Source organism: Scytonema hankhaensis NUACC26, assembly GCF_045865695.1.
Lineage (GTDB): Bacteria > Cyanobacteriota > Cyanobacteriia > Cyanobacteriales > Nostocaceae > Scytonema.
This window is the reverse complement of record NZ_BAACAP010000246.1, coordinates 1-115,343: the sequence shown is the minus strand read 5'-3', so window position 1 is coordinate 115,343 and position 115,343 is coordinate 1. Positions and strand designations below refer to the sequence as shown.

Here is a 115,343-nt window from a genome sequence, read left to right as displayed (position 1 = left end):
TTACCAGTCAACAATTATAGGAGGTTAATAGGTAAATCTGCTGTCTCTCAAATATTAATCATAGTGGTAGTTCCTAAAGATATGTCAAATGTTATAAATATTGTACAGAATGAAACATTGGTTAAAAGTTGTGCCTATTGGATATCTTTGAAGGGAAGACAAGATACCACTAATAATGAAACCATCACTATTGAAATTCAAAAAGACAATGTATTGACATCTCAAGTTTTAAAAAACCAAATAGAAAATGAAGCCAAAAGAAAAATGAGATTGTTAGATTTAGAAGATTTAATTTAGTAAGTTAGGTGAAGACAATGCGTAGTTTAATGTACTCTTATGAAAAGTATATATCTCCAAATCAAATAGTTATATATTTAGAAAAATCTGGATGGAATAAAATAAAAGAAGCAGAGGGTATATCTGCTTGGATATACAGTAAAGAAGATAAAAAAATGGGAATTTTTGTACCTTTGATAGATGATTTTGTGGATTATAGAGAAAGGATTTTAGAAGTTTTAGATACACTGGAAGAAATTGAAAGACGCTCAAAATATGAAATAATTCAAGATATTGTTAATAGATCTAAAATAGAAAGAGAACACTAAGAAAAGCTGTGAATCTCAGGTATGAAACGGATTGTCCTGGTTGCTGGGTTTGAATCGTTCAACGCTGACTTGTACCGCAAGGCAGCTTTTTTGGCTACCTCTCACGTAGATGAGTTGGATATTCGGGTATTTAGCGATCGCGATATCACCACAAAGCGTACTGAGGTAGAAGCAGCCTTAAAAGATGCTGATGTGTTTTTTGGGAGTTTGCTGTTCGATTATGACCAAGTATTGTGGTTGCGCGATCGCATCTCTGGTATCCCCATCCGCCTGGTATTTGAATCAGCATTAGAATTAATGAGTCTAACCAAACTTGGTGCATTTGCCATTGGAGATAAGCCTAAAGGAATGCCCAAACCAGTAAAGTTCATCCTGGACAAATTTAGTAATGGGCGAGAAGAAGACAAGCTAGCAGGTTACATTAGTTTTTTAAAAATAGGACCAAAGTTATTAAAATTTGTACCAGTACAGAAAGTACAAGATTTACGTAACTGGCTTATTATATACGGATATTGGAATGCAGGCGGATCGGAAAACGTCGCTGCTTTATTTTGGACATTAGCAGAAAAATATTTAGGTTTGAAAGTTGGGGATATTCCCGCACCAGTGGAAACCCCAAATATGGGGCTGTTACATCCCGACTACCCCGGTTATTTTGAATCACCCCGTCAGTATTTGGAGTGGTATCAGAAAAGGGGACTGGGGATAGGCGATTGGGGATTGGGAAAAATCAATCATACCCAGTCCCCAGTACCCAATCGCCAGTCCCCAATCGCCGCAATCCTCCTATACCGCAAACACGTTGTCACAAAACAACCTTACATTCCTCAACTCATCCGCCGTTTTGAAGAAGCAGGTTTAGTACCTTTACCTATCTTTATTAATGGTGTAGAAGGTCACGTCGCAGTACGGGATTGGATGACAACCGATTACGAAAGCGAACAACGACAACAAGGACACATAGAAACTCCCTCCCTTTCTCCAGAAGCTGTTAAAGTAGATGCGATCGTTTCTACCATTGGCTTTCCCCTAGTTGGTGGTCCTGCGGGTTCTATGGAAGCTGGGCGTCAAGTGGATGTAGCAAAACGCATTCTTACTGCCAAAAATGTACCTTATATTGTCGCCGCACCGCTACTAATTCAAGATATCCACTCGTGGACGCGCCAAGGTATTGGAGGATTGCAAAGTGTTGTTTTATACGCTCTACCAGAATTAGATGGAGCAATTGATACTGTTCCCCTTGGTGGATTGGTAGGAGAAGAGATTTATTTAGTTCCAGAAAGAGTACAGCGACTTATCGGGAGAGTGAAAAGCTGGATTAATCTCCGACAAAAACCAGTGTCTGAAAGAAAGATTGCAATTATTCTCTATGGGTTTCCTCCTGGTTATGGTGCTGTGGGAACAGCTGCATTGTTGAATGTACCGCGCAGTCTTTTGAAGTTCCTTTATGCGCTGAAAGAACAAGGTTATACTGTTGGAGATTTACCAGAAGATGGGGAAGAGTTGATTCGCTTGGTGAAAGAGTCTGATGAAGATTTTGTTTCGCGCAAAGACGCAAAGGCGCAAAGGGAAGAAGAGAGTTCTCTTGGCGTCTTGGCGACTTTGCGTGAGGAACAAACGCCAGCGACGGTGAATGTTAGGAAGTTAGAAAAATGGCTGGGATATCTCCGCACCAGACGAATTGAGAAACAATGGAAATCTCTGACGGGAACGGGTATTAAAACTTATGGTGATGAATTTCACGTTGGTGGTGTTTGGCTGGGAAATGTGTGGATAGGCGTACAGCCACCGTTAGGATTACAAGGTGACCCCATGCGGTTGATGTTTGAACGAGATTTAACGCCTCATCCCCAGTATGCTGCTTTTTATAAATGGTTGCAAAATGAGTTTCAAGCTGATGCTGTGGTTCATTTTGGTATGCACGGTACTGTAGAATGGTTGCCTGGTTCTCCTTTGGGGAATACGGGTTATTCTTGGTCTGATATTTTGTTGGGAGATTTGCCGAATTTATATATATATGCGGCGAACAATCCTTCGGAGTCTATTTTGGCGAAGCGTCGCGGTTATGGGGTGCTGATTTCTCACAATGTACCTCCTTATGGTCGTGCGGGGTTGTATAAGGAGTTGGTGGGATTGCGGGATTTGATTGCGGAGTATCGCGAAGATCCAAAGAAGAATTATTTGCTGAAGGAGGCAATTTGTAAGAAGATTCTGGATACGGGTTTGGATGCGGATTGTCCTTTTGAGGATGCTAAGCGTTTGGGAATCGCTTTTAGTGTCGAGAATGTTCGGATGTTTAGCGATCGCGTTTTTAATGATTATCTTGTAAATTTGTATGAGTATTTGCAGGTTCTGGAGAATCGGTTGTTCTCTTCTGGGTTGCATGTTTTGGGAGAAGCACCCGATGAGGAAGAGTTAGGATCTTACTTGGAAGCATATTTTGGGAATGAACTACAGAGTCGCGAAGAAGAAGAGGGGTTGATTAGAGGGTTATTGAGTCAAACCACTGATGAGTTGACGAATTTGTTGCGGGGGTTGAACGGGGAGTATATTCCTCCTGCACCTGGTGGAGATTTGTTGCGGGATGGTGCTGGTGTTTTACCAACGGGTAGGAATATTCATGCTTTAGATCCTTACAGAATGCCTTCACCTGCTGCATATGAACGGGGACGAGAAATTGGGCGAAAAATTATTGCTCAGCATTTGCAAGAACATGGGGCGTATCCGGAGACTGTGGCGGTGATGTTATGGGGTTTGGATGCGATTAAGACTAAGGGAGAGTCTTTGGGGATTCTTTTGGAGTTGGTAGGTGCGGAACCCGTGAAAGAGGGTACGGGGCGGATTGTCAGGTATGAGTTAAAGTCTTTGGCAGAGGTAGGACATCCCCGCATAGATGTTTTGGCTAATTTATCGGGAATTTTTCGGGATAGTTTTGTCAACATTATTGAATTGCTGGACGACTTGTTTCTTCGGGCGGCTGAAGCTGAGGAACCAGAGGAGCAAAATTTTATTAGAAAGCATGCTCTTGCGTTGAAGGCGCAAGGGGTGGAAAATACATCGGCTAGGTTATTTTCTAACCCGGCGGGTGATTTTGGTTCATTGGTGAATGACCGAGTGGTTGATAGTAATTGGGAATCTGGGGATGAGTTGGGAGATACTTGGAAGGGTCGCAATGTATTTAGTTATGGAAGACAGGATAAAGGTCAGGCTAGACCAGAGGTTTTAACTCAACTTTTGCAAAGTACCAGTCGCATTGTTCAAGAAATTGATTCTGTGGAATATGGTTTGACTGATATTCAGGAGTACTATGCCAATACAGGGGGTTTGAAGAAAGCTGCTGAAAAACAGCGCGGTAAGAAGGTGACAACGAGTTTTGTGGAGAGTTTCTCGAAGGATACAACACCTCGGAATTTAGATGATTTGTTGAGGATGGAGTATCGGACTAAGTTGCTGAATCCGAAATGGGCGGAAGCAATGGCGAGTCAGGGTTCGGGAGGTGCTTATGAAATTTCCCAACGCATGACGGCGTTGATTGGTTGGGGCGGTACTGCGGATTTTACCGATGGTTGGGTATATGACCAAGCTGCTGATACTTATGCTTTGGATGGGGAAATGGCAGAGAAGTTGCGTCAGGCAAATCCCGAAGCGTTCCGCAATATTGTAGCAAGGATGTTGGAAGCAAATGGGCGAGGTTTTTGGCAACCTAGTGAGGAGAAGTTGCAGAAGTTACGCGAGTTGTATGAGTTGACGGATGAGGAATTGGAGGGAGTGAATAATTCGTAATTCGTAGATCCTAATTTATATAGGACTTACGCAAAGCCCCCCTTTTTAAGGGGGGTTGGGGGGATCTACAACACGTGAAAACCCCAGAATATCGTTGACGTTGCGTAAGTCCTATTATAGTTGTACTTTATCATTGCAAATTACGAATCGCGGTATTGGGAATGAACAAAACATTTAAAAAATGGTTAGGTTTAGGATTAGCAGCTTTTACGCTGATAATGTTGTGCTCTGTTTCATCTTGGGCAAGAGAAGGTAACTCAGAGTACAAGCAAGATGTGAAAGTGACACAGTTACTCAAAAGTGTAACTACTACAATTGGCCAACCAATTGAATTTTCAAAGATTAAGAAACCAGAAGTAACAGCTCTGAAAGTCGAAATTCCACCGGGAAAAGAAACGGGATGGCATAAGCATCCTTATCCAGTCTATGGATACGTACTTCGAGGAACTCTAACACTAGAGATTGAAGGAAATAAGCAATTTAAATTTGAACCGGGTAGCGCATTACTTGAAGTAATTAATACACTGCATAATGCGAAAAATTTAGGAAAAGAAACAGTGACGATTATAGCCTTTTTTACTACTGAAGCCGGACAACCTTATACAGTACGTGTAAACAAAGAGTAGTTGTGTCAACGGATGAACAAAGCATCTGCTTGCTGTTTGTAACAATCGTTGTGTTGGTTGTATCAGCCTACCTTAAGCGACCAGTAGCAAGTTTTACTGGATACTAATATCTTCATTTCTTTACTTGGAGACTCATTAGTTCAGCAAAATTATAGTTATATTACTAGGCTGGCACTCCTTGGAGTTATTTATTTCAAACTCATTTTGAGATGGATTGGTAGTTGAGTATTTAAAACGCATATGAGTGTATTTAATCGCTTTATTGAGTTTGCTCCATTGCTTGCATTATGAGTTCTCCAACACCAAAGTTATCATAAGGTGTTGGTAAATTGTAAGTTTTATATGGCTCTAGAGGAGAGATATCTTCTTTGGTATCGAGTTCTTCGGCTAGGATACGGATTAACTTCAGCTTTTCTTGTGGGGAAAGTTGTTGAATGCACCGAAGGAGTTCGGTTAAAGTCATGTTTGGTTAATCGTTATTTTTTCCGCTCGACTTTCTTCTACATCATATCTCAGTGCTTGCCATTAAGTGGTAAGATTTCGAGCGATTCAACTCAATTCAGCCGCTCGGGAGGCGTTGTCTGGACTTGGACGAGTCTATGAGGCCCAAGGTAAAGATGATGATACTCTATCAAACTACGATCGCGCGATTCAACTCAACCCGTATGACGAAGACACAAAGATATTACGCGATGCTTTCCGGCAACGTAAAAAGCAATCACACAGGTGATTGGGAACTGGGGAATGGGAAAGAGACATTTTCGCTCCCGTGCGACAACATGATTTGTGCTATTCTTGAAAAGATAGGAACATTAGCCGTATGGAAAACACCTTTACTGCAATATTTGAAGAAGTGGATAGCTGGTATATTGGTTACATTCAAGAATTACAGAAGTGCGAATGTTCAAGAGAGAACTCTGCAAGAAGCAAGGGAAAGCCTGCGGGAAGTTATTGAGTTAGTCTTATTATCTAATCGGGAACTAGTAGAGCAACAACTTTCTGGTAAAAAGGAATTTTATGATTAACCCATTAGTTGAAAAACAAATTCTTGCTCAACTTAACAAATTAAGTGATGAGCAGCAGAAGCAAGTGCTGGATTTTGCTCAATATTTAGCCACCAAAAATCCTATAGGTGTGCCTGGAAAAAATTTGTTGCAATTTGCTGGTACTATTTCAGATGAAGATGCCAAAATTATGCTGGAGGCTGTAAAGGAAGATTGGGAACAGGTTGACTTGGAAGCATAGTATTAATGATGTTTTGTTATAAACCCCTCTAAATAAACTATACACAATGTGCGATCTAGTGACAGCCACTCAGTATGGGCAAATTAGAAATCTTTTACGACAAAAAGGGCGACCTATCCCTGATAATGACATTTGGATCGCTGCTGTTGCCATACAGTACCAATTAACTCTAATTTCGCGTGATGCTCATTTTCAAGAAGTTGAGGGATTGTGGGTGGAGAGGTGGTAACTCAAACACAAAACGATGAATTGTTTTGTTCTTACCGTTTCTTCGCGATCGTCTAAAAGGCAAGGTGTGTTAGCACAGCTGTAACGCACCACCAAGATCTTTTTTATGTTACGTCAAGCAACTGCATATCCTGTATGGGGACGAACGTTAGGTGGATGAAATCCTAACACGATCTTATCTTTGGGAATTCCTGCGTCTACTAATTCATAGGTAACGCCATCTTCTGTATCGTCCCGTTGCACCCACACTTTGCCATCAATAATTTCAATATGGACTAAACAACCGTGAATTCGCTTCACACCATCCCAGCCCAAAGTAACGAGTAGATAATCATCATTTTCGCTATCAAAGACTGTTTTACAGTGAATGTCTCCGTGGGAGTAAGGAATTTGTGTATATGGAATTAATACGTCTTTAATAATGCGTCGATAAGCATCTAAGGTATCCATTGCACAATCGTCTCACTATCAGGATTGAATACGACTAGATAGAGATTCTCGCTCTCTATTAAAAGTTTACCAATTGGTTCCTCAAACAAAACTGTCAAGTTTGACATGAATTAGTATCCCATGTCGAGTTCTTGCGCTTGAGCAGCAAGTTCATCAAGGGCTTTCATCCGAGCGGTATCTTGACGGTTCTTATATTCAATGACATCTTCATAATGCATCGTGCGGAGGTTTCCTGCGATTTTATAGGGAATTTGTCCTGCATCAAGTAAACTCCACACATAATCCTTGGAAACACCTAAAATATCTGCTGTATGAGAAATATTTAGCTCCTTCGGGAGCGCAGTTACTTTTACAGTATTACCCTGACCCATCATTGCTAAAATCTCAATCAGTAAATCGAGAGCAGGAGCAGGTATAGTTACTTTCTTCCCTTGAGTTTCATTTTCCATGACCTCTATATTGTAGTAGCTTTGGTCTTTTGGCAAGGATGCCAAAACTTCACAACTTGCTTGTGCAACAGCTGCTTGCTCTTGTGTTGGTAGAATGTTTTTTGGCGTTTGATGGATAGAGATTGTCATGTAAATATTTAGTAGGGAATAGTCATCTAATATTATATATGATAGTTAGTTTTGTTCTTCTCTGTCAGGTACTTTCAGTACAAGTCTAGCAGTTTCTTTATCCGCTTCTTTTGCTGTCTCATGGAAAAACCCATAGAGGGTAACTGGCTGTAAGAACCCCGACTTCTTTGAGAAGTCGGAGTTTTTGACTTTAGTAAGAATTTCAGGTGATTTACATTTTGTAAAGTAGTTCGGTTTACTTCTGCCTATCTACTCATTATTACGTTTGCTAATTATGTTTTATCAAATTAAACTGTAGAAATTTCTGAGGACAAATTTAAACTATAAATGCTAATTAATCTTTAGATTTTTTATAATTTTGTTTTTTATGAGTGAGATCGGTTATTTGCCACCCGGATATTCTCTTCGTTCTAGTACAAGTAAAGATACATTTGGAATCATTCAAATATGCTTTATTGACTATAAAGTTTTAGGCTTATTTTGGTGTTGTCTATTACTACTATCTTACCTATTTTTAGATATACCTATTAAATCTCTAATACTTGAATTGTGTTTGGGATTTCTTGGAATTTTAGCTATAGTACATCTTTATCAGATGTCAATTATTAAATCATCACAGTCATGGGTTATTGAATACGATCGCAAAATTGTAGCTTGTGCAATGGTTCAACATTTTCAAAATTATTCAGAACTTTATAGATTACATATTAAATATATTCATCAAAAGAAAGGTTTGGGGACTTGTTTAGTGAAAACTCTCCTTAAAGAAGTAAATAAACCTGTTTATGTTGTTCCCTTTCCCAAAGCGCTTTATTTTTATACGCGCCTCGGTTTTGTACCGATACCCAGGCATAGATTACCAAAACTATACAGCCAACTTTCTCGCAAAGGGTTAACTGCTGTTCCAACAAATCTGGGCAGATCTCGGCATTCCTAGAGCAGGTGCGGAAATTTACTGAATTAGTCATTGACTTTAATTACGAAATCCAGTAATATCGTTTAAAAAAATTTATTTGTTTCCGAGTCCGCCTAGCCTACGGGAAAGCACGTTCGGTTTCACGCAAATAGATTCATATTTAAGTGCTCGTCTTAACAGGACGCGAGAGGTTACGTTTTTAAATCAGTTTGATGATTCGTCATCAAACGTAGATTTCCGAACAACTTAATTAATTAAGGCTTCTCGAAGTTGGTGGAAATCTAACGGGAAATAGTGCAGTATCCGTTGCTGTGCTTATCTAGATGTCTAGGAATGCCTAGATTTGCCAAGATTTAAATTAACGGTCAATTATCCTGGGATTTATCAAGGGAGCAAGTGACTGAAGAAAAATTTACTCGTTTTCAACTGCTCCTAAAGCTTTGAGCGTAGATTTTTCAGATTTTGCTAACCCCTTAATCCCCGCGATCTTCATTCCTGCATATGGCTTGTTAATGAGAGTCTTTAAGCATTCACCTGTATTGGTATCCCAAACCTTGATTGTTTCATCATAACTACCACTAAATAAGAGCGTACCGTCAAAACTGATAGCGACTGACTGTACTCGTTGAGTATGACCATATAAAGTTCTCAAACATTCTCCTGTATTTGTGTCCCAAAGTTTTATTGTGCGATCGAAACTACCACTAACTAAAATTTGACCGTTGGTGCTAATAGCTATTGCCTCTATCCTGCTTATATGCCCTTGTAAAGTTTTGCGACATTGCCCAGTGCTAATATCCCATAATTTTACTGTATTATCATCACTACCACTAGCTAGGGTTTTACCGTCAGAACTCATTGCTAATGACCATACAGATTGTTGGTGTCCTTCTAAGGTGCTCAAGCATTTTCCTGTATAGCTATTCCATAGCTTCACCATTTTGTCATCGCCGCCACTAACTATAGTTGCACCGTCAGGACTAACAGCTACTGACCATAACCAATTGGTATGCCCTTGCAAGGTTTTGAGACACTCTCCCGTTTCAATGTCCCATAGTTTCACTGTTTTGTCACCACCAGCGCTAATTAAAATGTCACCACCAGGACTAAAAACTACTGAATTGACTCCACCACGATGCCCATTGAGAGTTTTTAAGCATTCTCCACTACAAGCATCCCATAGTTTGACTGTTCGGTCATAACTACTAGTCGCTAGAGTTTTCCCGTCAGGACTGAAAGCTACTGAATTTACCCTACTTGTGTGTCCAAGTAAATTTTTTAGACATTCTCCAGTACTTATGTCCCATAGCTTCACTGTTTGTTCTTCACTACTGCTAGCTAGAGTTATACTATTGGGAGCGATCGCTACCGATCGCACTGCACTACTATAACCCTGCAAAATATTTACACATTCTCCCGTAAGGAGATCCCATTGACGTATTGTTTGGTCATCACCGCCACTGATTAAAGTCGTTGCATCAGGACTAATCGCTACTGACCTGACCCGACCGCTATGTCCTTGTAAAGTTTTCAAACATTCTCCGGTACTAATATCCCATAGCTTGATGGTTTCATCGTAACTACTACTGATGAGAGTTTTATTATCAGTACTAAAAGCTATTGTTCGCACTCCCTTACTGTGTCCCTGTAAGGTTTTTTGGCATTCTCCTGTATGTATACTCCACAACTTTACTGTTGTATCAGCGCTAGAGCTAGCTAGGATTACACCGTCAGAACTGATTGTTACTGAATCTACTGAATAGCTATGTCCCTGTAAGGTTTTCTGGCATTCTCCAGCGTGCATACTCCAGATTTTAATTGTCTTGTCTCTGCTACTACTAACTAGAGTAAAACTGTCAGGACTGATTGTTACTGAATGAATTTCGTCGGTATGACCGTGCAAGGTTTGGAAGCATTCCCCAGTTTGCATATTCCAGATTCCGATTGTGTTGTCGCTACTGCCACTAGCTAGGATTTTACTGTTAGGAGAGATAGCAACAGAATTTACCCGACCTTTATGCCCTTGTAAAGTTTTTAGGCATTCTCCAGTGGAGATATTCCATAATTTAATTGTTTGGTCATAACTAGCACTGACTAGGACTTTACCATCTGGACTAAAGACAATTGACCGTATCCAATCTTTATGCCCTTCAGAGACTGCAATTGGTTGACTATACCCACATTTCCAAATAAGAATCTTACAGTTAGCATCACTTGTAGCAAACAACTTACCATCAGGACTAAATGTCACTGCAAAAATTGCACCAAAGACTTTAGGAAAAACAGTGTTCGCTAAATTCGCTTCAGCAAAATTAACACCGCGCAAACTAGCATCGGAAAAATTAGCCCCGATAATCACAGCATACGAGAGATTTTTGTTGTCTAGTGCCTTCTTGTCAACCTTTACTAATAATGTTGCTGCATTCCCCCCAATATAACCCACCTCAGATTCACTTTTCCCCCGCGTTGCCTCAATAACATTAACAAGCGACTTGTTATTACCCAACATTGGCACAAGCAGATCTATCAACACTTTTGTAAGTTGCGATCGCCCAACTGTCTCCCTTAACTTCTCCAGTGGCTCGCTTGTAAACGATTTTAAAGGAGTCATTGCGACACAGTTCCCAGCTTTATCTAACTGACGTGAAAAATAACCAGACCAGGTGTAGTCAACAGGTACTACATTTTTATCCAAATATGACTGCGAGCGCGCTAACTCAATAAAATCAGGTGCCAACGCTCCCAATTCTGCAGCAAACTTATAAGCGACAAAGAACTCTAACAAGGAACGATGGGCTGGAGTGTAATCACCATCAGCATCCCGAATAAGCATTGTTTGACCCATCATATCGTAGTGCCAGTGGTCTAAATCTTTCTCTTCTTGCACCACAGAACCAAAGAGACGACGGATGCGGTTTGGGAATAAACGATAGTTGAAACTCATTTGGTTGGTTGACAGCATTTCCCAGGATAGTTCGCACAAGAAATAAAGCTTATCTGCTAAGGAAGTAAAAGTGCGTTCTGCTTTGATATCCCGTTCCATCTTGTGACGCACGGCATACAAGTAAACTCGCGAGATATCTACAGGTAACCCGGCTTCAATATCTGGTAGTGCTTCTAGGATTAACTCCGTCATCACTGGACGACGTGCTAAATCCAAAAGTTGGGGATTACCCATCACTTGCTTTACTGTATCAGGGAAAGCTTGGAACGATAAGACTTGCTGGATTTGGTGGTCGTTAAATTTCTCCAGTTCTAGTACTTCAAACTGTGGTGTTTCCCCTGTTAAATTGGCAGTTGATGCTTGAAGTTCGGCATTAAGCAGTGCTCTCCCTTCCTTTGCCTCTGGAAAATGCTCGGTGCGGCAAGTCAAGATGACCTTAGCTCCAGGAACAACGACCTTTGCTAACTCCCAAAAGTTGTTAATCATCTCCTGGCGATCGACACGAGCTGCCATCTCATCAAAGCCATCGAAAATCAGCAGCAGCTTGCCCATACAGTTAAGTTGCTCGAATACGGAATAACCGGGCAAAGGAATTTCGTACTTCCGAAAGAAAAACTCAGAAAACAGTGACTCTACGCTGACTGCTTTGGCATAGTCGCGCAGGGGAATGACCAAAGGCAAACGGGGAAGTTCAGTCCCGCGTTTTTGAGCATCTTGATAGCGCTGCAGTGCTACCCAAGCGTAATGCATGGCAAACCAAGTTTTCCCAGTCCCGAATTCTCCTAATATGGAAATATGCTCTTTTGCTGGGTCATCAAGCCAACGGTCAATATAACCCTCAATCCAGCCGTCAAGTTCGTCATAACGACTGATTGCTATTTGGCGTTTGGAGATCGGGTCAATTTCTTCCTTGGTGCAAGCAAGGGGAACGTACTTTTGGTCTATCTTCCGCCGTTTCACCTCTGCTTCTAACCATTCAAGATACCCGCTAAAGTCCGCATCTTGCGCTATGAGTTCATCAAAGGTGTAGCATCCTAGATGTTGATTTTCTTCCTTTTGAACTTCGTTACGAGCGGTTCGTGAGATGCGGCGGGCTGTGACTAACCAACCTTCGTCCGTGCGTTGTTGTTCTACTGAAGAACTTAGCGCGATCGCATCACTTAACCCTGCTTCTCCGGCAATTCCACGTATGAGAATGCGGTCATATCGATTGCGTCTGACGGGAATGTTAATAATCCACTCGAAGTAATCTTCTGCCCAGATTTCATATTTCTCGAAACGGTAACCCAAGGTTTCAAACCACCCGCGCATTTGTTGGGCAAGTGCAACAGCCTTACAGTTGTTTTCCACTGCAGTACTTTCCTCTGGCAGTGCTGGGTAATTTTGGGAAGCCAGCCTTGCCATCTCGGTACGAATTCCTTCGAGAGTTGGCAGCCTGTCTAATTGTTCGGTAATCGTTGCAATTTTTCTGTGCAGAGAACCAATCTGCTGGCTTATGAGTGCATCGGATGGGGTGCGGCTACGCTTGGCAACTTCAATAAATACGGTGGCAAATGCTGCAACTTCTCTTTTAATATCAAGCCCCAGGGTTTTGATTTCATCCCCTAAAGCATAAGCACCAACAAATGTATCGACTTCAGATAGGAGGATTGAGGGGTTATTGTGGTCTAAGGCTTTGCGAAATGCTTGTTTTATTTGTTCGTGGCGGAAAAGTTCTAAGAATGACTTGGGTTTGCCAACGCCGTACTCTACCAAGGCATAGGCGTAAACCCCACTAAAATCAGCAGGTGGATGTTCGGGAGCGAGGTTAAATTGTTTTAAAAATTTGATAACAGTTTCATTACGCTGTAGCTTATCTTTAATAAGTGGGCTGGCAATGCCAGAAATCGCATTAATTATAGAGTCTAGGTTAAGTGGTATCACAGAAATCTTCCGCTCATTTTTTCAATCTACATCTTCTGGAGTCAATTTTAGTGTAAAAAAAAGCTTAAGATATAGGCGGGATTGTATGGTGTCAAAACTGTTACGGTATTGGAGTCAGAATCACTGAACAGAGATGTGCTTTGATAAAAACCGCTCTTTTTGAAGACGCTTCTCATAAACGATTTCATAGGGTTGATACCCAGCTTTACGGTAGAACTTTGCTGCTTTTTCATTGCTACACAACAAACCCACTCTCACAACTTCCAACTCTAAATCTAAGAACCAATTCTCAGCTGCTTTCATCAGTGCAGCACCCACGCCTCCTTCTCGCATTGTTTCCAAAACGTATAAATCGGAAATATAACCGTATTTTCGCTCCCGCTCAACAATATGCAAGTCCCCTTCATCCAGTTCTTCTACAAAACAGACTACAAAACCAATGATGCTCTCCTTGGACTGGGCTACATAAATCTGACCATTTTGTTTCTTAACGATTTCTTCCAGATAAGCGAAATGTTCATTCCCAATCTGAGAACCTGATGGTCTATTAGGATGTAACTCAGATTCAGTATCTTGAAGCAATTCCATTAACTTGACCAGAACCGGACGATCTTGAGACTCGGCACTGCGAATCGTGAAATCAAATAGCATGACAAAAGAAGTAAAACGACAATTCAGGGTACTCGAATAATTAGTAATTTGCAATCTTTTACATAGTAGCGGATCTATCGCTTTCTTTTTGCAAATTGGAAAGCGTTGAAGCGATCGCAACCCATCTCACTTCTTGAATATACGATAAGTCAACTGCCTACGAGCACCTATCCATATAGCACTTCTTGTTAAGAAGAATTGATTCGTTTTCAACTACAAAAATATGTTTTGTCAGACTTTTTTTGTATTTTGCTTGCTATCAGCATATTGTTAATATGATAAAATTAGACACATTCCTCTCCTAGACTTGACTATGGTTGCTGCTGTCCTATTCCAGACCTACACTGTGGAAGAGTTTCTTAGTCTAGACCTGCCCGAAGGACAGGAATACGAGCTAATCAACGGAGTTGTCATAACCATGTCTGAACCTTCGGGAGAACACGAGAACCTTCGCTCTGAACTACTGGTAGAACTGCGATTATCAAGCAGGCGTCACCAACTTGGGTTACTGGTGCATCCGAAGCCCGTGTTAGAACTTGGACCAAAAGATACTCGTAAACCTGATTTAATCGCGATTAATCGGGATTCCTGGAATCAACAAACTCAGTCAGAAGCTGTATTGAGGGAACCGCCTAGTGTTGTCATTGAAATAGTCAGCACGAATTGGGAGGATGACTACCGTAACAAACCCCTTTGGTATGCAGCCTTTGGAGTGAATGAGTTTTGGCTCGTTGACCCCCTGTTCACTGTTGCTCGTTATCCCAAACGCAAGAATCCTAAGATTCAAGAACCTACCATATCCATTGGAGAACTGGTTCCCTCGCGTAGCATTTTAGTTGAGCGAGAATACAAGTTTGAGAGTTTTACAGGGAAAGATCGCGTCAAATCCAAGTTCTTCCCAAATTTAGACCTAACCGTGGAGCAAATTATCGCATTTGGTTCGGGTATCTAACTTTTGAAAAATGGTAGAAAGCTACTGGTGCATATTGTGGAAGAGTGAGATCCACCAAGAAAAGCGATATGTCGCGTTTCTACTTACCAGATATGATATTACGCATAAGCGGATGGCGACCGCATTTATAAAAAGTAGGTGGGCGAAAATAAACAGAGCTCCGAACCGCCATTCGATTACCTAAACAGGTAGGGTGGGCAGCCCACCAACGGCGAATGTGTGGCATAGCCCTACCTACAAACTTCTTAGTGGGCACTGCCCACCCTACAAACTTCTTAGAAAAAGTTAAAACTCATCATTTTTTCCAGGAAATGCATCCCTAAAATATATGTTAAGAAAATTAACAAAAAAGTTTCAAAATTTAACATTAGCAACAAAGCTAACCACATTACTACTGATAATATTTATTGGAGGAATTACATTAAGTAGTATAGCTTTTGCTAATCTCCTAAATTATCAAGCTGAAATTGCAGTCAAATCAAGAGCACGTTTTATATTTCAGAATATAAATGCTGTACGGCAATATACAAATGATGAAGTACAACCAGTATTGGAACGACGCTTGAAAGGAGATGAATTTGCACTGCAAACTATCCCGTCTTACTCAGCCAGGAAAGTCTTTTTAAATCTACAAAAACAAGACGTAAGTTACAATAACTTCTTTTACAAGGACGCGATGCTCAATCCTACCAATCTTCAAGATAAAGCTGACAATTTTGAAACAACAATCGTGCAAAAATTCCAGCAAGCCAATAATCTTGAAAACACAACATCAGGATATCATTGGATTAATGGAGTAAAATATTATTACATTGCCAGTCCTTTAGCCGTAAAAGACTCAAGTTGTCTGAGATGTCATAGTAGCCCAGATGTCGCTCCCAAAGGAATGATTAAGGTATATGGAACAGAACATGGATTTGGTTGGAAATTGAATGAAATTAATGGCGCTCAGATTGTTTCCGTTCCAGCAAATATCATTCTTGAGAGAGCTAAGCAAGCATTATTGTTAGCAATAGGAATTATCACTCTGGTTTTTGCGATCGCTATATTCGTGGCGAACCTATGGATGAAGCGATATGTTATCCAACCTATCAAGAAAGTTGTTCGTGTTGCAGAAGCCGTCAGCACTGGTGATTTTGATGTTGAATTTGAGAAAGTGTCCAAAGATGAAATAGGCTCTCTTGTAGAAGCCTTCACACGTATGAAGCTCAGTTTATTGATGGCAATTCAAAGTTTTGAGCAACAGCGTCCCAAAGGATGAAGCTTTTATCCTTTATACTTGCTTTGAACCCGATTTCTAAATTCTTCTGCTCTTTGTTTGTGAGGAATTTTTGCTACTAAAACTTCTACCAATTGCTCTGGTGTAATATTTGGGTTATTAGATATAGTATCTTCGATAAGAACGGTAGCAAAAGGTCCCACAAAACTCACCAGTTCTTTACGACAATATTGTAAAAAATCTGGATCGTTAGCAGCAGGAAAGCTTGTAACCGCATCGTGAGAAAAAGTTTTTGCTTGCGGTTCTTCTGTTTTCAACAAAAGATTTTGAGCGCGATTTCTAAATTCTTGCGATCTTTCCGAATGAGGAATTGCTACAGCCAACCGTTCAACAAGTTCTCTCGGTGTAAGCTGTGGGAATTGATTCAAAGTATTTTTAAGTAGAACGCTCGCAAAAGGTCCGACAAAACTCGTTAATTCTTGTTGACAAAATTCTAAAAATCCTGAATCAATACCCCTCGTATTTTCAATATTTGTTTTGATATCAGGTAAGTCTTGTTCCAGGAGTTTATTTTCTTCTGTTTTTCTAGTCTTTGTAGCTTCAAGCTCGCCAATGCGGTCATTTTGTACCTTCTGAATTGACTGGTTCAAAGCGGAATTACCAGATAAAAGATGCGAATAGCCTTGCAACTCATCAAAAACTTCTCGAGCTGACTGGTAACGGTCTAATGGATTCTCCGCTATCATTTTTTCTAGTATGTCACTCAGTTGGGAACCGACTTTAGCATAGGAACGCCATTGCCACTTTAGAGATGGATCGAGCAACAAATTTGGCATTTTTCCAGTCATCAGAACAATAGCAGAAACACCCAATGCATACAAGTCACTACAGGGATAGCATTGTCCCATCCGAAGTTGCTCTGGTGGAGAGTAGCCAATTTTACCTACAACTGAACCCATAACAGAGTACTGGTTGTTTTCAGAATCAGCATTCCAAACCTCAGAGACTTTCTGTTTAACGATTCCAAAGTCGATAAGCACGGGTTTAGACTGTTTTTGAGAAAGGATGACGTTATCCGGTGCAATATCCCGATGAATGATATTCAACTGATGAAGATAATCTAACACCTGCAGTAGTTCCAATAACCAAGGAATAACTTCAGCCTCAGAAAAAGGTTTTTTTTGCTGGGAAAGGCGATCGCGCAAAAGTTGAGAGTAGGTTTGACCATCAATATATTCCTGTACGATAAACAATCGCTCTTGCTCGGTCAACCAAGCTAGAAATTTAGGGATCTGGGGATGATTAATTTGGTATAAAACTTTTGCTTCGCGCTCGAATAGATCGCGGTATTTGTTAAGCAAGCGCTCTGATGTGTTTGGAGGTACAAATTCTTTCACGACACAAGGTTCGCCAAACCGCTGAGTATCGTACACCAAATACGTTCTTCCGAAGCCTCCCTTGCCAAGAAGCTTATTAATCAGATAACGGTGACCAATCAAAGTTCCAGGTTGAATCTCAGCTAGCATGGTTGTGTTGTCGTTTATAAGTAATAATTTTACCTAATAAAACAGAAACCTCCCAAATGAGCTTTTTTGATGATTTTCTGGTTCGCTCTGAAAAGCGAGCTTATTCAAAGACAGTAACAAATCTTAAATCTCCTGACAGACCTCTCTTAAACGCATAGCTGTCAGTGTAAGCCCCTGTTGTTGTAACGTTTCTAAGTACTCCTTAACTGCCTTGGGTGGATTTTTCAGTCGGCTTCTCTGCCTTTGCGCTGCTTGACAAACTGCCATAGAATCTAGCTCGAGCAGGTGTAGAATAAATTTGTCAGGATGCAAAGCCTGGACTCCATATGGAGTCAGATCTGTATCGCGAAAGTCTCTAAGATTGAAAGTTACAATATAACTAGCATCACAGTGAATTGCTGCTGCCAGGACATGACAGTCATCCATATCTGGAAGTTGTAACTCTGGGATCTTTACTTCATAACCAGTTACCAGGCAACCTTCAACCTTGGCATTCATCAAATTTTTGGTTCTCGTAAGTCGTTCCAATGTCAAATCGGGACGATTTTTCAAAACATTTCGTATCCACTCATCGTGAATTTCCTCAGTCCATCGTGCAGCAAACAAGTTTGAGAGGGCAAGCTCCATTAAAAAATCACGAAGCGGTGCGGGATATAAAACGCTTGCATCATAGACAACTCTGAAACTTGCCATGAATTTAATATCCCATATTTAATTCTTGCGCTTCGGCAGCTAGCTCATCCAAAATTTTCCTTCTTTCTTCATCATTTCGTTTCTTGTAATCTAGTACATCTTGACAACGCATCCTCCGACTCGTCCCTTCCATGCGGTAAGGAATTTTTCCTGATTCCAATAAACCCATCACGTAGGCATTGGAAACACCCAAGATATCAGCAGCTTCATAAATTTCAACCTCGTGTCGAATTGGGTGTAACTTAACTGCGTTGCCCCTAGCCATTTGTGCCAAAATCTCAATTAACTGGCAAAATGCAGACTCTGGGATCGCAAAAGTCTGTTCCGTGTCACTCTGCATAAGGGTAATAGTGCGGTTAGCTTGAGGATTTTGCAAATGCTTTGCTAATTTTTCATAACTTGCTTGAGCAATTGCTACCTCTTCTTCAGTCGGTAAAACTGTATCTAAGGATTTGGGAAGGTCGAGTTTCATGAATTTTGATCTGATAAGAGTTCATAATTTTATTGTGAACTACCTTTTCTTGTAAAATCCTCCTTTACCTATCAATACTTATTGAATTTGTCACTGGTCACTGGTCAGGTGATTAACCCAGCTGCAAACTCTATTGCCTCTGCTGCTGTGGAAACCTTACCCTCTATCTGGGCTAGAGCAATTTCGGTCAGCAGTTTACCCACTAGTGGCGAAGCAGGAATTTTTAAGGCTATCATTATATCATTGCCACTCACTATTGATGTGGGATGAGCGACCAGATCGTCAGGGTTAAGGTAGCGGGTGATCGAGGGTGCAGTCTCCCCTACCGGAGTTCCGTATGCCATGGCTAAGGCGACAATTGCCGGAAATATCAGTCCTGCTTCTTGAAACAAGAAGTACTGTTCTCGTAAGGACAATTGAGAAGTCTGGAACTGTGGTAACAGTCTTAAGGCTGTCAAAACAGCTTTGACTTCGGCGCGGCTGTATGTAAGTTGCATCAACTCTGTTTCTGCTGTCTCTGGTTCTGGTTTGACAAGACAAGCAAGTTTTGCAATTCCCAACCGTGTAGTTTTAACTGTGTCGCGTATATATTGAGAAAGTTCTATCCCCAGTTGATGCCATGTTTCTGCTATTTGAGATGCTGCTTTGTCAACTTCTGGAAGTAGAGAAACGCTGTCTTTTGTCGCATAGTTGAAGAACGGTGTCAACAAACCATCTTCCCAAGCTTTGATGAGCCAAGGAGTTCCTTGGGGTGAATTTAGCATGTAACCTAATTCTACTCTGACTCTTTCTGCTGCTACTTGGGTTATGCATCCCGCTAAAGAGCGAATTGTGTCTTGTGTACTTGACTCGATCGTAAAACCAAGTTGTGCTGCTTGGCGATATGCTCGCATTAACCGCAATGGATCGTCTTCTAAGTTGGTAGGTGATACCATTCTTAAAAGACCCTGTTGTAAATCTTCATAGCCTTGTAAGGGATCGATAATTTCTTGAGTATAGGGATTGTATGCGATCGCATTCACTGTAAAATCCCGTCTTCGCAAGTCCGTTGTCAAACTATCGCCTTCCTGTTGGGCGAAATCTACTGTAGCGTGAGGAAACACCACACGAGCAATTTGTCTTTTTGCATCAAGTAAAACAAAACCCGCTCTGTAATGTGAAGCGATTTTGCGGGCTGTCTTGACAGCGTTCGATGGGAGTACAAAATCTAAATCCAAATATTCCCGTTTCCTAGAGAGAATAGCATCCCGCACAGCACCACCCACCATATAAGCTGGTTGTGGCAATAACTCCAAGCTAAAAGGCCAATAATCTGGAGATAAAGTAGAAGGAACTAATACCATGCGTGGATTTTAGATTTTGGATGCGTGGATTGTCCAAGCTTTTGTAATAAAATTAAACCCAAAGACTGGACAATATCAATTGCGCTTAAGCTAGAGTATCAATAAAGGTTCCTGGAATTGCTTCGATTATGTGTATTTGCGTGAACTGCCATTATGTAGATCGCTGTCTCACCTACCACGCGGTGGAAGGGCAGCACGAGCAGCCCCACTTGACGGAAACACCAGATTTTGAGCCTAATGAACCTTCCATTAATGTTAACATCCGTCCGCGAGAGGATGTCATTGAAATGGAATGGGATGTTGTGGGATGTCTCAGCTTTAAGCGCGAAACGGGTAAGTGGTCTAAGTTACGCCCCGGTGAATTAGTGCCAACTTGATGGGGTTAGGGATTGGGGATTAGGGATTGGGGATTAGGCTTCCATTCTATCCCCTGACTCCTTTAGTTTCAATAAAAAATGTGGATTGGAGTAACAAAAATAACTTGATACTACAGTAGGCGATCGCCATCCCAAAAAGTCCCCAAGCGATCGGTACTGAAGCAATCTGTAACATCCAAAGACTCACTAAAACTAATCCTAGAAAATCGGCAATTAACACGTTGTAACGTTCGGAAACTTTCCAGGGCTGAATGATAATTTCTGGTGACGTACAAATTTTGATACCAGCAAACAAGTTAAACCACACCTGGCTCAATAAAATCAAAACCGAACCGCATCCCAACCAAATTGATGCTGTATAAAATCCTAAAAGTTCTATAAAAATTGTACTGGTAGCGATCTTCAAGAAAGTATCCAGACGCCTATCCCTCACTTGCTTCTTCGCTTCAGCAATTTGTTGCAAATCTCGAGCAGCCATTCGGGTTTGTTCTATACAAAACAAAAATACCCCTACAGCTAGTAGTTGATGGGTTAATTCCTCACCCCAAATAACTTGTCTTAATATACAAAGATTTGCCGGAAAAAATAGTAAAAATATCATTCCAGGAATTGGCAACATAGATGGTTTTCCAGGGTTAAATAGATCGGGACTTACGCAACCTCAACGTTATTTTCAGGATTCCACGCTTTGCAGATCCCCCCAACCCCCCTTAAAAAGGGGGGCTTGCGTAAGTCCTGTAGATGAAAAATCCATCGTAAAGCGATCGTCCAAGACTCGGTTGTGGTACGATGCCACTTTGTACTGTTGGTACAGAGATTAAGGAACCGTACCCTTCACTTATATATGCGCTTCGCGCACGCTAAGGGATAAACACAAAAATTTCAAGGTTTAGGCGCAGGGCTTATATGTTTTCCTGCATAATAAACAACTACTTTTAATTTTTCTTCATTAGGAATGTAGTAAACTCTATCTCCGCTTGCTACTTCGTATTCCCAAGCACCTCGATAGGGTTTACCTTTCAAAGGAAAAACGCGATGTCTTCTAGTTGTGGGTGATGTACACAAATCGTGATAACAGCGATAACAATTTTGTGGGTAACGTTGTGTCAAAGCTTCCCATTCACGATTTACTCTACGGTTTTTTGCTACTACCAACCATTCTTCTTTTTCATCAGATAAATCAGTGTCTACTGTACTTTCTTCTGTCTTTTCATTGTTTGATAAATTAGGAGCCGTCAGCTTAACGAATGGCGGCTCTACGTTGTTTGTTTCTGATTCGTTTGATGAAATTTCTGTCATTTTAGAATTCAGGTGACTTTCTCAGTAAAAGGTTGAGTTAAAGGAACTTCATCATACTCATCCTTATCACTGAATGCATAGGCAATCTCAGGGTTGGCGATTGCTAATGCGCTTTCATGCCACTCATGAATAATCGCTTCTAGTTCGTCCCAAGCTTGTTCACGAAAGACAGCCGAGCGATAAGCTTCTGTTACTTCATTAATAAAGTCTTGAAGGTCATCTTTGTCAAATACTTTCAGCCAACCATGTGGATGTTCGGTACTGAGCTTTTCGCCTAAACATAAACGAAAAGCAGCACTTAAAAGCTCGATAAGGTGTCTACCGTTTTGAGCCGCTTTGGTAAGAGAAGATACCTCTTCACGACGCAGTAAGGCAAAATGCTCATCATTACGAGTAATTGTTACTGGATGCTCTAAAGCGTAGTCTAGTATTTTTCCAGGTTGACGGTTTAACTCAGTTGCTGTGAATAGTGTATCTGAGTAGATACAACTCAACATAGTAGAAGTCATATACTGTTGTGTTTAAAAACACTCAATGAATCAATCTGTCTATACGTATTATTGTACGTATTAACCAAATAATGTCAATACTTGGGACGACTTACTTAACTGATTGGCTTTGTCTGTTAGATGCATTAAGTCCCAAAATACGTCATCATCCGAGTTGCTGCATTCTACGAGCGAAGGGGAGCATCCCAATGAGTGCGCATTGCCCTCAGAATAGAATTCTCTTGCTATACAAACGAAGTCCGCCTTCGCGGACTTAACATAAAGTCCACGTAGGTGGACTTTGTTTGTATAGACGCGATTTTAATCGCCCAATGTTTTTTCCAAATTGGGATGCTCCCCGAGCGAAGAACCTTGAGTTGTATTTGAGCAACAAAATTAACTTGATACTACAGGTAGCGCTCGCCATCCCAAAAAGTCCCCAAGCGATCGTTACTGAAGCAATCTGTAACATCCAATCGTAAAGCGATCGCACAATATCTGGTCTTGCCGCAGTGGGATTATCACGAGCAATGCGATCGACAATTTGCTTCAAATCTTGCTTGGCTTGAACTGAGAAGAAATAGCGACTCATGCACCAGCCTGCTCAATCTGGCGAATGTCCTCCTCTAGCTCTACAAAGACTGCTTCGCCATCCACAATGTCCCCACGCTCGATCTGCTCAACTCCAACCATAATTTCCTTTTGCAGAGTTTCCAACTTAATTTGCTGGAGCGATCGCGCTCTTCTAACAACCGCAGCGCCTCGCGTACAACTTCACTTGCAGACGGATAACGACCGATTTTGACTTTTTCCCGGACAAACTGCTCCAGTTCTGGCGTAAGTGAGACATTCATAACCAAGCTGCGCGAGCGAGTAATACCTTTCATTTTGCTTTAAATAGCAAAGATTGATAAGCTTTGTAGTTAAGAATCAAAGGAAAGACGAAAGAGGTTAATTGGTGGCGATGAGTTTGAGTTTTGATGATAATTCAATAGATGAAAACTCCATCGTAAAGCGATCGCCCAAGACTTGGTTGTGCTACGATGCCGCTTTGTACTATTGGCACCAAAAATTAAATAGTTTTGAGTATAGTAGATGGGGTGTGTACTGCGTCTCAATAGGGAACGTCGAAAATTAGTACCCTCATTCCTCATCTCCAAATATATTAGCCATCAGTTCAGCGGCGGTGCCTCTCTGAGCAGTTCCATTGCTGACGGCTTGCATCGTTGCCTTAGCGTTCTGAGCAATTTCTTGGCGGCGTTTAGCAATGCGGCGTTTGTAAATCAAATCAAACAGTACATCTTGCTCGTCTTGTGAAAGAGCTTCCACGAACTCAATGATTGCTTGTAAGGTGGGAGATTGAGACACAGATGAAATAATGCGGTATAAAATTCCATTATCCCATTATAATGATGCTTTCAACCCCCTAGCTATATGCAAGGGCTTTGTTCTATAGACTCTAACGAAGCAGGCTTTCCACCCAAGAGCCAATGTTTGACAATAGCTGTCGCTGCTTGAATGGAATCTACAGTGAAATGCGCGACAGTATTATCCCACTCCGTCTCGTTGTGCCAATCTTCCAGATCGATCGCAATCCCATCTAGATTTGTATCAATCCACACATGACGTTCTGGATACGTGACGCTTTGAAATGATAAAGTACAGGTATTGGCTGCTGCGCGATCCGTTTCCTGCGCGATCGAAATATGCTGTCCAATGAGTTGGCGAAGCTGTTGAGTCATCTCGTCTTTGGATTCAATACGCAAGTTCATAGGGTTACTTCTGAAACTTATCGCGATTATCAGTCAAAAGTTTGCGAACGTTAATGGTGCCTATTTTTCCTACTTTTAGCGCATCCTCAACGGTCATCGTTTTGGCTTCTGTAGGTAAGACTGCTTTGATTGTAGCTCTTCGGAACTGGCTGATATATTCCTCAACCGTTAGCAGGCGATTTTCATACAGTTGACGAGTGGTCGGCGAGTTAAGATTACCTTGATTGTGCTCCCTTGCCCAACGCTCAAAGTCCGAATCAGGTAGCTCTTGCACGATTTAGAAAATGGTTAAAAATCCCTAATATGTACTTTCTTCGGATGAGAATCGCTATAGTACGGCTAAAGCTTCTTTCGCAACTAATTGATTGGCTTTGTCTGTTAGATGCACTAAATCCCAAAATACATACTCTTCGGAATTGCTGCATTCCACAAGCGAAGAACCGTGAGTTGTATTGGTGAAGCCAAATTTATCTGGATAAGAAATCGCTTTATCTACAACAGATTTGGCATCAAATAAAATGAGATTCAGTTTTGAATTTAGAGTGCGTGAAATCTCGTTCAAGGATTGATTGTGTTTTTCTATTGCTATACTAACGGTACTGGGAACGGTAATCTGTTTGACTTCCGATGCTAGCGGTGTCTTGCCAATATCAATGATATTTACCAGTAAAATATTCTTGGCACCCAACTCAGCTAAGGTTTTTACAGTTGTAGTTATATTGGTGATGGGAGTTCTTGAATCGGTATATTTAGGTACGCCATTGACAAAGGGGGCATAATCGGCTGTACCTGCCCAAAGAACGTATAATGCGTCTGGATCTGTAGATTGGTAGTTTTGCTGGAGCAGAGTCTTGAATAAATGGACTTGTTGCTGCAATCCTGGTAACTGAGGTAAGTCCGGTATGACAGAGGGAAATAAATTTTCCGTACCCGTTGTGGCTCCTCCAACGGCAAAATTGATACCTTGGCTATTGAAAATATTTTCGGTGCTTGGCTGTAGGCTTAATTCTAAGCTGTCTGCTAAATAGTCGATCCAGAGGCGATTGTTAGAAAACCGCTTGTTGTAGTTGGGAGGTGCTGCTAGAATACCTCCGGTCATATTGAAGGCATTACCAGTATCTGAGTAACTGTCGCCAAAGACATAAAGATTGCTGAATGATTTTGTCATGCCAAAAGGTGTGGGTAATAATTATTACTAAAAAAGAATTAATGTGCGATCCGGAACATCTTAATGAGCGCATAAATACCTTGCGAATAGAATTCGCGGCTACACAAACTAAGTCCGCCTTCGCGGACTAATACTAGCCTGCGTAGGCAGGCTTTGTTTGTATAGCCCCACATTTCCAATGTGAGGGCGATTTGCATATTTGGGATACCCCGTGTGATACAGGTATAGCATGAATATTTCTTTTTGTTCCTATAGTTATTTATCCCCATGGATGGGGAAATCTAATAATACAGGCGTGCTTTCATAAAAGAGGAGAAAATCGTGTTGGCAACTTTTAGGATACCGGGGTATAACTTTAAAGAGGTTGTCCATGAGGGTATACATACCATCCTCTATCGTGCAACTTGCGAGCGCTTCCAACAACCAGTCATCCTAAAAGTTCTCAAAGCTGACTATCCTACCCTAGAGGAATTTTCTTGCCTCAAGCACGAATACAAAGTCAGGGAGGATTTGAATTTAGAAGGTGTTGTCAAAGTTTATCAACTAGAAACCTATGAAAATCGTCTTGTCCTCGTTTGCGAAGACTTTGGCGGTATTAGTCTGAAACAGTGGCTCTCAACACAAAAACTGTCCCTTCTCTCCTTCCTCAACATAGCAGTTTCTCTAGCCAAAGCACTCTTCTGTCTTCATCAACACCGGATTATTCACAAAGACATCAAGCCTGCCAATATCATTATTAATCCCCAATCGGAACAGGTCAAACTGACTGACTTTAGCATTGCTTCGCGGTTGGATAAAGAAACTCCCCAAATGACCAATCCCAACCAAATGGAAGGGACTTTGGCATATATGTCGCCAGAACAGACAGGGCGAATGAATCGTTTCGTTGATTATCGCAGTGACTTTTATTCCTTGGGAATAACCTTTTATGAAATGCTTGCAGGACAACTTCCGTTTCAAAGTCACGATCCCTTAGAATTAATTCACTATCATATCGCCAAACAACCAACTCCCATAGAGCAGTTAAACTCAGAAGTGCCTGAAGTTGTAACAGCTATTATTTCCAAACTGATAGCGAAAAATGCTGAAGAGCGCTATCAAACAGCGATGGGGTTATTAATAGATCTCCAATTGTGCTTAAAACACCTCACAACTCAGGGCTTTATTCCAACATTTATCCCTGGAGAACGCGATCGCACCTCCCAACTCCTGATCCCGCAAAAACTCTATGGTAGAGAACGGGAAGTAGCCATGTTACTATCCGCATTTGAGCGGGTAGCAGTAGGGGGAAGAGAAAACCAGGGAGAAAATTCCATCTTTTCCCCTTCTCACCAATCTAAAATCCTAAAACCAAAACCTAAAATCGAATTGGTGCTTGTGTCTGGCTACTCTGGGATAGGTAAATCATCTCTAGTCAACGAAGTTCACAAGCCTATTGTTCGCCAGAGAGGCTACTTTATCTCTGGTAAATTTGACCAGTTTCAACGCAACATTCCCTATGCATCTCTAATTCAAGCATTTCAGACTCTGATGCGACAGTTACTGACAGAAACGACTGTCCAACTACAAGTTTGGAAAGAGAAGTTAATTGCAGCCCTTGGTGTTAACGGACAAGTCGTTATTGATGTCATTCCAGAAGTCGAACGTATCATCGGTAAACAATGCCCAGTTCCAGAATTAAAACCAAAAGAAGCTCAAAACCGTTTTAATCAAGTATTCCAAGCTTTTATCCAGGTTTTTACACAACCCGAACATCCCCTAGTTCTATTCTTGGATGATTTGCAGTGGTCAGATTCTGCTTCTTTGGACTTTCTGCAAGTGCTGATGACAAACCCAGACACTCAATACCTGCTGCTTATTGGGGCATACCGGGATAACGAAGTGACAAGCGGACATCCCTTACTTAAAACATTGGAAGAGATCGAACAAGCAGGAACAGCGATCGGCAATATTGCGCTACGTGCTTTGGGGTTTAAGCACATACAACAAATGGTAGCAGACACGTTGACTGCAACACAAACAACCGAAGCTTTAGCAGAGTTGTTATTCAACAAAACTCAAGGCAACCCGTTTTTTCTCACCCAGTTGTTAAAAACTTTACACCAAGAGCAACTGCTAAGCTTTGACTTCGCTCGAGGACACTGGCAATGGGATCTGCAACAGATTCAAGCAACTGGAATTGCTGAGAAGAGTGTAGTGGAATTGGTAGCGGGCAATATTGCAAAGCTGTCAGAAATAACTCAAATGACTTTAAAATTGGCTGCTTGCATAGGAAATCGTTTCAGTTTGGATATTTTAACTACAGTCAGTGAAAAGCGATTGCCGAGTATTGCTGAAGCTTTAGAACCTGCTTTACAAGCAGGGCTAATTTTGCCGTTGAGTCAAGAATATCGCATTCCCTTATTGTTTGCGGATGAAGAATTAGATGTTCTAGCGTTTGATGAATCCCGTATTTCCTATCGTTTCTTACACGATAGAGTTCAGCAAGCTGCATATTCACTCATTCCTGAATCACACAAGCAAGCCACTCATCTAAAAATTGGTCGATTGCTCTTACAAAGTTTATCTCAAGAAGGAATTGAGTCAAGTATCTTTGATATTGTTAATCAGTTGAATTGTGGAGTGGACATCCTCTTTGAACAGTTAGAAAAAGATGAATTGGCACGATTAAATTTGACAGCAGGGCGTAAAGCAAAAGCAGCAGCAGCCTATGAACCTGCGGTAAGGTATTTGCGGACAGGTAGAGAACTCCTAGTAGTAGATAGTTGGAAACTTCAATACGAGTTAACGTTAGATACTTATGTGGAAGGTACAGAAGCTGAATACCTAACAACTAACTTTGAAGCAGCACAAGCACTGGCAGATATTGTTTTGAAGCAAGCCAGCAAATTGCTGGACAAGGTAAAAGTCTATGAACTTATGATAGATCTCAATATTGCCAAAGGTCAGCAATTCCAAGCCGTGCAGCTTGGGTTGCAAGCGACAGAAATGCTAGGTATTCCTCTTGCTAGTTATACAGGTGATGTCAGCACCCTACCGCAACTACCATCACTGGAAGATTTAACCACTTTTCCGGAGATGACGAACCCTCATCAATTGGCAAGTATCCGCATTCTCAGCAAAATAGCACCACCTTCTTATCAATCTGCGCCTGATATTTATCCATTGGTCGTGTTGACAATGGTAAATCTTTGCCTGGAATATGGACATTCACCATTCGCAGCTTATGTTTATGGTGCTTACTGTGCATTTCTGCAATCTATCATCGGCGCTCCAGCAAGTTCCTATCATTCCGGTCAAATTGCTTTTAGTTTGTTAGAAAAATACTCAGCAAAAGAATTAGAAGTCAAAGTTTACATGGTGGTGAGTACTTATGCCTTACCGGGTAAAGAACATATAAAAGCCTCTTTAAATCCATTAATTAAAGGAATTCACAGTGGTTTAGAAGTTGGTAATATTGCTCATGCTGGTCTTACTGTTATTGCTTATTGTACTCAATTATTTTTATCAGGGGAAAGTTTAGATACTGTCAAGCGTTATCAAATTCAATACATTGATTTATTACAAAAATTAAAACAAAGACCTTATGTTGCTTATGCTAGTATTTGGGGACAGATTGTTTTAAATCTTCAGGGTGAAGTTGCCAATCCATGCTCTTTGATTGGAGAAATTTGTAATGAAATAGTTATTATTCCTTGGTTTGAGCAAACTCGATACTATCAAGGACTTTTCGCCACTTATATTGCGAAGGTAATTATCCTTTATACTTTTGAAGAATATAATGAAGCTGTTAATTATTGCGAAAAAGCTTTTCCTTATCAAAAAGCAACTCTGGGGTTAGTATTAGTTTCTGCCTACCACTTCTATTATTCTTTAGTACTGTTAGCTCAATATACCTCTATTGAAGTAGAAAAACAATGTTACATTCTAGAAAAAGTCCGGAGAAATCAAGAAAAATTAAAGCATTGGTCAGAACACGCACCATGTAATTTTCAGCATAAATACGATTTAGTAGAAGCAGAAATAGCACGAGTTCAAGGACAGGTTTTAGAGGCTATGCATTTGTACGATCGCGCGATCGCTGGTGCATCTGAAAATAGCTATATTCAAGAAGAGTCTTTGGCAAATAAACGTGCTGCGCTGTTCTATCTTGAGTTAGGTAAAACTAAGATTGCCAAAACTTATATGACGGAAGCTTACTATGGTTACATGAAATGGGGTGCTCTTGCCAAGGTTAAAGATTTAGAAAGACGCTATCCCGATCTGATTGCTCGCACTCAGTCACTAGGTAATAGCAAGAACACGTTTAATGATTTGCTAGTGTATACCAGGTCTCCGCATAGCTTGACCGTAACTGCTAGCAGTACCACTAGCATAAATAAGATGTTGGACTGGACAACGGTAATGAAAGCAGCAGAAGCAATTTCCAGTGAGATTATTCTCGATAATTTATTGAAGAAATTACTGAAAATTGTATTGGAAAATACTGCCTCTCAAAAGGGATGTTTAATTTTAGAAAAAGATGAAAAACTCTTCATTGAAGCTCTGGAAAATGAACAAAATAAATCTTTTGCGATCGCACACACAATATCTGTTGAAAGCAGTCAAGATGTACCTATATCAATAATTAACTATGTGGCTAGAACTCAGAAAGCTTTAATTCTAAGTAATGCTACTCAAGACAGTCTTGCGAATGCCGATCCTTATATCCTTAAATATCAACCAAAATCAGTTTTATGTCAGCCAATTGTGTATCAAGGCAAGTTGATCGGCATATTTTATTTAGAAAATAACTTAACCGCAGATGCATTTACAAGCGATCGCCTGGAAATTCTCAAGCTTTTAACCACGCAAGCAGCTATTGCCATTGAAAATGCCCGCCTTTATGCTTGCGAACTGGAAAAAACCCAACAACTGCAACAATCCCTAGTCAAACTCCAACAAACCCAAGCACAACTCGTACAAACCGAAAAAATCTCTCCAAAACCTAAGAAGTACTAGCCTGAATGCAACTTAGGGTGAACAACCTGCAACTTGTTGACCAACTAGAGTGCATAAAACCAAAAAGTCTACCTTATGAAATAAATGAAGCGGTTGAAACCGCTACTAAATCATAAACTCAAACGATTAACAAATTAGGAGATAGCATCATGTTTGAACAAACTCAATTCACCATCCAAGACAATATTGAACTCACCGATTCTGAATTAGAAACCATTGCGGGCGGTCACGGTGACGATAAGTGTCATCACTATCCAAAGAAAGACCATTGTTACCCCAAGCCTAAGTGTCATGACCACTATCCAAAACCCAAGAAGCATTGGCCTTAAGGATTTCCATGAGATAAATTATCCCATGTTGTGGGACGGGCGTCCCCGCCCGTCCTGTATGAGTGGCGGAGTTGATCTTAATGATAATGATATTATACGTGTAATATCGTGTTTGGTTAAACACTTGTGAAAAAAGTGTATGCTCCCACTAGTTTGAGTCTAACATATTCTCATAAAAGTGAAAATTTTAAAAGCCATGTTAGGCAAACTCAAACTAGCAACCAAATTTACCTTGCTTCTATCACTTGTTTTCTTAGTTGGGATTTTAACAAGTGGGTTTGCCTTGTCTAAGGGTCTGGAATACAGAGCCGAAGCAGAATTAAATTATCGAGCAGAGATTCTCATACAAATGATGAACTCCTTGAGAGGGTATGCAAATCTCTGCGTCCACCCCTTGTTAAATTCCCTTGTAGAAACTCAAGAAAACTTTACTCCAGAATCTCTACCAAGCTATTCGACAAGAGCTTTTTTAGAAAATTTTAGAAAGAATGAAAAATTTACAAACTACCTTTACAAAGATGCTACGATTAATCCAACAAATATACGAGATAAAGCTGATGAATTTGAAACGAAAATTGTAGAGCATTTTCGCAATGAACCCGGACTGAAAATTTTATCTGGCTTTCGGAGCGTGTTGGGAGAGGAACTTTTTTATACTGCCCGACCTTTTGCTATTACAGACCAAAAATGTCTTCGCTGTCATAGCACTCCAGAAAAAGCTCCTCAAAGCCTATTGGCAACTTACGGTACAAATAATGGTTTTGGTTGGAATCTCAACGAGATTATTGCTACTCAGATTGTTTATATACCTAAAAGTCAATTTGAAAAATTAACTTTCAATAATTTTTATTTAATTCTTGGAATTTTTATAAGTACATTTGTTGTAATAATTTTATCGATCAATTTCTTACTAAGATGGAATGTTATCTTACCTCTTAAGCCATTGGCTCTGTTAGCCAAAAAAATCATTGACGATACTATTGGAGGTGATGAGGCAAAAGAGTTTGAACTCAAAAGCTTGGGGGCGATCGCAAAGCGTACTGATGAGCTAGGACATCTGGGGCGTGTCTTCCAAAGAATGGTGCGCGAAATCTATGCTCGCGAGCAACATCTAAAACAACAGGTACAGGAACTTACCATTGAAATTGACCAAGCTAAAAAATCAAACCAAGTGGCTGAAATTGAGGAGATGGACTACTTTAAAAATTTGCAAAAACAGGCAAAGGAAATTCAGAATAAATGGCAAAATTCTTCTGATGAATGAGGCGATACGGGCATTGGGGATGGGGCATTGGTAACTTCTTACCCATGCCCTTTTCCCCATGTCAAAACGAATTGTTTTATAGAAAAGGTGTAATTATTATGTGTAAAGTTGTATCAATACATTCATTCCGAGGTGGAACTGGTAAGTCAAATGTTACTGGAAATTTAGCTACTATCTTGGTTCTTTCTGGAAAAAGAGTTGGTATTGTTGATACTGATATCCAATCGCCAGGAATTCACGTGCTTTTCGGTCTCAAGGAAGAAACAATTGGTTACACTCTGAATGATTATCTTTGGGGTCGATGTGCGATCGAACAAACAGCTTATGACGTCACTCCAGTTCTCAAGGCAAAACAAGGAAATAATGCAATTTCGGGTAGTATTTACTTGGTTCCTTCAAGCATCAAAACTAGCGAAATCTCGCGAGTTGTACGTGAGGGATACGATGCACGGCGGCTAAACGATGGCTTGCAAACTTTGACTCGCAGTTTGAAACTAGATTATCTATTAATTGACACTCATCCTGGAATTAACGAGGAGACTTTGCTGTCCATGATTGTTTCCAATGTCCTGCTCGTTATCCTGCGTCCAGACCAACAAGATTATCACGGTACTGCAGTTGCTGTCGATGTGGCTCGTAAACTGGAAGTGCGTAAAATGTTGCTAGTGGTTAATAAGGCACTGCCAACTTATAATTTTCAAACTTTACGACAGCAAGTGCAGAATGCTTATAATACCAAAGTAGCGGGTATCTTACCTGTTTGCCAAGAAATGTTTCAAATAGCTAGTAGCGATATCTTTTGCCTGCGCTACCCTTTTCATCCTTGGACTCAAGAAGTGAATGCGATCGCCAAACAAATCATTTAGAATAAGCGAGCCGGTTTGTTATGAACCTCATTTGCAATTGAGGTAACCCGTTCCACGACAGAAATCATATATTGGTAATCTGGTAACTTCCCATTGGGTACATATCCTAACTCTTGAGTCAAAACTGGAACCGCCGCATTCATAATTTTGCGAATAACATCTTGTCTGTTATGCTCTATAGAAGGTGAAATCAAAACCACACCAGGTGGAACTTTGTGAGTATCAGTAAATAATATACGAAACGGTGTAGTACTGAAGTCTGGACTGTAGAGATTAAATTCCTCGTTAGAAAGAGCACCAGCAGTCACTTTTTCTTGTGCTATCCATTCCAGTACCGTTTTCGGTGTTGGAGCAAATTGGATTTCAGCCAAAGTCAAACCATAAAGATTGTAAAGGGGTAGATAATATCCAGTTGCTGAACCCAGATAACCCAAAGCAACTGTTTTCTGCTGCAAACCTTTCAATTCCTGAATGGGGCTATCTTGACGAACGACAAACAGAGATTGTAAATTACTGTTACCTAAAAGAGGAAAAAGAGCAACGTATTGATGTTTTGCCATAGCTATTGCTGCTAAACCAGGAGGAGCAAAGACAAGTGACCAAGCGCCATCCTGAATACGCCTGATAGCTAAATTTTCATTAAATGCAGGTTCTATCTCTACACGCGCCCCTGTTTTTTCAGCTAAATAGCCACTAAAGCGAGTCAACCGCTCTCGTGTTTTCTCTCCTTGTTCGTAGCTAATAATGCCAATGATTAACCTATCTCCTTGATTGTGTGTTGATTTTACTGCACAAGCAGTCAGGAGTAACAACTGAAAAAAAAGGTAACGACGAGAAAATGAGAAAGACATTAATAATTGTGATATTATAAACAAAGAAAATTATCTTACTAAATGAGTAAAAATTATCATTTCTCATATTAATTAAATTTAATATCTTTATGAAAATAGAAACAAAGATTAATATACTGTTTGCAATAGTCTTTACTATTGGCATTATTGTTAGCGGTATTGTGTCATCAAAACTACTTCAGGAAAATGCACAACAACAGGTAACAGCTAAAGCACAAATCCTGATACAAGTCATGAACTCAGTGAGAAACTACACAAATAAGCGCATTAACCCTTTATTAGAATCTAGGTTACAAATTGAGCCAGCGTTTATTGCAGAAACCGTTCCTGCTTTCTCTGCAATTCAAGTTTTTGAAGATCTGCGTAATAATCCTACTTATAAAGATTTCTTTTATAAAGAAGCAACTCTTAATCCTACAAATTTACGCGATAAAGCTGATAGCTTTGAAGCTGAGCTTGTCAACAAATTTCGCAAGAATAAAAATACTAAAGAAATTTCTGGGTATCGACAATTTCCAGAAGGAGAAAACTTCTTCATTGCTTATCCCCTTGCTGTCACTCAACAAAGTTGCTTGCAATGTCATTCAACACCAGAAGCTGCTCCTAAAAGTCAAATAGCAAGCTATGGTTCATTTAATGGTTTTAGTTGGAAGCTCAATGAAATCATCGCTGCACAAGTTATTTATATTCCTGCTAGTCAAATACTGAGCAGCGCTCAACGATCTGCTTATGTATTAATAGGTGCTTTGATTATTATTTTTGCTATTATCCTTTTTTTGATAAATCTTTTATTAAGACGAACAATTATTCAACGAATTAAAAAGATGGCTAAGGTAGCTGAAAAAGTTAGTACTGGTGAGATAAATTCTGATTTTGAAAAACAATCAAATGATGAAATCGGTGCTTTGGCAGCAGCTTTTAACCGAATGAAGAAAAGCCTTGAAATTGCTCTCAAAATACTCGAACAGCAAACTTATTAAAAATTTTGGTAACCATGTTTGTAATAATGTTTTAAAAGATATGGGCGAATAGAATTCGCTACTATATAAACAAAGTCCGCCTACGCGAACTAAGAAAACCCACGTAGGTGGGTTTCGCTTGTATAGTTATGGGCGAATAGAATTCGCTACTAGATAAACGAAGTCCGCCTACGCGGACTAAGGAAACCCACGTAGGTGGGTTTCGCTTGTATAGCTGCGAATTCTATTCGCCAAGGCTTTATAAACATAAACCCACGTATATGGGTTTCGCTTGTATAGTTATGGGCGAATAGAATTCGCTACTAGATAAACGAAGTCGAGGTTGAGCCGAGATACGTGTAAAAACCTGCAAGATGGTCTGAAAAGCCTTGTTGTATAAAAGCTTGAGCGTTTTTGACACGAGACAAAAGATTTGTGCATAAATGTACTGGCACTTTCTGTGTAATAATTGCTTTTTTGTAGCAAACAGAATTTAATATACTGTTTGCTTGGATGCTCATCCTTGAGTCTGTAATCCTCTAGTTATAAGAGTTTCGCACAATCCTCTGTGACCAAGGATATGGCGAGCGCGCAGGAAAAATCGTTAATAAAGTTAATAAACACTTCTGTTTTTGTAGCGATACATACACCAAAATTTCACTCTCCTGTCAATTTACTTAAAAATCGCTACAAGCTATAAATAGCAGGTGTTTCTAGATCATCTTGCAGGTTTTTACACGTATCTCGGCTCAACCTCTGATTGATTTATTGCAAAATATCCTAGTTCTAGTTCAATATACAAAACTACTGAGCTAGAACCAGGATACGAGGTTGTAAGTCGGAATATCCCCCCTATGCAGTGGAGCTAGAATTAAAGCTTAATTGCGTGGATTGAGAACAAAATCGAGCAGCTAAATTTAACGTATACGTATAAAAAAACATGAAGCCAGACTATCTTTACCATTATGTCATCTTGAAAACTTCACATTTTTCTCAGTTTTTTAAACTGACTTTATAAAGAAGCGATAAATTTGTATAAACTTTGGAAGTAGTTTGATATGACTTTACGGCTAGTTTAACTTTACTCCAAATAATTTTTTTAGAGCTTAACAAAAAGTCAAGTACCCTCACTAATTCCATTTTTTTGGGATTCTTCTGACAATTAAAAAAAGAATCGTTGTAATAACCGTGTTGTCAGGAGCCAAATTGTGCGTCCCCAAATCAGAAAAAGTTTAGCTGAATTTTTGAAAATTTGGCTTTTTGTTTGGATTTTCTTGCTTAAAGCATTTCCTAATACTGCTTATGCATTTATTATAAATTCCAGAGATGCTTGTGCTGCTCAACCTGCATGTGCAGCAGCGATCGCCTCTGAATTAGCTCCAGTTGTTGCTGCTCCTACTGGTACTGGTTTCGGGGCTTCAACACTTAGTACCACAACAGCTATTGGAACTACTGCTGCGTCTGTACAAGCTGTTGGTAAAGTTGCTGTTGTTGTGGGTGCAGTCGGTGGTGGATACGCAGTTTGGCATTATTGGAACCAAGGTAACAATGAGCAAGCTCAGAATAAGGCTAAGGAAAGGTATTGTCAAGCCAATCCTACAGATTCTGTCTGTCACGGTTTTTCTCTTGCGGGTCAGGGTCAATATCAGGACTGTTATCCAGACGGTTTACACTGGGAATTTACAGCTTACGGTGGTTCGTATTCTTATCAAACTATTTTTAATGGCAATCCTCCACATGGAGCAAATTGCTATTGGGATGTAATTTACATTGATGGTCAGTTCTTCACTGCCTTTAAACCAGGTACTTGGATTGTTCAAGAGTTGCAACAGACACCTTGGAAAGATTGGCCACAAGAAAAGCGTGATGCAGCAGTTGGCTTACTCGAACCTTCTGACTGGGGAAATTTTATTAAATCAATGCCACAAGGAGGTTTATTAGAACCTGGAGATACGCTTGATGCGAACAAAATTGTAATTCCGGGGCTTGAGACAGACGACCCCAATACTCCAGAAGATGATCGACCTTTAAGGATATTGCCAGGAATTTATACTATGCCTGGGAATCCTGATTTTGATGATGATGGTCTTCCAGACACAACCGATCCAGATGATGATAATGATGGAGTACCTGATGCTAGTGATTTAGATCCACACAATTCTAATGTTCCATCACCACCAACTTCTGCAAGTGGTGGTTCATCTGGGTCTGGGGATACAGGAGGTTCTGGAGATCCAGGGGGTTCTGGAGCAGAAGTTACTCCTCAAGTCCTTCAAGACATTAGTGATATTGTAAATAGTTTCAAACCGGAGCAGAATTTGAAATGTGTTGAATGTGCCCAAAAAATTGAGGATTACTTGAAGGGGCGAAACATTCGTGGAGAGCGGATAAAACTTGATACTCCCAAGACAACAGACCGGAATGACTTGATAATAGATGATAGTGTCTCGGCAAATGAGGCTATTGCAGATAATGGACATCATGAAGGAATTGAGATTAAAATAAATGAAGAAAAAATGGTGTTTGATAACCACCATCCTGGTGGTGTTCCAACAGAACAGTGGAAGAGTAATCTCACCTTTTTTGGTAAGGAATTCCTCAATGAAGATTTTGAAGAAAAAAGATATAGATTTTAAATTCTATTGTAGAGAATCAATATGAAGACTTTCTCTAAACTTCTCCAAGATATTAAAGATAACCCAGTTCTCTACTTAGGACAGCCATCCATTACTTGTCTTTATGCCTTCCTAGTTGGGTATCTCGGTACTCTAAGTGATTTGAAATTTGTTCAAGAAGCCTCCGCACTTAATGGATTTCAACAGTGGATACAAGAAAGAGCAAAAACTACAGTAACTCAATCATGGTCAGGGATAATTCTCTTTGAAAGTGGAAGTGAGAGACGTGCTTTTAATTCTTTTTTCAAAGACTTTGAAATGTTTTTGAGTGAGCAAGAGAGAGTAGAAAGTGAAAAAACTGAAGTAGGAAAAGTTTTTGAATTTAATGAATATAATTTGAAAACCAGAATAAATTATGATTTCTATGAACTTTTGGGACGAATTAAAAAGAGACCAGGTATGTTCTTAGGTACAGCCTCAATCACCCGAGCTGATATGTATTTAAGAGGATACATTCTGGCTCGAAGAGAAGTTGGTTTAGCTCCCACCGAACAGGAAAGAGAGTTTGAAGGGTTTCAATCTTGGATACGAGAAAGATATGGAATTAAATCAAACCAATCATGGGCTAAAATAATTCTCTTTTATTCTATGGATGAGCATGAAGCTTTAGAAAGATTTTTTGAACTGTTCGAGGAATACTTAAATTGCAACAAGAGTTCAAACCAACTTTCAGAGATTTGAGTGTGAGCATCAAAAGGGAGCTTATACCAAATAAAAGAATCAGCAATAATATGCTAATTTTTCTGGTGGGGAATACCCACCTTTTTTTACAGTTAATCAGATTTTACTCAGATTAAACTTGTCTAGATTTGGTTTTGGGCGATTGCTTTTCTCCCTTTGGTTCTAGCTCCAAATTGGGATTTTCTAAACTAGAACTAGGATGTGGAGAGTCGGTGCTGGCAAGCAACTCGTCAATAAAAAGGTCGATCGCGATCGCAATTCGTTCTTTCTTTTCGGGACCACGAGCAACTCTCCAATTCTTCAAAATGCGATCTCGCACAGCGAGCAAGCTTTGCTTATCGCGCACTGCCTGATAATCTGGTTGCCTGAGCGTGTCTACATTGTTAACAGAATTGTTTACACTCAGGCGATGAACTCCCCCAAAGCTGTTTCCAGTTGGTTTAGCTTTTCTTGGAGAGGTGCAAGTTGAGAGGCAATGCGATTGTCTACATCATTTGTAGACAAAGTATACAATGGAGTTGTAGATAATTCTTTTGACGTTGTGGACAAACCTAAAGCTTCCCGGAGTAGGCGTTGTGCAGTTTGATTCAAGCTTTCCCCTGGGTGTTGGTGTTGTCTTAAAACTTGTAATTCAACATCACCTATCCGGTACGAAATGACTTGGCTATTTTTCATAGCGTAGACTTTTGTAAACAGTTTGTATACAACATTGTAGCGGAATTCGTCAACAGCTAAAAATGCATACAAGGTGTAGACGCCCGTGTACACGTTGTTTTGAAAGTGACATAATTACTCTTATACGTCTTTCATCATGCTAAAAATGCCGATCGCCCTTGTCCATAATCTAGAAGAACGCCATCAACTAAACCACCTTGCCCCACTCGATGCCCAAGCAAGATTGGTTGAAATGTGGTTGTATGCAAAATCTGAAAACAGTGAAGAAGCGTATCGTCGCATCGTTACCAATTTTTTGGCTTTTGTAGCAAAGCCAATACCCGAAATTAGTCTTGAGGATCTATATCAGTATGCGGGGCATCTGGAAGAGTTGAAATTATCACCCAGCAGTCAGAAAACCTATCTCTCTATCGTTAAATCGTTATTGAGTTTTGCCACCAAAATTGGCATGACCCAAGTGAACGCTGGAGCAGCATTAACTCTAAAATCCCCTCCTGACTCTCTCAGCAAGCGCATACTCAGCGAAACTGAAATAATTTTGTTAACTCATGCCGAAAAAAATCTTAGAAACAGATTGATTTTACGCTTATTTTATGCTATTGGAATTCGTGTAAGTGAATTGTCGCGTTTAAAATGGGAAGATTTAACACCGCGAGGGGACTCTGGACAACTTGAAGTTGTTGGGGGCAAGGGCGGTAAATCCCGATCAGAGGTTGAGCCGAGATACGTGTAAAAACCTGCAAGATGATCTAGAAACACCTGCTATTTATAGCTTGTAGCGATTTTTAAGTAAATTGACAGGAGAGTGAAATTTTGGTGTATGTATCGCTACAAAAACAGAAGTGTTTATTAACTTTATTAACGATTTTTCCTACGCGCTCGCCATATCCTTGGTCACAGAGGATTGTGCGAAACTCTTATAACTAGAGGATTACAGACTCAAGGATGAGCATCCAAGCAAACAGTATATTAAATTCTGTTTGCTACAAAAAAGCAATTATTACACAGAAAGTGCCAGTACATTTATGCACAAATCTTTTGTCTCGTGTCAAAAACGCTCAAGCTTTTATACAACAAGGCTTTTCAGACCATCTTGCAGGTTTTTACACGTATCTCGGCTCAACCTCAAGTCCGCCTACGCGGACTAAGAAAACCCACGTAGGTGGGTTTCGCTTGTATAGCTGCGAATTCTATTCGCCAAGGCTTTATAAATATTCTCCTAACTGCTGTTGAAACTCTTTAGCCTGTTGAGAATTGGGAATATATACCATTAATCTATTGATTAATTCTATTTGCGAAATGGATGGTTGAGCCTTTATAGCCTTTTTAATTAGAAAAGGAGCAATCGGACCAACTAACTTAGCTAAGTGTTGCTCGCATTGACGAAGAAACTTTTCATCAAGAACTTGATTTTCTTGACTGTGAGAACAAATTGACTTTGGTTGAGGTTGAGCAGAGGCTGCTTGTAAAATCAACTTTGCTTGTTGCTCGAATTTAGTCCGTTGCTGAGGTAATATGTGTCGTGCCAATTTCTCGATCAATTCTTCAGAAGTATTTACTTTTCCCAAAACTTTTTTTAATAAGGTACGAGCAATTGGTCCGAGAGATTCTACTAGCAGATGTTCTAGTTGTCCTTGCTGTTCGGAGTTAAGATATAAATAGGAAGAAGCTTTGTTCTTTTCTAATACATTAAAATTATTTGAAGGTTGAACAATAGCAATTTTTGAAGTTTCTTGAAACTGCTGCGTAGGGGTAATATTAAAACTTTGGTTTTCCCTATCTTCTCCTATTTCTACTTTTAGATTGGGAATACGGGCTAGATTACCGGGTAATATATCAAGGACACCAGGTGCTGATGACAGCCAAAGATGAAGCGGGATTCCTCTGAGTTCTAGAAGTGTTTGCAATTGAGCAATCCACCCAGCAACTGGTAACCCGACTTGTGTATCTGCAGCTGTTAGAGTTTCTAGTACCATCTGGGAAAATAGTTCTGGTTGTTGTGGAGGCGTAGCAACTGCGATCGCGCATTGTCCTTGTTCGGAACCCAGTTGTAACTCTTCCACCCATTTTGCCAGGGAAGTTGCCCCAGGACAATCTAGCACAACAATTTGCTGAGTGTTTGCACAACGGCACAATTCCTGTTTTAACCAAGAACGGCTAATCCGCACACCATCTCCTAATACTAACCAAGCTTCCCCATCTTGGCTCTCCTCAATTTGACCCCGTAAATATAGCAACGCTGTTGTTGTTTGTTTGATTGTAGGAAAGCCTCCGAGCGTATTTGAGGATTTTGTACTCTGACAATACAAACAAGATCGGATTGCTTCGTTAATTTCTGTCCATACCGTTCCTTTTTTAGGCAAATACTCCAGTTCAAAACCACCAGCCCCTCTTAGAACTTGACTGAGGGCGCGAGAAGTTTTGCTATTGAACGCATCAACAATTAAAGCTCGTCGTACAGAACCAACTTCAGCGCTTGCTCTATGTTTTAATCCAACAATTAACTCTCCCACTCCTTCTACAATTCTTTTGGGAGTTTGCAACGGGTATTCTGGATGAAGATACGTTTCGCCTCGGCTTAGCTTTTGCTGATTGATCAAACGCAGTTGTTGGTTTTTTTTATCAATATATCTGAGAGTTTGAGAATAAACATATTTGTAAAGCCCATCAGCGTCTATTACACCTTGGGAGTCTGCAGCTTCACCTAAGAGTCCTTTCATGAGATAATAAGTGAACAGCCCATGCCCTAGCTCGGGAAATTCCCAGGACTGCTGCCCTTGGTCGCAAGACAATAACGCACAAAATCCTTTACTTTGAGAAGCTCGTTTTCGTAATACTTCCTGTAGTTGATGTGTAATCTCCTGAGCATTAACCATACTATTTTCATCTATAGCCGTTGCTCCCTTTGCTCCCGACCCTACAAGCACCATGTCACCACTATGGCACGTATCCAAACAGAGTAACTGTTGGCGGGCAGAACTAGCACTTAAAATTTGCAAGAGTTCCTGCAAACTCAACCCTGAAGTTAAGAGATGGTCTTTCTTCGTATCTGACAAACACAACACCGCTTGTTGAGTACTCGGATCTAACATCCCGTGTGCGGAAAAATACAACAACACTGTGTCTTGATAACGAGTTTGGGCGACGAGTTGTTGCAAGCTCCTACGAACTGTCTGTAGGGTAGGAGAATATTTGCCAAAATCATGATGAATGATGACTTCCTTTTTTGGAAATCCTTGTGTTGCTTTTGCCAATGCTTCGGCTAATCCCTGACAATCAATTGCAGGATAGCGTAAAGAGGGCAAGTTTTCATCTTCGTAGTGATTCACCCCGACTAAAAAAACCCAAAGCTTGGCTTCCCCTGTTGTCAGAGTATGAGCAGAGCAACTAGTACCAACACCGAGAGGAGACATTTTGTTTACCTTTTTGCAACCAGCTTGGACACCTTACATAGTACTATTAATACATCGATTTTGATGAGTACTTAGCTCCCTCACCTCGTTCCCAGGTTCCGCCTGGGAATGCCTTTGAGCGGAGGCTCCGCCTCCCGTCTCTTGCGAGGCGGAGCCTCGCGGTATGCATTCCTAGCCTCTGGCTAGGAACGAGAGAGTACCGAAACGAGAGAGTACCGAATGAGGGGTATTATCTCCAATTTACCTGTTATATCCTGAAAGAATTTGGGAATCTGTAATCTATAGTTAACATTCTATCAAATAGAGTTTGTGCCTTTATAGTATTAAAAATCAGATTCTGTTGTAAGAATTACGCAAAAGCTGCAAAATTTTATTGAACCAAGCTCTTTGTAATAAACTAGAGAAAATACGAACAAACCCTTTCTCTTTAGAAATCTTTACACTTTTGATTCATGCGTCCCCGCCAAAGCATTGTTGAGGTCTTTTCGACTTTCCTACAATTTGATGGAGACAAAGCAAGTGGTTGGGCGACTGACCCCAAGCTGCGTCGTAGTATGCTCGCTTGCCAATCTAGCCTGCCAAAACCAGAAACTTCTGAAAATTTTTGGGCTATTTACTGGTATAAATTATGGCATAAAGAAAGTACGAAATTAGGTGAGGCACATTTATCAGCTTACTTGCAAGAGGTTTGCTATTGGGCAGTGCAAAAAACAATTTCTAGCTTTTCGGCAATACAGTACACGCCATCTGACTGCTTTCAAATAGCGATCGCACGAATCGGTAAAGTATTAAAAGGATTCAACCCTCAATTAGGATTTCACCTGAAACATTATGCCAGCGCAGTTTTTAGCAGAGAACTTAAAGAAATCTTGCGCCAGCAGCACGAAGTCGATATTTGCACCAATTGGAAATTGTTACGCAAGCTCAGCCAAAAGCAACTGATAGAATCTTTAAACAATGCAGGACTCAGTTCGGATACAGTTGCTTGTTACTTGTTAGCGTGGAAATGTTACCAGGTTGAGTATGTTCCACAACTACCAGCGACTTGTGGTCCCAAATTTTCTCATAAGCCAGAGGAAAGCACATGGAAGGCAATTGCACAACTGTATAACTCCGAACGTCACACTCAATTAAATCAACCAGGAGCAGAGTGCAGTCCAGAAACTTTGGAAAAGTGGATGAATGTTTGTGCGAAAGCAGCACGCTCTTATTTGTATCCAACTTTTGCGTCACTTAATGTTCCTAAAGGAGAGAACGCATCAGGAGAATTACTAGATAATTTACCGCAATTTGCCCAAGAATCATTATTTACGGAAATTATTGCACGAGAAGAAGAATTAAACAGGCGATCGCAACAAACCCAAATCAATGGTGTGTTACAAGCGTCTGTTGCCAAGCTAGAGCCAGAAGCCCGGACAATTCTCCAACTCTACTACAAACAAGACCTGACTCAACAGGAGATTGCAAAACAGCTAAATGTCAAACAGTATACAGTTTCTCGGCGGCTAACCAGGTCAAGAGAACTTTTACTGAAAGAACTTGGTGTTTGGAGCCAAGAGGTACTGCATATTTCTCTAAACTCAGAGGTATTTAAATATATCAACACCATTATGGAGGAATGGTTAAAAGTCTACTATAGCCATTCGCCAACGCAATAGGAGTAGCCGTGATGACTTTTAACTCAACCAAAGCTTTTGCCGACATAACTCAGTTGTACTTGGAAATACCACAAACAGTCCAAGTACGAGCTTGCGAGCATAGCCAATCTTTTTCGACACTCAGTCGTCGTTGGAATGCTTATCTCAATCAAATTTGCTTGAGTACTTTTCTTCCTTGGCTGCGGGAGGAACATATTCCTTCGGCTACTCCTTGGTCAAATGCTGCAACCTCTGCCAGTATTTGGGAAGTCGTGAATGGTACAGCCATTGTTTTCGGAACAACACGAATGGTGTTAATTCCTACTGAGGCGATAGATTTGAGTGAATTGCGCGTTCCACAAGAATGGGTAGATATTCCCACTTGGGCGGCTGATTACTACTTGGCAACACAAGTCAATCCAGAAGAAGGTTGGATAAAAATTGCGGGGTACGCGACTCATGAAAAACTTAAGACAAAAGGCAGCTATGATGTACGCGATCGCACTTATTCCCTAGACAAGGAAGACCTAATTCCAGACTTAAACATCCTCTGGGTCACGCGCCAACTTTGCCCTACAGAAACAACTCGGAGTGTAGTTACGCCCCTTCAATCCTTAACGCTAGTTCAAGCAGATAATTTAATACAGCGATTGGGTAATACTACTGTAATTTTACCACGGCTAGCCGTTCCTTTTACAATATGGGGAGCACTTTTAGAACATGGAGGATGGAGACAACGGTTGTACGAACGCCGTCAGAGTCTTCCAGAACAGTGGTCTGTTCTCAATTGGATAGTCAATGGTATTTCAGACTTAGCACAACAAGCAGGCTGGGTACAAATGGAACCACAATCGAGTCTTGCTGGAGGGCGGGGGGTGCAAGAGCAATTAAAGCCCGTGTTGATAAAGCGATTAGATATTGCAGGTCAACAGTATGAATTGCGAGTACTTCCTCAAGGCAAACCGGAAGAACAAAGATGGCGGTTTGAACTGAGAAATGTTGCTTTGGGCAAGCAAATTCCTGCTGGATTTAAGTTAAGACTTTTAACAGAAGATTTGCAACCATTTGAGAACAATGAAGATAGAGCTATAACGCCAGTAGATTTACTGTATATTGAGGTTGCATTTAATGAACCAGCAGAAGGATTAGTTTGGGAGGTAGAACCACTTCCAAAAAACTACCAACGAGAGATCTTGCGTTTTTAGGAGGTAGGGAGTGTTTGTCCCGTACAGATGTTCAAGTCGCGCTCGATACATATTAGGGAGCGATCGCCATCTTTCTCTTGCTTTGAATCGCTCTTGGGGACTTCCAAATAAAAAAATCTAGCGCTTTTCACTTGAACCCAATACAGTTCTTGTGGTGCGGGCGTCTCGCCCGCCACCAGTATAAGACGGGCGAGGACGGAGAGCAGCGCTTTGCATCTGAATGAGGTACACCCCCCTTTCATCCCCCCCCTAGCCCACGCCAGTCGCTGTGAGTTCGGGAGACCCTCCACCAGAGCGCTGGCTCCCCTTAAAAAGGGGGGAAAATACTCTTAAAGCCCGATCGCTACCCTACCGTGTATAAAACCGCGCTGCTTTTAACAGCGTGGTTTAGTTGAGATAGAGCTTTGAGATTGAGAAAATAAATTCGATATTAGTGAGACAGCTTTTAGCAGAAAATAGTATTAATCTTACTAATTTCAAACCAGGTGCTATGCAGAAAATTAGTGGCGAGTATAAGAACGCTCGAACTTTGTTTGTAATTTACCTGCTCCAGTTGCCAAAGCAATCATGACAAAAGCGGCGAAAACTGCTACTATTTGAAGCCAGTTAGCATCAGCAACTATCGCAGCCCCTGCAAGAACTATTGCGATCCCGATAAAGGTTTGTTTTAGTCGAATAGTTACTTGATATGCTCGATTACACGAACTACATAATTGTGTGTGTTGCAATAATCTGTCTAAAGAAGTTACCTTATTGTTCAATTCATGACTGTCTATATTTTTAGAAGTGGAATAGCCTTGATAATAGGGCAACGAAGAACCGAATTTATCCAGCCACTTGCGGTATGCAATGACTAATGTATCGGAGGTTTTCAGCGGGAAATAAATTTGTTTTAAGCTTTCTCCTAACTGGTGAATTTGTACATTTTGCCCAACCAAGAGCGCCATATCACCTTCTAATAGATTGTTGGTTTGAAAGTGATGCACCCAGCGGGGTTTAAGGTTAATGAACCATGTTAGTCCATTGATAAAATTTCTATGTAGAATCCGGCATTTATTCTTCCCTAAAGGAATTGAATATAAAGCCGTTCCAGCATTTAAAGATTTATCTTTAATTTGAAAACTAAACTTGTAAAGAACTAAGTTAGGAGCAATAAAATCCACCCGTCCCCGACTTGTAACAGATTTTCCAGCACCTTTAACTCTAGAAAGAATACCAGCAATAGTATTTTCTTCTACTTCAATTTCTAGAGGTCGAGCATATTCTTTTTTGCTGAGTACACCATCGTGGCTGATAGGGACATGGGCTGGATCGATGACATTTTCGATAAATAATGTTTGGTCGTAAGGAAGGTCGCGTATGTAGTTAACACAAGTAAATTCCGGCAGATCTAACTCGGGAATAATTGGAATGTCCTGCTCCAAGGCACTTTCAACTTCCCCAGCCCACATCCAAATTATACCTTGGCGTTTGACGACCTTAAATGATTTCACGCAGGCATTAGCTGGTATTTTGGCATCTACTGGTAACTGAGGAATATGAAGACATTGACCATCAGTACCAAATTGCCAACCGTGATACAAACACTCTATTTTGCCATCAATTATTTGACCATCGGAAAGTTTAGCTGCACGATGAGGACAACGATCTGTTAAACATACTAGATTTCCTTCTTTATCTTTGAATAATACTAAAGGTTCATCGTACAAAGAAAAGCTATAAGGGCGGTTTTTCGGCAAATCTTGTAGAAAGCAAACAGGATACCAGCACTGCTTCCAATTAAATTTTTCTGCTGTTTGTGCCGTTGATTCTGTTGTATTCATATCTAAATTCATTGATAACTCCTAACTTATTTGTAGTATTAAGAATTTTTTGTCATGTAATTTACCTGTCTAGAGTATAGTAACCGGTAAGAGGGAATGACTGGGAAATACCAGCATTGTAGCGAAATACGCCAGCTAACGTTTTTGAGCTGGCGATACGGCTGTAGGCTTTCTTTTATGCAAGCGATACGAATGGACGCCCGTAGTCCTTCATACCTCCGTTTTTCCTAAATTTTGTATAGATAGGATTTGCATAAAACAAAAAACTTTACTCTATGAATAAGATAAGCGGGTGGAAGACAGATCGACTACCCGTTCGCATTCTCAAGGAAAAATTAAGGAATAAGCGTATATGGCAAAAGTTTTACTCAATTCCTTGAGTAGTAGTGACATTGACTGGATGGTGTCCGCAGGGACTCGAAAACACATTCCTCCAAACACTGTTCTTATCCGTCAGGGCGAACCGCTCCATGGATTGTACATCCTCTTGGATGGCTCGATAGCAGTTACCGTGTCCCAACCTAGTGACAATCCCTTAGGTCATGCTTTCGCTGTTTTGGAAGGCGGCAAAATGTCAGGGCGTGAAATTGCCAGATTAGATAGTGGAGAAATGATAGGAGAAATGCCTTTACTGGAGACTTCTCTATCTTCTACCACCATAAAAACGGTGACCAAATCGCTGGTCTTGTCAATTCCGCAACATCGATTACTGGGAAAGTTACAGGAGGATGAGAGTTTTGCGGCTCATCTTTATCGAGCGATCGCAATTTTGTTAGCTAACAGACTAGAGAAGATAATTAGCCAACTAGGAAACAATAGCACGATTGCTTTGTGCGAACCGCAAATACGAGAAATCTTATTTGTTTTTGGAGAATTAAGCGATCTCGATATTGATTGGATGGTTTCCGTTGGAACTCCACAAAACCTCAGTGCAGGAACAGTTCTGATTCATGCAGGTAAAGCGATCGACGCCCTACACATTTTACTTGATGGAAAAATGACGGTTTCAATATCTGAAGATAAAAATGATTTCCTAGCCCGTGCATTTTCATCATTAGAAGATAGTGAAAGTGAAAGTTCAGAACAGGAGTTTGCCTGGGTATTAAAAGGTGACATAGTAGGAGAAACCCCATTTGTGGAAGTTCCTCTACCATTCGTCACTGTCCGTGCTGTAGAAAATTCCGTTGTCTTGTCCATTCCTCAGTGGAGACTAGCAGCAAAACTCATGCACGATATAGGTTTTGCAGCGCGTTTTTATAAAGTGTTAGCAATTTTATTAGCAGATAAACAACAACAAATTATCAGTCAATTTAGCTATGGAAGGCTTAGGTATAGCAAAGAACAACCTTTAGATGAAAACAGTATATATGAAAATGAACTTAGCTCTCATTTTTTAGCTCAAATGACACTAGCTGGAAATCGATTTGATTGGATGTTGAAAAAAATTATAAGAAGTTAAGTCATTGGTCATTGGTCATTGGTCATTGGTCATTGGTTATTTGTTTTACTAGATTTTCAAAAACACATTTGATTAAAGATTTTCCGAAATCTGATTAGATTTTATTGAAGTAAGAAATAAGCAATAAAGCTTTTAAATCTCCTTTTAAGTACAGTAGAGTGGGCATTGCCCACCAAAATTGAATATTGAGTGCTAACCAAAATTGAATGGTGGGCTTTACATAAATATCAAACTCAAATTTAAATCGCATTAATTCAAATTAAGAGGTGGGGTCAAATGGTTAACCAAAATACTGGGCTATTCCGCAAACAAGCTTTAGAACGTTCGTCTTCTCCAGAACAACTCGATCAAATCATGAAAGTTGTCAGCCCCAAAAATTGGTTACCGATCGCTGCTTTTGGCAGTCTAGTAGTATCCGGGCTTGCATGGAGTATCGTAGGTCGCATCCCAATTACAGTAGAAGGTCAAGGGGTAACGATCTATCCCAACCAAGTTACGGATATCCAAGTATCTAACTCTGGAGTTATCAAAGAATGGTACAGTCAAGTAGGAGATGTTGTCAAAAAAGGTCAAGTTCTGGGAATAATTGGCCAATCCGAACTGGAAAAACAATTGCAGCAACAAAACCTTAAACTGTTGCAACTTAAAGAACAAGATCGATCTGTCAGTTCGCTAGCCGGACAAGGAGTTGAACGGGAAAGAAGAGCTATTCAGCAACAACGGGAAAATGCTCAGCAACGAATCGGTGAATTACAAGTTTTGACTCCCACATTGAAAACAAGAAACCGTGAAGCGATTAAAAAAGAACGCCAGCAACTCGAACAACGATTGACACAACTGCAAGAATTAGCTCCTACAATTAAACAAAGAAATCGAGAATCTCTTAATCAGCAAACCCAAAGCTTACAAGAAAGAATTCAAGCAGCAAAAGCTCAATTGCCCTTCCTCAAAAAAAGAGTCAGTAATTTCAAAAGCTTAGTCGAGCAAAAAGTCGTTTCAGAAGCTGAATATTTTAGAGTTCAAGAAGAGTATCTCAAAAGAGCCGAAGAAATTGCTCAAATGGAGACTCAACTTAGAGAAGTGAAAGTGAGAGAAGGTGATACACAAGAAAAATTTATTAACAGTAATGATGAAATTTCAGGTATACGCTCTCGTTTACAAAAACTGCAAGTAGAAGAAACAAACGCCGAACAAGCGTATTTAATAAATATTAATGAAATTGCTAGACTCAGAGCAGAATTACGAGAATTAGATACGCGAGAAGCTAATCTTGCTAAACAAAACTTACAAGATGCAACAATTCGTAAAAACGAGATTCAAGAAGTTAGCAGCGAAATTGCTAAACTGGAACTGCAACTCCGTAATAATAGCCAAATTACCAGTCAGCAAGAGGGACGTATTTTAGAGATTGCTGTCAAACCAGGACAGGTTGTCAATGCAGGAACCCGCTTGGGAAGCATAGATGCGGCGAAGGACTCTAGTAAAATGGTAGCCATAACTTATTTTCCAGTTGCAGACGGTAAAAAGATTCAATCGGGAATGAAAATGCAAATTACACCTCAAACCGTTCAAAGAGAACGCTTTGGTGGTATTTTAGGTAAAGTCACTCATGTCTCAACTTTTCCGATCGCAAAAGAAGGAGCCGCTAGCATAGTGGGTAACGCCGAAATTGTGCAAAGTCTAATAGCACAGGGTCCTCACATTCAAGTTTTTGCCGAACTGCAAAGAGATTCTTCAACTTTTAGCGGCTATCGTTGGTCTTCTTCTAAAGGTCCGCAAATGAAGATTTCACCTGGAACCACAACTTCTGTACGAGTCACCGTTGAAGAACGAGCTCCAATTACCTTTGTCTTTCCCATCCTCAAATCTTGGAGTGGCGCGAACTGATATGTTGCAACTGCAGGTTCTCTTCGGGGGTCACAATAACCGACGCCGTACTCCTACTCTTATACAAATGGAAGCAGTGGAATGTGGTGCTGCTGCTCTGGGTATAATTTTAGGTTACTACGGTCGGATTGTACCGCTAGCAGAACTTCGTCAAGTGTGCGGTATATCTAGGGATGGGAGTAAAGCAACCAATATCCTCAAAGCTGCTAAGAATTACGGGCTTGTGGGAAAAGGGCTAAAAATTAAGGAGTTAGATGCCCTTCGCCAGTTAGAATGTCCTTACATCGTCTTTTGGAATTTTAACCATTTTCTGGTTGTAGAGGGATTCAGCAAAGAGCAAATTTATTTGAACGACCCTGCATCTGGGGCGCGAACCGTTTCCATACAAGAATTTGATGCAGCGTATACGGGAGTCGTACTGGTTTTTCAACCAGGACCGGATTTTACAAAAGGTGGTAGCAAACCTAGTGTTATCCAAGCTTTGTGGAAGCGGTTACAAGGTTCTACAGGAGTACTTATTTATTGTATTGTAGCAGGGTTTTTACTGGTACTACCAGGATTGGCAATACCAGTATTTACTCAAGTATTCGTAGATAATGTTTTGATTCAAAATCGACAAGATTGGTTGAGACCTCTGCTGTTAGGGATGCTAATCACTGGGAGTTTAAATGCATTGTTAACAATGTTACAGTTGCAGTTTCTCCGTCGAATGAAGGTAAAGCTCTCTGTAGGGATGTCTAGCCAATTTGTATGGCATATCTTACGTCTACCAGTGAGTTTTTATGCTCAACGGTTTGCAGGTGAAATTAGCAGTCGCATCCGCCTGAATGACGATCTAGCAAATATCCTCTCAGGAAAATTAACGACTTCGGCAATTGCTGCAATTATGGTGATTTTTTATGCCGCCGTCATGTTGCAGTATGATATAGTACTGACAGCAATTGGGATTTCTTTTGCGATCGCCAACCTCCTGATTTTACAGTTAGTCTCCCGACAGCGCACAGAGACCAACATAAGATTAATACAGGAGCAGGGAAAAGTCACTGGGGTAGCTATTTCCGGGCTTCAAAGCATGGAAACACTCAAAGCATCTGGGTTAGAATCCGATTTTTTCTCCCGATGGGCGGGTTACTATGCCAAATCAGTTAATGCTCAGCAGACAATGGAAGAGAGCAACCAGTTTTTAGGAACTGTCCCTAGTTTCCTCTCTGACATAACAACAATGCTGGTTTTGGTCATAGGCGGTATCCGAGTGATGAACGGTGACATTACCATTGGGATGCTGGTAGCGTTTCAAAGCCTGATGCAAAGTTTTATGGAACCTATCAATAATCTCGTCAACCTCGGAAGCGAACTCCAAGAAGTGGAGGGGAATCTCAATCGCCTAGATGATGTTTTGTGCAATCCCGTAGATTTGCAAGTAGACGAAACAGAGGGAAGACAACAAGAACAAAGTAAAATCCCCAAGCCCCAATCGCCAATCTCCAATCCCCAAGCCCCAAGCCCCAAACTCCAAGGATACATTCAATTACGAAACGTTACATTTGGTTACAACCGAGTTGCTCCTCCGTTGATTGAAAACTTCAATCTTTCAGTGAAACCAGGAAAGCGAGTCGCCTTGGTAGGAGGTAGTGGTTCTGGTAAATCTACCATCGCGAAACTCATATGCGGGCTATATGAACCTTGGGAAGGAGAGATTCTGTTCGACGCTCAACCAAGGTCCCGAATTCCGCGTCAAGTTCTTGTCAATTCTCTCTCCTTTGTAGATCAAGATATCTTACTATTTGCTGGCACTGTTAGGGACAACTTAACTCTCTGGGATAGCACTGTACGCGAGATTCAGTTAGTACGGGCGTGCGAACATGCAGCCATACACGATGCGATCGTTTCCTTACCAGGAGGATATAACAGTCAACTCTTAGAAGGTGGTGCAAATTTAAGTGGCGGTCAAAGACAGCGCTTGGAAATTGCCCGTGCTTTAGTTAACAACCCCTCCATTTGTATTATGGATGAAGCGACTAGTGCGCTTGATACTGAAACAGAAAAAATTATTGACCAGAAGCTACGTCAGAGAGGATGCACTTGTATCATTGTTGCACACAGACTAAGTACCATCCGAGATTGTGATGAGATCGTTGTCTTAGAAAAGGGAAAGGTGGTACAAAGAGGTACTCATCAAGAATTACAAAAAACTGAGGGTCTTTACTTAGAATTGATCCGCAGTGAGGGAGACGCGCTAGAGGAGGGGTAAATACTGATGACTTCTTATACTAGAGTTCAAGGCTTGCAGCAAGACCTATATAGGTTTAATGGCAATGAACCCCTACTTCTCAGCGATACCCAAACAGTTTGGGTTGTGCAATCGGGTTCTTTTGCACTATTTGCTATTACCGTTGCTAGCGGTCTCCCCCAAGGTCAACGTCGCTATCTCACGAGTATTGGACCTGGAGAAGCGATGTTTTCAATTCCACCAAAACAAGAGCAGGAACAGCAGCAAATTATAGCCGTGTCACTTGAGCCAGCAGAGATTGTTAGAGTAACTAGAGCAGAATTTAATTATTTGTTGACTGTAAAAGAAAGCTCTGCTGTTTTGATGCTGGAACGCTGGATTCAGCAATTGAGTTCGGCACTTGCTGATGTATGCATTTCAACGTACAACATATTAGAGCCAGGAATCCGATTCTTTTCCTTAGAAGACGGCGAGATATTCTCTCCTGAACCTGGTAGTGTGTTGTGGGTCAGAATTCAGAAAGGATCTGCTAAATGGATGGGGTTTGAGGAATTAATCCAGCAACCTTCTTCTGCTATGCTCCCATTTGGGAATGGGATGTGGTTGGAAGCAGCAGAAAAATTGGTTGAACTCGAATACTACAGTACTAGGGATGTTCGAGATACAGAGGTTTTATTTGAGGGATTGGTTGAATTCATGAGTTATTTCTTGCAAGGCATTGTACTGCTACAGCAACAGGAAATACAGCAAGAATTACTCAAATACGAGGAAAAAAAGCGCCTGAATCGTCAGGTGATGAATGAAACGTTGGAAAAACTGGCTGGAGTTATAAAACAAACAAAAACAGCCTTCTTTCCAGTTGCATCACCTTCTTCGGATCTAGAAGAAGCTCTTCTGATTGCTGTAGGTGCTGTAGGGCGTGCTTTGGACATTACAATTCGTCCTCCATCTGACTCGGAAGACTTGGGACGGGTTCAAGATCCAATGGATGCGATCGCAAGAGCTTCCCAAATTCGGATACGTCGCGTCCAACTTACAGATAAATGGTGGAAACAAGATAGCGGTCCCATGCTGGGCTACACTGTAGAAGACCAATGCCCAGTTGCACTGTTACCTGTCTCTGCAAATCGCTACGAAATTTTCCATCCATTAACGAGGAAACGTACCCCAGTAGATGCCAAAAGTGCTGCAACTCTTACAACTATCGGTTACGTATTTTACCGACCGTTACCCGATAAAACACTAACAACATTCGACCTGCTGTTATTTGCCATGCGGGGTCACCTAAAGGGATTTGTATTTATCCTCATCATAGGAGTTGTAGTCGCCCTGCTAGGGATGCTCGTACCCCAAGCAACTGCCATTCTTATCGACAACGCCATTCCAGATGCTAACCGAGGGTTACTGTTGCAAATAGCTTTAGGGCTTACCGCCGCCACCATTGCAGAAGCCCTCTTCCAACTTACCCAAGGGCTGACCATTATGAGGTTGGAAACATTTGCCGATACTTCCACCCAAGCCGCCGTTTGGGATAGGCTGTTAAAGCTCAAAGCATCCTTTTTTCGCCAGTACTCAGTTGGCGATTTAGAGAGTAGAGTACAAGCTATTAGTGAAGTTCACCAGAAATTAAGCAGTACGGTACTCAAAACTCTGTTTAGCAGTTTGTTCTCCTTGTTGAACTTAGGGTTGCTTTTCTACTACAGTCCATCACTTGCTTTAATAGCGACTGTTGTTGCCTTTGTCAATGTTGCCATTACCATTGTTTTCGGCGTTCTCACTATACGGAAAATTCGTCCCCTACTGGAGCTAGAAGGAAATCTCTTTGGCATCATGGTACAGTTAATTAATGGAGTTGCCAAACTTCGAGTTGCTGGGGCAGAAGCACGTGCTTTTGGCTACTGGGGTAGGCAGTATAGCCATCAACTCAAACTCATGCTGAGTTCTCAAGCGCTTGAAGATAACCTGCTTGCGATTAATAAGTTTATGCCTACGCTGACATCCTGCATACTTTTCTGGTTTGCAGCCACTTCATTGCAGCAATCTCAGTTACAAGGGGGGCTTTCCACGGGTACATTTTTAGCATTTAACGCTGCTTTCGGCATATTTATTTCAGGAGCAACGAGTTTGAGTACAACAGTTATAGATATTTTAGAAGTTGTACCTTTGTGGAAGCGAGTGCAGCCAATTTTAACAGCCGAACCAGAAGTGAACTCTACTAAGGCAGATCCGGGTAGATTATCAGGTAGAGTTGTCGTAGACCATGTTATTTTCCGCTACAGAAATGACGGACCTCCAACGTTAAATAATGTGAGTCTCCGAGCCGAACCGGAGGAGTTTATTGCACTCGTAGGGACTTCTGGAAGTGGTAAATCAACATTATTCCGATTATTGCTAGGATTTGATACTCCAGAATCTGGCGGGATTTATTATGATGGACAGGATTTATCAGGGCTTGATATCAGTGCTGTGCGCCGACAGCTAGGTGTTGTACTGCAAAATAGCCGATTAATGTCAGCTTCTATTTTTGAGAATATTGCTGGTAATACCCAAGTAACAATGGATGAAGCATGGGAAGCTGCTTATATGGCAGGATTTGCTGAAGATATTGAAGCAATGCCAATGGGGATGCATACTGTCATTAGTGAAGGAGGTAGTAACCTTTCTGGCGGACAGAGACAGCGTTTGTTAATTGCGAAAGCATTGGTGTTAAAACCCAGAATCTTACTGTTTGATGAAGCGACGAGTGCTTTGGATAACAAAACACAGGCAATTGTCAGTGAAAGTTTAGACAGACTCAATGTGACGCGAATTGTCATTGCTCACCGACTGAGTACGATCCGCAATGCCGATCGTATCTATGTACTTCACGGCGGTCGAATTGTTCAGCAAGGTAGTTTTCAGCAATTAGCCAATCAAGAGGGGTTGTTTGCTCAGCTGATGGCAAGACAAAAATTATAACCAACCCTGTCTTGTGGTACGGGCGTCCCCGCCCGTACAGACATAGAGAGCAGTAAAACATCCTCTAAGGTTTATACCAATTTAATATGAAGCTGCATATTATTTTTACCCCGACTAACCTCCCCTTATAAAGGGGAGGAAAATAAATTTCCTGTTTCCCCCCTTGATAAGGGGGAGCCACTGCGCCATCGCGGGTTAAGCGACTTGTAGCAAGTGGTGAGTCCACCCTTGTAGAAAGGTTTCCTTTCGTAGAGGAGTGGCGAACCCGTAAGGGCGTGGATTAAGGGGGGTAAGGAGAGATGCCACAGATGGTAGAGTTTTTTCGGGAGCATCTTCATCTGAAAACGGTATTACTCTTCAAATGATAAGATTTTAGCTTTAGAGGGTTATGGAAATAGAGTAGAAGCAAAAATCTCAAATCTTAATGTTTTAGAAAATGGCTTTAATCAGGTACACCTACTGGTTTTTAGACAGACAGTGATAGTAAATGTTAATAATGTTTACACTCAAAAATTTGATATTTGGGATTGGATGACACCAGGGAACGTTTATTTAGTTAGTATGGGTTCCGGTAATAAATTAGCAAAATATGAAAGTTTTAAAGTTTGGTCAATTTCAAACTGATAGGATAAGGTTCTCTGTATCGCACTTTTGAGGGAGAATAAAGGTTGACTTAAATTCGATCTGGTATGGAACCTCTTATCTCACGCATGCAGGCGGTACAGTCGCCTATCATTCCTGTAGTTGGCGAACTCATTCGGAACAATCCTGGAACTATCTCTCTGGGACAGGGTGTTGTTTCCTATAGCCCACCTCCTGAAGCCATAGAGCTTTTGCCTAAATTTTTATCTGACTCAAATAATCATTTATATCAGCCTGTTGAGGGAATTCCGCTATTACTCACTGCTTTAAAGGCAAAACTAGAAGCTATTAATAGTATTGAAATTATCAATGGAGAAAACAATATTGTTGTAACATCTGGTGGCAATATGGCATTTATGAATGCTGTTCTTGCTATTACTTCGGTGGGTGATGAAATTATTATTAATACGCCATATTACTTTAATCATGAAATGGCAATTGTGATGGCGGGTTGTCGTCCAGTTCTTGTCAAAACTGATGAAAATTACCAACTACGCCCGCATGCGATCGCACGAGCTATCACTCCTAAAACACGGGCTGTGCTGACAGTTTCCCCAAATAATCCCACTGGGGTAGTGTATTCAGAAGACGCATTGCGCCAAGTCAATCAAATTTGTCGCGAGCGCGGAATATACCACATTAGCGATGAAGCTTACGAATACTTCACGTACAACGGAGTCAAGCACGTTTCTCCAGCTGCATTCGTTGGAAGTCGCGACTACACAATTTCTCTCTACAGTTTTTCTAAAGCTTATGGCTTTGCTAGTTGGCGCATTGGTTATATGGTTATTCCCGAACACCTGTTGGTTGCAGTGAAAAAAGTTCAGGATACGATTCTCATTTGTCCGCCAGTCGTTTCCCAGTATGCAGCTTTTGGAGCACTACAAGCAAAAGAAGATTTTTTGAAGAATCATATTGAAGCGATCGCAAAAGTTAGAGAAGTGGTATTCAGTTCCCTAAATCGCTTGCAAGATATATGTACAATTATTCCTGCTGATGGAGCTTTTTACTTTTTCGTCAAAGTGCATACCGATATCAACGATTTTGAGTTAACCAAACGCCTCATCCAAGAACATCAAGTAGCAGTGATTCCAGGTCATACATTTGGTATGGATGATGGATGTTACCTCCGCGTTGCTTGCGGTGCATTGCAACAAGACACAGCTTCTGAAGGTATTGAGCGATTAGTCAAAGGTTTACAAAGTATAATTACGACATGATTTATGAATAAGGTAGGTTGGGTTGAGGAACGAAACCCAACATTCACCCAACATTCACCCACAAAACCCAATATTCACCCACAAAACCCAACATTTCATCAAATTATTTAAGAAATAGTAAAAACCAAATGCAAATTATCAATAAATTCATTGAAATAGAAACAGAAACAGGAATTAACATTCACAACATTACATCACAACTAGAAGCAATTCTTGCATCAACTTCTATCCAAAACGGTCAGCTTTTAGTATTTTCTCGTCATACAACCACAGCATTAGCGATTAACGAATATGAAGAGAGATTATTAACAGACATTAAAGTTTATTTGCAGAAACTAGCACCAGAATCAGACCGCTACTTACACAATGACCTGCATTTAAGAAAAAACATACCTCCCGATGAACCAATGAATGCCCATTCACACTTAATGGCAATGACTTTAAGTACGAGTGAAATAGTTCCTATTGTAGATGGCAAATTAGCTTTAGGAACTTATCAATCTATCTTACTGTTTGAGTTAGATGGTCCTCGTAAAAGAACAGTTTTTTGCCAAATTTCTGGAGAGAAAGTGTAGGCGAATGGCATGAGACTGTTGACGAATTAATAAAGGGTTATACCCCCTAACCTCTTGTTCCCTGGCTCAGCTAGGGAATACATGACGATGAGGCTCTGCCTCGACCTCCCGCACGTGGAGACAGAGCCTCGAATTCTGCATTCCTAGCCAGAGGCTAGGAACGAGTTTATGAGGGCTCTAATCCTTCACGAATTGACCAACGGTCTCATTCCATTCGCCCGTTCTATAAATTACCTATCAATTCTATTAATCTGTATATTAATCTAACCTAAACTTCTCAAATACAAGATTTACAAATAACATATTTTCATCCACAGCTGACAAAGTTTTGTTGTTAGCACTGTCAGAATTGAGACAGCGACAAACTAGTTGAGCAACATCTGCACGATGGATAATACCTGCAATATTTGGGTTTTCAGTTAAAATTCCATTTCCTGTTGCAGGTTCTGACTTTAGACTACCAGGACGAATAATCGAATATGTCAACCCACTTTCGATAAGATACTTTTCAGCTTTTTCTTTCTCCATCAAAATAGGTCTTAATGTTTCAAGAGCTTGGGGAGATAAAGCAACAATACTGTTACCACTACCAATGGACGAAACAAGAATGAATTTGTTAACTCTTGCTTTAACCGCCACATCAATGAGATTTTTATTGCCTATATAGTCGGCTCTTTCTTCATCCCGAGGTAAACTACCAATTGTACTGATGACAGCATGAATTGGTTCTTCAGTCAACATGGCATTTTCTATATCTTTTACATTTAAAGCATTTCCTAGAGCTACCTCAATACCGATGGCTTCTAGTTCAGGACGAGCCTCTTCTGTTCGCAAAAGTGACTTTACTTTTAGCTGTTGTTCAGTCAAACACTTAGCAATTTCTCGACCGACTCCACGACTTGCGCCAGCTAGAAAAATGTAAGGTGTGGTTGTCATAAATCTGAGTTCAAATAACTATTGTAGAACAGATCGCAGTTTTCCACTATATCTTCTTTTTGTTGTTGTCATGCATAAAATTTTGTAATTGCTGCTTGTCAAGAACTTTAATGATGGATCTATTACTAAAAGCAGAGCTATATAATTCCAGCGAAGGAGTAAAAGTCAATACAAGTCAAGATAACTTAATAAGAAACCCAAAACTTGACTTTACTAATGGATTGTAAGGTCGCGATCGACACTTTTAAAGCAGCCTAAGGAAATATTTTATGAGTAACGACGAAAAGCAAGTATTACCAGAAGATCCAGCACAAGCAGAAATTGGTAGAGGTGCTCCCGGTAACGACCACTATGGGGTACAACTAGCACAGACTGTAGGAGTCAACGCACCAGATGAAAGAATTCCCGCCAATACCCCAACAGAATTGAACAAAGAACAACTTGAGGCTTTTGAAGAGCAGGAAGAAGGTACATTACATACCACAGATGGATATGTAGTTGATGAAGCAGGTCAGCTAAATAATTTTGCAATTGAGCCACCAATGTATGTTGAGGGCGAGGAACCTAGAAATTAACGCTTCTTTGTTGCAAAATCAATTTTTATCTAAGATAAAAGTATCGAAGAAACCCGGTTTTTCTAAAAATCGGGTTTCTTGATAAATGAGAATCGTAGGTTGGGGAACTACTCGCGTGCAAAGAGCAGTGCGTTGCAGGGGTTTCCTCCGCTAAGTGAGAAAATAAAGTCAAAAGGTTCAGGTGATTCCAGCTTTAAATTTAAAGGCTAATCAAAATCGGTTGCCCAGTTTGGGTGATGCAGATGTTCAAATAATCGACCAATCTGAGTTGGAACGACGCGAGTTAGCGACAGTTCTGGAATTTGATGTTCTTCAAAAAATGCGACTGCCTCTGTTTCATGATTCTCTGTCGGAGCACCACTAATAATTTCACATTGAAAGAACAACTTGTACACGTGATGCCGCAGTGGTGGATGTCCGTGACGTGGATGATTTCTGTCGTAAACTGCGAGTAATTTCACAACTCTTGTTTGATAACCAGACTCTTCATATACCTCTCGCACGATCGCTGAACTGGGTGACTCTCCCACATCTGCCCATCCCCCTGGCAATGTCCAGCAATTATCCTCTCGCTCTTTGACCAGAAGGATCTGATTGTGCTGAAAAACAGCCGCTCGAACATCGACCTTGGGAGTTGCATACCCAACTTCATGCCTAAATAAATCAACAATCTGGTTTGGTTCAAGGGTGCTCTGTGTCGCTAAGATTTCAGCCGCAATCTGACGAATTTGGTGGTAGCGTTCAATGTCATACGGATTTTCACTGTAAGTCAAACCATTTTGGGCGATCGCCTGAAGTTGTTGGCTCCATTCGAGCTGTTTTAGACTCATACTGTTCTCCAAAGAATTCGTACATCAATCCATCGCATTCTGTGCCCGTCGAGCCGCTTCTAGTCCAGTGTCACTATCCTCATAGACAATGCATTCATGTGGGTAAATACCCATTTTTTCTGCCGCTAATAAGAACAGATCGGGTGAAGGTTTTCCAGATGCCACATCGTCTAGTGTAACGATGGTGTGAAAGAGCGATCGGGTGCGTGCTGCCATTAATATACTCAGCAATAATACTTAGCTCTATAGTAGGAGGCACTATGGGACATACTTATGCCAAAGTAATAGATAAAAAGAGACAAATAAACTTATGGCTAAACGAGCAGAAAAAAATTTAGAACAATACCAGGATGCACGAGTTGCAGCAACTACAAGAATATGGGGCATTTCTGTAGCAATGCTTGCGCTCTGTATTCCACTGACAGCTATTACAAGAAGCTCTATTCTACCTTTAGCTACTATTACAGGCGCTGCTGTAGGTACAGTAGCTGTTTGGCGTTCTGATGATAGAAAATATAAAAAGAATAATTATTTACCTCAAGACAAAATGGAACTGTTAGAACAAAGAATTGCTGATTTGGAAACGATAGTTAGCAGCGATGAGATCGATTTGCAAAGAAAAATTAAACAAATTGATTCTAGGGATGGAAGAGATAGGCATTCCTGAGATCTAATGACAAGCGATCGCTATATCTTAAGGAAGTTTTTATTTTCCATATTTTAATTGTATATCCGATAAGTTAAGTGTTAAAATTAACTTTAGTCGCTATATTGAACAAAATAAAAATTAATTAAATAACGCAAAAAAATATTAAACTTAATTTCTATGTAGGCAAAGATGGAATATTACATTTAGATATTCCTGTGTATGTACGAGAAACTGAGTTAGAAGTAACAGTAAATTGAAACCGATCTGTTCAAAAATTGATTTGTTAACAGAGGAAGAAATTAAAAATCTAGAATGGCATGATTTTCTCGACCTGACTTATGGTTGTTTGGCAGATGACCCTATTATAAGGTATCCTCAAGGTGAATATGAGGTAAGAGAAGACATAGAATGATTTATCTGCTAGACATTAATGTTTGTATTATTTATATTAAAATTAGAAGATTGGGAAGTTGAGGCATAGTTGAGTATAAGTTTGATTAAAGTTAGTAAATTTTTTCAAAATTTTTCACTTATATCCTGATTATAATATGGAGATTTAATGATAGGGTATTTAACAAAATTTTATGCTCTTCCAAAAAAACATATATCTACTGGTGGATGGCATTTACTTGTTTCGCCTCATAAAAAATCAAAAAATATTAAGCGATATTACAATTGTTTCAAAAATATTTAGAAATCGTCTAAAACCCAAACATAGCTTTAAGGTAGAACCTATAGGAGACCATAGAGGCAAATTATGACAAATAACATTCAAAAGTATAGGTTTGTCTGTACTCTTACCTTTGGAGACATATACGGTCAAATCATTGTTTGGCTGATCACTATTGCTTTAAGCTTGGCTTCTGCCTTAGCATTAATGGGTGCTAGAAGACCAGTTTATGCATTAGCCGCCGTTGGACTTGTGGTTCTGTTATCGCTACCTTTCTTGCTTTTTGCCTTCGTCACTACATTACTCAATCATATTGAGTTAGCTCCTGTAGACTCAGAAACTAAAATGCAACCAATTCCTGGTAACATTTCTCAGCAACAACCAGTACAAGCAACAAGTTAATGTACTAATAGCTAATGGCTAACTGCTGATGGCAGTATCTGATATTAACGCAACATCCCTGCAGAGCGCAGGGAATTTTTTTCAAAATAGTCTAAAAAGATGAAGTATAAAGTATAGAGGATGAAAGACACAAAATATCAGTATAAAGATCGTTAGTTATATTTTTCCAGTTTATACTTTATCTTTCATCTTTAATATCCTTTATATTTTCAATCGTTATGTTTGAACATGATGTAGTTATTGTAGGGGGCGGATTGGCTGGGTGTCGTGCAGCAGTGGAAATTGCTCGCACTGACCCCAGCCTGAATGTGGCGGTGGTAGCAAAAACTCACCCTATTCGCTCGCACTCAGTTGCTGCACAAGGTGGGATTGCAGCTACTTTGAAAAATGTGGATTCTAATGACACTTGGGAAGCTCACGCTTTTGATACGGTAAAGGGTTCGGACTATTTAGCAGACCAAGATGCAGTAGAAATTTTGACTCGCGAAGCACCGGATGTGGTTATTGATTTAGAACACATGGGAGTTTTGTTCTCTCGCTTAAATGATGGTCGCATTGCTCAACGCGCTTTTGGCGGACATTCTCACAATCGGACTTGCTACGCTGCTGATAAAACGGGTCATGCTATCTTGCACGAGTTGGTAAATAACTTAAGACGGCATGGTGTTAAAGTTTATCAAGAATGGTACGTAATGCGCTTGATTTTAGAAGAGGGTCAGGCAAAAGGTCTTGTCATGTACCGCATTGAAGATGGGAAGATCGAGGTGGTGCGGGCTAAAGCAGTTATGTTTGCCACTGGTGGTTATGGTCGAGTGTATAACACTACTTCCAATGACTATGCATCAACTGGTGATGGCTTGGCAATGACTGCGGCGGCTGGTTTGCCTTTGGAGGATATGGAATTCGTTCAATTCCATCCGACTGGGTTGTATCCAGTGGGTGTGCTGATTTCCGAAGCAGTCCGTGGAGAAGGGGCTTACCTCATCAACAGTGAGGGAGAACGTTTTATGGCAAGATATGCTCCAAGCCGCATGGAACTCGCTCCTCGCGATATTACCTCACGAGCGATCGCATATGAAATTCGTGCTGGACGCGGTATTCATCCTGATGGTAGTGCTGGCGGGCCTTTTGTTTATCTAGATCTGCGCCATATGGGGAAAGAAAAGATTATGAGTCGCGTCCCCTTTTGCTGGGAAGAAGCACATCGCCTAGTCGGTGTTGACGCCGTGACTCAACCCATGCCAGTCAGACCAACCATTCATTATTGCATGGGCGGTATCCCAGTGAATACTGACGGACAAGTTCGTAGTAGTGGTGAGGGTTTGGTTGATGGGTTCTTTGCAGCTGGAGAAACTGCTTGTGTTTCCGTACATGGTGCAAATCGCTTGGGTAGCAATTCTTTACTGGAATGCGTCGTTTATGGACGTAGAACGGGAGCAGCGATCGCACAATTTGTCCAAAAACGCAAGCTACCCCTTATAGACGAGCAACGCTACATTACCGAAGCCAAGCAACAAATACAAACCTTATTAGACCAGCCCGGACAATACCGCATCAATCAAATCCGCCAAGCTTTTCAAGATTGCATGACTCAGTATTGCGGTGTTTTCCGAACAGAAGAATTGATGCGTGAAGGGTTGTTGAAATTACAAGAATTACAACAGCAATATTCGCAAATTTATTTAGATGACAAAGGTAACTGTTGGAACACCGAAATTGTGGAAGCAATGGAAATGAGAAGTTTGATGCTAGTAGGGCGGATTATTCTCGAATCAGCTGCCAATCGTCGGGAAAGCCGGGGCGCTCATTTCCGCGAAGATTATCCAGAAAGAGACGATCCTAACTTCCTCAAGCACACAATGGCTTATTATTCTCCTGCTGGAATCGATATTCAGTATCGACCAGTTGCTATTACTATGTTCCAGCCACAGGAGAGGAAGTATTGAATTGGGGACTGGGGACTGGGGACTGGGGACTGGGGACTGGGGACTGAGTAAATCCCCATTGTCCCTCAACAAGGAGGGGGCCCCAAGTTCCCCAATCCCTTTACTATATCCAAAGACAAATGTATAATTACTCAAACGAAGGGGAGTAGCTACTGGCAAAAAGTTTTGTCAGTGCATCTGAATCAACATACTGGCGATGAGCCTGGTTCGGGTGACAAGAAGCTTAAAAAAGTCAAAAGTCAAAAAGATCGGGTTGATTACTCCCGAACCGTCAGAAGATTACCCAAACACGTAGGGTGGGCACTGCCCACCCTACAAAGATCGGTAATTTTAGAGCGGAAAGGGAGTAATTCTTGACGTTTGACTCAAGGCTGCTAATTGGAAGTGAGACCTTCACTAAGTTCGCGCAACGAGAGTGTGAGCTTGGTGAAGTCTTGTCAACTTTCATCAAGCTCACACGGTAGATGATTCTATAAGGAGCTTGAGAGAGTGCTGACAGCTTTTACTGCGGGTTTGTTATTAATTACGGTTTCTGAGTTAGGCGATAAAACATTTTTCATCGCTGTAATTTTGTCGATGAAACACTCGCGACGTTTAGTTTTTGCAGGTGCGATCGCAGCGTTAGCGGCAATGACTATACTTTCAGTAGCAGTGGGACAAGCCGTTTCTTTACTGCCAAAAAGTTTGATTCATCATGCTGAAATAACTCTGTTGTTTGGTTTTGGTGTCAAGTTACTTTACGATGGATACCGCATGCCAGCCATTACTTGCAATACGGAAGTTGTTGAAGAAGCAAAAGCCGCAGTAGAAGTTGCTGATACACAATCGGCGAAAAAGAGCAAGTATTTGGGAGTTATACTACAAACTTTTGTACTGACGTTTATGGCTGAATGGGGCGATCGCACTCAAATTGCCACCATAGCATTAGCAGCCGGGAATCATCCAATAGGGGTGACAACAGGTGCCATTCTGGGACACGCTATTTGTGCAGCTATTGCCGTCATTGGTGGCAAAATGATTGCTGGGCAAATTTCTGAACGCACTGTCACCCTAGTTGGTGGATTCTTATTTCTTTTATTTGGTATCTTAGCTGCTCTTCAGGGAGAGTAAAGCGAGTGGTAACATAACAAGGGGATAAGGAAGACGAGGTAGAATTACTTTTCCTTGTCCCCAATCCCTTGTCCCCAATCTCCTATCCCTCCGGGGTAGGAGATACTGTAGGAGAAGGAGTAGAAGAAGGTGATGCTGTTGCTTGCTTGTTAATTTCATCTTTATACTGTGCTGGTGCTAAAGCCGATGCCCTAGTAAATAAGATTTTTGCTTCTTCTGTTTTCCCCTGTTTCTTCAAAAGCATTGCTTTTGCTAAGACAGGACGAAAATCTTGCTTGTCGTTCTTGATAGCGCGATCGTAAACATTAAGAGCTTGAGCATATTTCTTCTGAGAGTCATAAACATTGCCCAAAAGCACTTGTACGGCAACTGTATCCACACTTCCTGGTTGAATTTTATTTGCTTGAGCAGCAGTATTGAGCGTCTCCTGTAGCAAACCGATAGCAGCTTCAGGTCGTTTTTGGTCTAAAAGAAGAAGTACCATACCTTGCAAAGCATCCAAATCGCCCGGTTTACTTTCCAAAACCGAGCGATAAGTTTGAGCTGCGCCTTCTCTGTCGCCAATTTGTTGTTTTGCTTGAGCTAGCAGCACAGCATATCGAGTTTGCTCTGGCTTAGACTTAGCTAACCTTTCGAGCGGTTCAATCACCTCTTTAATATCACTCCCCCCCAAACGTATCAGTTGTAAACGAGTTTCAATTAAGCCTCGCAGCGCTGTTTCATTGTCTGGTTCTCGTTGCAAAACTTGTTCGTAACCTCTTGCAGCGTCTTCGAGTTTAGATTTTTCGTCAGAGGATGCCGAAGTGCTTCTATTGCTACCAGATTCTTGCCTTGTAGGCTGGGTGTCGTTAAACGCTGCAATCAAAGGAATCATTGACACTCCAATAAAAGCAAGAACTGCGAGTAGCAAAACTGCATTAACCATCCAGCGATTGCGAGATTGAGACACAAAACCGTCCTTACACTCTAACAACAGAAGAAAGTATGAAGACAAAAGCATAAAGGATGAAAGTCGAATTACAATGTAACTCACCTCATACTTCCTACTTCAAACTTTAGTTGACATTATCGGTCACATAAATCGATTTAGTTAAAAATTTTAAAAACTTTGCGGAATCCCTTGAGTTACCTGTGAAATTTATAACAAATAGCAATATACGCACTTTATACAAGTGTTGACTTTAGGAGGAACCTTCTGAGTTTGAGCTATGATATCTTTCCGAAACTAGTTATAAAGGCGCTAAATTACACTTAGGCATAATATGTATGCGAAGTTTTGCGTCTTAAATGTTATTGAGAGCGTTCAGGCGTAGTTGTCTTGAAAGGAAATATACTTCCAAGCGCCGCACATACGCTCTTTCCAGCTGTCTTAGTAAAATCCCACAATGGGATCTGTCTCCGCCGCAAGGAGTTTTTATGACTTCCGACTTAATGCCGTCGCCCGAATCGTCCAACTTAACAGCTTCCATCGAAGCTCAAACAGATCGAGATGCAGATGCAAATGCAATTGCGAATGCAAATGCAATGGCAGATGCAACAGAAAACGCAGTGCTTTCCGTTCCCGAACCAGAAAACTTACCCGAACCTTCCAGTGAGACTAGCAGTAATGAGAACCTCATTAGCAGGCAACAACCAATTCCACCTCCTAGCGAACCAATGCAGTATCGAGCCATTGGCTTAGTTCGAGGTCGTTACGTTGCTAGTGACGAACAATTTACCCAAGGCAAAATGGTAACCTCGGATGGTACAGAACTGGATGCTGTCCTTCTTGGTCGAATTATGAGTCTGGTAAAGAATCATTTAGACTTGGAAGCAGAACATTTATGGGTTGTTTATCCTCGCACTCGCCAAGAAAATGATAATTTGCACCTACAGATTGTAGGAGTTTGGGAGCCAGAAAACTTGGCGCAAGGTCGTCAAATCCTTGATGAACAAGATACGGCTTCTGAAGATTTGCCAATATCGAAAGAAAACTTACCAAATTCCGTGTTGTCATCTTCAGACATTACAGACGGTGGTTTTTCTGTTCGTGGAGAAGTTGTTTACCAATCCAATGAAGCGGGAAATTTAGTCATTAAAATTAAGCAAGCGCCACGCAAACAGAATGACAAACCCAAGTATTTTAAGTTAAAACTCACAGCGAAACTTGAAACTAAAGCAGTAGGTAAGTTCTGGGATTTTCAAGTTACGCGAAAAGCTGATTTATTATTAATCGAAAGTGGCGAAGTGATTGCCGATTTACCCAAAAAGCGCAAACCACAAAGACTGGGTGATTTCAAAGGGGGAGGGCGTCGTCCCGGCGGTCCAGGCAACAAAAAACCATACGTCCCCAGACAGCGCAATGGAGAACTTCAACGTCCAATTCGGAAAGTCGGCGACGCCTCTACATCTACATCATCGCGTCCAAGTCCCGTCTCTACTAAACCCACTCCTAAGCCAGTGAAACGCCCAAAACCAACTCAGGAATAGGGGATGAATTATGAATTATGAATTATGAATTATGAAATCAAAAAAATTCATCATTCAGCATTCATAATTCATAATTTCTAAAACTCCGTCCATCGGTCTTGGGGGAGAAAAGACCTCTCCATTGGGATTTGAGCAACGGGTTCTGTGAGAGTAAAGTCGCCTAATTCAATCCATTTTTTTAACTCTAGAGCAACTTGCCGGGAGAAAAATAAACTTGCAAGGGGTGCTACACGAACAGTTTTACCTTCAATGGTTATGCGTCCGGATTTCAGTTGGGCATAACTGACTAAACCAAAGGTAGGACGAACTCGTCGAGGAATAGAAAAATCTACTACCGGGGCTACTAGATCTTTGTCTTGAATGGCACATTTGGCGACGACTTCTTCATTTAACACGGGAAGTGGTATCCCTACTCCTAACATTAAAGATGGACCGTAGCTTTTGAAGTAACAACCTCTCACCCAATGGCTATCCATTTGCTTAGCGTCACCAATTAATGCTAAAGTTGCAGCCGGACCGATGGGTGTTCGATTTGGTAATCGCTTTTGTAAGGGGAAATGCTGGGTTCCTTCCCAAGCAACGTAGCCAATTCCACCTCCTAGAAAAATTCTCGTACCAATTCCAATGAGTTGTAAGTCTGGATCGTTGAGTAAAGGAGCAACAGCACCAGGGTTAGAGTAAACTGCATTGCTTAAACGGGGTTGTAGCGGACCAAGGTAAGTGTACAACGGGCGATCGCCTCCATTCACACCTACTATAAAATTTTGATAGAGATTACGAGGATTAAATAAATAAAATTGATTTATGGTTTCGCGAGTAATCGTTGTTTCAAAGGTGGCTCTTGGATAACAATCTGTAACTTGTCCTTGCGCTCTAACGTGTATAGGTTTGCCAGCTATCAAGTCTTCGATGACATGACCGCCGCCACGTTCCCGGACTTCTTCGCCGTCCATCACCTCCACTGCACAACTCGCACCTAAGTATAAATCTACTGCGCCAAAACCAGAATAGACGGGTACATTATCTAACCAGCAACGACGAATTTTTATGGGTGGGTCAGTGTGTCCGAGATTAATAATCGCACCACTAGATTCCATCGGCTCAAAAGTACCAGTTGTGATGACATCGACTTCTTTAGTAACTTTTGTTACACCAATCTCTTGAACTCTGACTTTTAATTCCTCGACGGTTAGCACTACCGCCTGCTTGCGGTTGATTTTGTCATTGATTTCCGCAATTGTTGGCATATAAAAAAGATGTAATTCCGATGCTTTTCAATATATCAGTGACCAGTGACCAGTGACCAGTAACCAGTGACCAGTTAATTGGTAATCAATTTCTTGTTACTTTATCATAAAAAAATGATTAATTTTACTTGAGGTTTGTTTAAAGTAGATTGATAAATCAATATTTATACTGATATGTTTGATAGCACAATGAAAAGTTATAAAAATTATATCCCCGACTTCTTTAAGAAGTCGGGGATATGAAGAAAGTTTGAACAAAAATAATAACTAAAGCTATTGTTTTTTTGCATTATTTAATCAATTTAAAAATTCTGAGATTAATTTCCAAGAAAACTAAAATTTATGGGGTTCAATTCTAGCTTGTCAGCAACACTCATTGGAATATCGATGGTTATTGTGCAGACGCAAGTTGCTGCAGCACCCTCTCCAATAGAAATTGATGAAATAGCACAAGCCATTACTGTACTGATTGATGCTGGAGATTCAGGTTCTGGTTCGGGAGTCATTATTAAAAAACAAGGTGATGTTTACTCTGTTGTTACTACCGCTCACGTAATCGAACGTCAAAAACTGAAATATGAGATTGTAACTCCCGATAATAAAAGGTACGTGCTTGATTACAAAACGGTTAAAAAATTGCCTGAAGTAGATTTAGCAATTTTACAGTTTACTAGTACAACGAATTATAGAGTTGCTAAGTTTGGTAATTCGGATAGTATCCAACGAAATGCCAAAGTTTACGTTGCAGGATTTCCTGGGCGTACACCTACAATTCAACGTCCAATTTATAACTTCATGGCTGGAAAAGTCATTACAAATGCTTTGCGATCGCAACCCGTATCTGATAGCGGTTATAATTTGGTTTATGATAATTCAACTCTACCTGGAATGAGTGGCGGTCCGGTATTGAATGACCGAGGTGAGGTCATTGGAATTCACGGTAGAGGAGAAATTTTTAACTATGAGACTCCAAAGATAAATCCTCAAGTCGCGTTTGTGTATACGGGTAGGAGTTTGGGAATTCCAATTAAAACGTTTTTGCAATTAACGGGTAGAGGTGAAACAAATGCAATCTTACCTTTACCTGAAATTCCCATTGCAGTTTTTCCCTAGAAATTACCAAGAAATAAATTACCCTTTAATAAAATATTGAAGGCAGAAATGCGCCTACTGGCTCGTTGTACAGTCCCATACTCATCAATGTCATTGGTCGAACTACCTGCAATCCTTTCTCTAAGCACCAGCGGAATAACTCAGTATTACGGATTGGCAACAGAAATCCAGCTCCGGAAATTGCTGTTGCGGCGCTCAGTAGAGCCTTGAGATCTCGATCGCTGTATGCAACTGCGTGTCCATCAAAGCTAAGTCCGGTTGTGTATCCTGTAATGTTATTGTTATATTCAACTACTGTAAGCGTTTGTTGCTCAATTGCATTAAGTAATTCGACGTGGCGAACATGACCGTGAACTTGAAAACAGAGTTTGTTGCAGATATCAATATCTGCTAAGGTGCCTGTACGAACGATATACCCTGCTTCAACCTCAAGTTGAAGCGTCGTACCTTTTAGGACTGTAAGCGGTTCTCGCACGTGAAATCCAAGCTTGGCATATAAGGATAATGAAGTACTATTATAGGCAGCTTGCACTAACCTGACACCTGCAAACTTTTGCTCCCATGCGTAATCTAAAACGTATTGCATGAGATGTTTACCTATTGAACGTCCTTGTGTCATGGGGCTAACTGAGAGTGGTCCGACTCCCGCAATCGCTCCATTACACTGAAGGAAATTGCTACCTACAATGTGTCCGTCTAGTTCCGCTACAACTGAGTAAACATTTTGACGCTTAAACATAGAGGAAAACGACTCAATTGTAGCTTCGACTGAACCCAACTCTGTGGGTAAACTATGTTGGTCATTAAGTATCTTAAGAGCTTGGTAAAAAATTGAAGCGCAGTCATGAGCGTCTTCGATTCTTCCCTCTCGTAAAGTGAAGTTTGTACTTTTCATAATTGGTAAATAGCCATTTTAAGATAGTAAGTAGTTTATAACAAAGATTATACGCACCATCACAATCCCCCTCTCTAAATCAAGGTTCTGGAGTAGACGTAATTACTGGAAAAGTAGAAGATGCAGAAAGAGAAAACTTGCGCGATAGCTTCGCTTGCGCTGTCATGCGAGCGCAATGAACAGTCTCAGACTTTAGGATACAGCCACCTTTGAAATAGTTTTGTTAAACGAGGCATTACCAGATAGGTAAGCAGTGCTACAACCAGTCCAGTGGTAATGAGTTGATTGAGCAATACAGGCAGACCGGACAAAAGCGGAGCCAACAATCGACTGACGATCCCCAAGGTCACAAATACTCCCAGCCAGGTAATCAGTGCCATTTTGTAGCGAGGAGGTGGAGTCTTGAGTGGCTTTTCGGATAGAGTGAACCAAGTTTCCAATCCAGTCAGGGTTTGCACGTCCTCTGGTTTCTCAATTAATGGCTGCAATCGCTCAATCCAGTCACGTCGCACGTCCGACTCCATCCATTTTTTCAAGTTGGTGTAGCGATCGAACCGTAGAATCGCAACGTATTCTGGATGAGTGTGCTCGCGCGGTCGAATAATACTCACACCCATGTGTCCATCAAACTGCTTGGCAGCAGGAATAATACCGTGCAGCCATTCCTCATATCCCTGCTCGCGTCCCGGACGAATCAGGTGCGAGATAATGACAGTTACTTGATGCTCCTCATCTGTACCGATTGCCACAGGCTCGTCTAACATCACATTTGTCTCCATCGGGTGACTGTGCTGCAAGCAGTTTATCAACGAGCAAGCCTTGAGGACAAGAGAGTGTGACGCAGCTAATCTACTAAGAAACCTTTCTACGTTGGAAGGGATCGGTGTTCACCTCCGACAACATTTGCACCTCGATTTCAAAAATACGTAACTGCAATTCACTATCTCCATCAACTTCGGTCATATCAATAAGTTCTAGAAAACGTTCGGCTGTCATATCTGGGTTTCGGGCACAATCTATGAGAGTACCAACATTGAAAGTGCGGTCTCGCCAATTTCTTGGGTAAGCAATGCAAAAGTAATTTTCCCATTGTTGCGGATGGTCAAGCATATGTTGGGCGATTTCCAACTTGGATTGAGCTTCCACCACTCGGAAATTGTTCTCGTACATTCCTTCATCAATTAATGAAGTTACCAAAAATAGAGGCATAACCCTTAACACAACTCTACATCTCTATATTTTCTAGTTTGACATCCTTTTCTCCTAATTTTAGAAGAGTTTTTTTTATAAAACTAAATATGGAGCGAGTACAGTGAAGTATCGCATTCTCAAAAGATAAATTAACTAGTGCAAACAATTACAAAAAAGTTGATAATTGGTCGGAATGCGATTGCCATAGCACTTTGGTTATTAAGGAAATGTTGCATTGCCCAAGCGCTGTTTAAGATCGCGAATGGTAGCACTGGTGTTGCGCTCGTATGCAATTTGAACGCATCGGGAGATCGCAAACGAATTCTCTCTGCCTTTTGAAAATAGCCTGTAGAGAAAAATTCCCGCGCTCGCTTCAATACTCTTCTCAGCGATCTCGAATCATTTATCGCAATCGTCGAACAACGACATTCTAGTGAAATAATATCACCAGTTTGAAATGGTAATTTTTCAGAATATGCTAATCTTGATGGAACTAGCAATTGCAGAACTATTACCAATGTAGTCATTAATACACTTAGAAGTACTGTTTGGAGAAGCCGCCATCGTTGAATCGGTACTCGATTGGGAAAATTCTTCATTTCTTGCCAACTCAGCAACTCAAAAGTAGGATTTTGGTAAATCACTGGTAACCAACTAGCACAAGGAAAGTCATTCTCCAACCCCTGAAGTCTTTCCCGCGCTTCTCGTACAGCTAGATAAAATGGCTTATTCCTTGTAAAAGCGACGAAAAAGTTTTTCAAAAACTCCTGTGCGACTAAATTTGGCACCCCTTCCCGCATCACAATCATTCGGGGAATGTTCAAATCAGCCAAATTTTGCGCTAAACCAATGCCATCACAGGAGTTAAAAATTGCCAGTTTTAAACCGCGTGCAATTGCTGTCTGAAGTGCATTCCTTAATTGGGAAATTGTTAAACTCTCGTTTTGATTAATGCAAATTTTCCCTATCTCCCCATCTGCAATACTAGCGCTATGTCCGGCAAAAAACAGAATATCCCAATCCCGATCCCACAGTTGCTCGTCAAGTTCTTTTCGGCTAGGTTCGATAAGTAACGTAGTTTGAGCATCTGTTAAACCTTGCAACAAAGAATAGTCCTTCTTAACATCAATACCGAAACTGTCCCCGATAATTGCTAAAATATTGACTTGAACTGTGGAAGATGTTTGTACTACCTGAGGAGATGCATACTCATGATTGCTCAAAGCTAATTCAGCTTTAGGGTAATCCTCAAAAAAGTTCCACAGATGCCAAGGCAACCGATATAGTAAAGCGAGATCCGTTTCAATAATAACTCTAATTTCATCATCTCGACTAAGTAGAGTCCGTAACTGTCGCTCAATATGTTGGAAGGATTCAGATTTCAACCAAGCATTGATGTGTGTTTTTAGCTGTTGACACACCTTGTCGAAGTCAGTTACAGAAATATGAGTTATGTCATGTGAATGCACTCTTATACGTTGATTGCTGTTCAAACGTTGATGGACAGCTTCGTAGAGTAACTTCCATCTTATGTAGAGTTCGGAAAGTTCTGGTACTGCAGGTAGACTTCCTGTTATTTTAAAAAATTTGCGCTCGTGCCAAAGTTGAACTGTGACAACAGGAAATCCTTGATTTAAGTCTCCTCGCACCAGGTTAAAGACAACTAGCTTACTCATTTGTTGTTTGGTAATTGTGAGTTGTTAGTAGAACTGATGGTAGAGTACCTTCTGTAAGTAAAATCCCTTACTGGATAAGTTTGAGCGGGTTTTATAGCGTTTCCTAGTTTGCTGCGTTACAAATTTATCTGTGCCTTGTTGGGTTGGGATTTGTTTGTTTAACTGCTGTGCCGTTATGATGGATATTACTAATACTTGGTATGTTGGAATCGCAAGCAGCGAGAAGACTTGCTCCGAATAAAGAACAAGTAACAAGAGCAAGGAGCTTTTTATTAGTTTTGGTGTTGTGTAACATTAGGGTTTGCCGTTCACTCGACGATTCCATTAAACACCCTTGGAATAGGAGATAGCCTATGACATATTTGAGTATTATTTTATTTGCCTACGACTTTGGTACGAGTTATTTTGAGAAATATTGCTAGATGGCAATTAAAAAGCTAAAACAATTTTACAGTTCTATGTAATAACTCAAATTGAGCGCTTGTTATGCTAAAAAAGTTAAAATTAAAACAAAAATTTACAATTCTGTTACTTTTGATTCTCATAGTAGGTGTAAGCTTCAGTGGAATTACACTTGCTACAGTATTAAATCAAAATACGAAAGATGAAATGACCGCCAAAGCTTTATCTCTCATCGATACAATGTCTTCCGTGCGCGAGTATACACTTACTCAAATCACTCCAGAACTTATGGATGACATAACAACTAAGTTTTTACCACAAGCTGTAGCGGAATATTCAGCAAGAGAAGTTTTTGAAATTTTGCGAAAAAGAGCGGAATATCGTGACTTTTTTTACAAAGAAGCAACACTGAATCCAACAAATCTTAGAGATAAAGCAGATAGTTTTGAAACTCGAATTGTAGAGGGTTTTAGAAAAAATAAAAATTTAAAACAGGTAACTGGATTTCGATCGCTTCCTGGTGGTGATGTTTTTTACCTTGCTCGTCCGCTAGCCGTAACAAAAGAAATTTGTCTTGCCTGTCACAGTACGCCTGATGCTGCACCAAAAACTATGATTGAACGTTATGGCACTGCAGGTGGATTTAATTGGCATTTAAATGATATTGTAGCAGCTCAAATGGTGTCATTACCTGCAAGCGGAGTTATTAAAAAAGTTAATCAATCTTTTTTAATTATAGTAGGGCTTGTGTCTGCTTTGTTTGCGGCTGTTATCTTTCTAGTTAACTTCTTCTTAAATCGAGAAGTTGTTGTACCTCTCAAGCGTATAACTCGCGTAGCTGAAGAAGTTAGTATTGGGCATATGGATGTTGATTTTGAGCCGCTGACAAATGATGAAATTGGCAATCTTGCTAAAGCTTTCAAACGAATGAAGCGGAGTTTAAATATGGCAATGAAAACCCTCAGGGTAATCAATCATGACAGAGAATTATGATTATAAAGTCGGAGGAAGTTTAGGAGAAAATACCCCCTCTTACGTTATCAGAAAAGCTGATTCTGATCTTTATCACAGCTTAAAAGCGGGAGAGTTCTGTTATATTTTTAACTGCCGACAAATGGGGAAAACCAGCTTGATAGTTCGGACAATAAAAAAACTAGTTGCAGAAGGTTTCGCTTGTACTTCTGTTGATTTTTCGGTACAAGGGAGTCGAAATATTAACTCAGAACAGTGGTATGCTGGGATAGTTTACAAGCTGGTCACTAATTTTCATCTTGGTAACCCATCAGAATTTCTCCGCAATTGGTGGCGAGAAAGAGATGATATTACTCCAGTGCAACGTTTGGAAGAATTTATTGAAACAGTTTTATTAGTATCTATTGCCAGCCCAATTATTATTTTTCTAGATGAAATAGATAGTATTCTTAGCTTAAGTTTTCCCACAGATGACTTTTTTGCGCTAATCCGAAGCTGCTATGAAAAACGAAATTTCCACTCAGAATATAAACGATTGACTTTTGCATTAGTAGGAGTAGCTACCCCTGGAGACTTAATTGGCGATCGCAGGCGAACACCGTTCAATATTGGGAAAGCAATTCAACTAGAAGGGTTTACTGAAAGTGAGATTGCGCCATTAGCCAAGGGATTTGAGGGAAGAGTAGAAAATCCTTTAGCTTTAGTGCGAGAGATTTTATCTTGGACAGGAGGACAGCCATTTTTAACGCAGAAAGTCTGCCAGCTATTGCAGGAGAAAGAAATAGGAAATGGGGAAAGATTAGAGTCAGTTATTAAAAGTCAAATTATCGAAAATTGGGAAGCACATGATGAACCAGAGCATTTAAAGACAATCCGAGATAGGATGCTGTTAACAGAGCAGATTGCGGGACGGTTTTTAGGATGGTATCAGCAAATTTTGCAGTCGGGGTACATAGGGGCTGATGATAGTCTAGAAAAGATGAGATTTCGCCTAATTGGGCTGGTGGTGAAACAGCAGAATCAGCTAAAAGTGTACAACAAAATATATAGATCGGTTTTTGATTTAAAATGGGTAGAAAAAGAATTAGATAAACTGCGTCCATATTCAGAAAACTTTCAAGCATGGGTTGAGAGTAACGATCGCGATGAGTCACGGCTGTTGCGCGGACAAGCTTTACAAGATGCTTTGCAATGGGCTGATGGGAAGAGTTTGAGTTATGAGGATTCAAGATATTTAGCAGCTTCTCAGGAGTTAGAAAAAAGAGAACTGGAAGCAGCTTTAGCGGTGAAAGAAGAAGAGAGTCGGATATTAACTAAAGCGCAAAAAAAAGCAAAACATAGGATTCGTTTGGGAAACATAATTTTTGGTATATCTTTAATAATTGCAATCACTCTAGTAAGTCTTGCCAATGAGCAACTACAAGAAGCTAGAATAGTCACAGAATTGGAAAAATCATCAGCGCAATTGTTCCGCTTACCGAAATCAAGTATGGCTTTGGAACATTTAATTGAGTCGATGCGATCGGCAAGAGAATTGAAAAAATTAGTTAAGAATATTCATCAACTTAAAGATTACCCTACTATCACTCCCTTATTCGCATTGCAAACAACGTTAGAGAAGAATATCCGAGAAAAAAATCGATTGTCAGGACGTTATGTAAAATTTAGTCCCGATAGTAAAATTGTAGCTACTACATTTGGAAGAACTGCCAAGCTGTGGAACCTTAAAGGCGAGTTAATTGCCACTCTCAATCACCAAAATAGAGTCAACCACGTACAATTTAGTTCTGATGGTAAGACTGTGGCGACTGCTTCAGATGACTTCACCGCCAAGCTATGGAACCTTAAAGGCGAGCCGATTGCCACTCTCGATCGCCAAAATAAAGTTAACCACGTAGAATTTAGCCCTGATGGTAAGATTGTGGCGACTGCTTCATATGACAATACTGCCAAGCTGTGGAACCTCAAAGGCGAGGAAATTGCCACTCTCGATTGCCAAGCTCCGGTTAACAAGGTAGAATTTAGCCCTGATGGTAAGATTGTGGCGACTGCTTCATTAAACAACACCGCCAAGCTATGGAACCTCAAAGGTGAGCCTATTGCCACTCTCAATCACCAAAAAGCGATCGCAGATGTGGAATTTAGTGCTGATGGTAAGACTGTGGCGACTGCTTCAGGTGACTTCACCGCCAAGCTGTGGAACCTTAAAGGTGAGGAAATTGCCACTCTCAATCACCAAAAAGCGGTCACTGATGTGGAATTTAGCCCTGATGGTAAGACTGTGGCGACTGCTTCAAGTGACTTCACCGCCAAGCTGTGGAACCTTAAAGGTGAGGAAATTGCCACTCTCAAACACCAAGCTCTGCTCAACAACGTAGAATTTAGCCCTGATGGTAAGACTGTGGCGACTGCTTCATGGGACAAAACCGCCAAACTGTGGAACCTCAATGGTGAGGAAATTGCCACTCTCAATCACCAAGCTCTGCTCAACAACGTGGAATTTAGCCCTGATGGTATGACTGTGGCGACTGCTTCACATGACGGGATCGCCAAGCTGTGGAACCTCAAAGGTGAGGAAATTGCCACTCTCGATCGCCAAAAAGCAGTCAACAATGTAGAATTTAGCCCTGATGGTAAAACTGTGGCGACTGCTTCATGGGACAACACCGCCAAGCTGTGGAACCTCAATGGTGAAAAAATTGCTACTCTCAATCACCAAAAAGCAGTCAACAAGGTAGAATTTAGCCCTGATGGTAAGACTGTAGCAACTGCGTCATCTGACAACACTGCCAAGTTGTGGAACCTCAAAGGCGAGCCTATTACCACTCTCAAACACCAAAAAGCGGTCAACGACGTGGAATTTAGCCCTGATGGTAAGACTGTGGCGACTGCTTCATGGGACAACACCGCCAAGCTGTGGAACTTCAAAGGTGAAGAAATTGCTACTCTCAATCACCTTTTATGGATCGACAACGTAAAATTTAGTCCTGATGGTAAGACTGTGGCGACTGCTTCAAGTGATTTCACCGCCAAGCTATGGAACCTCAAAGGTGAAGAAATTGCTACTCTCAATCACCAAGCTCCAGTCAACCACGTAGAATTTAGTGCTGATGGTAAGATTGTGGCGACTGCTTCATGGGACAACACCTCCATACTGTGGAACCTCAAAGGTGAAGAAATTGCTACTCTGACTCATCAAGGTAGGGTCAACGACGTAAAATTTAGCACTGATGGTAAGACCGTGGCGACTGTTTCAGATGATAATACTGCTAAGCTGTGGAACCTCAAAGGTGAGCTTATTGCCACTCTCGATCGCCAAGCTCCAGTCAACCACGTAGAATTTAGCGCTGATGGTAAAACTATGGCGACTGCTTCAGGTGACAACACTGTACGCTTATGGACTCCCGTTGAGGATACTTGGCAACAGCTTGCTGAATATCAGGGCGACTACGCCCGGTTTAGTTCGGATGGTAAGTTAATTGCTATTAGAGTAGATACTACTACTGTGCAGCTACGTCGAGTTGAGAGTTTAGATGATTTACTAGTGCGCGGTTGCAACTATCTCAAGGATTACCTCGCCACACGCGATGCAAGCGATAAGTTACGCTCCGAATTCTGTTCCAATCAATAAAAACACTAATAGACATCTCCAAAAATTAATTATGCATGACCTGAAAGTCTTGAGAGGGGCGCAAGGCATTGCGCCCTTACATCTTTATTGGAGATGTCTAATTTATCAACTCAGGTAAAGTTAGCCTCAAGTCGAATTAACTCGAATTTCTCATGCTTGAACTCACATTCGGTCATGTTTTGATATGGGAAGGTATGTTATATCGTTTTCATATTGAAGATACATAGAAAGAACCTCACCGCAGAAAGGCACCTCCCCTTACCAAGGGTAAAAATAATGTGCAGCTTCATAGAGAATTGGTATTAAATCATGTAATGCATTGAGTAGTTCCTATGTGGAGAAAATCAATCATGACAGAAAATTATGAGTATAAAGTTGGAGGAAGTTTAGGAGAAAATGCGCCCTCTTATGTGTTTAGACAAGCCGACGAAGACCTTTATCACAGTCTAAAAGCGGGAGAATATTGTTATATTTTTAACTCCCGACAAATGGGAAAAACCAGTTTGATTGTTCGGACGATGAATCGACTCAAAGCTGAGGGGTATGCTTGTACATCCCTTGATTTTTCCATGCGCGGTAGTAGCGATATCAAGTCGGAACAATGGTATGCAGGAATAGTTTATAAGCTGATAACTAATTTTGAACTTGGGAATCCAGCGAATTTTCTCCACAATTGGTGGAAAGAAAGGGGTGAGATAACTCCGGTAGAACGCTTGGAAGAATTCATAGAAAATGTATTATTAGCATCTATCAAAAATCAGATAGTTATATTTCTTGATGAAATTGATAGTATTCTTAGCTTAAGTTTTCCCAGAGATGATTTTTTCGCGTTGATTAGAAGTTGCTATGAAAGACGTAATTTGAACAGCGAATATCAAAGGTTGACTTTTGCGTTGGTGGGAGTGGTTACCCCTGGCGATCTAATCGAGGATAAAAGGCGGACACCGTTTAATATTGGTAGAGCAATTCAACTTCATGGGTTCAAGGAAAGTGAAATTGAGCCGTTAGCAAAGGGATTTGATGGGGTGGTGGAAAATCCTTTAGCTTTAATGAAAGAGGTTTTGAATTGGACAGGGGGACAACCTTTTTTAACCCAGAAGGTTTGTAAGTTATTGCGGGATGGGGAAATCAGTAATGGGGAAGTATTGGAATCGATTGTGAGAACTAAAATTATTAAAAATTGGGAAGCCCATGACGAACCGGAGCATTTAAAGACAATCCGGAATAGGATGCTTTTGGGAGAGCAGATTGCAGGGCGGTTTTTAAGATGGTATCAGCAAATATTGTTAACGGGGTATATAGTGGCTGATAATAGTATCGAAAACATGAGGTTTCGCTTAATTGGCTTGGTAGTAAAAGAGGAAAATATCATCAAGCTTTATAATAAAATATATCAGTTAGTTTTTGATTTAAAGTGGGTTGAAAAAGAGTTAGGAAAACTGCGTCCTTATGCAGAAAGTTTTCAAGCGTGGGTAAATAGCAATTATCAAGATGAGTCACGACTGTTGCGGGGACAAGCGTTGCAGGATGCATTGCATTGGGCGGAAGGAAAAAGTTTGAGCGATCGGGATGCAAGGTATTTAGCAGCTTCTCAAGAGTTAAAAAACCTTGAACTAGCGCAAGCTTTAGTGACTCAGGAAGAAAAAAGTAAAATATTAGCAGCAGCGAATGAGAAATTAAACCAAGCAAATGAAACATTGAAGAAATCTCAGCAAATGATGCGATTAGGTTCTGGGTTTTTGATAGTGTCTATTGTGGGAGCGCTCCTTGCTTTGACGCTTATTTACTGTCCGGAGCAGTGAGCGGTTGGTAACTGGTCATTCAAGTTATCTAAAGAAATATTGCCGATATAATTCACAGCTAGGCACAACTTCTTCACCAACTATTTTTACTAACCCCAGCGCATTTAACTTTGAGCGAGTCTTTTTATTTAATTGCGTTGGTTGTGTAGTTGTCACCACCTCTTTCATTGCTGTTTCTAATTCAGGATGTTGTTCTAAAATTGTCTCTAATCGCCGTAAATAGTTGCTGTATATTCCTGTTGTCGAGGGAGAAGTTTGTAAAAGTTGAGTACTAGTTGTATCCTGACGGGCAATATGATACATTGCAAGCCGGACTAGAAACGGATGTCCACCTACCACGAACATCAATTGCTCAACTTCTTTATGACTCCAGTTCAGTTGGTGAAGTTGTGCTAAATATTGTACTTGCTCTGGAGTAAATTCTGGTAATTCTACAGGTAAACCCACGTTAAAAGGCGATTGATTTAAGTTGATTGGTACATAAACTTCCGTAGAGTGGACGATCGCTAACCGCAGTTGTTTCCAAATAGCACGCTGTTTACCTTCTTCGTGGAGTACCCGCAGTAAACCAAAAAAGTCACTGGAAATTTCTGGGTATTCAAAGACTCGATCAACTTCATCTAAACCCAAAGTAACGGGTTTGTTGATTTCTGGGAGCAGATATCGTTCAAAATAATCAACACAGCACAGGTTTCCACCCATGATTTCAGTTAATTCCCAGTACTCTTCCAACTTAAGAGTTAAGTTTAAAGCTCTGGTAACACTGGCACAAAACCATTTGAGAAATGTATCGGTATCGCTAAAACACTTTTGGGCAGCGACTTGTAAACTTAAGTATACAGTTTCATCTCCCTGTTGCTCTGCTCGATCGAGTATCCTTGCGAGTAATGAAGTTTTACCCATTTGTCTGGGTGCTTTAATCCGAATCAAAGAACCAGATTTACGAATTTCCTCGTAACAGCGTGCTTCAATGGGTGGGCGATCGATATAAAATGGAGAACTGACTTCCATCTGTCCCTCTGGATATTCGAGGGAAGTGGGAGATGGGAGATTTACTGGATTAGATCCAATATTAGATGTTTGATTAGATACTTGATTAGATAGGAATTGACTGGGTTCAGCCGATGTCACATTGTCGTTTAAGTTGTCAGAAGAGCTTGGTTGGTTAGGGAAATCTGCATATTCTCGCCAATCTAGACTCAATCTCTCACAAATCTGGATAAAAATCTTACGGTCAACTGGTTTGTGATTAATAAAATTACTAACCGTCGATGCTGCGATTTCTAATTGCTCTGCAAAATTCTGCTGACTAAGAAACTCCCCAAGCAGACGTTGTTGAACTCTTTGTTGTTTATCTTTCCGCAGGATGACCGAGCGTGGCATAAGTGGTTTTGCGAAACGCTACAAGACTATAGTTTATACGATACTTATCACTGGTCGAGCGTTAAGGAAAGATTGGGTTGTCCAAGCGTTGTTTAAGATCGCGGATGGCGGCACTAGTGTTGCGATCGTAGGCAATTTGAATGCATCGGGCGTTCGCGAAGCGCAAGCCGTACCCGGCTTATCGCACTTGGCAAATCAAAGTCTGGAAAATAGCGGCTTTGGGTTTGGAGTTGGTAATCAGCTTCTTGCAACTGGTAAATCAATGGCTGTTGATTTTTGAGGAGCCAAACTTCAGGAACTCTATAGGGCAAATAATCGCTCACATCGGAATAACTAGTGACATCAATTTCGATGACTAAATCGGGAGGCGGGTCTTGTCGCCAGTCGATACGTTTTTTCCCAGATATTGCGATCCAGTTGTCGATGTAGAAACAATAATCTGGCTCAATCCCACTCTCTTGGGGCAAAGTCATGGTCACAGGTGTAAACGCATCATATTCCCACCCATCGCGATCCAATAGTGCTTTCACAATATCGGCGATTAAATTGGCATCCCGTCCATGCACTGGTAAGGGTGACATCAGCAAGACTTCTCCATTGCGATACTTGAGGCGGGGGAGCGAGCCATCTCCCCTTTGGTCACACAAACTCTGATATTCTTCCCAGGTACCAGGTAAGCGCACTACCGACCCTGGAGGTAATTGGATTTTTTCGGGTGAGATGAGGGCAAACATTGCTAGTGGGTTTGATTTACTGCGACTTAATGCAATGATAACGAGATTTGGATTATTTTAATTTTAGCGCTTAGAGAGCCATCGAGCCTTACGTTCCAATTCATGCTTAGTTATCTATAACAATCCTAAATCATTTCTGAACAGTTAGATCCCCGACTTCTCAAAGAAGTCGGGGATCTGGAAGTTGCAAATTTTCACGAATCAGGTAAGATTTCTGTATAATATATTTTGAACTTAAAAAGTTAAACAATTTGTTTTTATAAGCAGTGGTTCAACTTCTTCAATCCTAGGGACATCATCATCTTCCCAATGACAAAAGTCTTCCCAGAGTTCTGGAAATTCTCCAGTGTCAATTGCAAGATAGTTTATGCCCACAACAAAACCAGAACATATTCCTAAATATCTTGCTAACGCTTCATGTCGAATTATGGGTGATGAATAGCTTTCAACTTTAAGTAAAGCCTCATTACGTGGTGAATTTAACAATGAAGTTTCATCACTAATATCATCAGGTTTGCGGAGAATAGTTTCTACTTGGTCAATCGTCATTTCTTTTCCAAAGGCAGTGCATAGCTTGTTTGAATTTCCTCCTTTGATTTGATACTGGGCAGGAAATTTATCAAGTACTTTTCCAGGTTTCCAGTTATCATCTCCACAAGTTGTATACTCATCTAACATTTCACCGTTTTTACTAAGGTAATACCAAAAAATGCTACCATCATAAACATGAACAGCCAAAGCGGAACAGGAAAATATTCTCGACAAGTGATGCGCCAAACAGACTAGAGTAAAGTACGATCCATAACGGTATTGATTTACGATCGCTCTAGCTCTTGAATCTAGCTTAGTTAAATTAGCTACATCTTTTCTATCCGCTCCATCGATAGCGCGATCGTATATGGTTATGAAACCATTGACGTTCGCAGATACATAAGCCTCTCGACTAACTTTAGACAGATAGTTAATTAGATCTTCCCGATGTACTCCTTGTAAAGTGAGATTACCGTATTGGATTCCCATAAGCTCTGTATTTCAATCGTGTGCGATCGCTAAGGTTACAGTATTTAGAGCTGTTGGCATTGCCCACCCTACAAAAATCTAGGCTAAGAGCATCGCAGTACAACTCATTTAATTGTGCGCTGCTGTTACTATGGACGTCATTTTGGGCAAATTAAACATAGGGTTGTACAAACACCTACCTTTTTTTACCTAGTATTACCGGGCATACTACAGTTAGTGATAAACTTATGACTATTTCAAACTCAAAACAGGATTTGCCATTGTTGGTTTCTCGTGTAGAACAACTTGAAGCTGAGCAAAATATCTGGAAAGACAATATTATCTGGCTGAAACGGTATTTTGATGAACTAAAACAAGAATTCAAAAAGAAATTTGAATTACAGGAAATTCAAAGTATGCAGGAGGCGATCGCAAACTTCTCTGTACAGATCGTTCATTTAGAACAGCGCCTGAACCAGTTGTCTCCTTCAAGTAATGATTTAGGTCATTTTGATAATACCAAAGTACCATCTAAGTTTAGCAATAATAATAGTGCTGAAGTAGGCAAGTATTTTGTTGAAGAGCTTGAACAGCAACACAGCGAGCCAGATCTAGTAAACACAGGGGATGTTTCTATAATTACAGATATAGATGAAAGTAATCAAAGTAAGGAAATTAATTTAGCTGCTCAACCACAACAAAGCACAACAGTTTTTACTAATGAAGAATTCAAGTTAGAAAGAATAATGTGGCTACTGAACAAAATTTATGCAGTTGAGGAGAATAGCCAGGAAAAACCTATTACTACCGAAGAATTTTGGAGGCAGTATAACGAAGGAAAACGAGATTTCACAGAAATGAATTTAGCAGGAGTAAATCTTAGTGAAAAATCTTTGGGATATGGTGTTAATTTTAGCAAAGCTAACCTGAGTGGTGCAAATCTTAATCGGATTAGCTGGAAACCATTAAACTTGAGTAATGCAAATTTGAGGGCAGTTGAACTTTGTCAAGCAGACTTATCCGGAACAACCAAATACCAACGCGGAGTAAAATATGTTGATTCTAGAACAAACCTGTGTGGAGCGAATTTAGAAACTGCAAATCTCTATAAGGCAAACTTAGAGTATGCAGACCTCCGTCAGGCAACATTAAAAAAAGCGAACCTTTGTGAAGCCAATCTACATGGAACATTATTAAGTGGTGCTAACTTAAGTGGTGTAAATTTAAGTGGGACAAGTTTGTGGAGTAACGATCTGACTGCAATAGACCTTAGTGAAGCAAACTTAAGTCAGGCAAACTTGAAGCAGGTAAAGTTAATGAGGGCAGACTTGAGAAATGCTAATCTGAGTAAGGCAAAGCTCATGGATGCAAATCTTGAAGGGGCAAGTCTTGAAGGCGCTAATTTCCTGTATGCATATTACAACGAAGCGACTATTTTTCCCATGGGCTTTTATCCATCTGAAGCTGGAGCTTATTTAATTGCTCCTGGTGCATCATTGCAAAATGCTCACTTGACAAGTGCTAATCTCAACAATGCAAACTTGGCAGCAGCAAACCTACAGGGTGCCGATTTGAGTCGAGCCAATTTAAATTCTGCAAACTTGGCAGCAGCAAATCTTTATGGAGCAAGTTTAGTAGAAAGTAATTTGAAAGAAATTAATTTAAGTGAAGCTGTTCTACAAGAAGCTAACCTAAGTCAGGCTAATTTAAGTTTTGCAAATTTGACAGGAGCAAAATTAAGTAATGCAACCCTAATATACACCAATTTAGAAAATACCAATCTAAGTTTGGCAGATCTCAGTACAGCGAATCTGAAAAATGCAAAATTAAATAATACTACTAACTTAAGTGGTGCTAAATTAAATAAAGTTAATTTTGCTGGGGTAACACTACAGGCAAATTTGTCTGGAGCAGATCTGAGTGGAGCTAATTTGTGTGGTGCCAATCTCAATTCAGGAAAGTTAAGTGGGGCAAACCTTTCGTCAGCTGACTTGCGTGGTGCAAGTCTGAAAAATGCAAATTTAGAAAAAGCTAATTTGAAAGATGCTAATCTCGCTGGTGCAAACCTAACTGATACAAAATTTACTGGTGCTATCATGCCAGATGGCAGTATTCATGAGTAACCCGTGAAACGGTTTGAAAATAACTTATTTGATAAGGAAAAGTTAAATGTTGCACTCAGAAATAGCTACCGACGCTGTTCCACAGAAGCCTGACTGTAGGCACGCTGTTGTTATTGGTGGCAGTATTGCTGGATGATTAGTAGCGCGGGTGCTGGCAGACAACTTTGACCGGGTAACCGTTGTTGAGCGCGATCGCTGTTACTAAGTCGTAAAGACTACCTCGTGTAATGTCTTCTGGTACTCGTTATTTGCCAAATCGAGCATTTCCCCAAAAATAGGCGAGAAAGGACGATTTGAGTCCATTGCCGTGTATTCCTCTAACGAAGCCCAATGTCCAAAATTAATGCACGTACTTTTTGTCTTTGAGGTTGGCTTGACTTTTTTAATGTATTTTTATCTTTTTTAAACAAAATATTCATAACATATTTCCTTTAAAAAAGTATTATTACAATGGTAATCATTCAAACAATAGTGCAAAAAACGTCCGAGTTTTTAGTAAAAATGCCAAAGAATTACGCACGCGATCGCCGATTTTTAGAGTCGAGGAGGAATTAATTCCTCTTTCCCTGGTAAAATAAGTGAACATACAGTTATAAGCTCTAATATATAGATATTGCACCTCGAAGCGTGAAAACACCATGACTGGAACAAAGCCAACCCGCACTGTCCGCAGAGGAAGAATATTTCCTGAAATACAATGGACTCCAGAACAAAAAGCGCAACGTCAAGCTGAACGAGAAGCTTTATATCAGCAGGCTCTACCTATTTTTAATAAAGTCAAACCAGAATTAATGCAATCTCATTACAACTGGTATATAACCATTGAACCCAACAGCGGCGAATATTTTCTCGACCGAGATGAAATTCAAGGTGCCTTAAAAGCGCATGAGAAATATCCTAACTGTAAGTTCCATACTTTCCGCATTAACGAGACTCCTGTTTGCGGAACGATATGATACACGGTACTTTTGGTGTTGAGGATGCTTTATTCTTTGAAATAGAATTAATTGCGTCGGATGATATTGGGGTAATAATAGATTCTATGTTCGACACTGGATTTTCTGGGTGGTTGGCGATAAACGACCAAGACATAGACGGGTTTGGTTGGACGTATATTGACCAGAAAAATATGAGAACAGCGCAAGGTGATTCAGTATTTGATATTTATCTGGGAAAAATAAAACTTGACGGTCAAGAATATGACATTCCTGTGCATGTTGGTAAAGACTTAAAAGAAGTTTTACTAGGACGTCAGTGGCTACAAACTAAGCAACTATTAGTAAATATGCCATCGCGTATATTAACTCTAGGTTAATCTTAAGGTTCTGGAAATTCTCCAGTATCAATTGCAAGATAGTTTATACCCATAACAAAACCAGGACGCTGTTTTCACCTCAATAAACTACTGAAATAATAAGTACATTAATTGTCATATTGAATACTAATTTTGGCGTCGAGGTTTTGCTGTAGCAGTGGCTCAGGTAGGTGTAGCGCTAGTCCACTTAGGACTTTATCCTTGAACTGCGATCCATTTCTTCAAACGACAGAAACCAAGTGTTCTGAGGCATTGATAATATAGCCATCCTGAACCCGAATGATTCGTTTTGTTTGTGCAGCAATATCGGGCTCGTGAGTGACAATCACGATCGTAATTCCCTGCTGATTCAGTTGGGTGAGTAAATTCATCACATCTTGCGAGGTCTTTGTATCTAATGCGCCAGTCGGTTCATCGGCTAACAATAGGGCGGGATGATTAACTAGAGCACGGGCGATCGCCACCCGTTGTTGTTGCCCACCTGATAATTGGTTAGGACGGTTCTGGAGCCGCTCGGCTAAACCAACTTGAATAAGTGCCTGGGTTGCCCGTTCTCTACGCTCAGATTTGGGCACGTTTGCATAGACCATAGGCAGCATCACATTCTCAAGTGCAGTGGCACGCGGTAGTAAATTAAACTGCTGAAAGACAAATCCAATGCGTTGATTGCGAACGTAAGCGAGTTCGTCATCATTAAAGGTCGTTAAATCCTCGCCTTCAAACACATAGCGTCCACCATTGGCGCGGTCAAGACAACCCATAATATTCATCAGAGTAGATTTTCCTGAACCAGACGCACCCATGATGGCGACATATTCACCTTCTTCGATGGACAAGTCAATGCCTTTAAGGATAGGAACGGGTGTCTCCCCAAGTTGGTAGTTTTTTGTGATGTTCTCCATCAAAATCATTGCTGTCATAGTTTAGTCGCTCCGTAATGCTGCGATCGGGTCTAACTGAGCTGCGTTGCGTGCCGGGATTACGCCTGCCACTAATCCAACGCCCGTAGATAAGGCAAATCCAAGAATAATTGACCAACTAGAGACAACAAACGGGAAGCTAAACGCTAAGGAACTCACAAAGGCGATGGACACACCGCTACCAGCACCAATGACACCGCCAATGGTGGAAATCGAAACGGCTTCAATCATGAACTGTGTCAAAACGGCAGAATTACTTGCCCCCAGAGCTTTACGGATGCCAATTTCACGGGTGCGTTCTACTACAGACACGAGCATGATGTTGGCAATACCAATGCCACCAACAATCAGAGAAATGCTGGCGATCGCCACGACTAAAATTGTTAAAACTCCAACGACATTAGAAAACGTGCTAATCAAGTCGGCTTGATTCGTAATCCGAAAATCATCATTGTCTGGATTGTAGATGTTGTGTCGCAACCGTAAAATATTTGTTACCTGAAATTGTGCAGCTGTGAGTGCGTTCTGATTTCCACCTTTAATCCAAATCGTATTCACTGAAACGCCCCGAATTGAGTTGTTGCCGACAATGCGCGAGGACATCGTTGTTAGGGGAATCAAAATCGTATCATCCCGATCCATCGGCCCCTGGCTACCCTTGGACTCCAGCACGCCGATAACGCGATAGATCTGGCCTTTTACTCGAATTTTTGCATTTATTGGGCTATTATTGCCAAATAGTTTTCGTTGCACTGTTGTACCAAGCACCGCAACCTGTGCGGCTCGATCCAATTCTTGTTGGGTAAAATAACGTCCGCTTTGAGGATGAGTATTGCGGGCTTCGGGATAATTCATATCAGTCCCGTAAACCGTCGTGTTGGTGTTGGTGCTGCCATAAACTACCTGCGCGGATTGCTGCAATGTAGCAGAGACAACTTTAGCAGAAGGTGCGCCTTTAGCGATCGCTTTGGCATCTTCCCAGGTCAATGTACTGGTTGAACCTGTACCCTGGACAACATTACCATTGCGGGCGGAGCCTGACATCACCTGTAATACGTCGGTTCCTAAAGATTGAATTTGTTGTCCAATGTTCTTCTGAATTCCTTGCCCAATCGATGTAATAGAAGTGACGGATGCAATTCCAATCACAACGCCCAGCATGGTCAATCCAGTTCGGAGTTTGTTACTCCAAAGTGCTTCATTTGCAATCCCGAATACTTCACCAAATGCAATTTTTTGAACTGCTTTTTTCGTTAGCTTTTTCATGATTCAATCTCCTATGATGCGGTCGGTGGAGCAGCATTATTAGCTGATGAATTATTGCTATTGTTGTTGCGATTTCTACCACCTGTTAAATTTCCTAACGGGCCTCTAACTTGTGCTTTTGGCTCCATTCCTTCTGGAAAGCTAATTAATACTCGATCGTCTTTGCTCAGTCCTGATTTCACTTGGGTTTGTTCATCAATAGTGGTTCCGATCTGAACCAATTTAAATACAGACTTTTGGTCTTGACCCAAGACATAGACACCTGTAGCGTTTTGCCGACGGACGATCGCTGCTGACGGAACTAGAAGCGCGTTGTTTAGTTGACCAACCTTAAATTGAACTTCTGTATTGGTTCCAACTTTGAGCAGTTCTTGTGCAGCAGAGTCTAGAGCAACCTTCACCTCAAAGCTCGTTACATTTGAAGTCGTTGTTGCTTGTGCTGCAACTTGACTCACGGTTCCGTTAAAAGTACGCTCCGGATAAGAATCTGCGGCGATCGTGACAGGCTGACCGACTTTCAATTGTGCGATGTTCGCTTCATCCACATAGGCCACAACCTGGTAAGTAAAAGCAAGAGTCAAAATCGAGCTGGAAGCAGAACCTTCTACACTACTGCTTGTTGTAGTTGGGGTGACGAATGAACCCGGATCGGCATATTTTTTCGTGACTATCCCTGAAAAGGGGGCTTTGATGATTGTGTCATCCAACTGCGTTTGAATAGTTTTTAAAGCACCACGGGCAGATTCGACTTGAGTGCGAGCAGCATCAATGTCTTCGGGACGCGCCCCAGCTTTGAGCAACTTTAGAGCTTGTTGGCGTTGTTCAACTTGAGCTCGCGCTTGAGTAATTTCTTCTAAACGAGTCCCTTTACGCTGGAGTGTTAACGCTGCTTGAGCTTGATTGACCGCCGCTTGAGCTGCATCCCGTGCCGATCGTTTCTGTACAACTGTCTGCTGAGAAATTGCACCTTCATTTAATAAACTTTGATTGCGTTGTAAATCGTCTTCTGCAAGTCGTAAGTCTGCCTGAGCTTTACTCAGTTGCGCTTGTGCTTGGGCAATATCTTCCGCTCGGTTACCTGCTTCTAATTGTTGTAGTTTAGCTTGTGCTTCACTCAGTTGGGCTTGCGCTTGAGCGATATCTTCAGATCGATTGCCGTTTAACAGCTTATTCAAATTGGCTTGTTGTTGTGCTAACTGAGCGCGAGCTTGAATCAGTTGTCCCTGAAGGTTCGAGTTATCCATATAAGCAACGATCTGCCCCTCCCGCACGCGATCGCCTTCTTTAACAAGCAACTGTTTGAGATAGCCTGAAGTCTTCGGACTTAAGTTAATCGTGCGTTCCGGTTTAATCGTGCCATTGGCAGCGATCGTAATTGGCAAACTCTTTTGTTGCACCGTCGTAGTCAGCATTTGACTATTTGCACTTTGAGAAGGTGAGATTGCGCGATAGATGCTAAATCCACCCCCCGCTATTCCAACCGCTAACAACAATCCGATCGACCAACGGGTTTTTAGCTGTTTGGGAATGAATTCATACCACGGGGCTAAATGAGGCGAATGGGTTTGAGTTGACACGATCGATCCTCCTTAAAATTGTTGTTTACATTTATGATTGAGCCACCCCAAAATTACAGCTTGCCTACTTTTTAAATTACAATTTTGTAATTTGAGCTAAAGAGTAATCAATCTAAAATGGAACAATAGATGAAGTAATGAATAGTTGTGAACGTTCTGTTTGTCGTTATAGAGACTTTTTAAAACTTTTAGAGACCACAAGTTTCGTTAATCAAAAAGCTTATTTTTTAGTAGAAGTATCAGCATTTGAAAGTTATATACCTCATCATTCTTGTTATGATTGAAGATTTTAATGCGTTTGCCCTACGACAGTCCCAATTCCATCGCACCCCATCCACAAGCAGGATTAGGGCTGACTGCGGTGAAAATAACATTGCGCTGTTGCTGACAATATTTTTCTGATAAGTTCTTAACTAGTAGCGTGTTTGATAAGGAAAAGTTAAATGTTGCACTCCGAAATAGCTACCAACACTGTTCAACAGGAGGCTGTAAGCTGTAGGCACGTCATTGTTATTGGTGGCAGTATTGCTGGATTGTTAGTAGCGCGGGTGCTGGCAGACCACTTTGACCGGGTGACCGTTGTTGAGCGCGATCGCTTTCCCTCTGAACCAGTGCCTCGCCCTGGCGTTCCTCAATCTTACCAACTCCATGTCCTCCTAACTCAGGGGCTACAGATTTTAGAGCAACTCTTTCCGGGATTTAAAGATGAACTGGCTTTTTACGAAGCTCCCACCATAGATTGGACGGCAGATTACCGATGGTTATTGCCCGGTGGTTGGACACCTAACTTTCTCTCTGAGATAACTACCCGTAGTTGCTCCCGAAATTTACTCGAACTTCTTATCAGAAAGCGCTTAACTTCTAACAGTCATGTGGAATTTTTAGAAGCAACTGTTGTAACAAGCTTATTAAGTGATTCTAGCAAAACAGCAGTAACAGGCGTCCGCTTAAGAAATGGCAACGGTGCAGAAACAGAGTTATCGGCTCAGTTAGTTGTAGATGCTAGTGGACGCAATTCTAAAGCGCCTAAGTGGTTGCAAAATTTGGGGTACGATCTGCCAACTGAGACCGCGATTAACTCTTTTTTGGGCTATTCGACTCGCTGGTATCAGTCCCTAACTGGAGAACCCTTTAATTATAAGGTGTTGTACATCATACCTTCCGCTCCAAACCATACAAGGGGAGGTGTGCTTTATCAAGTTGAAGGCAATCGCTGGATAGTTAGTCTCATTGGTGTAGGAAAAGACTATCCCCCCACGGATGAAGCTGGTTTTTTCGACTTTGCCCGAAGTTTGCGAAGCTCGGAGATTTATGAAGCCATTCAAGATGCCCAACCGATCTCTCCCATCTATGGTTACCAGCGTACCGAAAACCGCCTACGTCATTACGAAGGAATGTCACGGTTACCAGAAAACTTCTTGATAGTGGGTGATGCTGTCTGCGCCTTTAATCCCGTTTACGGTCAGGGCATGACCGCAGCAGCACTTGGTGCTTTAACTCTAGATCGGTGCTTAAAGCAACAAAACCTACAGACCTCTAATGGAAATCTCATAGGTCTGCAAATGCGTTTTCAAAAACAACTTAGCAAGGTAAACACAGTACCGTGGTTAGTAGCAACTGGCGATGATTTTCGCTGGCCTACAACTGAGGGAGGTCAACCAAGCCTCACGTTCCGATTCATGCATTGGTATCTCGATCGAGTCATGTTAAGTGCGACTCAGAGTGCAAAAGTGTACAAAGTTCTTATAGAAGTGTTGCATTTGCTCAAGCCACCAACTGCATTGTTCCAACCGAGTATTTTGGCGCAAGTTTTGAGACAGGAGATGAACAGGCGCAGTCACTCCTAGAAGTAATTGCTTTCTATTTGATTTTTGAAATGCACGTAGGGTGGGCAGTGCCCACCACATGATACTTCTGTATAGGACTCCTATTTGATTTTTGAAATGCACGTAGGGTGGGCAGTTCCCACCACATGATACTTCTGTATAGGACTCCTATTTGATTTTTGAAATGCACGTAGGGTGGGCAGTGCCCACCAAATGATACTTCTGTTTGACAGAGCAACTACCTACAGTCCTGAGATTTTTTTAAATCATATAGGATTACTATATGTTTGGCACTTAGAAATTTGAACTTGTTTTTATAAGCAGTGGTTCAACTTCTTCAAGTGTAGGGACATCATCGCCTTCCCAATAACAAAAATCTTCCCATTCTGGAAATTCTCCAGTATCAATTGCAAGATAGTTTATGCCTACAACACTCACCAGGACACATTCCTAGATATCTTGCTAACGCTTCATGTCGAATTATGGGTAACGAATAGCTTTCAACTCTAAGTAAAGCTTCATTGCGCGGTAAGTTAACCAACGAAGTTTCATCACTGAGTCGATCGGGTTTGCGAAGAATGATTTCTATTTGGTCAAGCATTATTTCTTTGCCAAAAGCAATACACAACTTATTTGGATTTCCTCCTTTAATTTGAGGGCGAGTAGGAAGTTTATTATAAACTTTTCCTGGTCTCCAGTTCTCATCTCCATAAGTTGTATACTCATCCAACATTTCCCCGTCTTTACTCAGGCGATCCCAAAAAATACTCCCATCATAAACATGAACAGCCAAATCGTATCGCACAAAAGTACACTCGGCGCTCTTCACAAAACTTCACATAAAACTCTTAAGGACATACACCTTCGCATATTTTAAAAAGAAGCAAAAACTTACTTAATTTACATTCAAAACTCCCATTCATGGTTTGGCTCGTCAAGGGCTGCTCTTACTGATATCAAATCAGCAAGGTTTTTAAACGGGCTAGACTTTGGAATTTCTGTAATCCAACACGCTTAGGTAGATAATACTATCAGCCTTTTGATAAAACCTCAACCAGTTCTGGCTTTTTCTTTTTAGCATAACCGGAGATCCCCCGCTTTTTCGCCATGTCTTTGAGTTGTGTCACTGTCAAGGTATTCAACATCCCTACATCTGTAATGACCTGCGGCATTGGTTGAGGGGTTAAGTAAAAAACTTCTTTTAAAGAATTTAACTTTTTCCCTTTTGTTATACCGCATTTTAGATTTGTAATCGGCTCCAAAGTTTTCCAGTACTGACGCGGTGCTTCATCAATCCGATTGGTCGCTACTAAAAGTTTTATGCCTTTTAATTCACTTGCTGGTTTTTCTATCAAGTACTGCAATGCTGATTGAATCTCATCTCTAGTTGCTGTTGAGAGATTAACTTTAGGGACTGATTCTCTCGCAAGAACTTTAGTAAGTTCGGATGTTTGTTCGCTCTTGTCAGCAATAATACACCACACCTTCTCTAATCCCGCTGACTCTGCAACTGCAAAAATAAACGAGTTACCAATGACTTTATAGCGATCTTCTCCAACTTCTGTGACAATCGCTGGTATCCAGTTGCGAGAACCACATCTATTGAGTGTTTTTGCGACTGCTTGAACTAAAAACTCCGGTGCATCCGTACCTTCCCCTGGTTCAATCTCATCTATGGGAAGACACATTAAATTTCCAACATCACTTAAACTCATTTTTGACTCCGTTACTGTAAAAAGTATTCCTTAGCTAGTGCTACATAATATTCGTAAGCTGTCCGATTTTTATAAACTGCAGGAACGCGAGCGAACGCAGCGTTGGCAATGTGTGCGAAACTGGGTACATTAAAAATATGGAAATTTTTTGTTGCGGGAGTGAATCTGGGGTAGAAGTAGGGTGTGAGATCGCATGAACTATTCTTATCTTTCTTGGCTTGATTTAAAATATCATCTATCGCTTTTTCAGCAGTCAGTTTTTGAGCATCAGTTATCTGTTCTCCATTAAAGAAAATAGGAAGCGCCATCGGTCCTCCATCATTTCTTAACTGTTTAACTTCTGGAAGAAAACGATTGATAAAAATTGCCGCATTCTCCAATGAAAAAATATTGTTATGCTTGGTAGGAATCAAAACCACATCTGCCGCATACACTGCACTTTGACTGAAAAATCTCCAGTTAGGAGGGGAGTCAATCAAAATATAGTCATAATCTAATTTTAGTGGTTCTAGTGCTTGTCGCAATCTACTAAATTTTAGAACTTGGCGCAGCTTGTCTTCACCCAACTCTGTCAACTTTTCATCGCTAGTAATGACATCAAATTGGAATACCTTGTTAGACTTAGTTGTAAATTTACGTGTAGTTCTCAACCCCTGAGGAATTTGATTGCTCTTATTCTCTAACCAACTATATAACGCATCTTGACTGGGTTTTAGTCCGAGCGAGTTCGTCAGATCCTGTTGGTTGGGGTCAAAGTCAACAATTAATGACCGTTTACCGAACAGTGATAAAGTAGCTGCTAAATTTACTGTAGTCGTTGTCTTCCCAACTCCACCCTTATTATTATAGATTGCTACAGTTAATGCTTTTTGTGGATTAGCAATCTTGCTTTTTATCGCTTCTATCACCTCCATAGCATTGTCCAGTCTCATTTCCATGCAAGGAAGTGCTGGGTGGATTGCTTTGCCATGCTTTCTAAACAATTGAATGTGCTTTAAATTAGTAATAATCCCCCATTGAGCAGACTGACAATTTGGAGCGAGTAAATAGCGCTTCAGTTGGTGAACTGCTGAGTTATAGTGGGTAGAATTTTCGCTCAAGTTAATGTCTCTACCCTTTATCTCCAAAAGCAAGTTAGGATTTGACTTGGTACGGATAAAAACATCATGACTCGTGTTTTTTCTAATAGCATAATCAACGTTACTGTTACCACTTCCAGTTGCGAAATGAGGAACTGTTTCGGTTATACTATATCCTAGGTTTTTTAAAAATTCTGGGATAACATTACTTATGATTGATTCTTGGGCATTGTCCGGAATGCTTTGCAGTATTTGCACGAAATTGCAGTCTTCCATTAATCTACTTTGTCTGGATAATTTATAATGTTTTATAAACGGAATCGTTTGCCATGAAAACCTGTTTTGTTTGACAGTTTTCTAATCAGAATAGGTATAAAAATGACTGCTTGCCTTGGCGATCGTAGGAACGATACACCTTATGTTCATCATTGCCTTTTTTATTTGTGTCGTTCTATGAAATAGCTTCAAAATCAATTATCTCGATTCCGCATGAATCTTAGCTCAGGAGACACAATCTAATCTGTCACACAGTCATAGAAGAACTCAATGTTGGAGACACTTCATAATATAAGGTAGTAAGCGATCTATCAAGCAATATGCTAACCGTGAAAGTTGAATAACGTCATCTCTCGGAATATACTGAAACCTAACTGAAGCTTGAATTAAGGGTCAGAGTAAAAAGAATCTTTTTCAAAGCTTTACAATTTGTGGCAACATCAGGCTTATTGAATCAGCAACTTTACCGTTCGCTCAGTACAGCAAGCGTTATGTACGCAAATCATCATGTAACAATTAATGACTTTGATGGGAGAGCATCCCAATTTTGTCAAAATACCTAGCGAATAAAATTCGCAGCTATACAAACAAAGTCCGCCTGCGCGGACTAATGGCTGTACGCTCGCCGATTTTTAGAGTCGAGGAGGAATTAATTCCTCTTTCCCTGGCAAGCAGGAGCGAACGTACAGTTATAAGCTCTAATATATAGATATTGCACTTCGGATCGTAAAAACACTATGACCGGAACAAAGCCAACCCGCACTGTCCGCAGAGGAAGAATATTTCCTGAAATACAATGGACTTCAGAACAAAAAGCGCAACGTCAAGCTGAAAGAGAAGCTTTATATCACAGGGCTCTACCTATTTTTAATAAAGTCAAACCAGAATTAGGCTCTTGGTAGATTTTGGTGATGTATTGAAGGTTACCCGCTTTAAGGCAGAGGGCAGAGGGCAGAGGGCAGAAGGAGGAAAAAGTTTGAAGTCGGAAGGTATATAATCGGATTACTAACTTCAAACTTCTGACATCAAACTTTTGGTATGGAATTGCTGTACCACCTATTACCTGATAAAACTTTTCTTAAATTAGACTCTTGGCATCTTGACGAAGCGCTTGCTAGCATCAAATTGATTTTGTCCTCAATACAAACGCTTGTTAAATGTCCAGTTTGTCACAAACCAACTCACCGAATTCATAGTCGCTATGAACGGACATTAACAGACCTACCGTGGGCTGATTACAAAATTATCTGACAACTTAGAGTGCGGAAGTTTTTCTGCATCAATACTGAGTGTAAACGGCGCATTTTTACAGAAAGACTGGCGTCAGTCACTGCACCATGGGCACGACGAACTTTGCGCTTGGCTCAACGATTAACCGATATAGGTTTAGCATTGGGCGGTGCAGCTGGGGTAAGACTCTCAAAGCAATTGGGGGTAACAGCTTGTCGCAACACGCTATTAAAATTAGTACGCTCAATCCCACTCCCACCAGTTGTAACACCGCCAACTCTTGGGGTAGATGACTTCTGTTTTCGTTCAGGTAAAACCTACGGTACAGCACTAATTGATCTAGAACGCCGCCGACCAATTGCTCTACTCAAAGATGCAAAGGCTGAAACTTTAGCAGAATGGTTAAAAGCTCACCCCGCTCTCAAAGCCGTCGATGAAGCATACAGTCTTTCATCAGTAACTCAAACCGACGGTACTGTAGTTGTGCGAGTACCACGACCAACCCGTGAACAGCAGGCACTACAATTAGCAGAACAAAGCCGTGCTAGACCAGTTGCTATCCATCAGCAAGTTTGGGACTTACATAACCAATCGTAGAATCATCGATTGTGGTAAAAAAACTAAGCTAAAGGCAAGCCTTTTAAAGGGAATTACAATACATCTGAATCCTACCAGGAAACTCAACGGATTGTCCACGTTCAGGTAGTATAACCAAAGTCCTGGCGTTCGCTTCGGCGCAAGCTGTACCCAGCTTATCACTCCTTAGCCAAAACCAGAAGTTCGCAACTTCAGACACCGAAAGGTAAAGTTGTACTCCCCCAACCATTAGATGCACCAAGCCATGTTATTGTAAAAAAAGAGGAAACCAGTGCCAATCAATGCCGATAAACCACACTTGTGGAAGCAAGATATTGCCCAGTCTGTAGACCTTTATAATAGTTGGTTCATGGAGTTTGCCCCAAGTGCCTACCGCGACACTCGTATTACCACAACTCAACAAGTCGAATCAGCCTTAGTTTCGACTGCTAACCTAACCAACATCACACTCCCTGAACGGTTACAAGTAGTGAATTCCGTCGGCATCTTGAAACTGTAGTATGGTTTGCATGCCGTTAGATGCTGGATTAGAAAACAGCTTGTCACTTGTGTAACGGATAGCATTTGGACCTTGTGCCCTTACATCTTTTCTGGAAATATCTATTTAACCGAATGACATATTCATTATATTTTATGAAAATGTCAGATTTGACCAGGCAAGATAACCTAGTTAAAGTACCAGTTAAGCTAAATAATAAATTGGTGCAATATTTAAACGATCTTCAATTGAATTTCGCCAAAAGTCTATTCACGTTTATATGGTTTTGATTTTAATCTAAAAATATACAGATTATCTGCTTCCGCTATGCTTATCGCTCTTCTCCAAACTTTAGCAGAAATTCTGGTTGGGGGAACCTCTCTCACCAGTATGGAGCAAATTGACTTTAATATTCCTGGTACTAGACGGGATGACAGCGCAAGCCCTTTTCTAAATCTTTACCTGTACGATATTAGAGAGAGCATACAAGTACAATCAACAGGAAGGCAGATAGACCGCAGAATATCAGAAGGAGGTTTATCAGCCGCTAATGTAAGTTCTTTACCGATTTGGTTTGATGTATCGCTAATCCTAACAGCTTGGAATCGGACAGCTTTAGGAGAATATCATCTTTTAAACGAAGCGTTGACCTTGCTACTACGTCACCGTTCGCTCCGAGAAGAATTTTTAGCTCCAGAACTACGAGGTTTTGGCAATTTATTCATACAAGTTGCAGCAACCCCATTTATTGAAGCAGGTTCTTTATGGAGTGCTTTAAATGCCCCTTTGCGTCCAGCGTTATATTTAACGATCGCAGTACCCTTTGAGCCTGATAAAACTTCAGTACCTTTAATTTGGCAACGAATTGTTGGTCTGAGCGCAGAAGTGGAAAAAAATGGTAGCAGTCGTGTGCTCCATAAGCGGGTTTCGATAGCATGCGCCGTCAAAAGTGCAGTGACAAACTTACCACTTGCAGAAACCAAAGTGACTTTGATAGGAACAGAAAAGTCAGCAACAAGCAATCAAGAAGGATTGTTCTTTTTTGAGAATTTGCGATTGGGCAACTATGTTGTCAGACTTAATTGCTCCGGTTACTTACCTCAAGATTGCAACATCTTAGTAGATGGCAATACTTTCACGTTTAAAGAAGTGTTCCTTACCCCCGTTTAAGAGAACAGACACATACAGCGTTACAGGCGCAACGCAAAAGCGCCCTTACAACTGATTTGATACGGAGAAATTTTCATGGCAAGACTGGATTACTTTGCACCTGGTGTTTACATTGAAGAAGTTGACCGGGGTGCCAGACCGATTGAAGGTGTTAGCACTGCGGTTGCTGGGTTTGTTGGCTTTACAGAGGATGTGCGAAACGGCGCTGAAGTCTTTAAGCCCACGCTTATAACCAATTGGACACAATATCTGAACTATTTTGCTCGTCCTAACTCTGATGGTTTCACTGACTTCAACGCTTACTTACCTTTTGCAGTTTACGGCTTTTTTCTAAATGGTGGTGGTCGCTGTTGGATAGCAAGTATTGGAACTCAATTACCCAATGCAGCTAAATTAACAACGCCAGAACCAGCTATTGTGCAAATCAATGGTCGAGGAAACCGTTTATCCCTCACTCTCAGCTTGCGTTCCGAGCAAGCAGCCGGAGGATTAATTAACATTTTAATTAGTGATAGTTCGCCTCGTACTCTCCCGGAAGGTGTTGAGGGGGAAGCACCTCCAAATACAGGGGAGTATTTCATACTTCAAATCCGTCGAGGTGAAGAAATTCTCGAACAATATGAGAACTTAACTATGAACTCTGAAGTTCCTCCTCAAGTTGGAACTTATGCGGTCACGGCATTACGCAATTCCATGTATGTCACTGTAGTAGAAGCGACTTCGACAGGACGACCATTAGCACGAAGACCAGTGAACGGTCAGTACGAACTTGCTCCTCCCATTATGCCATCTTCGCCCGATCGCTTTATGCGAGATGTCGAGGGAGTACGCGACGATCGCACGGGAGTACGCGGGCTGTTTGAAATTGATGAAATCACCATGATTTCATGCCCCGATCTCATGCGAGTCTATGAAGCAGGACTCATGAACTTAGACCAAGTTCACGGCATCATGGAGTTGATGCTCAGTATGTGTGAAGGTTCTGCTAGTGGTGATATTCCCAACCCACCCAATCGCATGGTCGTATTCGATCCACCACCAGATCGTGTCAAACCTCAAGAAGTCGTGGATTGGCTACACAATTTTAACCGCCGTTCCATGTTTGGCGCACTTTATTATCCTTGGGTAAAAGTGCCTAACCCTCGCAATGCTGGTAGACCAATTCTTATACCTCCATCTGGTCATATAATGGGCGTGTGGGGTCGTGTTGATGAAGCTAGAGGAGTTTATAAAGCACCTGCAAATGAAGTTCCTAGAGGCGTCATCGGTCTGAGCTATGACACTAATTTCCGCGAGCAAGAGCTTTTGAACCCTCTTGGCATCAACTGTATTCGCAACTTTCCTAATCGAGGAATCCGCATTTGGGGCGCACGGACTTTAGTTGAGCCAGACAAGACCGAGTGGCGTTATATTAGCGTGCGGAGACTCATAAGTTATATTGAAAAGTCACTGGAATTAGGTACGCAATGGGTAGTTTTTGAACCCAATGATTTTGACCTATGGGCGCGTGTTACACGCAATGTTAGTAACTTTTTAGAGCGTATATGGCGTGAAGGCGCTTTATTTGGAGCTACACCACAACAAGCCTTCTATGTCAAGTGTGATGAGGAACTAAACCCTCCAGAAACTAGACTTTTAGGACGTTTATATATTGAGATAGGCGTTTGTCCTGTAAGACCTGCTGAGTTTGTTGTTTTCCGAATCAGCCAATGGAATGGTTACGAAGCAGAAAATGAAAGCTAATACCATTTTGGATTTTAGATTTTGGATTTTGGATTGAGATTTCATCTAGGAATCTGTTTTCCAATTGGTATAAAACGCTAAAATTCCCATATTTTTGACATTGTTCGCGAACTGTTTGTAATTTATTATCTTCAAAAGGAGTGGAAATATGGCTGGTCAAGCTGAACCTTTACGTGGGAATACTTGGTATCTAACTATAGATCCCTATGTTCCTAATAGTAAAATGATTTATACAATTAACAATCTATCGAGAACAGTAGAAGCTGCTGGAGACCAAATTACTGGTAGAAACAATAAAGGCGTAAACCGTCATTCTCTACCAGGTTTACAAAATAACCCAGAACCTGTTGAAGTCAAAGTTATTGCAGATGGTGATACCAGCTTGAAAGATTGGTTTACAAAATGCAACCCTCAAAATGGAGGAGTTTCACAAGTATCCAAAAACAAGGGTCAGGGTCTTGTATTTTTAACAGATACTCAAGGGCAGCCTAAAATGCAATTTACTATTACTAATTGTTATCCCATACATCACGGTCTAGAAGGTGATTTATCTGCTGGTGCAAACAGTGTAGTCGTTGAGCATATACGATTAATGCATGAAGGAATCGGTTAATCTTTTCAGAAAAGATGTCAGGGCGCAATAAACATCTGGTAAAAAAGATATTAGGGCACAATGCCTTGCGCCCCTACCAAAACTTTCGGATAATGCATTAAAACCCTTACAAATGACGAATGACTAATGACTAATGACGATTCTTTAAGTATTAACAATGGCTATAGGCGTATTACCAGAAAATCTTCTAACGAATCGCTTCTATGTAGAATTATCACTAGATGGTTCTCAAGAAAATATTGATGCTATTTTTCTGGAGTGTTCGGGATTTACATACTCACAAGACTTAATTGAAATTTGCGAAGTGACTCCTCGAAAGTGGGGTTCAGCACAACAAGGTCTTCCTGTGAGAACTAAAATTCCCGGTAATGTTAAGATGGGGAATATAAATCTCCGTAGATGTCTCACCCACTCCATGACACTTTGGAAATGGTTTGAAGATGTTCAGCAAGGCAATTGGGCTAAGAAACGTAGAGATTTTTCTTTAACTATCCAAGACTCAACCAATAAAGTACAAACAAGACTGCAATTTTCTAGAGGTTGGGTAACCAATTACAAAATTACTGACTTCCATGCTAGTAAGGCAGACATGGCAATTGAAGAACTAGAAATTGCTTTCGAGAACTTTAAGCGCGTGGCATCAAATTAGAACCTCTTAAACCTGAAAACTACCAATACTCATTAACTTTCGCAATTTACTCATGCAAAAAGGAATCTATTAAGTTTATGTTTCAAAAAGAGTTTGAATTTACACTACCCAAAGGTTATGTAGATCCTGATGGTAACATCCACCGTAAAGGAGTTATGCGACTAGCAACAGCTATAGATGAAATTGCACCTTTGCGCGATCCTCGCGTCAAATCTAATCCAGCCTATGCCACAATTATCATTTTGTCCCGTGTCATTACTTGCTTAGGAGCTTTATCTGAACTTAGTCCTATGGTTGTAGAAAACTTTTATGCTCAAGACATGAATTATCTTCAAGATTTTTACCGTTGTATCAATGGTTTTGGGAATGAAGTTTCATCTTCTGAAGATACATCTCACGTTACAGAACAACTTATTAACGCATAAACAGCCTAGTTTTTTATTCCCTACTTTTTATTCCTATGTCCCGTAAAGATTCTCTGCACAATGAATTTACTTTTATTCTTCCGCGAGGTCTCGCAGATAATCAAAACCGAGTTCATCGTCACGGAGTGATGCGTTTGGCGACAGCAAAAGATGAAATTTTAGCCCAACAGCATCCTAGTGTTCGGGATAATCCTGGCTATAGTTTCTTAGTGATGCTTTCACAAGTTATTACGCGCTTGGGTAGTCTCAATTCTGTCACTCCTGATTTTTTGGAAAAGTTAGTCATCCGCGACATTGCCTATTTGCGGGAATTTTATAATCGTGTCAACCAACAAGGAAATGCACGCATTCCTGCTTTGTGTCCCCATTGCAATAATGAGTTTGCAGTGGAGTTAGAACTTGTGGGGGAGCCTTAAGCTACCCTTCAAATAAATTATATGAAGAGGTAGCTTTTCTTGCTTACCATTTTCACTGGTCACACGATGAAATTTTGAATCTCGAACATAAAGCTCGTCAGCGCTGGGTAACAGAAATTAATAAAATAAATCAGCAAACAAAAGCTTAATTTTTTCTAAAAAATTAATTCTGTACAAGCGTATTAACTCAAATAATTAGTTTGGATGTAGGCATATTTTGTATGCCATACTCTAAGCATAATTATTCCCGTCCAATTCAATTCTATTAAAAGTTAGATTTTATGATGAAAGTAAGAGTTTTGAATGCAGAAACATTGGATAAAATCAACGAGGTTAACCTTAACCTCATTCCCAATGAAAACAACGAGTACATTATTGGACGTTCTTCTAAATCTGGTCTAGTCCTTGATAGCCTGGATGTGAGTCGTCAACATGGCAAGTTCTTCTTGCGTGATGGGAATTACTATTACTCTGATTTAGGTAGTATAAATGGTTCGTTAGTAAACGATAAACTTGTTGAGACAGACCAAGTTTATGCACTCAAGTCTGGTGATGTTGTCCGTATTGGTGAATTCCTTCTGGTTATGGAAGAAACCAATAAAAATAATGAAGAGCCTGAAGCATTGCCAGTAACAGTATTGAACATGGATTGGCAAGCAGCTATGGCTGCTATCAAAGACCGTGTAGTCAAGCCAGAAAATGAAGCCTTGAAGGTCATGGCTCAAGATCCAGAAGAAATACATGAAGTTGCTGAGCCTGTTTTTAGTCATGGTTCTCAATCACTGATTAAAGAGTCCGAAGAATCAACTTTTATTCAGCCCACAGAAGAAGCAGAAGTCTCAGAACGTAACACTGAAACAGTCATCAATGAAGACAAAGAAGCAATTCAAGCAGTAAATGCTCAACAAATCTTCAATGAAGATGACAATAATATTTCCCAACCAGTATCTCAGGACTCCGAAGACGAAACCCCTGTTGCTCAAATCAGTGCTGAAATACCAGAAGTTATAGATGAGGAAGACCGGAAAGACGACGAACAACAGCAGGAGGAAGCAATTCCAACAGTTGATGCTCAATTGCCTTTAGCTGAAGATGAATTGGATGAAGATGAAGGTGACGATAATCTCATCTCTCAACCAGTGTCTCAGGACTCAGAGGACGAAACCCCTGTTGCTCAAATTAGCACTGAAACACCAGAAGTCGTAGATGAGGAAGATCGGAAAGACGACGAACAACAGCAGGAGGAAGTCATTCCAACAGTTGATGCTCAATTGCCTTTAACTGAAGATGAATTGGATGAAGATGAAGATGACGATAATATCATCTCTCAACCAGTGTCTCAGGACTCAGAGGACGAAACCCCTGTTGCTCAAATTAGCACTGAAACACCAGAAGTCGTAGATGAGGAAGATCGGAAAGACGACGAACAACAGCAGGAGGAAGTCATTCCAACAGTTGATGCTCAATTGCCTTTAACTGAAGATGAATTGGATGAAGATGAAGGTGAAGATAATCTCATCTCTCGACCAGCATCTCATAACTTAGAAATTATTAACGAAGAGGAATACGAAAATCTAGTTTCAGCAGTGAATACTCAATTAACTCTAGACGAAAATGCAGTTTCTGAAGAAACTAACATTGAAACTCAAGAGGTAGACGATTTTGATGCGATCGCTAACACAGTTGAAGAAGCAGAAAAACTTTCAAACGAGGACGAAGTAGACAATTCTCAAACAACGCTCGACCCAGATATTGAAGACGCAAGTGAAGAAGATTCTGAAACCTCAAATCAAACTCCTCAGCTACCAAAGCAAGCTTTAGAGATTCTGAGTAAAAAGTACATTGCTCTTATGGCTCACGATACTAAGAAATCTGATTTGGTAGATTTCGTAACTCAGCATAAAGATTTTTTATTCAGATGTCTCACCATCTCAACTCCCAGCATCAGTGAAACTTTATTCCTTAAAACTGGTTTTGCTACTTCTCAAAAGACTGCTTCAGTACCAGCAGGAGGACATCAATCGATAGCTGCTTTAGTTGGCTCGGGAGATATATTAGCAGTCATTTTGTTGAAAGATATCTTACCGATTCAAAGTCAAGCCAATGAAGATGCGCTCTTGCGGTTATGTAATGCAAATCAAGTTTTGGTTGCAACAAATTTGCCAACAGCAGAAGCCGTATTACTCTATATTAAAAATATGGTAAATGCTGTTTAATTAACAGTTCTGTTGACTCAATCAACTATAGCAAAGGATTTGGCGATGTAATATACAACCAAATCCTTTGTGGTTAGAGAATTTTTTACCCCCCTTATACCATTTTAGATTTTAGATTTTAGATTTTGGATTGAGACAGCTTTTTAGTTTCTATTACTTGGTTTCTGCTCAATATTTTGTTGATAATAGTGGAATTGAATATAAATACCAATGCTACCAAATATAACCAAGCCTATAACAATTACTATCTCAAAAATCAGTAAAAGTTGAATTAGAATATTGCGAGAGTGAGGTGTTTGCCTAGAAGGCGTACTTTGAACAATTGTAGCATCAGGAACTTCCTTTTTTGAGAAAGGACTTTGAACGATAGTGGTATCGATCATTTCTTCTTTAAAGGAATTACTCTGAGCAATCGTAGCATCAGGAACTTCCTTTTTTGAGAAAGGACTTTGAACGATAGTGGTATCGATCATTTCTTCTTTAAAGGAATTACTCTGAGCAATCGTAGCATCAGAAACTTCCTTTTTTGAGCAAGAACTCTGAACGATAGTGGTATCAGTCATTTCTTCTTTAAAGGAATTACTCTGAAAAATAGTAGCATCAGAAACTTCTTTTTTTGAGCAAGGACTCTGAACAATAGTAGTATCGGTAACTTCGATCGCATCTTGCAAAGACTGTTTTGACTCATCTACTGTTGCAAGGCGGTCATCAATTAATCGATCTATCAAGGGATCTGGTTGAGAAGAAGATTCCATTTTGCAAATTTTTATAAAGTGAATATTTCATACAGATTCTTTTATGGCGATCGCTCTCCCCAGAGAGTTCTCGAACAGCTTTCAGCGAGCCTGAAGTTTTAGAGGATGTTTGAAAAGCAATTAGCTGTCATTTTAATCACATCATTACCCCCCTTAGTCCCCCCGATGTATTGGGGGGAAATAAGAGAAATCTAGTTCCCGGACCAATACATCGGGGAGGGTTAGGGTGGGGTAAAAAATATTTGATACATCAATCATGACTTTTCAAACAACCTCTTAGCTATTGACAAGACTTGACCATAATAAATAACAAATAATTTGGAGAAAAAGTTTAGTCTTTCGTCTAATATGTCTTTATTGTAACTTCAAATAAATCGCATAACTTTTCCTCAAAAAATAGAGATGTTTAGCTGTAAGTTTAATTTTTCATCAAAAGCATTGTTAACTGAAAAAATCAGCTTGTTTCTTTAGTATACTTATTCATATAACTTTTGAAACCTCAACCTAAGAGGATGTTTGAAAAGTAGTTAGCTGTCATTTGAATCACATTATTACCCCCCTTAATCCCCCCGATGTATTGGGGGGAAATAAGAGAAATTCAGTTCCCTCCCCTTTATAAGGGGAGGGTTAGGGTGGGGTAAAAAATATTTGATACATCAATCATGACTTTTCAAACATCCTCTAACACTTCTACAATAATTGCTAATTAATTTAAAATTTAAAATATTTTCAGGCTTGCTATATGAAACCTTCTTCTCAATCAGATCCCTGGATAGGTCGTTCAATTGGTGACCATCAGCGTTATCGCCTAGACAAACGTTTGGGGGCTGGTGGTATGGGAGATGTTTTTCTTGCTATGGATACGCTGCTAGGTCAACAAGTCGCACTTAAACTCCTCAAAGACACTTTAGTGACCTCAGGAGAATTAAGAAAGCGCTTTGAACGGGAAGTTGCTGTGTCTGCGGCTCTGAAAAGCGACCATATTGTTCGAGTTACTGATTATGGAGTGACTCAAGAAGGTTATCCCTTCTATGTCATGGAGTACTTACGCGGACTCAGTTTAGGACAGTTATTACGACGTGAAGGTCGGCTGTCTATAGAGCGAACAATTAAAATTGTTTCTCAAGTGTGTGATGGTCTGCATCTTGCTCATGCAGGAGTCACTTTATGGCGAAATCATGCGACTGTTAGCGAACATATCCAAGTAGTTCATCGTGACTTAAAACCCGACAATATCTTTTTAGTTCCTACAACTTTAGGAGAACTGGTCAAGATTTTAGATTTTGGAATTGCCAAAATTCGCCAAGATTCCGCCGAACAGACCAAACTCACAAATATGTTTTTAGGTACGTATCACTATGCTGCACCCGAACAGTTGGAGGTCATGACGAACCTGGATGGACGTGCGGATATTTACAGTCTGGGTATTATTATTTATGAAATGCTGAGCGGTACCGATCCGTTTGGTCTTGGATTCAATACACGTAGAGTAACAGAAATTTCTTGGGCTATAGCTCATACCACTAAACCTGCTGTATCATTGCGATCGCTACCCGGTTTGTCACAATTACCAGTAGCACTTGAAACACTAGTCATGAAGTGCTTGCAAAAATCGCCTGATGACCGCTTTGCGACGGTAGACGAATTGAAGCAGGCGTTGCAAGCAGCGATGGTTGTAGAAGGCAAAACAACACCTTTGGTAAAACCTCCCCTTCATAGTGCTGATGACAAAACTATTGCACGTTCTCCCCAAAATTCCCAGGACAAAACCATTGCGCGTCCTTACCCAAACGAACGGGGTCAGACCATTGCACAACCGAGAATTCCCTCTCAAACCAGTAATTTTGATAAAACAGTTCGTAAGAAAGTAGTGACTGGTGAAACAATTGCCCAGAATTTATCCCCTCTCGAAATAAATTATGACGAAAGCACTGTTTATCGACCGCTAACCCCTCACGAACAAGAAGTTTCAGATGCAATTTTATCGTTAGAAATGGATTCTCTAATTGAGCTTCTTTCAGAGGTTATAGGACCTATCGCTCCTACCTTAATACAAGACATATCAACACGAATATCAGATATTAAAGAATTAGTAGAAAATTTAATGCTTTACCTTTCTCCGCAACAGAGACAAGAGTTTGAGAAGAAAGCAATATTGTTTAGCCAAAAACCCATTGATAAAACCAAACCACGCTTACAAAACTGGCAAAATCAACCAGTAGATAGACGATTTACACGTGAATGTGAAGAAGACTTAGCTCAATTAATTGGTCCAATAGCTCCTTCACTCATTCAAGGAATTCTGACATCTTACCCCAAAATTTCTCCAGTAGAGATGGTTGGTCTTTTAGTAAAACAGATTCCTAACTCTAAGATAGCTGAAGAATTTAGACTACGTATCTTGAGTTAGGAGTTAAGTCCAACTACTGATTCTTTTGAGATATCAGCCTCATAGCGATTTCCAAACTAGATTTCATTCTATTAAATGAGGCTGCTAAGACACCAATTTCATCATTAGACTTTTGTTCAAAATCAGAACTAGCTTTGCCAGTACTAACAGCTTGAGCAAGCTTTGATATTCGTATGATAGGTTTAATAACCGCCCTTCTTAGTAAAAGATTAATGACAAGAATAATTATTGCAAAAATACCAATCTCAATCGTCATAACTAACCACCAAGAATGATTGGCACGTTGTAGAATTCTATCAGCTGGAACATAAATTATTTGAGCGAAAATAGTTTTATCAAGTTGCCAACCAAAGCCATTTTTGTCTCCATAAATTGCTAGCTGACTTTTTGGGGCTTTATCTGGAGTGGAATGGCATTGGAGACAAGTTGGGTTATCAAAATTTAGGCGTCGGGCAATATAATATGCTTTTCCTGAAGGCAGGTTTCTAAAACCAGATTGTTCTGTGTTGGCTGGATTACTACTAAATTGGTTAATTATTTGTCTTTCAAAGTCATCAGCCTTATCTATCACATTAGTGGGCTCGAGAGTCGCTTCTTTGTAAACAAAATCTTTATATCGCTCGTTTTTACGGATATTATCAAAAACCTTTCTTGCAGAAAAAGATGCTACTGTTTGTGGAATAAATTCTGTACTGTTTTGCAACTTATTCTCGAAAAGAGGAATTATCTCATCTGTAGTATAGTCTCTCACAGAATTCATTGATTGAAGTAAACTATTAGCTTGATTGGTTATTTCCTCTTGTGCTTTTTGCGTAAGCAAATTTGAGAAAATAAATCCACCAACTATAATACTACCGAGAAAAACAAGCATTAGAAGAAAGTTAAACTTATTAGCCAGTTTTAAATTTTTAGTTATTTTTTCGAACTTGTTAGATAACTCTGTACTTTTAAGCATACGTTTCAATGAGTAAATATAGTATTTTTACTGATTAATCAACGAATTTTACAGATGGTTTTATCAAATCAATTACCATAAGAAACCATCTCAATACATACTATTGAGATTTACAGTATAAAGACAATAGCTAAAAGTCGAATTGTGTTGAATTCTTTGATAATTTAAAAATCAAAGCTGACTATGTTAAACAACTGACGACAAAACTACTTAGCGATGTAGCGGGGGGAAGATTAAAAGCAATTATCAAGGACATATTTTCACTAGAAAATGCGGTTGAGGCTCATCAAGCCATCCAAGAAAGACGCTTCAAACAGCTCGTGTCTACATTTTGACAATTGTGCTAACAAACCAAAACTCTAGCAGTATTGATACTACATCTATCAGCTATTTGCTTAGAGGATGTTTGAAAAGTGGTTACTTGTGATTTTAATCACATTATTACCCCCCTTAGTCCCCACGCGTGAAAGGGGGGAAACAAGAAAAATTCAGTTCCCTCCCCTTTCCAAGGGGAGGGTTAGGGTGGGGTAAAAAATATTTGATACATGAATCATGACTTTTCAAACATCCTCTTATAAACATACTGTGAACTATGGAGAGTATTGCCAGATAACACCAAAGTTTAGTTTGTTTCCTTAATATAAGTAATACTTATAAAATATATTACTTATTTATATGAGTTTTATATTTCCTTGCTCGGCTTCAAACGATATTCTAGAACACGTATGTCATAATTCCATGACATTTTATGGATGCCAAACTCTTTAAATCGATGAATTTGAATTTTTTACCGATAAAAATGCTGATTTATGGTTCAAGGTTCTGTTTATTAGGATTTGAATTTTAGCTGATAACTCTCATTAAAAGTTCTGCCTATTGACAGAGTTTAGGAATGTTGTAATGAATTGGCTCATAAAGATTAGCTAAGAAAATAAATACACTTAATCTTTTAGGTGTTTTTGGTTGTTGTGTTGTTGGTTGTAGTTGCTCTGGAAAATTATGAAAGGTTATTTACCCAAAGGACGGTTTTATTCAAACTATCTAACGAGGTTGAATTATCAAAATGTTCAGGAGAAATGGAAAAACTATTGCTTGAAAATATGTGGAACTAGGCGTTCATCTTGCTTACATAGACCTCACCATATACATATATTTTGGAGTTGGTGCGGTAGTTTTATTGGAATAGCAGCAACAGCTTACCTTTCTGTAAAAACTAATTCTCCGGGAGCAGTTGCATTAGTTGTGATGATGACGAAAGCATCCTGGCAGTTTCTTTTAACTCCTGCCTTAGAAGGTTCCATAATTTTGGTACTCTGTGCTGTGGTATTCAATAATCTGGCACACGAGAGAACATATCCCAAGTATTGGTTCTAACTGTTGATCTTGTGAGTGCCCCCTTTCGCCCTTGAGAAGTATGAGGGCATATACATAGCTGCCATCTGCCCTCGTACTTCTGCCTTCTTGTTAAAACCTGTTAAATCTTGGTGGAGGCATAAAAGGAGCAGAAGGTGGAATTGATGAAAGTGGAGTGGGAGTACTGACTTTCACAGAAAAGCCTTTTGAATTGCTATGACCGAATTTATCAGTTGCTGTCAATTGAATTGTACTTGGTAAGGCTTCATTAGCCACCAGGTTTAATGAACCGGAGGAAGCAACAGTTCCAAAAGGTGTCAGCTGAACGCTAATGTCTTCACCCTCAACTTTCCACTGCAAAACGACAGGTTCGTTGGGTTGAAGAACTATATTAGGTTCTTGGCTATCATTCAGTGTGAAAAATATAATCTGAAGTGGTTTAGATAGAATGTTAATTGTAGATTCTATTGAATAAGAATTGGGGGGCTGACCTGACTGAGAAAAAGCTTGGAGTGCAAACGTATATTTTCCTGGTTCGGGAGTTTTTAAAGAAATTTTAGTACAGGTAAGCAGTTGAGGTGTTAGCTGACATGACTTTTTCAATTGGTCGTTTGTATAAGTTGCAAGGACATTCTCACTTCCACTATCTGATTTACCAGTAATTTTTAGTTGTGCGAGTTGGTCTGGATTTTGAATTGTCCAGCTTAAAAGCATTGTATCACCTGATGTGTACTGGCTTTTGTCTAATTGAAAACTCCCAACTCGGGCTGCTGGTTTTTCATTGATTTTGACTGTGATACTTTGGGTGGAAGAAGGTTTATTCTGTCCTTGAGTGTAGAGTTTAAGGGTAAAAGTATAACTCCCTGGCTGTGTAACGCCAGTATCGTAGTTTGAACAGGTTAAGTATTTAAGTTGTGCTTGACAGATATTATTGAGTTTATTGGGAATCCCTTTACGGAAATCAAAAATCTGAGGAGCGCTAGGTATTTGGCTTTGATTATTTGTCTGTCCTTGATTATCTATCTCTAGCTTAGAAATTTGTTGAAAGTTGCTAACTTGCCAATCTAAACGGATTTCATCACCTTGAATGTAATTAATACTATCTGGGGAAAAAGCAACTAACTGTGCTGGAGAAGGTGGTTTTAAGAAAAATAACCAAATTAAAAATGCAATTCCTACTATACTTCCTATAAGTGTTATAAAAAAAGGAACAAATTGCCACCACGGTCGAGAGTTCCATAATAAAGTACCTTCAGGTAATTTATCGGGTAAAGGGTATTCGTCTTTATCTTGCAGACTAACCTGAAAATTCAGAGAAAGCGCAGAACCAAATAACGGTCGTCGCCACCACGGTCTGGGTTTCACTGTTAAATTAACTTTAGTACTTTTATTGGGGAATAGGCGTACTTTCCGAGGCTCGCATTCATATTTATAGAGTTGTTCTTCATCCCGGCTTTTGATATTAAGTTTTAAATCCCGTGGTGTGTTACCCCGGTTAGTCAGTTTGATTTCATATAACCCAAAACTGTTACTGACTTTTCCGCGAAGGGTATATAGTTCGACATCGAGTAAGTGTATGGGAGGAATTTGGATGTATACCAAATCTAGCAGCACTAAATCTGGAGAGTTCGCTGAGTACAAGCGAATCGTTGGAGAGTAACTACCAGCTAGAGTATTGACAGGAGGCTTTAATTCTAACAGGATTTTTCCTCTTGTATTTGGATTGAGTTCTAATCCACTTGTTCCAGCTAATATACCAAGTCCTTCTACACCTGTATTGGGGTAACGAATTGCATACCAATCATCTTCTAAATCTGAGCAAACTAGACGAAAGCGATCGACTCGGTTTGACCGATTGTCAACCATCACTTCTATCTGCAAAGCCTCTTTTGATTTGAGAATTATTGGGTTACGAGGGTTACTTGCTGGTTTTAACGAAAAAGTGGGATCGTTAACTCGAACGACAGTATGCTCTTTGAGCATAACTTTGAGTTGTCGCGGATACTGTATCGGCGTGTCTTCAGGAAAATGTTCTGGAGCATCTACAACTAGAGTATAGTCATAGGTTCCTGGTAAAGTATTTGCAGGAATCTTAAATTGAAATGTTAACTCGCTACTCTGTTGAGGACCGAGTGCTAAGCTTTCTCGCGATGAGTTGCTCCATTGATGTAGGGTTTCTGATGCTTCATCAAAAAACACATCAATAACAGCACCTCGATCGCTCTGATTGGTAATCACAATATAAAGTTCAACCGTATCTCCAGGCATTGCGGGTTGAACGCCGGGAGGATCTATAATCACCGATAGTGGACTAGCTTTGTTTTGCATTTTAAAGGAGTTTGTTGATTGTGGCTATTGTGGCAAGCGGTGAAGTTGTACGAGTAAGCGATCGTCACCATCTACAACCATCGTTCCTTGAACATCTTTTGTTAAATCTAATGTGTTGATTTTAATGTCATTTCGAGCAGCAAGTTGACCGTTGGCGGCTTGTGCTCGGTCTAATGTTTTATCGGATTTTAAAGGCCAAATGATAATTTTTCCATCGTCTCCAGCACTCACTAATTTGCTACCGTCTAAGTAAAAGTTAAGACCTCGTACTGATATTTGTGATGCACGCCAGCGATCGCGCAATTGGCATTGTTGCTGAATAAATGTCTGTTGTCCATCGGGAGTCGCATTATTGACGGTGCAGTTATCTAGATCCCATATAGAAATAAAACCATCAGAATCGGAAGTTGCTAGTATGTGAGAGCCAGGAGCAAAAGCAGCATTCCAAACATAGTCCCCATCACCACCCACTAACTTCGATCCTGATAATTGCCTTAACGTTGTTTCTGGAGAACTTGGATTCATGAGCATGACACGCTTAAAGTCTCCAACTGTCGCCAAAATAGTCTCATCTTCACTAAGGGCTAGCGATCGTATGGGGTACTTTATATCTTTTCCTAAATCAATAACTTGTGGGTTTGATTCAAAGTTAGTACCGGGTCCCGATCTTTTCCACAGTCTTACCTTACCACTGCCGTGAGCGCTAAATAGGTTAAGGGAGTTTTCGGTAAAAACGAGGGTAAATACGCGATCGCTAGTCATATCATTTGGATCGCGGAGTGTATTTTCTTTTTCCCTTGTTCGGACATTCCAAAATTGAATCTCTCCACTTTCTAAACCAGCCGCAATGCGATCGTTATCTTTCGGCATAAAACGTAAAGTTCGTACAGCCTGACCAATCACTGCTAAAAGACCTCTCGCTGATGGTGCTTTCCCATCACAAGTAACTGCAATAGGACTTGCAGCCATTCCTTTAGGGTTTAAGCGATCGTCATCAACTGACCAAATACGGATTGTACAGTCATCGGAACCACTGACCACTGAGAAAGAATCACCACTAAAGCTTACAGAATTTACAATATCTGTATGTCCTATAGGTGCGGGCATTAGAAGAAGTGCAAGTAGTGCTGCAAGTATTGCCAGTAAAGATAATAACAACCATAAAGGTATAATAGGTAAGACCTTAACATCAAGGCTCTGAGTTGTCGGGTCTGTACTACCCAAACGTCCATCTGAGAGTAAAGCTTTAGCTTCTAGCCGTAAAGTTTTTGGAAATCCTATCCAAGGGCGTTTTGTGCTGATATAAAGGAGTACTTTAGTCACTTCTCCTAAAGTCAAATCGGCATTTTCAGGAACTGACTTATAAGTGACTTTTCGCCAATCTCTACCTTGAAGTTGTATCTCAACTTGCTGACGGAGATTGGTGCTATTCTTAAAGAGCAATTGAAATGATGTTGAGTTAGACTTGCGATCGGGTAATCGCCACCACTTACTATGATTGGGAATGGTTTGTTGTTGTGGCTCAGCAGTAAACCCAACAAAGCCGACTGGCAAAACTTCAAGCACGCCATCGGCTTGGGTTGAAGCACCATCGCGACTTATTGCTTGAACAGTGAAAGGGTAATCTTCGCTAGGCGATCGATCTGCTGATGGAGGTTGGCAAGGAAAAGTTGTCTCAATTTGAGCACCTGGTTCTAGAAGTAATCTTCGTTCTGCACTGTTGGTAAGCCAAGAAGGAGAAATACCATCAAGACGGAGTAAAGTTTCTACGGAATGCGGACTCATATTCCGCACCCTTGCTACTATGTCAACTGAATTACGGGGATACACTTGAAAGCGTCGCACTGGCAATTCTAGAATTAACAGTGTAGATGCAGATCCGGGCAGAATGGTAAGTCTCAACACCAATTTACGCTCTTCACGTAACTGAGGTGAAAAGATTCTCACGCTTAAATTTATAGTGCCAGTAAATGCTGGTAATGGCGTATCAAAAATTTCAACCGTGAATTGAGTACTACTGCCAGGAGGCTTAGCGGCTGCAACCTCTGGTGAGAGACGATACCACTGAGAACCCGAACTACGACTTGCTCCTGCTGCTATAACTTCCATCTGAAAAGCAGCAAAGCGATCGCTACCATTAATGACAGTAACGTCAAACGTAGATGCCATACCGCCCGGTTTAAATGTCACACTTTGAGTCGAAAGACTAGCATTAATAATACGGTTATCCATATATCACTGATTTATCAGCAGCAGTTTACCTTTGGGCATCTGCCCCTACATAATGATGCGATCGCAAATTACCGTAATTGCATAGACTTTAGTTTAATTTTTAGAGATTTTTACTGTTTTTCTAAAATTCTTTTCGTTTTTTTGACCTTTTCTAATTACATTTAATATTATGTTCGGCTACTTACTTGTCAGCACCCTCTCCTTAGAGGATGTTTTAAAAGTCATGATTGATGTATCAAATATTTTTTACCCCACCCTAACCCTCCCCTTATAAAGGTCCGGGAACTGAATTTCTCTTATTTCCCCCCTTTCCTTATAAAGGTCCGGGAACTGAATTTCTCTTATTTCCCCCCTTTCCCTATAAAGGTCCGGGAACTGAATTTCTCTTATTTCCCCCCTTTCCTTATAAAGGTCCGGGAACTGAATTTCTCTTATT

General features: G+C 40.6%; 99 protein-coding genes and 2 pseudogenes (1 of these 101 running past the window's edge). 55 read left to right on the top strand and 46 right to left on the bottom strand.

The annotated features are described in order from the left end of the window. The 4 genes from ACKTT2_RS44040 to ACKTT2_RS44025 form a co-directional block, all read left to right on the top strand. A protein-coding gene (locus tag ACKTT2_RS44040) for a DUF4365 domain-containing protein (RefSeq protein ID WP_407898563.1) crosses the window boundary here: on the top strand, window positions 1–297 show its 3' portion. It extends 228 nt beyond the left edge of the window; only the last 297 of its 525 coding nucleotides appear in the window; its start codon lies off the left edge, out of view; the stop codon is at window positions 295–297. Window positions 298–314: 17 nt separating this feature from the next. Beyond that, complete coding sequence (locus ACKTT2_RS44035; protein ID WP_407898561.1) at window positions 315–605, top strand: hypothetical protein; 291 nt, start codon at window positions 315–317, stop codon at window positions 603–605. Between the two features lie 21 nt (window positions 606–626). Beyond that, window positions 627–4,388, top strand: coding sequence for a magnesium chelatase subunit H (gene bchH / locus ACKTT2_RS44030; RefSeq protein ID WP_407898558.1), 3,762 nt, complete (start codon window positions 627–629; stop codon window positions 4,386–4,388). 161 nt (window positions 4,389–4,549) lie between these two features. Next, window positions 4,550–5,014, top strand: a complete 465-nt coding sequence (locus ACKTT2_RS44025) for a cupin domain-containing protein (RefSeq protein ID WP_407898556.1) — start codon at window positions 4,550–4,552, stop codon at window positions 5,012–5,014. Window positions 5,015–5,273: 259 nt separating this feature from the next. Here ACKTT2_RS44025 and ACKTT2_RS44020 read toward each other — a convergent pair whose 3' ends face one another. Beyond that, window positions 5,274–5,477, bottom strand: a complete 204-nt coding sequence (locus ACKTT2_RS44020) for a hypothetical protein (RefSeq protein ID WP_407898554.1) — start codon at window positions 5,475–5,477, stop codon at window positions 5,274–5,276. 229 nt (window positions 5,478–5,706) lie between these two features. Between ACKTT2_RS44020 and ACKTT2_RS44015 the strand changes: the two genes are divergently transcribed. The 3 genes from ACKTT2_RS44015 to ACKTT2_RS44005 are packed head-to-tail and all read left to right on the top strand — an operon-like array spanning window position 5,707 to window position 6,488. Further along, window positions 5,707–6,039, top strand: coding sequence for a hypothetical protein (locus ACKTT2_RS44015; RefSeq protein ID WP_407898552.1), 333 nt, complete (start codon window positions 5,707–5,709; stop codon window positions 6,037–6,039). Beyond that, window positions 6,032–6,259, top strand: a complete 228-nt coding sequence (locus ACKTT2_RS44010) for a hypothetical protein (RefSeq protein ID WP_407898550.1) — start codon at window positions 6,032–6,034, stop codon at window positions 6,257–6,259. The genes ACKTT2_RS44015 and ACKTT2_RS44010 overlap by 8 nt, the downstream gene beginning before the upstream one ends. A 46-nt stretch (window positions 6,260–6,305) precedes the next feature. Beyond that, a complete protein-coding gene (locus tag ACKTT2_RS44005) occupies window positions 6,306–6,488 on the top strand; it encodes a PIN domain-containing protein (protein ID WP_407898548.1) in 183 nt (60 codons plus the stop codon). Window positions 6,489–6,601: 113 nt separating this feature from the next. Here ACKTT2_RS44005 and ACKTT2_RS44000 read toward each other — a convergent pair whose 3' ends face one another. Together ACKTT2_RS44000 and ACKTT2_RS43995 are read right to left on the bottom strand one after the other, a co-directional pair. After that, window positions 6,602–6,937 carry a XisI protein gene (locus tag ACKTT2_RS44000; RefSeq protein ID WP_407898546.1) on the bottom strand — a complete coding sequence of 112 codons (336 nt, stop codon included), beginning with the start codon at window positions 6,935–6,937 and terminating at the stop codon, window positions 6,602–6,604. A 110-nt stretch (window positions 6,938–7,047) separates the two neighbouring features. Further along, complete coding sequence (locus ACKTT2_RS43995) at window positions 7,048–7,515, bottom strand: helix-turn-helix domain-containing protein (protein WP_407898544.1); 468 nt, start codon at window positions 7,513–7,515, stop codon at window positions 7,048–7,050. 367 nt (window positions 7,516–7,882) lie between these two features. On the opposite strand from ACKTT2_RS43995, the gene ACKTT2_RS43990 reads away from it, so the two are divergent. Then, on the top strand, window positions 7,883–8,452 hold the full coding sequence (locus tag ACKTT2_RS43990) for a GNAT family N-acetyltransferase (RefSeq protein WP_407898542.1): 570 nt from the start codon (window positions 7,883–7,885) through the stop codon (window positions 8,450–8,452). A gap of 391 nt (window positions 8,453–8,843) precedes the next feature. On the opposite strand, the gene ACKTT2_RS43985 is transcribed toward ACKTT2_RS43990, so the two are convergent. Both ACKTT2_RS43985 and ACKTT2_RS43980 read right to left on the bottom strand, forming a co-directional pair. Next, window positions 8,844–13,298 (bottom strand): NACHT and WD40 repeat domain-containing protein, encoded by a 4,455-nt coding sequence (locus tag ACKTT2_RS43985; RefSeq protein ID WP_407898540.1) that lies wholly within the window; start codon window positions 13,296–13,298, stop codon window positions 8,844–8,846. Between the two features lie 120 nt (window positions 13,299–13,418). Continuing rightward, window positions 13,419–13,949, bottom strand: a complete 531-nt coding sequence (locus ACKTT2_RS43980) for a GNAT family N-acetyltransferase (protein ID WP_407898538.1) — start codon at window positions 13,947–13,949, stop codon at window positions 13,419–13,421. Between the two features lie 313 nt (window positions 13,950–14,262). Here ACKTT2_RS43980 and ACKTT2_RS43975 point away from each other — a divergent pair, with 313 nt between their 5' ends. Both ACKTT2_RS43975 and ACKTT2_RS43970 read left to right on the top strand, forming a co-directional pair. Beyond that, window positions 14,263–14,901: a Uma2 family endonuclease gene (locus ACKTT2_RS43975; protein WP_407898536.1), complete on the top strand. Its 639-nt coding sequence runs from the start codon at window positions 14,263–14,265 to the stop codon at window positions 14,899–14,901. Window positions 14,902–15,229: 328 nt separating this feature from the next. After that, window positions 15,230–16,162 (top strand): c-type heme family protein, encoded by a 933-nt coding sequence (locus tag ACKTT2_RS43970; RefSeq protein ID WP_407898534.1) that lies wholly within the window; start codon window positions 15,230–15,232, stop codon window positions 16,160–16,162. A 5-nt stretch (window positions 16,163–16,167) separates the two neighbouring features. Here the strand turns inward: ACKTT2_RS43970 and ACKTT2_RS43965 are convergent, their stop codons facing one another. The 4 genes from ACKTT2_RS43965 to ACKTT2_RS43950 all read right to left on the bottom strand — a co-directional run bounded on the left by ACKTT2_RS43965 (window position 16,168) and on the right by ACKTT2_RS43950 (window position 20,154). After that, window positions 16,168–17,646, bottom strand: a complete 1,479-nt coding sequence (locus ACKTT2_RS43965; protein ID WP_407898532.1) for a serine/threonine protein kinase — start codon at window positions 17,644–17,646, stop codon at window positions 16,168–16,170. A gap of 123 nt (window positions 17,647–17,769) precedes the next feature. Beyond that, complete coding sequence (locus ACKTT2_RS43960; protein WP_407898530.1) at window positions 17,770–18,339, bottom strand: VapC50 family PIN domain-containing toxin; 570 nt, start codon at window positions 18,337–18,339, stop codon at window positions 17,770–17,772. A 4-nt stretch (window positions 18,340–18,343) separates the two neighbouring features. Then, entirely contained in the window at window positions 18,344–18,811 is a 468-nt protein-coding gene (locus ACKTT2_RS43955) for a helix-turn-helix domain-containing protein (RefSeq protein ID WP_407898528.1), read from the bottom strand. A 104-nt stretch (window positions 18,812–18,915) separates the two neighbouring features. After that, on the bottom strand, window positions 18,916–20,154 hold the full coding sequence (locus ACKTT2_RS43950; RefSeq protein ID WP_407898526.1) for a tRNA nucleotidyltransferase/poly(A) polymerase-related protein: 1,239 nt from the start codon (window positions 20,152–20,154) through the stop codon (window positions 18,916–18,918). A gap of 128 nt (window positions 20,155–20,282) precedes the next feature. On the opposite strand from ACKTT2_RS43950, the gene ACKTT2_RS43945 reads away from it, so the two are divergent. Then, entirely contained in the window at window positions 20,283–20,531 is a 249-nt protein-coding gene (locus tag ACKTT2_RS43945; RefSeq protein ID WP_017742276.1) for a Ycf34 family protein, read from the top strand. 46 nt (window positions 20,532–20,577) lie between these two features. Here ACKTT2_RS43945 and ACKTT2_RS43940 read toward each other — a convergent pair whose 3' ends face one another. The 9 genes from ACKTT2_RS43940 to ACKTT2_RS43900 all read right to left on the bottom strand — a co-directional run bounded on the left by ACKTT2_RS43940 (window position 20,578) and on the right by ACKTT2_RS43900 (window position 25,258). Then, complete coding sequence (locus tag ACKTT2_RS43940; protein ID WP_407898524.1) at window positions 20,578–21,150, bottom strand: hypothetical protein; 573 nt, start codon at window positions 21,148–21,150, stop codon at window positions 20,578–20,580. A gap of 263 nt (window positions 21,151–21,413) precedes the next feature. Continuing rightward, on the bottom strand, window positions 21,414–21,830 hold the full coding sequence (locus ACKTT2_RS43935; protein WP_407898522.1) for a hypothetical protein: 417 nt from the start codon (window positions 21,828–21,830) through the stop codon (window positions 21,414–21,416). Between the two features lie 8 nt (window positions 21,831–21,838). Further along, the gene (locus tag ACKTT2_RS43930) at window positions 21,839–22,339 is read right to left on the bottom strand and encodes a hypothetical protein (RefSeq protein WP_407898520.1); all 501 of its coding nucleotides are present in this window, start codon (window positions 22,337–22,339) and stop codon (window positions 21,839–21,841) included. Between the two features lie 253 nt (window positions 22,340–22,592). Beyond that, the gene (locus ACKTT2_RS43925; RefSeq protein WP_407898518.1) at window positions 22,593–22,910 is read right to left on the bottom strand and encodes a type II toxin-antitoxin system RelE/ParE family toxin; all 318 of its coding nucleotides are present in this window, start codon (window positions 22,908–22,910) and stop codon (window positions 22,593–22,595) included. A gap of 40 nt (window positions 22,911–22,950) precedes the next feature. Beyond that, the gene (locus tag ACKTT2_RS43920; protein ID WP_407898516.1) at window positions 22,951–23,205 is read right to left on the bottom strand and encodes a type II toxin-antitoxin system ParD family antitoxin; all 255 of its coding nucleotides are present in this window, start codon (window positions 23,203–23,205) and stop codon (window positions 22,951–22,953) included. Between the two features lie 256 nt (window positions 23,206–23,461). Further along, a complete protein-coding gene (locus ACKTT2_RS43915; protein WP_407898513.1) occupies window positions 23,462–23,686 on the bottom strand; it encodes a hypothetical protein in 225 nt (74 codons plus the stop codon). Window positions 23,687–23,748: 62 nt separating this feature from the next. Continuing rightward, entirely contained in the window at window positions 23,749–24,090 is a 342-nt protein-coding gene (locus tag ACKTT2_RS43910; RefSeq protein WP_407898511.1) for a hypothetical protein, read from the bottom strand. Between the two features lie 4 nt (window positions 24,091–24,094). Continuing rightward, window positions 24,095–24,364, bottom strand: coding sequence for a hypothetical protein (locus ACKTT2_RS43905; protein ID WP_407898509.1), 270 nt, complete (start codon window positions 24,362–24,364; stop codon window positions 24,095–24,097). 54 nt (window positions 24,365–24,418) lie between these two features. After that, window positions 24,419–25,258 carry an SGNH/GDSL hydrolase family protein gene (locus ACKTT2_RS43900; protein ID WP_407898507.1) on the bottom strand — a complete coding sequence of 280 codons (840 nt, stop codon included), beginning with the start codon at window positions 25,256–25,258 and terminating at the stop codon, window positions 24,419–24,421. A gap of 321 nt (window positions 25,259–25,579) precedes the next feature. Here ACKTT2_RS43900 and ACKTT2_RS43895 point away from each other — a divergent pair, with 321 nt between their 5' ends. The 4 genes from ACKTT2_RS43895 to ACKTT2_RS43880 all read left to right on the top strand — a co-directional run bounded on the left by ACKTT2_RS43895 (window position 25,580) and on the right by ACKTT2_RS43880 (window position 32,718). Further along, the gene (locus ACKTT2_RS43895; protein ID WP_407898505.1) at window positions 25,580–30,259 is read left to right on the top strand and encodes an ATP-binding protein; all 4,680 of its coding nucleotides are present in this window, start codon (window positions 25,580–25,582) and stop codon (window positions 30,257–30,259) included. 149 nt (window positions 30,260–30,408) lie between these two features. Beyond that, window positions 30,409–30,588 (top strand): hypothetical protein, encoded by a 180-nt coding sequence (locus ACKTT2_RS43890; protein ID WP_407898503.1) that lies wholly within the window; start codon window positions 30,409–30,411, stop codon window positions 30,586–30,588. 178 nt (window positions 30,589–30,766) lie between these two features. Continuing rightward, window positions 30,767–31,852 carry a c-type heme family protein gene (locus ACKTT2_RS43885; RefSeq protein ID WP_407898500.1) on the top strand — a complete coding sequence of 362 codons (1,086 nt, stop codon included), beginning with the start codon at window positions 30,767–30,769 and terminating at the stop codon, window positions 31,850–31,852. A 98-nt stretch (window positions 31,853–31,950) separates the two neighbouring features. Continuing rightward, window positions 31,951–32,718: a MinD/ParA family ATP-binding protein gene (locus ACKTT2_RS43880; RefSeq protein ID WP_407898498.1), complete on the top strand. Its 768-nt coding sequence runs from the start codon at window positions 31,951–31,953 to the stop codon at window positions 32,716–32,718. On the opposite strand, the gene ACKTT2_RS43875 is transcribed toward ACKTT2_RS43880, so the two are convergent. Further along, window positions 32,715–33,569, bottom strand: a complete 855-nt coding sequence (locus tag ACKTT2_RS43875; RefSeq protein WP_407898496.1) for a phosphate/phosphite/phosphonate ABC transporter substrate-binding protein — start codon at window positions 33,567–33,569, stop codon at window positions 32,715–32,717. The genes ACKTT2_RS43880 and ACKTT2_RS43875 overlap by 4 nt on opposite strands. 89 nt (window positions 33,570–33,658) lie before the next feature. On the opposite strand from ACKTT2_RS43875, the gene ACKTT2_RS43870 reads away from it, so the two are divergent. The 3 genes from ACKTT2_RS43870 to ACKTT2_RS43860 all read left to right on the top strand — a co-directional run bounded on the left by ACKTT2_RS43870 (window position 33,659) and on the right by ACKTT2_RS43860 (window position 37,884). After that, the gene (locus tag ACKTT2_RS43870) at window positions 33,659–34,549 is read left to right on the top strand and encodes a c-type heme family protein (RefSeq protein ID WP_407898494.1); all 891 of its coding nucleotides are present in this window, start codon (window positions 33,659–33,661) and stop codon (window positions 34,547–34,549) included. A gap of 1,187 nt (window positions 34,550–35,736) precedes the next feature. After that, on the top strand, window positions 35,737–37,164 hold the full coding sequence (locus tag ACKTT2_RS43865; protein ID WP_407898492.1) for a papain fold toxin domain-containing protein: 1,428 nt from the start codon (window positions 35,737–35,739) through the stop codon (window positions 37,162–37,164). A 21-nt stretch (window positions 37,165–37,185) separates the two neighbouring features. Continuing rightward, window positions 37,186–37,884, top strand: a complete 699-nt coding sequence (locus ACKTT2_RS43860) for a hypothetical protein (RefSeq protein WP_407898490.1) — start codon at window positions 37,186–37,188, stop codon at window positions 37,882–37,884. Between the two features lie 112 nt (window positions 37,885–37,996). On the opposite strand, the gene ACKTT2_RS43855 is transcribed toward ACKTT2_RS43860, so the two are convergent. Together ACKTT2_RS43855 and ACKTT2_RS43850 are read right to left on the bottom strand one after the other, a co-directional pair. After that, the gene (locus ACKTT2_RS43855) at window positions 37,997–38,230 is read right to left on the bottom strand and encodes a hypothetical protein (protein WP_407898488.1); all 234 of its coding nucleotides are present in this window, start codon (window positions 38,228–38,230) and stop codon (window positions 37,997–37,999) included. A 56-nt stretch (window positions 38,231–38,286) separates the two neighbouring features. After that, window positions 38,287–38,559 carry a hypothetical protein gene (locus tag ACKTT2_RS43850; protein ID WP_407898486.1) on the bottom strand — a complete coding sequence of 91 codons (273 nt, stop codon included), beginning with the start codon at window positions 38,557–38,559 and terminating at the stop codon, window positions 38,287–38,289. Between the two features lie 136 nt (window positions 38,560–38,695). On the opposite strand from ACKTT2_RS43850, the gene ACKTT2_RS43845 reads away from it, so the two are divergent. Further along, window positions 38,696–39,292, top strand: coding sequence for a tyrosine-type recombinase/integrase (locus ACKTT2_RS43845; RefSeq protein WP_407898484.1), 597 nt, complete (start codon window positions 38,696–38,698; stop codon window positions 39,290–39,292). A 472-nt stretch (window positions 39,293–39,764) separates the two neighbouring features. Here the strand turns inward: ACKTT2_RS43845 and ACKTT2_RS43840 are convergent, their stop codons facing one another. Beyond that, window positions 39,765–41,972: a caspase family protein gene (locus ACKTT2_RS43840; protein ID WP_407898482.1), complete on the bottom strand. Its 2,208-nt coding sequence runs from the start codon at window positions 41,970–41,972 to the stop codon at window positions 39,765–39,767. Between the two features lie 452 nt (window positions 41,973–42,424). Here ACKTT2_RS43840 and ACKTT2_RS43835 point away from each other — a divergent pair, with 452 nt between their 5' ends. Both ACKTT2_RS43835 and ACKTT2_RS43830 read left to right on the top strand, forming a co-directional pair. Beyond that, window positions 42,425–43,630, top strand: coding sequence for a sigma-70 family RNA polymerase sigma factor (locus ACKTT2_RS43835; RefSeq protein ID WP_407898480.1), 1,206 nt, complete (start codon window positions 42,425–42,427; stop codon window positions 43,628–43,630). Window positions 43,631–43,641: 11 nt separating this feature from the next. Continuing rightward, window positions 43,642–44,814 carry a DUF1822 family protein gene (locus ACKTT2_RS43830; RefSeq protein ID WP_407898478.1) on the top strand — a complete coding sequence of 391 codons (1,173 nt, stop codon included), beginning with the start codon at window positions 43,642–43,644 and terminating at the stop codon, window positions 44,812–44,814. Between the two features lie 500 nt (window positions 44,815–45,314). Here the strand turns inward: ACKTT2_RS43830 and ACKTT2_RS43825 are convergent, their stop codons facing one another. Beyond that, complete coding sequence (locus tag ACKTT2_RS43825) at window positions 45,315–46,649, bottom strand: aromatic ring-hydroxylating dioxygenase subunit alpha (protein WP_407898476.1); 1,335 nt, start codon at window positions 46,647–46,649, stop codon at window positions 45,315–45,317. Window positions 46,650–46,989: 340 nt separating this feature from the next. On the opposite strand from ACKTT2_RS43825, the gene ACKTT2_RS43820 reads away from it, so the two are divergent. The 6 genes from ACKTT2_RS43820 (at window position 46,990) to ACKTT2_RS43795 (ending at window position 57,608) form a co-directional block, all read left to right on the top strand. Next, window positions 46,990–48,096, top strand: a complete 1,107-nt coding sequence (locus ACKTT2_RS43820; RefSeq protein ID WP_407898474.1) for a cyclic nucleotide-binding domain-containing protein — start codon at window positions 46,990–46,992, stop codon at window positions 48,094–48,096. Between the two features lie 276 nt (window positions 48,097–48,372). After that, a complete protein-coding gene (locus ACKTT2_RS43815; protein ID WP_407898471.1) occupies window positions 48,373–49,983 on the top strand; it encodes an NHLP bacteriocin system secretion protein in 1,611 nt (536 codons plus the stop codon). Between the two features lies 1 nt (window position 49,984). After that, window positions 49,985–52,234: an NHLP family bacteriocin export ABC transporter peptidase/permease/ATPase subunit gene (locus tag ACKTT2_RS43810; RefSeq protein ID WP_407898469.1), complete on the top strand. Its 2,250-nt coding sequence runs from the start codon at window positions 49,985–49,987 to the stop codon at window positions 52,232–52,234. Window positions 52,235–52,240: 6 nt separating this feature from the next. After that, window positions 52,241–55,171 (top strand): NHLP bacteriocin export ABC transporter permease/ATPase subunit, encoded by a 2,931-nt coding sequence (locus ACKTT2_RS43805; protein WP_407898467.1) that lies wholly within the window; start codon window positions 52,241–52,243, stop codon window positions 55,169–55,171. Window positions 55,172–55,860: 689 nt separating this feature from the next. After that, window positions 55,861–57,033 carry a pyridoxal phosphate-dependent aminotransferase gene (locus ACKTT2_RS43800; protein ID WP_407898465.1) on the top strand — a complete coding sequence of 391 codons (1,173 nt, stop codon included), beginning with the start codon at window positions 55,861–55,863 and terminating at the stop codon, window positions 57,031–57,033. Between the two features lie 128 nt (window positions 57,034–57,161). Continuing rightward, a complete protein-coding gene (locus tag ACKTT2_RS43795; RefSeq protein WP_407898463.1) occupies window positions 57,162–57,608 on the top strand; it encodes a secondary thiamine-phosphate synthase enzyme YjbQ in 447 nt (148 codons plus the stop codon). 258 nt (window positions 57,609–57,866) lie between these two features. On the opposite strand, the gene ACKTT2_RS43790 is transcribed toward ACKTT2_RS43795, so the two are convergent. After that, window positions 57,867–58,544, bottom strand: coding sequence for an SDR family oxidoreductase (locus ACKTT2_RS43790; protein ID WP_407898461.1), 678 nt, complete (start codon window positions 58,542–58,544; stop codon window positions 57,867–57,869). Window positions 58,545–58,813: 269 nt separating this feature from the next. Here ACKTT2_RS43790 and ACKTT2_RS43785 point away from each other — a divergent pair, with 269 nt between their 5' ends. Beyond that, window positions 58,814–59,119 (top strand): hypothetical protein, encoded by a 306-nt coding sequence (locus tag ACKTT2_RS43785; protein WP_407898459.1) that lies wholly within the window; start codon window positions 58,814–58,816, stop codon window positions 59,117–59,119. A gap of 206 nt (window positions 59,120–59,325) precedes the next feature. On the opposite strand, the gene ACKTT2_RS43780 is transcribed toward ACKTT2_RS43785, so the two are convergent. Further along, the gene (locus ACKTT2_RS43780) at window positions 59,326–59,949 is read right to left on the bottom strand and encodes an NUDIX hydrolase (protein WP_407898457.1); all 624 of its coding nucleotides are present in this window, start codon (window positions 59,947–59,949) and stop codon (window positions 59,326–59,328) included. 24 nt (window positions 59,950–59,973) lie between these two features. Further along, window positions 59,974–60,165 carry an HAD family hydrolase gene (locus ACKTT2_RS43775; RefSeq protein WP_407898454.1) on the bottom strand — a complete coding sequence of 64 codons (192 nt, stop codon included), beginning with the start codon at window positions 60,163–60,165 and terminating at the stop codon, window positions 59,974–59,976. Between the two features lie 94 nt (window positions 60,166–60,259). On the opposite strand from ACKTT2_RS43775, the gene ACKTT2_RS43770 reads away from it, so the two are divergent. The 5 genes from ACKTT2_RS43770 to ACKTT2_RS43750 all read left to right on the top strand — a co-directional run bounded on the left by ACKTT2_RS43770 (window position 60,260) and on the right by ACKTT2_RS43750 (window position 64,726). Beyond that, window positions 60,260–60,616 (top strand): hypothetical protein, encoded by a 357-nt coding sequence (locus ACKTT2_RS43770; RefSeq protein WP_407898452.1) that lies wholly within the window; start codon window positions 60,260–60,262, stop codon window positions 60,614–60,616. A gap of 235 nt (window positions 60,617–60,851) precedes the next feature. Further along, window positions 60,852–61,010 carry a hypothetical protein gene (locus ACKTT2_RS43765; RefSeq protein ID WP_407898450.1) on the top strand — a complete coding sequence of 53 codons (159 nt, stop codon included), beginning with the start codon at window positions 60,852–60,854 and terminating at the stop codon, window positions 61,008–61,010. Window positions 61,011–61,355: 345 nt separating this feature from the next. After that, window positions 61,356–61,670 (top strand): hypothetical protein, encoded by a 315-nt coding sequence (locus tag ACKTT2_RS43760; RefSeq protein WP_155746807.1) that lies wholly within the window; start codon window positions 61,356–61,358, stop codon window positions 61,668–61,670. Window positions 61,671–61,888: 218 nt separating this feature from the next. After that, a complete protein-coding gene (locus ACKTT2_RS43755; protein WP_407898448.1) occupies window positions 61,889–63,616 on the top strand; it encodes a succinate dehydrogenase/fumarate reductase flavoprotein subunit in 1,728 nt (575 codons plus the stop codon). 489 nt (window positions 63,617–64,105) lie between these two features. Next, entirely contained in the window at window positions 64,106–64,726 is a 621-nt protein-coding gene (locus tag ACKTT2_RS43750) for a TMEM165/GDT1 family protein (RefSeq protein WP_407898446.1), read from the top strand. 82 nt (window positions 64,727–64,808) lie between these two features. Here ACKTT2_RS43750 and ACKTT2_RS43745 read toward each other — a convergent pair whose 3' ends face one another. Next, the gene (locus tag ACKTT2_RS43745; RefSeq protein WP_407898625.1) at window positions 64,809–65,675 is read right to left on the bottom strand and encodes a tetratricopeptide repeat protein; all 867 of its coding nucleotides are present in this window, start codon (window positions 65,673–65,675) and stop codon (window positions 64,809–64,811) included. Window positions 65,676–66,142: 467 nt separating this feature from the next. Between ACKTT2_RS43745 and patR the strand changes: the two genes are divergently transcribed. Next, the gene (gene patR, locus ACKTT2_RS43740; protein ID WP_407898444.1) at window positions 66,143–67,195 is read left to right on the top strand and encodes a heterocyst master regulator PatR; all 1,053 of its coding nucleotides are present in this window, start codon (window positions 66,143–66,145) and stop codon (window positions 67,193–67,195) included. Between the two features lie 77 nt (window positions 67,196–67,272). Here patR and ACKTT2_RS43735 read toward each other — a convergent pair whose 3' ends face one another. After that, window positions 67,273–68,442: a homocysteine biosynthesis protein gene (locus ACKTT2_RS43735; RefSeq protein WP_407898442.1), complete on the bottom strand. Its 1,170-nt coding sequence runs from the start codon at window positions 68,440–68,442 to the stop codon at window positions 67,273–67,275. A gap of 342 nt (window positions 68,443–68,784) precedes the next feature. Between ACKTT2_RS43735 and ACKTT2_RS43730 the strand changes: the two genes are divergently transcribed. After that, entirely contained in the window at window positions 68,785–69,555 is a 771-nt protein-coding gene (locus ACKTT2_RS43730; protein ID WP_407898439.1) for a S1 family peptidase, read from the top strand. Window positions 69,556–69,580: 25 nt separating this feature from the next. Here the strand turns inward: ACKTT2_RS43730 and ACKTT2_RS43725 are convergent, their stop codons facing one another. The 4 genes from ACKTT2_RS43725 to ACKTT2_RS43710 all read right to left on the bottom strand — a co-directional run bounded on the left by ACKTT2_RS43725 (window position 69,581) and on the right by ACKTT2_RS43710 (window position 73,317). Continuing rightward, window positions 69,581–70,450 (bottom strand): GNAT family N-acetyltransferase, encoded by an 870-nt coding sequence (locus ACKTT2_RS43725; protein WP_407898437.1) that lies wholly within the window; start codon window positions 70,448–70,450, stop codon window positions 69,581–69,583. Between the two features lie 185 nt (window positions 70,451–70,635). Further along, window positions 70,636–71,214 carry a putative antibiotic biosynthesis monooxygenase gene (locus ACKTT2_RS43720; RefSeq protein WP_407898623.1) on the bottom strand — a complete coding sequence of 193 codons (579 nt, stop codon included), beginning with the start codon at window positions 71,212–71,214 and terminating at the stop codon, window positions 70,636–70,638. A gap of 88 nt (window positions 71,215–71,302) precedes the next feature. Continuing rightward, on the bottom strand, window positions 71,303–71,659 hold the full coding sequence (locus ACKTT2_RS43715; RefSeq protein WP_407898435.1) for a hypothetical protein: 357 nt from the start codon (window positions 71,657–71,659) through the stop codon (window positions 71,303–71,305). 131 nt (window positions 71,660–71,790) lie between these two features. Next, window positions 71,791–73,317 carry a CHAT domain-containing protein gene (locus ACKTT2_RS43710; RefSeq protein WP_407898433.1) on the bottom strand — a complete coding sequence of 509 codons (1,527 nt, stop codon included), beginning with the start codon at window positions 73,315–73,317 and terminating at the stop codon, window positions 71,791–71,793. 486 nt (window positions 73,318–73,803) lie between these two features. On the opposite strand from ACKTT2_RS43710, the gene ACKTT2_RS43705 reads away from it, so the two are divergent. The 3 genes from ACKTT2_RS43705 (at window position 73,804) to ACKTT2_RS43695 (ending at window position 80,124) form a co-directional block, all read left to right on the top strand. Then, the gene (locus ACKTT2_RS43705) at window positions 73,804–74,712 is read left to right on the top strand and encodes a Tll0287-like domain-containing protein (protein WP_407898431.1); all 909 of its coding nucleotides are present in this window, start codon (window positions 73,804–73,806) and stop codon (window positions 74,710–74,712) included. Beyond that, the gene (locus ACKTT2_RS43700) at window positions 74,696–78,322 is read left to right on the top strand and encodes an eIF2A-related protein (RefSeq protein WP_407898429.1); all 3,627 of its coding nucleotides are present in this window, start codon (window positions 74,696–74,698) and stop codon (window positions 78,320–78,322) included. Before ACKTT2_RS43705 ends, ACKTT2_RS43700 begins: the two co-directional genes overlap by 17 nt. A gap of 350 nt (window positions 78,323–78,672) precedes the next feature. Then, complete coding sequence (locus ACKTT2_RS43695; RefSeq protein WP_407898427.1) at window positions 78,673–80,124, top strand: AAA-like domain-containing protein; 1,452 nt, start codon at window positions 78,673–78,675, stop codon at window positions 80,122–80,124. A 24-nt stretch (window positions 80,125–80,148) separates the two neighbouring features. Here ACKTT2_RS43695 and ACKTT2_RS43690 read toward each other — a convergent pair whose 3' ends face one another. The 3 genes from ACKTT2_RS43690 to ACKTT2_RS43680 form a co-directional block, all read right to left on the bottom strand. Continuing rightward, a complete protein-coding gene (locus ACKTT2_RS43690; RefSeq protein ID WP_407898425.1) occupies window positions 80,149–81,507 on the bottom strand; it encodes an AAA-like domain-containing protein in 1,359 nt (452 codons plus the stop codon). Between the two features lie 113 nt (window positions 81,508–81,620). Then, a complete protein-coding gene (locus tag ACKTT2_RS43685) occupies window positions 81,621–82,241 on the bottom strand; it encodes a Uma2 family endonuclease (protein ID WP_407898423.1) in 621 nt (206 codons plus the stop codon). 234 nt (window positions 82,242–82,475) lie between these two features. Next, window positions 82,476–83,261: a hypothetical protein gene (locus ACKTT2_RS43680; RefSeq protein WP_407898421.1), complete on the bottom strand. Its 786-nt coding sequence runs from the start codon at window positions 83,259–83,261 to the stop codon at window positions 82,476–82,478. 227 nt (window positions 83,262–83,488) lie between these two features. Between ACKTT2_RS43680 and ACKTT2_RS43675 the strand changes: the two genes are divergently transcribed. The 3 genes from ACKTT2_RS43675 to ACKTT2_RS43665 all read left to right on the top strand — a co-directional run bounded on the left by ACKTT2_RS43675 (window position 83,489) and on the right by ACKTT2_RS43665 (window position 86,678). After that, window positions 83,489–85,363: a pentapeptide repeat-containing protein gene (locus tag ACKTT2_RS43675; protein WP_407898419.1), complete on the top strand. Its 1,875-nt coding sequence runs from the start codon at window positions 83,489–83,491 to the stop codon at window positions 85,361–85,363. A gap of 638 nt (window positions 85,364–86,001) precedes the next feature. After that, window positions 86,002–86,319, top strand: coding sequence for a hypothetical protein (locus ACKTT2_RS43670; RefSeq protein WP_407898417.1), 318 nt, complete (start codon window positions 86,002–86,004; stop codon window positions 86,317–86,319). Next, on the top strand, window positions 86,304–86,678 hold the full coding sequence (locus tag ACKTT2_RS43665; RefSeq protein WP_407898415.1) for an aspartyl protease: 375 nt from the start codon (window positions 86,304–86,306) through the stop codon (window positions 86,676–86,678). The genes ACKTT2_RS43670 and ACKTT2_RS43665 overlap by 16 nt, the downstream gene beginning before the upstream one ends. 221 nt (window positions 86,679–86,899) lie before the next feature. Here ACKTT2_RS43665 and ACKTT2_RS43660 read toward each other — a convergent pair whose 3' ends face one another. Genes ACKTT2_RS43660 through ACKTT2_RS43650 form a run of 3 tightly spaced genes read right to left on the bottom strand, consistent with a single transcriptional unit; the run spans window position 86,900 to window position 90,441 of the window. Next, a complete protein-coding gene (locus ACKTT2_RS43660; protein WP_407898413.1) occupies window positions 86,900–87,598 on the bottom strand; it encodes an ABC transporter ATP-binding protein in 699 nt (232 codons plus the stop codon). 3 nt (window positions 87,599–87,601) lie between these two features. After that, on the bottom strand, window positions 87,602–88,864 hold the full coding sequence (locus ACKTT2_RS43655; protein ID WP_407898411.1) for an ABC transporter permease: 1,263 nt from the start codon (window positions 88,862–88,864) through the stop codon (window positions 87,602–87,604). A gap of 11 nt (window positions 88,865–88,875) precedes the next feature. Continuing rightward, window positions 88,876–90,441, bottom strand: coding sequence for an efflux RND transporter periplasmic adaptor subunit (locus ACKTT2_RS43650; protein ID WP_407898409.1), 1,566 nt, complete (start codon window positions 90,439–90,441; stop codon window positions 88,876–88,878). Window positions 90,442–90,884: 443 nt separating this feature from the next. Here ACKTT2_RS43650 and ACKTT2_RS43645 point away from each other — a divergent pair, with 443 nt between their 5' ends. Beyond that, window positions 90,885–92,288, top strand: coding sequence for an FAD-dependent oxidoreductase (locus ACKTT2_RS43645; RefSeq protein ID WP_407898407.1), 1,404 nt, complete (start codon window positions 90,885–90,887; stop codon window positions 92,286–92,288). A 382-nt stretch (window positions 92,289–92,670) separates the two neighbouring features. On the opposite strand, the gene ACKTT2_RS43640 is transcribed toward ACKTT2_RS43645, so the two are convergent. The 3 genes from ACKTT2_RS43640 to ACKTT2_RS43630 all read right to left on the bottom strand — a co-directional run bounded on the left by ACKTT2_RS43640 (window position 92,671) and on the right by ACKTT2_RS43630 (window position 95,337). Beyond that, a complete protein-coding gene (locus ACKTT2_RS43640; protein ID WP_407898405.1) occupies window positions 92,671–93,096 on the bottom strand; it encodes a hypothetical protein in 426 nt (141 codons plus the stop codon). Between the two features lie 202 nt (window positions 93,097–93,298). Continuing rightward, window positions 93,299–93,982: a Rho termination factor N-terminal domain-containing protein gene (locus ACKTT2_RS43635; RefSeq protein WP_407898403.1), complete on the bottom strand. Its 684-nt coding sequence runs from the start codon at window positions 93,980–93,982 to the stop codon at window positions 93,299–93,301. A gap of 11 nt (window positions 93,983–93,993) precedes the next feature. Beyond that, window positions 93,994–95,337, bottom strand: a complete 1,344-nt coding sequence (locus ACKTT2_RS43630) for an AAA family ATPase (RefSeq protein ID WP_407898401.1) — start codon at window positions 95,335–95,337, stop codon at window positions 93,994–93,996. A 737-nt stretch (window positions 95,338–96,074) separates the two neighbouring features. On the opposite strand from ACKTT2_RS43630, the gene ACKTT2_RS43625 reads away from it, so the two are divergent. The 11 genes and pseudogenes from ACKTT2_RS43625 to ACKTT2_RS43575 all read left to right on the top strand — a co-directional run bounded on the left by ACKTT2_RS43625 (window position 96,075) and on the right by ACKTT2_RS43575 (window position 104,874). Next, window positions 96,075–96,239, top strand: coding sequence for a hypothetical protein (locus tag ACKTT2_RS43625; RefSeq protein ID WP_407898399.1), 165 nt, complete (start codon window positions 96,075–96,077; stop codon window positions 96,237–96,239). A gap of 136 nt (window positions 96,240–96,375) precedes the next feature. Further along, a pseudogene (locus ACKTT2_RS43620) lies at window positions 96,376–97,158 on the top strand (transposase family protein); the annotation flags it as partial. 277 nt (window positions 97,159–97,435) lie between these two features. After that, window positions 97,436–97,663, top strand: a complete 228-nt coding sequence (locus ACKTT2_RS43615) for a hypothetical protein (protein WP_407898395.1) — start codon at window positions 97,436–97,438, stop codon at window positions 97,661–97,663. 306 nt (window positions 97,664–97,969) lie between these two features. Continuing rightward, complete coding sequence (locus ACKTT2_RS43610; RefSeq protein WP_407898393.1) at window positions 97,970–98,812, top strand: Pvc16 family protein; 843 nt, start codon at window positions 97,970–97,972, stop codon at window positions 98,810–98,812. 75 nt (window positions 98,813–98,887) lie between these two features. Beyond that, window positions 98,888–100,555 carry a phage tail sheath family protein gene (locus ACKTT2_RS43605; RefSeq protein ID WP_407898391.1) on the top strand — a complete coding sequence of 556 codons (1,668 nt, stop codon included), beginning with the start codon at window positions 98,888–98,890 and terminating at the stop codon, window positions 100,553–100,555. Window positions 100,556–100,703: 148 nt separating this feature from the next. Beyond that, complete coding sequence (locus ACKTT2_RS43600; protein ID WP_407898389.1) at window positions 100,704–101,168, top strand: phage tail protein; 465 nt, start codon at window positions 100,704–100,706, stop codon at window positions 101,166–101,168. A gap of 157 nt (window positions 101,169–101,325) precedes the next feature. After that, window positions 101,326–101,817, top strand: coding sequence for a phage tail protein (locus tag ACKTT2_RS43595; protein ID WP_407898387.1), 492 nt, complete (start codon window positions 101,326–101,328; stop codon window positions 101,815–101,817). A gap of 77 nt (window positions 101,818–101,894) precedes the next feature. Next, the gene (locus ACKTT2_RS43590) at window positions 101,895–102,242 is read left to right on the top strand and encodes a hypothetical protein (RefSeq protein WP_407898385.1); all 348 of its coding nucleotides are present in this window, start codon (window positions 101,895–101,897) and stop codon (window positions 102,240–102,242) included. A gap of 35 nt (window positions 102,243–102,277) precedes the next feature. Continuing rightward, window positions 102,278–102,658, top strand: a complete 381-nt coding sequence (locus ACKTT2_RS43585) for a phage tail assembly protein (RefSeq protein ID WP_407898383.1) — start codon at window positions 102,278–102,280, stop codon at window positions 102,656–102,658. A 20-nt stretch (window positions 102,659–102,678) separates the two neighbouring features. Beyond that, window positions 102,679–102,807 (top strand): annotated as a pseudogene (locus tag ACKTT2_RS43580) (DUF6760 family protein); the annotation flags it as partial. Window positions 102,808–102,939: 132 nt separating this feature from the next. Further along, complete coding sequence (locus ACKTT2_RS43575) at window positions 102,940–104,874, top strand: FHA domain-containing protein (protein WP_407898381.1); 1,935 nt, start codon at window positions 102,940–102,942, stop codon at window positions 104,872–104,874. Between the two features lie 143 nt (window positions 104,875–105,017). Here ACKTT2_RS43575 and ACKTT2_RS43570 read toward each other — a convergent pair whose 3' ends face one another. Continuing rightward, a complete protein-coding gene (locus tag ACKTT2_RS43570) occupies window positions 105,018–105,629 on the bottom strand; it encodes a hypothetical protein (protein WP_407898379.1) in 612 nt (203 codons plus the stop codon). 742 nt (window positions 105,630–106,371) lie between these two features. Between ACKTT2_RS43570 and ACKTT2_RS43565 the strand changes: the two genes are divergently transcribed. Continuing rightward, on the top strand, window positions 106,372–108,039 hold the full coding sequence (locus ACKTT2_RS43565) for a serine/threonine protein kinase (protein WP_407898377.1): 1,668 nt from the start codon (window positions 106,372–106,374) through the stop codon (window positions 108,037–108,039). Between the two features lie 13 nt (window positions 108,040–108,052). On the opposite strand, the gene ACKTT2_RS43560 is transcribed toward ACKTT2_RS43565, so the two are convergent. After that, window positions 108,053–108,994 carry a Tll0287-like and HAMP domain-containing protein gene (locus ACKTT2_RS43560; protein ID WP_407898375.1) on the bottom strand — a complete coding sequence of 314 codons (942 nt, stop codon included), beginning with the start codon at window positions 108,992–108,994 and terminating at the stop codon, window positions 108,053–108,055. A 999-nt stretch (window positions 108,995–109,993) separates the two neighbouring features. Here ACKTT2_RS43560 and ACKTT2_RS43555 point away from each other — a divergent pair. Beyond that, window positions 109,994–110,368: an HPP family protein gene (locus ACKTT2_RS43555; RefSeq protein WP_407898373.1), complete on the top strand. Its 375-nt coding sequence runs from the start codon at window positions 109,994–109,996 to the stop codon at window positions 110,366–110,368. Between the two features lie 90 nt (window positions 110,369–110,458). Here ACKTT2_RS43555 and ACKTT2_RS43550 read toward each other — a convergent pair whose 3' ends face one another. From ACKTT2_RS43550 to ACKTT2_RS43540, 3 genes are all read right to left on the bottom strand, one after another. After that, complete coding sequence (locus ACKTT2_RS43550; RefSeq protein ID WP_407898371.1) at window positions 110,459–112,675, bottom strand: hypothetical protein; 2,217 nt, start codon at window positions 112,673–112,675, stop codon at window positions 110,459–110,461. A 24-nt stretch (window positions 112,676–112,699) separates the two neighbouring features. After that, window positions 112,700–114,907 carry a hypothetical protein gene (locus ACKTT2_RS43545; protein ID WP_407898369.1) on the bottom strand — a complete coding sequence of 736 codons (2,208 nt, stop codon included), beginning with the start codon at window positions 114,905–114,907 and terminating at the stop codon, window positions 112,700–112,702. A 246-nt stretch (window positions 114,908–115,153) separates the two neighbouring features. Then, the coding region (locus tag ACKTT2_RS43540) for a hypothetical protein (RefSeq protein WP_407898367.1) at window positions 115,154–115,343 on the bottom strand (190 nt) is incomplete at its 5' end.

Bases quoted from the DNA above. Each gene is read 5' to 3' on its own strand.
- ACKTT2_RS44035 (WP_407898561.1), top strand. From the start codon at position 315: ATGCGTAGTTTAATGTACTCTTATGAAAAGTATATATCTCCAAATCAA.
- bchH (WP_407898558.1), top strand. From the start codon at position 627: ATGAAACGGATTGTCCTGGTTGCTGGGTTTGAATCGTTCAACGCTGAC.
- ACKTT2_RS44025 (WP_407898556.1), top strand. From the start codon at position 4,550: ATGAACAAAACATTTAAAAAATGGTTAGGTTTAGGATTAGCAGCTTTT.
- ACKTT2_RS44020 (WP_407898554.1), bottom strand. From the start codon at position 5,477: ATGACTTTAACCGAACTCCTTCGGTGCATTCAACAACTTTCCCCACAA.
- ACKTT2_RS44015 (WP_407898552.1), top strand. From the start codon at position 5,707: ATGCTTTCCGGCAACGTAAAAAGCAATCACACAGGTGATTGGGAACTG.
- ACKTT2_RS44010 (WP_407898550.1), top strand. From the start codon at position 6,032: ATGATTAACCCATTAGTTGAAAAACAAATTCTTGCTCAACTTAACAAA.
- ACKTT2_RS44005 (WP_407898548.1), top strand. From the start codon at position 6,306: ATGTGCGATCTAGTGACAGCCACTCAGTATGGGCAAATTAGAAATCTT.
- ACKTT2_RS44000 (WP_407898546.1), bottom strand. From the start codon at position 6,937: ATGGATACCTTAGATGCTTATCGACGCATTATTAAAGACGTATTAATT.
- ACKTT2_RS43995 (WP_407898544.1), bottom strand. From the start codon at position 7,515: ATGACAATCTCTATCCATCAAACGCCAAAAAACATTCTACCAACACAA.
- ACKTT2_RS43990 (WP_407898542.1), top strand. From the start codon at position 7,883: ATGAGTGAGATCGGTTATTTGCCACCCGGATATTCTCTTCGTTCTAGT.
- ACKTT2_RS43980 (WP_407898538.1), bottom strand. From the start codon at position 13,949: ATGCTATTTGATTTCACGATTCGCAGTGCCGAGTCTCAAGATCGTCCG.
- ACKTT2_RS43975 (WP_407898536.1), top strand. From the start codon at position 14,263: ATGGTTGCTGCTGTCCTATTCCAGACCTACACTGTGGAAGAGTTTCTT.
- ACKTT2_RS43970 (WP_407898534.1), top strand. From the start codon at position 15,230: ATGTTAAGAAAATTAACAAAAAAGTTTCAAAATTTAACATTAGCAACA.
- ACKTT2_RS43965 (WP_407898532.1), bottom strand. From the start codon at position 17,646: ATGCTAGCTGAGATTCAACCTGGAACTTTGATTGGTCACCGTTATCTG.
- ACKTT2_RS43960 (WP_407898530.1), bottom strand. From the start codon at position 18,339: ATGGCAAGTTTCAGAGTTGTCTATGATGCAAGCGTTTTATATCCCGCA.
- ACKTT2_RS43955 (WP_407898528.1), bottom strand. From the start codon at position 18,811: ATGAAACTCGACCTTCCCAAATCCTTAGATACAGTTTTACCGACTGAA.
- ACKTT2_RS43950 (WP_407898526.1), bottom strand. From the start codon at position 20,154: ATGGTATTAGTTCCTTCTACTTTATCTCCAGATTATTGGCCTTTTAGC.
- ACKTT2_RS43945 (WP_017742276.1), top strand. From the start codon at position 20,283: ATGTGTATTTGCGTGAACTGCCATTATGTAGATCGCTGTCTCACCTAC.
- ACKTT2_RS43940 (WP_407898524.1), bottom strand. From the start codon at position 21,150: ATGTTGCCAATTCCTGGAATGATATTTTTACTATTTTTTCCGGCAAAT.
- ACKTT2_RS43935 (WP_407898522.1), bottom strand. From the start codon at position 21,830: ATGACAGAAATTTCATCAAACGAATCAGAAACAAACAACGTAGAGCCG.
- ACKTT2_RS43930 (WP_407898520.1), bottom strand. From the start codon at position 22,339: ATGACTTCTACTATGTTGAGTTGTATCTACTCAGATACACTATTCACA.
- ACKTT2_RS43925 (WP_407898518.1), bottom strand. From the start codon at position 22,910: ATGAGTCGCTATTTCTTCTCAGTTCAAGCCAAGCAAGATTTGAAGCAA.
- ACKTT2_RS43920 (WP_407898516.1), bottom strand. From the start codon at position 23,205: ATGAAAGGTATTACTCGCTCGCGCAGCTTGGTTATGAATGTCTCACTT.
- ACKTT2_RS43910 (WP_407898511.1), bottom strand. From the start codon at position 24,090: ATGAACTTGCGTATTGAATCCAAAGACGAGATGACTCAACAGCTTCGC.
- ACKTT2_RS43900 (WP_407898507.1), bottom strand. From the start codon at position 25,258: ATGACAAAATCATTCAGCAATCTTTATGTCTTTGGCGACAGTTACTCA.
- ACKTT2_RS43890 (WP_407898503.1), top strand. From the start codon at position 30,409: ATGTTTGAACAAACTCAATTCACCATCCAAGACAATATTGAACTCACC.
- ACKTT2_RS43880 (WP_407898498.1), top strand. From the start codon at position 31,951: ATGTGTAAAGTTGTATCAATACATTCATTCCGAGGTGGAACTGGTAAG.
- ACKTT2_RS43875 (WP_407898496.1), bottom strand. From the start codon at position 33,569: ATGTCTTTCTCATTTTCTCGTCGTTACCTTTTTTTTCAGTTGTTACTC.
- ACKTT2_RS43870 (WP_407898494.1), top strand. From the start codon at position 33,659: ATGAAAATAGAAACAAAGATTAATATACTGTTTGCAATAGTCTTTACT.
- ACKTT2_RS43860 (WP_407898490.1), top strand. From the start codon at position 37,186: ATGAAGACTTTCTCTAAACTTCTCCAAGATATTAAAGATAACCCAGTT.
- ACKTT2_RS43850 (WP_407898486.1), bottom strand. From the start codon at position 38,559: ATGAAAAATAGCCAAGTCATTTCGTACCGGATAGGTGATGTTGAATTA.
- ACKTT2_RS43845 (WP_407898484.1), top strand. From the start codon at position 38,696: ATGCTAAAAATGCCGATCGCCCTTGTCCATAATCTAGAAGAACGCCAT.
- ACKTT2_RS43840 (WP_407898482.1), bottom strand. From the start codon at position 41,972: ATGTCTCCTCTCGGTGTTGGTACTAGTTGCTCTGCTCATACTCTGACA.
- ACKTT2_RS43835 (WP_407898480.1), top strand. From the start codon at position 42,425: ATGCGTCCCCGCCAAAGCATTGTTGAGGTCTTTTCGACTTTCCTACAA.
- ACKTT2_RS43830 (WP_407898478.1), top strand. From the start codon at position 43,642: ATGACTTTTAACTCAACCAAAGCTTTTGCCGACATAACTCAGTTGTAC.
- ACKTT2_RS43825 (WP_407898476.1), bottom strand. From the start codon at position 46,649: ATGAATTTAGATATGAATACAACAGAATCAACGGCACAAACAGCAGAA.
- ACKTT2_RS43820 (WP_407898474.1), top strand. From the start codon at position 46,990: ATGGCAAAAGTTTTACTCAATTCCTTGAGTAGTAGTGACATTGACTGG.
- ACKTT2_RS43815 (WP_407898471.1), top strand. From the start codon at position 48,373: ATGGTTAACCAAAATACTGGGCTATTCCGCAAACAAGCTTTAGAACGT.
- ACKTT2_RS43810 (WP_407898469.1), top strand. From the start codon at position 49,985: ATGTTGCAACTGCAGGTTCTCTTCGGGGGTCACAATAACCGACGCCGT.
- ACKTT2_RS43805 (WP_407898467.1), top strand. From the start codon at position 52,241: ATGACTTCTTATACTAGAGTTCAAGGCTTGCAGCAAGACCTATATAGG.
- ACKTT2_RS43800 (WP_407898465.1), top strand. From the start codon at position 55,861: ATGGAACCTCTTATCTCACGCATGCAGGCGGTACAGTCGCCTATCATT.
- ACKTT2_RS43795 (WP_407898463.1), top strand. From the start codon at position 57,162: ATGCAAATTATCAATAAATTCATTGAAATAGAAACAGAAACAGGAATT.
- ACKTT2_RS43790 (WP_407898461.1), bottom strand. From the start codon at position 58,544: ATGACAACCACACCTTACATTTTTCTAGCTGGCGCAAGTCGTGGAGTC.
- ACKTT2_RS43785 (WP_407898459.1), top strand. From the start codon at position 58,814: ATGAGTAACGACGAAAAGCAAGTATTACCAGAAGATCCAGCACAAGCA.
- ACKTT2_RS43780 (WP_407898457.1), bottom strand. From the start codon at position 59,949: ATGAGTCTAAAACAGCTCGAATGGAGCCAACAACTTCAGGCGATCGCC.
- ACKTT2_RS43775 (WP_407898454.1), bottom strand. From the start codon at position 60,165: ATGGCAGCACGCACCCGATCGCTCTTTCACACCATCGTTACACTAGAC.
- ACKTT2_RS43770 (WP_407898452.1), top strand. From the start codon at position 60,260: ATGGCTAAACGAGCAGAAAAAAATTTAGAACAATACCAGGATGCACGA.
- ACKTT2_RS43760 (WP_155746807.1), top strand. From the start codon at position 61,356: ATGACAAATAACATTCAAAAGTATAGGTTTGTCTGTACTCTTACCTTT.
- ACKTT2_RS43755 (WP_407898448.1), top strand. From the start codon at position 61,889: ATGTTTGAACATGATGTAGTTATTGTAGGGGGCGGATTGGCTGGGTGT.
- patR (WP_407898444.1), top strand. From the start codon at position 66,143: ATGACTTCCGACTTAATGCCGTCGCCCGAATCGTCCAACTTAACAGCT.
- ACKTT2_RS43735 (WP_407898442.1), bottom strand. From the start codon at position 68,442: ATGCCAACAATTGCGGAAATCAATGACAAAATCAACCGCAAGCAGGCG.
- ACKTT2_RS43730 (WP_407898439.1), top strand. From the start codon at position 68,785: ATGGGGTTCAATTCTAGCTTGTCAGCAACACTCATTGGAATATCGATG.
- ACKTT2_RS43725 (WP_407898437.1), bottom strand. From the start codon at position 70,450: ATGAAAAGTACAAACTTCACTTTACGAGAGGGAAGAATCGAAGACGCT.
- ACKTT2_RS43720 (WP_407898623.1), bottom strand. From the start codon at position 71,214: ATGTTAGACGAGCCTGTGGCAATCGGTACAGATGAGGAGCATCAAGTA.
- ACKTT2_RS43715 (WP_407898435.1), bottom strand. From the start codon at position 71,659: ATGCCTCTATTTTTGGTAACTTCATTAATTGATGAAGGAATGTACGAG.
- ACKTT2_RS43710 (WP_407898433.1), bottom strand. From the start codon at position 73,317: ATGAGTAAGCTAGTTGTCTTTAACCTGGTGCGAGGAGACTTAAATCAA.
- ACKTT2_RS43705 (WP_407898431.1), top strand. From the start codon at position 73,804: ATGCTAAAAAAGTTAAAATTAAAACAAAAATTTACAATTCTGTTACTT.
- ACKTT2_RS43700 (WP_407898429.1), top strand. From the start codon at position 74,696: ATGACAGAGAATTATGATTATAAAGTCGGAGGAAGTTTAGGAGAAAAT.
- ACKTT2_RS43695 (WP_407898427.1), top strand. From the start codon at position 78,673: ATGACAGAAAATTATGAGTATAAAGTTGGAGGAAGTTTAGGAGAAAAT.
- ACKTT2_RS43690 (WP_407898425.1), bottom strand. From the start codon at position 81,507: ATGCCACGCTCGGTCATCCTGCGGAAAGATAAACAACAAAGAGTTCAA.
- ACKTT2_RS43685 (WP_407898423.1), bottom strand. From the start codon at position 82,241: ATGTTTGCCCTCATCTCACCCGAAAAAATCCAATTACCTCCAGGGTCG.
- ACKTT2_RS43680 (WP_407898421.1), bottom strand. From the start codon at position 83,261: ATGGGAATCCAATACGGTAATCTCACTTTACAAGGAGTACATCGGGAA.
- ACKTT2_RS43675 (WP_407898419.1), top strand. From the start codon at position 83,489: ATGACTATTTCAAACTCAAAACAGGATTTGCCATTGTTGGTTTCTCGT.
- ACKTT2_RS43670 (WP_407898417.1), top strand. From the start codon at position 86,002: ATGACTGGAACAAAGCCAACCCGCACTGTCCGCAGAGGAAGAATATTT.
- ACKTT2_RS43660 (WP_407898413.1), bottom strand. From the start codon at position 87,598: ATGACAGCAATGATTTTGATGGAGAACATCACAAAAAACTACCAACTT.
- ACKTT2_RS43655 (WP_407898411.1), bottom strand. From the start codon at position 88,864: ATGAAAAAGCTAACGAAAAAAGCAGTTCAAAAAATTGCATTTGGTGAA.
- ACKTT2_RS43645 (WP_407898407.1), top strand. From the start codon at position 90,885: ATGTTGCACTCCGAAATAGCTACCAACACTGTTCAACAGGAGGCTGTA.
- ACKTT2_RS43635 (WP_407898403.1), bottom strand. From the start codon at position 93,982: ATGAGTTTAAGTGATGTTGGAAATTTAATGTGTCTTCCCATAGATGAG.
- ACKTT2_RS43630 (WP_407898401.1), bottom strand. From the start codon at position 95,337: ATGGAAGACTGCAATTTCGTGCAAATACTGCAAAGCATTCCGGACAAT.
- ACKTT2_RS43625 (WP_407898399.1), top strand. From the start codon at position 96,075: ATGACCGGAACAAAGCCAACCCGCACTGTCCGCAGAGGAAGAATATTT.
- ACKTT2_RS43610 (WP_407898393.1), top strand. From the start codon at position 97,970: ATGCTTATCGCTCTTCTCCAAACTTTAGCAGAAATTCTGGTTGGGGGA.
- ACKTT2_RS43605 (WP_407898391.1), top strand. From the start codon at position 98,888: ATGGCAAGACTGGATTACTTTGCACCTGGTGTTTACATTGAAGAAGTT.
- ACKTT2_RS43600 (WP_407898389.1), top strand. From the start codon at position 100,704: ATGGCTGGTCAAGCTGAACCTTTACGTGGGAATACTTGGTATCTAACT.
- ACKTT2_RS43595 (WP_407898387.1), top strand. From the start codon at position 101,326: ATGGCTATAGGCGTATTACCAGAAAATCTTCTAACGAATCGCTTCTAT.
- ACKTT2_RS43590 (WP_407898385.1), top strand. From the start codon at position 101,895: ATGTTTCAAAAAGAGTTTGAATTTACACTACCCAAAGGTTATGTAGAT.
- ACKTT2_RS43585 (WP_407898383.1), top strand. From the start codon at position 102,278: ATGTCCCGTAAAGATTCTCTGCACAATGAATTTACTTTTATTCTTCCG.
- ACKTT2_RS43575 (WP_407898381.1), top strand. From the start codon at position 102,940: ATGATGAAAGTAAGAGTTTTGAATGCAGAAACATTGGATAAAATCAAC.
- ACKTT2_RS43570 (WP_407898379.1), bottom strand. From the start codon at position 105,629: ATGGAATCTTCTTCTCAACCAGATCCCTTGATAGATCGATTAATTGAT.
- ACKTT2_RS43565 (WP_407898377.1), top strand. From the start codon at position 106,372: ATGAAACCTTCTTCTCAATCAGATCCCTGGATAGGTCGTTCAATTGGT.
- ACKTT2_RS43560 (WP_407898375.1), bottom strand. From the start codon at position 108,994: ATGCTTAAAAGTACAGAGTTATCTAACAAGTTCGAAAAAATAACTAAA.
- ACKTT2_RS43555 (WP_407898373.1), top strand. From the start codon at position 109,994: ATGAAAGGTTATTTACCCAAAGGACGGTTTTATTCAAACTATCTAACG.
- ACKTT2_RS43550 (WP_407898371.1), bottom strand. From the start codon at position 112,675: ATGCAAAACAAAGCTAGTCCACTATCGGTGATTATAGATCCTCCCGGC.
- ACKTT2_RS43545 (WP_407898369.1), bottom strand. From the start codon at position 114,907: ATGGATAACCGTATTATTAATGCTAGTCTTTCGACTCAAAGTGTGACA.